Annotated in this window: 97 protein-coding genes, 3 pseudogenes and 2 riboswitches (1 of these 102 running past the window's edge); of the genes and pseudogenes, 63 read left to right on the top strand and 37 right to left on the bottom strand. The window is 72.6% G+C overall.

Going from position 1 to position 115,343, the window contains the following annotated elements; all coding sequences use genetic code 11:
- A partial coding sequence (locus AQJ66_RS22660) for a maltotransferase domain-containing protein (protein ID WP_159052602.1) occupies positions 1–617 on the bottom strand: 617 nt, incomplete at its 3' end.
- A 395-nt stretch (positions 618–1,012) separates the two neighbouring features.
- On the opposite strand from AQJ66_RS22660, the gene AQJ66_RS22665 reads away from it, so the two are divergent.
- Positions 1,013–3,631: a glycosyltransferase family 1 protein gene (locus AQJ66_RS22665; protein ID WP_061925382.1), complete on the top strand. Its 2,619-nt coding sequence runs from the start codon at positions 1,013–1,015 to the stop codon at positions 3,629–3,631.
- A 25-nt stretch (positions 3,632–3,656) separates the two neighbouring features.
- Here the strand turns inward: AQJ66_RS22665 and AQJ66_RS22670 are convergent, their stop codons facing one another.
- From AQJ66_RS22670 to AQJ66_RS22695, 6 genes are all read right to left on the bottom strand, one after another.
- Positions 3,657–4,451: a hypothetical protein gene (locus AQJ66_RS22670; protein WP_244162898.1), complete on the bottom strand. Its 795-nt coding sequence runs from the start codon at positions 4,449–4,451 to the stop codon at positions 3,657–3,659.
- Between the two features lie 75 nt (positions 4,452–4,526).
- Positions 4,527–5,048: a DUF1990 domain-containing protein gene (locus AQJ66_RS22675; RefSeq protein WP_061925385.1), complete on the bottom strand. Its 522-nt coding sequence runs from the start codon at positions 5,046–5,048 to the stop codon at positions 4,527–4,529.
- A 68-nt stretch (positions 5,049–5,116) separates the two neighbouring features.
- A complete protein-coding gene (locus AQJ66_RS22680) occupies positions 5,117–6,775 on the bottom strand; it encodes a M4 family metallopeptidase (RefSeq protein ID WP_061925388.1) in 1,659 nt (552 codons plus the stop codon).
- 252 nt (positions 6,776–7,027) lie between these two features.
- Positions 7,028–9,064: a M4 family metallopeptidase gene (locus AQJ66_RS22685; protein ID WP_061925391.1), complete on the bottom strand. Its 2,037-nt coding sequence runs from the start codon at positions 9,062–9,064 to the stop codon at positions 7,028–7,030.
- 297 nt (positions 9,065–9,361) lie between these two features.
- The gene (locus AQJ66_RS22690; protein WP_061925394.1) at positions 9,362–11,128 is read right to left on the bottom strand and encodes an ABC transporter ATP-binding protein; all 1,767 of its coding nucleotides are present in this window, start codon (positions 11,126–11,128) and stop codon (positions 9,362–9,364) included.
- Positions 11,125–12,840, bottom strand: coding sequence for an ABC transporter transmembrane domain-containing protein (locus tag AQJ66_RS22695; RefSeq protein WP_061925397.1), 1,716 nt, complete (start codon positions 12,838–12,840; stop codon positions 11,125–11,127). Before AQJ66_RS22695 ends, AQJ66_RS22690 begins: the two co-directional genes overlap by 4 nt.
- A 262-nt stretch (positions 12,841–13,102) precedes the next feature.
- Between AQJ66_RS22695 and AQJ66_RS22700 the strand changes: the two genes are divergently transcribed.
- Together AQJ66_RS22700 and AQJ66_RS22705 are read left to right on the top strand one after the other, a co-directional pair.
- Positions 13,103–14,902 (top strand): ABC transporter ATP-binding protein, encoded by a 1,800-nt coding sequence (locus AQJ66_RS22700; RefSeq protein ID WP_061925936.1) that lies wholly within the window; start codon positions 13,103–13,105, stop codon positions 14,900–14,902.
- Positions 14,899–16,761 (top strand): ABC transporter ATP-binding protein, encoded by a 1,863-nt coding sequence (locus AQJ66_RS22705; RefSeq protein ID WP_061925400.1) that lies wholly within the window; start codon positions 14,899–14,901, stop codon positions 16,759–16,761. The genes AQJ66_RS22700 and AQJ66_RS22705 overlap by 4 nt, the downstream gene beginning before the upstream one ends.
- Positions 16,762–16,831: 70 nt before the next feature.
- Here AQJ66_RS22705 and AQJ66_RS22710 read toward each other — a convergent pair whose 3' ends face one another.
- From AQJ66_RS22710 to glgX, 5 genes and pseudogenes are all read right to left on the bottom strand, one after another.
- The gene (locus tag AQJ66_RS22710; protein WP_061925403.1) at positions 16,832–18,079 is read right to left on the bottom strand and encodes a hypothetical protein; all 1,248 of its coding nucleotides are present in this window, start codon (positions 18,077–18,079) and stop codon (positions 16,832–16,834) included.
- A 41-nt stretch (positions 18,080–18,120) separates the two neighbouring features.
- A pseudogene (locus AQJ66_RS22715) lies at positions 18,121–18,891 on the bottom strand (dolichyl-phosphate beta-glucosyltransferase); the annotation flags it as partial.
- Between the two features lie 69 nt (positions 18,892–18,960).
- Positions 18,961–19,488: a hypothetical protein gene (locus AQJ66_RS22720; protein WP_061925406.1), complete on the bottom strand. Its 528-nt coding sequence runs from the start codon at positions 19,486–19,488 to the stop codon at positions 18,961–18,963.
- An 11-nt stretch (positions 19,489–19,499) separates the two neighbouring features.
- The gene (locus AQJ66_RS22725; RefSeq protein WP_061925409.1) at positions 19,500–20,006 is read right to left on the bottom strand and encodes a SigE family RNA polymerase sigma factor; all 507 of its coding nucleotides are present in this window, start codon (positions 20,004–20,006) and stop codon (positions 19,500–19,502) included.
- 111 nt (positions 20,007–20,117) lie between these two features.
- The gene (glgX, locus tag AQJ66_RS22730) at positions 20,118–22,364 is read right to left on the bottom strand and encodes a glycogen debranching protein GlgX (protein ID WP_208611429.1); all 2,247 of its coding nucleotides are present in this window, start codon (positions 22,362–22,364) and stop codon (positions 20,118–20,120) included.
- Between the two features lie 223 nt (positions 22,365–22,587).
- Here glgX and AQJ66_RS22735 point away from each other — a divergent pair, with 223 nt between their 5' ends.
- The 6 genes from AQJ66_RS22735 (at position 22,588) to AQJ66_RS22760 (ending at position 29,073) form a co-directional block, all read left to right on the top strand.
- Positions 22,588–23,808, top strand: coding sequence for a L,D-transpeptidase (locus AQJ66_RS22735; protein WP_079060365.1), 1,221 nt, complete (start codon positions 22,588–22,590; stop codon positions 23,806–23,808).
- A gap of 352 nt (positions 23,809–24,160) precedes the next feature.
- Entirely contained in the window at positions 24,161–25,363 is a 1,203-nt protein-coding gene (locus AQJ66_RS22740; protein ID WP_208611430.1) for a L,D-transpeptidase, read from the top strand.
- A gap of 80 nt (positions 25,364–25,443) precedes the next feature.
- Entirely contained in the window at positions 25,444–26,211 is a 768-nt protein-coding gene (locus tag AQJ66_RS22745) for an enoyl-CoA hydratase/isomerase family protein (protein ID WP_061925412.1), read from the top strand.
- A 296-nt stretch (positions 26,212–26,507) separates the two neighbouring features.
- A complete protein-coding gene (locus tag AQJ66_RS22750) occupies positions 26,508–27,011 on the top strand; it encodes an ATP-binding protein (protein ID WP_061925415.1) in 504 nt (167 codons plus the stop codon).
- A gap of 77 nt (positions 27,012–27,088) precedes the next feature.
- On the top strand, positions 27,089–27,886 hold the full coding sequence (locus AQJ66_RS22755) for a polysaccharide deacetylase family protein (protein ID WP_061925418.1): 798 nt from the start codon (positions 27,089–27,091) through the stop codon (positions 27,884–27,886).
- Complete coding sequence (locus AQJ66_RS22760) at positions 27,886–29,073, top strand: YncE family protein (protein WP_061925421.1); 1,188 nt, start codon at positions 27,886–27,888, stop codon at positions 29,071–29,073. Before AQJ66_RS22755 ends, AQJ66_RS22760 begins: the two co-directional genes overlap by 1 nt.
- Before the next feature lie 7 nt (positions 29,074–29,080).
- Here AQJ66_RS22760 and AQJ66_RS22765 read toward each other — a convergent pair whose 3' ends face one another.
- Positions 29,081–29,713, bottom strand: a complete 633-nt coding sequence (locus tag AQJ66_RS22765; protein ID WP_061925424.1) for a GNAT family N-acetyltransferase — start codon at positions 29,711–29,713, stop codon at positions 29,081–29,083.
- A gap of 119 nt (positions 29,714–29,832) precedes the next feature.
- Here AQJ66_RS22765 and AQJ66_RS22770 point away from each other — a divergent pair, with 119 nt between their 5' ends.
- Both AQJ66_RS22770 and AQJ66_RS22775 read left to right on the top strand, forming a co-directional pair.
- The gene (locus AQJ66_RS22770; RefSeq protein WP_061925427.1) at positions 29,833–30,045 is read left to right on the top strand and encodes an EF-hand domain-containing protein; all 213 of its coding nucleotides are present in this window, start codon (positions 29,833–29,835) and stop codon (positions 30,043–30,045) included.
- A gap of 129 nt (positions 30,046–30,174) precedes the next feature.
- Positions 30,175–30,855 carry an NADPH-dependent F420 reductase gene (locus tag AQJ66_RS22775; RefSeq protein ID WP_341849422.1) on the top strand — a complete coding sequence of 227 codons (681 nt, stop codon included), beginning with the start codon at positions 30,175–30,177 and terminating at the stop codon, positions 30,853–30,855.
- Between the two features lie 54 nt (positions 30,856–30,909).
- On the opposite strand, the gene AQJ66_RS22780 is transcribed toward AQJ66_RS22775, so the two are convergent.
- The 9 genes and pseudogenes from AQJ66_RS22780 to gcvT all read right to left on the bottom strand — a co-directional run bounded on the left by AQJ66_RS22780 (position 30,910) and on the right by gcvT (position 40,747).
- Complete coding sequence (locus AQJ66_RS22780; RefSeq protein WP_061925433.1) at positions 30,910–32,400, bottom strand: carboxylesterase/lipase family protein; 1,491 nt, start codon at positions 32,398–32,400, stop codon at positions 30,910–30,912.
- Between the two features lie 54 nt (positions 32,401–32,454).
- Complete coding sequence (locus AQJ66_RS22785) at positions 32,455–33,009, bottom strand: glycoside hydrolase family 25 protein (RefSeq protein WP_061925435.1); 555 nt, start codon at positions 33,007–33,009, stop codon at positions 32,455–32,457.
- Between the two features lie 95 nt (positions 33,010–33,104).
- On the bottom strand, positions 33,105–34,136 hold the full coding sequence (locus AQJ66_RS22790) for a phosphatidylinositol-specific phospholipase C domain-containing protein (protein WP_208611431.1): 1,032 nt from the start codon (positions 34,134–34,136) through the stop codon (positions 33,105–33,107).
- Between the two features lie 308 nt (positions 34,137–34,444).
- Positions 34,445–34,759, bottom strand: a pseudogene (locus tag AQJ66_RS40145) (type II toxin-antitoxin system VapC family toxin); the annotation flags it as partial.
- A 70-nt stretch (positions 34,760–34,829) separates the two neighbouring features.
- On the bottom strand, positions 34,830–36,311 hold the full coding sequence (locus tag AQJ66_RS22795; protein ID WP_061925442.1) for a multicopper oxidase family protein: 1,482 nt from the start codon (positions 36,309–36,311) through the stop codon (positions 34,830–34,832).
- 105 nt (positions 36,312–36,416) lie between these two features.
- Positions 36,417–37,784, bottom strand: coding sequence for an L-serine ammonia-lyase (locus tag AQJ66_RS22800; RefSeq protein ID WP_061925444.1), 1,368 nt, complete (start codon positions 37,782–37,784; stop codon positions 36,417–36,419).
- 56 nt (positions 37,785–37,840) lie between these two features.
- Positions 37,841–39,106, bottom strand: a complete 1,266-nt coding sequence (glyA, locus tag AQJ66_RS22805; protein ID WP_061925447.1) for a serine hydroxymethyltransferase — start codon at positions 39,104–39,106, stop codon at positions 37,841–37,843.
- A 14-nt stretch (positions 39,107–39,120) separates the two neighbouring features.
- The gene (gene gcvH, locus AQJ66_RS22810; RefSeq protein WP_061925450.1) at positions 39,121–39,498 is read right to left on the bottom strand and encodes a glycine cleavage system protein GcvH; all 378 of its coding nucleotides are present in this window, start codon (positions 39,496–39,498) and stop codon (positions 39,121–39,123) included.
- Between the two features lie 121 nt (positions 39,499–39,619).
- Positions 39,620–40,747, bottom strand: coding sequence for a glycine cleavage system aminomethyltransferase GcvT (gene gcvT, locus AQJ66_RS22815; RefSeq protein ID WP_061925455.1), 1,128 nt, complete (start codon positions 40,745–40,747; stop codon positions 39,620–39,622).
- Positions 40,748–40,789: 42 nt separating this feature from the next.
- A riboswitch (glycine riboswitch) is annotated at positions 40,790–40,902 on the bottom strand.
- Positions 40,903–41,000: riboswitch (glycine riboswitch) on the bottom strand.
- A gap of 179 nt (positions 41,001–41,179) precedes the next feature.
- Between gcvT and AQJ66_RS22820 the strand changes: the two genes are divergently transcribed.
- The 10 genes from AQJ66_RS22820 (at position 41,180) to AQJ66_RS22865 (ending at position 52,592) form a co-directional block, all read left to right on the top strand.
- On the top strand, positions 41,180–41,872 hold the full coding sequence (locus tag AQJ66_RS22820) for an AAA family ATPase (RefSeq protein WP_061925458.1): 693 nt from the start codon (positions 41,180–41,182) through the stop codon (positions 41,870–41,872).
- A gap of 43 nt (positions 41,873–41,915) precedes the next feature.
- Complete coding sequence (locus tag AQJ66_RS22825; RefSeq protein ID WP_061925462.1) at positions 41,916–42,710, top strand: enhanced serine sensitivity protein SseB; 795 nt, start codon at positions 41,916–41,918, stop codon at positions 42,708–42,710.
- A gap of 215 nt (positions 42,711–42,925) precedes the next feature.
- A complete protein-coding gene (locus AQJ66_RS22830) occupies positions 42,926–43,687 on the top strand; it encodes an enhanced serine sensitivity protein SseB C-terminal domain-containing protein (RefSeq protein WP_425264298.1) in 762 nt (253 codons plus the stop codon).
- A 351-nt stretch (positions 43,688–44,038) separates the two neighbouring features.
- Positions 44,039–45,037 carry an ABC transporter permease gene (locus AQJ66_RS22835; protein WP_061925466.1) on the top strand — a complete coding sequence of 333 codons (999 nt, stop codon included), beginning with the start codon at positions 44,039–44,041 and terminating at the stop codon, positions 45,035–45,037.
- Positions 45,038–45,092: 55 nt separating this feature from the next.
- Complete coding sequence (locus AQJ66_RS22840) at positions 45,093–46,844, top strand: ABC transporter substrate-binding protein (protein WP_482255548.1); 1,752 nt, start codon at positions 45,093–45,095, stop codon at positions 46,842–46,844.
- A 72-nt stretch (positions 46,845–46,916) separates the two neighbouring features.
- Positions 46,917–47,924, top strand: a complete 1,008-nt coding sequence (locus AQJ66_RS22845) for an ABC transporter permease (protein ID WP_061925472.1) — start codon at positions 46,917–46,919, stop codon at positions 47,922–47,924.
- Positions 47,921–49,012, top strand: coding sequence for an ABC transporter ATP-binding protein (locus AQJ66_RS22850; protein ID WP_061925475.1), 1,092 nt, complete (start codon positions 47,921–47,923; stop codon positions 49,010–49,012). The genes AQJ66_RS22845 and AQJ66_RS22850 overlap by 4 nt, the downstream gene beginning before the upstream one ends.
- Positions 49,009–50,394 carry an ABC transporter ATP-binding protein gene (locus AQJ66_RS22855; RefSeq protein ID WP_107119015.1) on the top strand — a complete coding sequence of 462 codons (1,386 nt, stop codon included), beginning with the start codon at positions 49,009–49,011 and terminating at the stop codon, positions 50,392–50,394. Before AQJ66_RS22850 ends, AQJ66_RS22855 begins: the two co-directional genes overlap by 4 nt.
- Positions 50,395–50,493: 99 nt before the next feature.
- Positions 50,494–51,885, top strand: coding sequence for a M1 family metallopeptidase (locus tag AQJ66_RS22860; RefSeq protein WP_061925478.1), 1,392 nt, complete (start codon positions 50,494–50,496; stop codon positions 51,883–51,885).
- A 47-nt stretch (positions 51,886–51,932) separates the two neighbouring features.
- The gene (locus tag AQJ66_RS22865; protein WP_208611432.1) at positions 51,933–52,592 is read left to right on the top strand and encodes a trimeric intracellular cation channel family protein; all 660 of its coding nucleotides are present in this window, start codon (positions 51,933–51,935) and stop codon (positions 52,590–52,592) included.
- On the opposite strand, the gene AQJ66_RS22870 is transcribed toward AQJ66_RS22865, so the two are convergent.
- Positions 52,501–53,748: an alpha/beta hydrolase gene (locus AQJ66_RS22870; protein WP_061925484.1), complete on the bottom strand. Its 1,248-nt coding sequence runs from the start codon at positions 53,746–53,748 to the stop codon at positions 52,501–52,503. The two genes, AQJ66_RS22865 and AQJ66_RS22870, sit on opposite strands and share 92 nt — an antisense overlap.
- 173 nt (positions 53,749–53,921) lie before the next feature.
- Here AQJ66_RS22870 and AQJ66_RS22875 point away from each other — a divergent pair, with 173 nt between their 5' ends.
- Entirely contained in the window at positions 53,922–54,785 is an 864-nt protein-coding gene (locus AQJ66_RS22875) for a thioesterase family protein (protein ID WP_061925488.1), read from the top strand.
- On the opposite strand, the gene AQJ66_RS22880 is transcribed toward AQJ66_RS22875, so the two are convergent.
- Positions 54,772–55,371: a TIGR03086 family metal-binding protein gene (locus tag AQJ66_RS22880; protein ID WP_061925491.1), complete on the bottom strand. Its 600-nt coding sequence runs from the start codon at positions 55,369–55,371 to the stop codon at positions 54,772–54,774. The two genes, AQJ66_RS22875 and AQJ66_RS22880, sit on opposite strands and share 14 nt — an antisense overlap.
- Positions 55,372–55,526: 155 nt before the next feature.
- Between AQJ66_RS22880 and AQJ66_RS22885 the strand changes: the two genes are divergently transcribed.
- Positions 55,527–56,513 carry a helix-turn-helix transcriptional regulator gene (locus AQJ66_RS22885; RefSeq protein WP_061925494.1) on the top strand — a complete coding sequence of 329 codons (987 nt, stop codon included), beginning with the start codon at positions 55,527–55,529 and terminating at the stop codon, positions 56,511–56,513.
- 27 nt (positions 56,514–56,540) lie between these two features.
- Here the strand turns inward: AQJ66_RS22885 and AQJ66_RS22890 are convergent, their stop codons facing one another.
- Positions 56,541–57,167 (bottom strand): TetR family transcriptional regulator, encoded by a 627-nt coding sequence (locus AQJ66_RS22890; RefSeq protein WP_061925497.1) that lies wholly within the window; start codon positions 57,165–57,167, stop codon positions 56,541–56,543.
- A 120-nt stretch (positions 57,168–57,287) separates the two neighbouring features.
- Between AQJ66_RS22890 and AQJ66_RS39445 the strand changes: the two genes are divergently transcribed.
- From AQJ66_RS39445 to AQJ66_RS22900, 3 genes are all read left to right on the top strand, one after another.
- A complete protein-coding gene (locus AQJ66_RS39445) occupies positions 57,288–57,452 on the top strand; it encodes a DUF4175 domain-containing protein (protein ID WP_167359180.1) in 165 nt (54 codons plus the stop codon).
- A gap of 33 nt (positions 57,453–57,485) precedes the next feature.
- Positions 57,486–57,755: a hypothetical protein gene (locus AQJ66_RS22895; RefSeq protein WP_061925500.1), complete on the top strand. Its 270-nt coding sequence runs from the start codon at positions 57,486–57,488 to the stop codon at positions 57,753–57,755.
- 79 nt (positions 57,756–57,834) lie between these two features.
- Entirely contained in the window at positions 57,835–59,004 is a 1,170-nt protein-coding gene (locus tag AQJ66_RS22900) for a cysteine desulfurase family protein (RefSeq protein WP_061925503.1), read from the top strand.
- A 27-nt stretch (positions 59,005–59,031) separates the two neighbouring features.
- Here the strand turns inward: AQJ66_RS22900 and AQJ66_RS22905 are convergent, their stop codons facing one another.
- On the bottom strand, positions 59,032–59,676 hold the full coding sequence (locus AQJ66_RS22905) for an N-acetylmuramoyl-L-alanine amidase (RefSeq protein ID WP_061925506.1): 645 nt from the start codon (positions 59,674–59,676) through the stop codon (positions 59,032–59,034).
- A gap of 116 nt (positions 59,677–59,792) precedes the next feature.
- Here AQJ66_RS22905 and mnmA point away from each other — a divergent pair, with 116 nt between their 5' ends.
- Entirely contained in the window at positions 59,793–60,914 is a 1,122-nt protein-coding gene (gene mnmA, locus AQJ66_RS22910; RefSeq protein ID WP_061925508.1) for a tRNA 2-thiouridine(34) synthase MnmA, read from the top strand.
- A gap of 25 nt (positions 60,915–60,939) precedes the next feature.
- On the opposite strand, the gene AQJ66_RS22915 is transcribed toward mnmA, so the two are convergent.
- Together AQJ66_RS22915 and AQJ66_RS22920 are read right to left on the bottom strand one after the other, a co-directional pair.
- Positions 60,940–61,722 (bottom strand): alpha/beta fold hydrolase, encoded by a 783-nt coding sequence (locus AQJ66_RS22915; RefSeq protein ID WP_061925511.1) that lies wholly within the window; start codon positions 61,720–61,722, stop codon positions 60,940–60,942.
- Positions 61,723–61,759: 37 nt separating this feature from the next.
- Complete coding sequence (locus AQJ66_RS22920; RefSeq protein ID WP_061925952.1) at positions 61,760–62,083, bottom strand: DUF427 domain-containing protein; 324 nt, start codon at positions 62,081–62,083, stop codon at positions 61,760–61,762.
- Positions 62,084–62,135: 52 nt separating this feature from the next.
- On the opposite strand from AQJ66_RS22920, the gene AQJ66_RS22925 reads away from it, so the two are divergent.
- From AQJ66_RS22925 to AQJ66_RS22950, 6 genes are all read left to right on the top strand, one after another.
- Positions 62,136–62,675 carry an LOG family protein gene (locus tag AQJ66_RS22925; RefSeq protein WP_061925514.1) on the top strand — a complete coding sequence of 180 codons (540 nt, stop codon included), beginning with the start codon at positions 62,136–62,138 and terminating at the stop codon, positions 62,673–62,675.
- Between the two features lie 16 nt (positions 62,676–62,691).
- Complete coding sequence (locus AQJ66_RS22930) at positions 62,692–63,381, top strand: SDR family oxidoreductase (RefSeq protein ID WP_061925956.1); 690 nt, start codon at positions 62,692–62,694, stop codon at positions 63,379–63,381.
- Positions 63,378–63,767, top strand: coding sequence for a hypothetical protein (locus AQJ66_RS22935; protein ID WP_061925516.1), 390 nt, complete (start codon positions 63,378–63,380; stop codon positions 63,765–63,767). The genes AQJ66_RS22930 and AQJ66_RS22935 overlap by 4 nt, the downstream gene beginning before the upstream one ends.
- Before the next feature lie 31 nt (positions 63,768–63,798).
- Complete coding sequence (locus AQJ66_RS22940) at positions 63,799–64,806, top strand: methionine synthase (protein WP_079060367.1); 1,008 nt, start codon at positions 63,799–63,801, stop codon at positions 64,804–64,806.
- Between the two features lie 13 nt (positions 64,807–64,819).
- Entirely contained in the window at positions 64,820–67,015 is a 2,196-nt protein-coding gene (gene ligA, locus AQJ66_RS22945; RefSeq protein WP_061925519.1) for an NAD-dependent DNA ligase LigA, read from the top strand.
- A gap of 259 nt (positions 67,016–67,274) precedes the next feature.
- A complete protein-coding gene (locus AQJ66_RS22950; RefSeq protein WP_061925522.1) occupies positions 67,275–69,518 on the top strand; it encodes a putative bifunctional diguanylate cyclase/phosphodiesterase in 2,244 nt (747 codons plus the stop codon).
- A 37-nt stretch (positions 69,519–69,555) separates the two neighbouring features.
- On the opposite strand, the gene AQJ66_RS22955 is transcribed toward AQJ66_RS22950, so the two are convergent.
- Positions 69,556–70,134: a TetR/AcrR family transcriptional regulator gene (locus tag AQJ66_RS22955; RefSeq protein ID WP_061925525.1), complete on the bottom strand. Its 579-nt coding sequence runs from the start codon at positions 70,132–70,134 to the stop codon at positions 69,556–69,558.
- Positions 70,135–70,219: 85 nt separating this feature from the next.
- Between AQJ66_RS22955 and AQJ66_RS22960 the strand changes: the two genes are divergently transcribed.
- From AQJ66_RS22960 to gatB, 6 genes and pseudogenes are all read left to right on the top strand, one after another.
- Positions 70,220–70,591: a DUF4267 domain-containing protein gene (locus tag AQJ66_RS22960; protein ID WP_061925528.1), complete on the top strand. Its 372-nt coding sequence runs from the start codon at positions 70,220–70,222 to the stop codon at positions 70,589–70,591.
- 33 nt (positions 70,592–70,624) lie between these two features.
- Positions 70,625–71,156 (top strand): annotated as a pseudogene (locus tag AQJ66_RS37495) (cupin domain-containing protein).
- 92 nt (positions 71,157–71,248) lie between these two features.
- Positions 71,249–71,545, top strand: a complete 297-nt coding sequence (gene gatC / locus AQJ66_RS22965; protein WP_006130840.1) for an Asp-tRNA(Asn)/Glu-tRNA(Gln) amidotransferase subunit GatC — start codon at positions 71,249–71,251, stop codon at positions 71,543–71,545.
- A 5-nt stretch (positions 71,546–71,550) separates the two neighbouring features.
- Positions 71,551–73,053, top strand: a complete 1,503-nt coding sequence (gatA, locus tag AQJ66_RS22970; RefSeq protein WP_061925530.1) for an Asp-tRNA(Asn)/Glu-tRNA(Gln) amidotransferase subunit GatA — start codon at positions 71,551–71,553, stop codon at positions 73,051–73,053.
- Positions 73,050–73,289 (top strand): hypothetical protein, encoded by a 240-nt coding sequence (locus AQJ66_RS22975; RefSeq protein ID WP_061925535.1) that lies wholly within the window; start codon positions 73,050–73,052, stop codon positions 73,287–73,289. The genes gatA and AQJ66_RS22975 overlap by 4 nt, the downstream gene beginning before the upstream one ends.
- A gap of 16 nt (positions 73,290–73,305) precedes the next feature.
- Positions 73,306–74,820, top strand: coding sequence for an Asp-tRNA(Asn)/Glu-tRNA(Gln) amidotransferase subunit GatB (gene gatB, locus AQJ66_RS22980; RefSeq protein WP_061925538.1), 1,515 nt, complete (start codon positions 73,306–73,308; stop codon positions 74,818–74,820).
- 63 nt (positions 74,821–74,883) lie between these two features.
- On the opposite strand, the gene AQJ66_RS22985 is transcribed toward gatB, so the two are convergent.
- On the bottom strand, positions 74,884–75,687 hold the full coding sequence (locus AQJ66_RS22985) for an SAM-dependent methyltransferase (RefSeq protein ID WP_061925541.1): 804 nt from the start codon (positions 75,685–75,687) through the stop codon (positions 74,884–74,886).
- 183 nt (positions 75,688–75,870) lie between these two features.
- Between AQJ66_RS22985 and AQJ66_RS22990 the strand changes: the two genes are divergently transcribed.
- The 6 genes from AQJ66_RS22990 to AQJ66_RS23015 all read left to right on the top strand — a co-directional run bounded on the left by AQJ66_RS22990 (position 75,871) and on the right by AQJ66_RS23015 (position 83,394).
- The gene (locus tag AQJ66_RS22990; protein WP_107119017.1) at positions 75,871–76,215 is read left to right on the top strand and encodes a hypothetical protein; all 345 of its coding nucleotides are present in this window, start codon (positions 75,871–75,873) and stop codon (positions 76,213–76,215) included.
- Between the two features lie 189 nt (positions 76,216–76,404).
- Positions 76,405–78,636 (top strand): MMPL family transporter, encoded by a 2,232-nt coding sequence (locus tag AQJ66_RS22995; RefSeq protein ID WP_061925544.1) that lies wholly within the window; start codon positions 76,405–76,407, stop codon positions 78,634–78,636.
- Positions 78,614–79,168, top strand: coding sequence for a GNAT family N-acetyltransferase (locus tag AQJ66_RS23000; RefSeq protein ID WP_061925547.1), 555 nt, complete (start codon positions 78,614–78,616; stop codon positions 79,166–79,168). The genes AQJ66_RS22995 and AQJ66_RS23000 overlap by 23 nt, the downstream gene beginning before the upstream one ends.
- A gap of 35 nt (positions 79,169–79,203) precedes the next feature.
- Positions 79,204–79,803, top strand: coding sequence for a hypothetical protein (locus AQJ66_RS23005; RefSeq protein WP_061925550.1), 600 nt, complete (start codon positions 79,204–79,206; stop codon positions 79,801–79,803).
- 196 nt (positions 79,804–79,999) lie between these two features.
- Entirely contained in the window at positions 80,000–80,191 is a 192-nt protein-coding gene (locus tag AQJ66_RS23010) for a hypothetical protein (RefSeq protein ID WP_061925553.1), read from the top strand.
- A 155-nt stretch (positions 80,192–80,346) separates the two neighbouring features.
- Entirely contained in the window at positions 80,347–83,394 is a 3,048-nt protein-coding gene (locus AQJ66_RS23015; RefSeq protein ID WP_107119018.1) for a helix-turn-helix transcriptional regulator, read from the top strand.
- Between the two features lie 40 nt (positions 83,395–83,434).
- Here the strand turns inward: AQJ66_RS23015 and AQJ66_RS23020 are convergent, their stop codons facing one another.
- Positions 83,435–84,571: a PQQ-dependent sugar dehydrogenase gene (locus tag AQJ66_RS23020; protein ID WP_061925559.1), complete on the bottom strand. Its 1,137-nt coding sequence runs from the start codon at positions 84,569–84,571 to the stop codon at positions 83,435–83,437.
- A gap of 120 nt (positions 84,572–84,691) precedes the next feature.
- On the bottom strand, positions 84,692–85,690 hold the full coding sequence (locus AQJ66_RS23025; RefSeq protein ID WP_061925561.1) for an aldo/keto reductase: 999 nt from the start codon (positions 85,688–85,690) through the stop codon (positions 84,692–84,694).
- Between the two features lie 75 nt (positions 85,691–85,765).
- Here AQJ66_RS23025 and AQJ66_RS23030 point away from each other — a divergent pair, with 75 nt between their 5' ends.
- From AQJ66_RS23030 to serA, 6 genes are all read left to right on the top strand, one after another.
- Entirely contained in the window at positions 85,766–86,719 is a 954-nt protein-coding gene (locus AQJ66_RS23030; RefSeq protein ID WP_061925564.1) for a 2-hydroxyacid dehydrogenase, read from the top strand.
- 373 nt (positions 86,720–87,092) lie between these two features.
- Complete coding sequence (locus AQJ66_RS23035) at positions 87,093–90,134, top strand: putative bifunctional diguanylate cyclase/phosphodiesterase (protein WP_061925567.1); 3,042 nt, start codon at positions 87,093–87,095, stop codon at positions 90,132–90,134.
- Between the two features lie 254 nt (positions 90,135–90,388).
- Positions 90,389–92,236 (top strand): acetolactate synthase large subunit, encoded by a 1,848-nt coding sequence (locus AQJ66_RS23040; RefSeq protein WP_208611433.1) that lies wholly within the window; start codon positions 90,389–90,391, stop codon positions 92,234–92,236.
- A 21-nt stretch (positions 92,237–92,257) separates the two neighbouring features.
- Positions 92,258–92,782 (top strand): acetolactate synthase small subunit, encoded by a 525-nt coding sequence (ilvN, locus tag AQJ66_RS23045; protein WP_030216544.1) that lies wholly within the window; start codon positions 92,258–92,260, stop codon positions 92,780–92,782.
- A 118-nt stretch (positions 92,783–92,900) separates the two neighbouring features.
- Positions 92,901–93,899 (top strand): ketol-acid reductoisomerase, encoded by a 999-nt coding sequence (gene ilvC / locus AQJ66_RS23050; protein WP_061925574.1) that lies wholly within the window; start codon positions 92,901–92,903, stop codon positions 93,897–93,899.
- Between the two features lie 269 nt (positions 93,900–94,168).
- Positions 94,169–95,758, top strand: coding sequence for a phosphoglycerate dehydrogenase (serA, locus tag AQJ66_RS23055; RefSeq protein ID WP_061925577.1), 1,590 nt, complete (start codon positions 94,169–94,171; stop codon positions 95,756–95,758).
- Positions 95,759–95,856: 98 nt separating this feature from the next.
- Here the strand turns inward: serA and AQJ66_RS23060 are convergent, their stop codons facing one another.
- Entirely contained in the window at positions 95,857–97,413 is a 1,557-nt protein-coding gene (locus AQJ66_RS23060; RefSeq protein WP_061925580.1) for an MFS transporter, read from the bottom strand.
- Between the two features lie 96 nt (positions 97,414–97,509).
- Here AQJ66_RS23060 and AQJ66_RS23065 point away from each other — a divergent pair, with 96 nt between their 5' ends.
- The gene (locus AQJ66_RS23065; RefSeq protein ID WP_061925583.1) at positions 97,510–98,136 is read left to right on the top strand and encodes a TetR/AcrR family transcriptional regulator; all 627 of its coding nucleotides are present in this window, start codon (positions 97,510–97,512) and stop codon (positions 98,134–98,136) included.
- A 6-nt stretch (positions 98,137–98,142) separates the two neighbouring features.
- On the opposite strand, the gene AQJ66_RS23070 is transcribed toward AQJ66_RS23065, so the two are convergent.
- Positions 98,143–99,432, bottom strand: a complete 1,290-nt coding sequence (locus AQJ66_RS23070; RefSeq protein WP_061925586.1) for a PucR family transcriptional regulator — start codon at positions 99,430–99,432, stop codon at positions 98,143–98,145.
- 161 nt (positions 99,433–99,593) lie between these two features.
- On the opposite strand from AQJ66_RS23070, the gene AQJ66_RS23075 reads away from it, so the two are divergent.
- From AQJ66_RS23075 to cimA, 10 genes are all read left to right on the top strand, one after another.
- Positions 99,594–100,574, top strand: coding sequence for a proline dehydrogenase family protein (locus tag AQJ66_RS23075; protein ID WP_061925589.1), 981 nt, complete (start codon positions 99,594–99,596; stop codon positions 100,572–100,574).
- A 39-nt stretch (positions 100,575–100,613) separates the two neighbouring features.
- Positions 100,614–102,245, top strand: a complete 1,632-nt coding sequence (pruA, locus tag AQJ66_RS23080; protein ID WP_061925592.1) for an L-glutamate gamma-semialdehyde dehydrogenase — start codon at positions 100,614–100,616, stop codon at positions 102,243–102,245.
- 360 nt (positions 102,246–102,605) lie between these two features.
- Entirely contained in the window at positions 102,606–102,737 is a 132-nt protein-coding gene (locus AQJ66_RS40670) for a hypothetical protein (protein WP_107119021.1), read from the top strand.
- Positions 102,738–102,833: 96 nt separating this feature from the next.
- Positions 102,834–103,877 carry a 3-isopropylmalate dehydrogenase gene (locus tag AQJ66_RS23085; protein WP_061925595.1) on the top strand — a complete coding sequence of 348 codons (1,044 nt, stop codon included), beginning with the start codon at positions 102,834–102,836 and terminating at the stop codon, positions 103,875–103,877.
- Between the two features lie 249 nt (positions 103,878–104,126).
- Entirely contained in the window at positions 104,127–105,215 is a 1,089-nt protein-coding gene (locus tag AQJ66_RS23090) for a branched-chain amino acid aminotransferase (RefSeq protein ID WP_061925597.1), read from the top strand.
- 193 nt (positions 105,216–105,408) lie between these two features.
- Entirely contained in the window at positions 105,409–106,107 is a 699-nt protein-coding gene (gene ureA / locus AQJ66_RS23095) for an urease subunit gamma (RefSeq protein WP_061925601.1), read from the top strand.
- Positions 106,104–107,828 carry an urease subunit alpha gene (locus AQJ66_RS23100; protein ID WP_061925603.1) on the top strand — a complete coding sequence of 575 codons (1,725 nt, stop codon included), beginning with the start codon at positions 106,104–106,106 and terminating at the stop codon, positions 107,826–107,828. The genes ureA and AQJ66_RS23100 overlap by 4 nt, the downstream gene beginning before the upstream one ends.
- A 31-nt stretch (positions 107,829–107,859) precedes the next feature.
- Entirely contained in the window at positions 107,860–108,888 is a 1,029-nt protein-coding gene (locus AQJ66_RS23105; protein WP_061925606.1) for an agmatine deiminase family protein, read from the top strand.
- Entirely contained in the window at positions 108,889–109,491 is a 603-nt protein-coding gene (locus AQJ66_RS23110) for a TetR/AcrR family transcriptional regulator (protein WP_061925609.1), read from the top strand.
- A gap of 299 nt (positions 109,492–109,790) precedes the next feature.
- On the top strand, positions 109,791–111,401 hold the full coding sequence (gene cimA / locus AQJ66_RS23115) for a citramalate synthase (protein WP_061925613.1): 1,611 nt from the start codon (positions 109,791–109,793) through the stop codon (positions 111,399–111,401).
- Positions 111,402–111,437: 36 nt separating this feature from the next.
- Here the strand turns inward: cimA and AQJ66_RS23120 are convergent, their stop codons facing one another.
- From AQJ66_RS23120 to AQJ66_RS23130, 3 genes are read right to left on the bottom strand one after another with little or no spacing between them, the layout of a single operon-like run.
- A complete protein-coding gene (locus AQJ66_RS23120; RefSeq protein WP_061925616.1) occupies positions 111,438–112,040 on the bottom strand; it encodes a GOLPH3/VPS74 family protein in 603 nt (200 codons plus the stop codon).
- A gap of 54 nt (positions 112,041–112,094) precedes the next feature.
- Complete coding sequence (locus tag AQJ66_RS23125) at positions 112,095–112,583, bottom strand: hypothetical protein (protein WP_244162899.1); 489 nt, start codon at positions 112,581–112,583, stop codon at positions 112,095–112,097.
- 8 nt (positions 112,584–112,591) lie between these two features.
- Positions 112,592–114,457, bottom strand: coding sequence for a ricin-type beta-trefoil lectin domain protein (locus AQJ66_RS23130; protein WP_061925618.1), 1,866 nt, complete (start codon positions 114,455–114,457; stop codon positions 112,592–112,594).
- Positions 114,458–114,572: 115 nt separating this feature from the next.
- Between AQJ66_RS23130 and AQJ66_RS23135 the strand changes: the two genes are divergently transcribed.
- Positions 114,573–115,343, top strand: partial view of a glycoside hydrolase family 3 N-terminal domain-containing protein gene (locus tag AQJ66_RS23135; RefSeq protein ID WP_061925621.1) — the start only. It continues 2,244 nt past the right edge of the window; only the first 771 of its 3,015 coding nucleotides appear in the window; it begins with the start codon at positions 114,573–114,575; its stop codon lies beyond the right edge, outside the window.

The following is a 115,343-nucleotide window of genomic DNA, read 5'->3' on the forward strand; positions in this document are numbered from 1 at the left end:
GCCGCGAGCCGCCAGGCGGCCGGACGGTCCTCGGCGCGCAGGGCCGCCACGGCAGCGAGGAGGACGCCTCGCTGCTCCTGTGGAACCCCGTCGGCCGCCCGTTCGTACAGCCGAGCGCCCTCCTCCAGGACCAGGCCCGTGTCGATCCCGGCCGGGATCTTGATCCGCGCGTGGTGCCGCCAGGTGGCGACCGGGTCCGACCAGGCCTCCACCGTGTAGGTCCAGTGGCCGGGCGCGTCGGGGGTGACGGTGGCGCCCCAGCGGTCGGTGCCCGGGGCCAGTTCGCGCATCGGCGTCCAGGGGCCCGGCCGGCCCCGCGGGTCGCGCAGGACGACGTTCGCGCCGACGGCGTCGTGCCCCTCCCGGAACACGGTGGCCGACACCTGGAACGACTCGCCGGTCACGGATTTGGCCGGTTTGCGCCCGTGCTGGACGACCGGGCGCACGTCCAGCACGGGTATCCGGCCGACGACGGGCCCGTCAGCGAACGGGTGTTCGGGGGTGATGGGCGGATCGAGCGCGCCCGCGGCGGGCTTCCCGGACTTCTTGCCCGGCGCCTTCTTCGCCGCTGCCTTGCTGGTGGTCGGTGGTGCTGACGAGTGGTGCGTGGCGGGCATGACCGCTCCTGTCCGCGTCAACGAGGGTGTGGGCGGGCGGATGTGGGGAGGTGGGTCCTGCGGGTGGTGCTGTGGTGTGCCTGTGGGGTGTACCGGAGGAGCCTCCCCTGCTCCTCGGGCGGGCAATCCGGCACTTTGTTAACTACTCGCGCGTATGTCTACAGGGAAGACCCGCCCCTTTTGCCCATGAGCAGGATCCACCCCTCTTTTTCGAGTGCCCACCGACTCCGCCTCCACGCCCCCACCGCACGGGTGTGCCCCTCGCCGTGCCCCGCCGCGCCCCGACACCCGCTGCGGGTACCTCCCCACCGACCCCCGGGTAACCACTACCGTCGACAGAGACGACGAGACGTACAGCGCCGTGCGTCTCACCCCGCAACGCGTCGAGGTGGAGTGTGAAGGCGATCCGTCGGTTCACCGTCCGTCCCGTTCTCCCCGAACCCCTCCGGCCGCTCAGCGACCTGGCCCGCAACCTGCGATGGTCCTGGCATGCGGAAACGCGCGACCTGTTCCAGTCCGTCGACCCCGAGGGCTGGGCCGCCGCCAAGGGCGACCCGGTGCGGCTGCTGGGCGGGGTGCGGCCGGCCCGCCTCGCCGAGCTGGCCGGGGACCGGCGGTTCCGCCGCCGGCTCACCGCCGCGGCCGACGACCTGAACGACTATCTGACCGGCGACCGCTGGTACCAGTCCCAGGGCGACGGACTCCCCGCCGCCGTCGCCTACTTCTCCCCGGAGTTCGGCATCACGGCCGCCCTGCCCCAGTACTCCGGCGGGCTCGGCATCCTCGCCGGCGACCACCTCAAGGCGGCCAGCGACCTCGGGGTCCCGCTCATCGGGGTCGGCCTGCTCTACCGGCACGGATACTTCCGCCAGACCCTGTCCCGGGACGGCTGGCAGCAGGAGCACTACCCGGTGCTGGACCCCCACGAGCTCCCCGTCACCCAGCTGAAGGAGGCCGACGGCACCCCCGCCCAGGTCTCCCTCGCCCTGCCCGGCGGCCGGGCGCTGCACGCCCGGATCTGGCTGGCCCGGGTGGGCCGGGTGCCGCTGCTGATGCTGGACTCCGACGTCGAGGAGAACGACCTCGGCGAACGCGGGGTGACCGACCGGCTGTACGGCGGCGGCAGCGAGCACCGGCTGCTCCAGGAGATGCTGCTGGGGATAGGGGGTGTGCGGGCCGTGCGGACGTACTGCCGGCTCACCGGGCACCCGGAGCCGGAGGTGTTCCACACCAACGAGGGGCACGCCGGCTTCCTCGGCCTGGAGCGGATCGCCGAACTGTGCGCGGACGGACTCGACTTCGACGCGGCGCTGGAGGCCGTGCGGAGCGGGACCGTGTTCACCACCCACACCCCCGTCCCGGCCGGCATCGACCGCTTCGACCGGGAGCTGGTCGCCCGGCACTTCGGCACGGACGCCGAGCTGCCGCGCATCGACGTGCAGCGGATCCTGGCGCTGGGCATGGAGACCTACCCGGGCGGCGAGCCGAACCTGTTCAACATGGCCGTGATGGGCCTCAGGCTGGCCCAGCGGGCCAACGGCGTGTCCCTGCTGCACGGGCACGTCAGCCGGGAGATGTTCGCGGGCCTGTGGCCGGGATTCGACGCCGAGGAGGTGCCGATCACCTCCGTCACCAACGGGGTGCACGCCCCGACCTGGGTGGCCCCCGAGGTGTTCCGGCTCGGCGCCCGGCAGATCGGCGCCCAGCGGGCCGAGGACGCGCTGACCGTGGGCGGCTCGGAGCGCTGGGACTCCGTCACGGAGATCCCCGACCAGGAGATCTGGGAACTGCGCCGCACCCTGCGCGAACAGCTCGTGCAGGAGGTGCGCGAACGGCTGCGCGCCTCCTGGCGGCAGCGGGGCGCCGGCGACGCGGAACTGGGCTGGGTCGACGGCGTGCTGGACCCCGACGTGCTGACGATCGGCTTCGCGCGGCGCGTGCCCTCGTACAAGCGCCTGACCCTGATGCTCCGGGACCGCGACCGCCTGATGGAGCTGCTGCTGCACCCGGAGCGGCCGCTCCAGATCGTCGTCGCGGGCAAGGCGCACCCGGCGGACGACGGCGGCAAGCGCCTGGTCCAGGAGCTGGTGCGCTTCGCGGACGACCCCCGCGTGCGCCACCGCGTCGTCTTCCTGCCCGACTACGGCATGGCGATGGCGCAGAAGCTCTACCACGGCTGCGACGTCTGGCTGAACAATCCGCTGCGCCCGCTGGAGGCCTGCGGCACGAGCGGGATGAAGGCGGCGCTGAACGGCTGCCTCAACCTCTCGGTGCTGGACGGCTGGTGGGACGAGTGGTTCCAACCGGACTTCGGCTGGGCGATCCCCACCGCGGACGGCGCGGGCACCGACCCGGACCGCCGCGACGACATCGAGGCGGCCGCGCTGTACGACCTGCTCGAACAGCGGGTCACCCCGCGCTTCTACGAGCGGGGGCGGGGCGGACTGCCCGACCGGTGGATCCAGATGGTCCGCCAGACCCTCGGCCTGCTGGGCCCGAAGGTGCTGGCCGGGCGCATGGTCCGGGAGTACGTCGACCGCCTGTACGCGCCCGCCGCCCTGTCCCACCGCGCCCTGACCCCCGACACGGCCCGCGAACTGGCCGCCTGGAAGGCCCGGGTGCGCGCCGCCTGGTCCCGGGTGAGCGTCGACCACGTGGAGACGACGGCGACGACGGCCACCGCGGAACTCGGCACCACCGTGGGGCTGCGGGTCCGGGTGGGGCTCGGCGACCTCGAACCGGACGACGTGGAGGTGCAGGCCGTCTCCGGGCGGGTCGACGCCGAGGACCGCATCACGGACGCCACCACGGTCCCGCTCAAGCCGGCCGGCGCCCCCGACCTGGAGGGCCGCCGCCTCTACGAGGGCCCGCTCTCCCTGGACCGCACCGGCCCCTACGGCTACACGGTCCGCATCCTCCCCTCCCACCGCCTCCTCGCCTCCGCCGCGGAACTGGGCCTGGTGACGGTGCCGTCGCAGGACGTGGTGGAGGGGGCGGGGGTGCTGCTGCGCTGACGGCCGGCGCGCCCCCGGCCGGCTGTCAGCCCAGCCGTACGGAGTCCCCGGCCGAGACGACCCGCGCGGTCGTCGTCGTGCCGGGGAAGTACCAGCGCCAGCTGCCGGCCGAGGTGGCCGTGACTTCGGTGCTCAGCTTGCCGGCGTCGCCCGTCCGCACCGTCTTCACCGTGCGGTAGTGGGCGGCGCCGGCGGCCTTGAACTGGAGCCGCACGTCCTGCCCGGTGAACCCGTGGTACTCGAGGTCCTCCCAGTTCGCGCGGGTCAGCCTCCCGGAGACCGTCAGCCTGCCGCCCTTGGCGACGGGCTCCGGGGAGGCGTCCGTGGTGAGCCTGGAGGCGCGCTTCGTCTTGAACTCGGCGATGTCGTCGCTGATCCAGTAGTCACCGTCGTTGGCCTTGACGGTGGCGTCGACCTGCCAGACGCCCGCGGTGTGGTTGACGTCCTCGGGCAGGCTGCCCGGGAGCCACCGCGGGTCCAGGGTCATCGTGGCCGTGCACACCGAGGTGGTGGAGCTCTTCTTCACGCACGTGGTACCGGTCCAGTCGCCGAAGCCCCAGCCGTCGCTCTTGTCGAAGACGCTGACGTGCGACAGGCCCTTCACGCCGGAGTCGTCCCGGACGGTGATGGCGATCGGGTAGGTGATGCGCTTGGACGTGCCGACGACGACGTTCTTCCCGCCGTTGACGACGGCGTCCGTGACGCGGACGTCCCCCTTCCCCTCCGCGTGGGCGCCGGTCGCCGTGAGCAGCGTCAGGGCCGCGGCCCCGCCCGCCAGCGCCCACGCCGCCGCGACCGTTCTGGTTCCTCCGCCTCGCATGATCCCTCCCATGGGTGTGGAAGGAGTGAGGCTACCCATCGGCGGTCGCCCGGCGGGACCGGATTTCGCCGACGCTCAGTCCTCGCCGTACCCGGCGCACAGGCGCCGCAGCACCGCTCCGCACCGCCGCGCGTACGCGTGCTGCAGGCCCCGGGTCGCCGGGCCGCCCGCCCGGGCGTACCACTTGGCCGGGCGGCTGTAGGCGGCGACCGTGAGCCAGACCGTGCCGTCGCCCGTGCGGTCGACGACGAAGGCCTCCTCGCCGCATTCGGGGTGGCCCTCGAGGGTGCCGTAGGCCCAGCCGGCGCGGCGGGGTTCCTCGGTGGTCCAGATGATGCGGCAGGGGGCCTTGATGAGGCCCGCCAGGGTGACCGTGACGTCGACGCCGGGGGCCGCGCGGTCGGCGCCGGCGTCGATGCCGACGCCCATGGCACGGTGCATCTCCCAGGTCAGGACGGCCTCGGCGGCCCGCCGGAAGACCTCGTGGCCCTCTCCGACGCGGGTGCGGACCAGCATGGGGCGGTAGCCGGGCGGGCAGGAGCGCAGGTCGTCGCGGGTCGCGCCGACCGGCTCGTAGGTGAAGGGCGCCGGGGACATGGGTCACAAGCGTAGGGCGGCACCCGGGGCGCCGTTCGCCCGGGTGCCGCCCTGTGGCGCTCCTCGTACTAGTTGACGTTGACGGCCGTCCAGGCCGCCGCCACCGTCTTGTACTCGGTGCTGGTGGAGCCGTACAGCGCGGACGCCGCGTTCAGGGTCGCCGTGCGGGCGGCCTTGTAGTTGGTCGTCGACGTCATGTACGTCGTCAGCGCCTTGTACCAGATCTGCAGCGCCTTGGCGCGGCCGATGCCGGTGACCGCGGCGCCGTTGTACGTCGGCGAGTTGTACGACACACCGTTGATCGTCTTCGCGCCGCTGCCCTCCGAGAGGAGGTAGAAGAAGTGGTTCGCGACGCCGGACGAGTAGTGGACGTCCTTGCTGCCGACCGAGGAGGACCAGTAGTCCGCCGAGCCGCCGTCCTTGCTGGGCTTGTCCATGTAGCGCAGCGGGGTGCCGTCGCCGTTGATGTTGATCTTCTCGCCGATGAGGTAGTCGCCGACGTCGGAGGCGTTGTTGGCGTAGAACTCCACGCCGGTGCCGAAGATGTCGGAGGTGGCCTCGTTGAGGCCGCCGGACTCGCCGGAGTAGTTGAGACCGGCGGTGTTGGAGGTGACGCCGTGGCTCATCTCGTGGCCGGCGACGTCCAGCGAGGTCAGCGGGTGGGTGTTGCTCGAGCCGTCGCCGTAGGTCATGCAGAAGCAGCTGTCGTCCCAGAAGGCGTTCACGTACGAGTTGCCGTAGTGGACGCGGGAGTAGGCGCCGACGCCGTTGTTCTTGATGCCGCTGCGCCCGAACGTGTTCTTGTAGAAGTCCCAGGTCTCCTGCGCGCCGTAGGCGGCGTCGGCGGCCGCCGTCTGGTCGGTGGAGGAGCTGGAGGCGGCGCCCGTGCCCCAGACGTTGTCGGCGTCGGTGAACAGCGAGCCGGTGCCGGAGGTGCCGTGGGCCAGGTTGTACGTCTTGTGGCCGCCGCGCGTGGTGTCGTACAGCTGGTACGTCGAGCCCGACAGGTTGGTGCTGAGGCTGACGGTGCCCGAGTACAGCGTCTTGCCGGTGCCGGTCGCGTTCTCGATGCCCTGGTACTCGAAGAGCTTCTTGCCGGTGGCGGCGTCGGTGATGACGTGCAGCTGGTTGGGGGTGCCGTCGTCCTGGAGGCCGCCGACGACCGTCTCGTAGGCGAGGACGGGCTTGCCGGAGCCGGCCCAGATCACCTTGCGCGCGCCGTCCGCGGTGGACTTGGCGGAGCCGAGGGTCTTCGCGGCGCTCACGGCCTGCTTCTCGGCCTTCGCGGCGGTGATCTGCGGCTTGAGCGAGGCCACCTTCACGGCCGCCTTGTTCGCCTTGGTGACGCCCTCGGTCCTGCCGGACTTGGCGGTGTGGACGATCAGGTCGCCGCCGAGGACGGGCAGGCCGGCGTAGGTGCGCTCGTAGCGGGTGTGGAGCGTGCCGTCGGCGTCCTTGACGACGTCCTTGACGACGAGCTTCTCCTTGGCGCCGAGGCCTATGGACCGGGCCGTCCCGGCCGCGTCGGCCTGCGCCTGCTGGATCAGGGAGGTGCGCGCGGCGGCGGACAGCGCGGTCGGAGCCGCGGCCAGGTGCCGGGCGCCGGACTCCGCCGGGGTCTGGGCGGAGGCACTGGTGGTCAGACCGGTGGACAGCAGGGCTCCGGCGGCGACCGCGGTGGCGACGGCCAGAGTGGTGCGCTTGTGACGCGCGTAGAGGGGGCTCACAGAAGCTCCTTCTTGTGGGGGAGTCCGGTCAGCGTGGGGTTACTGGCCGGAGAGTGTGGCGTTGAGAAGTTGCTGTGCTGCTGCGGCGGGTGCTGAGAGAGTGGCATCAACGGCGTGCACATGTCAGGACCCTGAAGTGATGTTGGCCGAAAGTCGACAACTCGGGGAATGTTTCGGGTGTGTGAAACGACCACCGTCCGGGGGAGTCGCACCCCCGGACGGAGCCCTGTCACCGGGTCGGGAGCCTGCGGCTCACGGGAACGTCACCTTCCAGTCGTTGAGCGTGCCCGTGTCGTAGGTGGCCTGATCCTGCACCCGCAACTTCCAGGTGCCGTTGGCCGGTTCCGAGGAGGCGTTGACCGTGTAGGTCTCGTTGACGTTGTCCGCCGAGTCGGAGGACGAGAAGTTCTTCAGGCGGTACGCGGTGCCCGACGGACCGACGAGGTCGATCACCAGGTCGCCCCGCCAGGTGTGCGTGATGTCCACGCTCACCTGGAGGTTGCTCGGCGCGTTCCCGCTTCTGCCGGACACCGTGATGTTCGAGGTGACGGCGGGCCCGTTGTCCGGGATCGACAGCGGGGTGCTGTTCTCGTACGACGTCCCGCCGCCTCCGCCGCCGGAGCGGGAACCGACCTTCACGGCCGCCCAGGCGTCCTGCACCGCCTTGTACTCGGCGCTCGAGGTGCCGTAGAGCTCACCGGCCGCCGCGAGGGTGCCGGTGCGGGCGCCGGCGTAGTTCGTGGTGGACGTGAACTTGGTGGTCAGCGCCCGGTACCAGATCTGCAGCGCCTTGTCCCGGCCGATGCCGGTGACCGGAAGCCCGTCCGCGGTGGGCGAGTCGTAGCTCACGCCGTTGATCACCTTGGCGCCGCTGCCCTCGCTCAGCAGGTAGAAGAAGTGGTTGGCGACGCCCGAGGAGTAGTGCACGTCGAGGTTGCCGACGCCCGAGTACCAGGAGTCGGCGGAGCCGCCGTCCTTGCTGGGCTTGTCCATGTAGCGCAGCGGGGTGCCGTCGCCGTTGATGTCGATCTTCTCGCCGATGAGGTAGTCACCGGGGTCGGAGGCGTTGTTGGCGTAGAACTCCACGCCGGTGCCGAAGATGTCGGAGGTGGCCTCGTTGAGGCCGCCGGACTCGCCGGAGTAGTCGAGGCCGGCGGTGTTGGAGGTGACGCCGTGGCTCATCTCGTGGCCGGCGACGTCCAGGGCGGTCAGCGGGTCGGCGTTGCCGGAGCCGTCGCCGTAGGTCATGCAGAAGCAGCTGTCGTCCCAGAAGGCGTTCACGTACGAGTTGCCGTAGTGGACGCGGGAGTAGGCGCCGACGCCGTTGTTCTTGATGCCGCTGCGCCCGAACGTGTTCTTGTAGAAGTCCCAGGTCTCCTGCGCGCCGTAGTGGGCGTCCGCGCCCGCGGTGGCCGCGTTGGACGTGGTGCCGTTGCCCCAGGTGTCGCTCGACTGGGAGAACAGGGTGCCGGTGCCCGAGGTGCCGTGGTTCAGGTTGTACGTCTTGTGGCCGCCGCGCGCCCCGTCGGTCAGCGTGTACGTCGAGCCCGACTGGGTCGTGGTCAGCGTGACCTGGCCGCTGTACTGGGTGTTGCCGATGCCGGTCCGGACGCCCTGGTACTCGAACAGCTTCTTGCCGGTGAGGGCGTCGGTGACGACGTGCAGCTCGTTCGGGGTGCCGTCGTCCTGGAGGCCGCCGACGACCGACTCGTAGGCGAGGACGGGCCTGCCGGTCGCCGCCCAGATCACCTTGCGCACGCTGACCTCGGCCGACTTGGTGCTGCCGAGGGCCTCGGCGCGCCGCACCGCCTGCTTCCCGGCGTCGGCCCGCGGCACGGCGGGGGTGAGGCGGGCGACGTCCAGGACGGCGTTGCTCGCCCTGACGACGCGCCGGGTGGCGCCGGAGCCGGTGGTGTCGACGACGAGGTCGCCGCCGAGGACCGGCAGGCCGGCGTAGGTGCGCTCGTAGCGGGTGTGCAGGGTGCCGTCGGCGTCCTTGACGACGTCCCGGACGACCAGCTTCTCCTTGCCGCCGAGGCCGAGCGACCGGGCCGTCGCGGCCCTGCCGGCGTCCGCGTGGCGCAGCAGTTCGGCGCGCTGCGAGGGGGTGAGCCGCAGGGCCGCGTGGGCGGGGTCGATCCGCCCCGCCCGGTGGGCGGCGGCGGGGGCGGCGCTGGCGGCGCCCGCCTGGACGGCCGCGGCGATCAGCGCGGCGACGCCGGCGAGTGCCAGGGTGGCGGTGCGGTGGTGCGGGGTGTGGGAGGTGCGTCTGCGAGAGGTGCTACTCACACTGACTCCTTCTGCTCGACCGCGGGGTGCGCGGCCAGGGGAGACCGGACGGTGGGTTGGGGCGTCCGGGCAGAGCAGGGGTGGTGCGCGAACCACGTGCGCGTGCGGAGCGGGCCTGCGCAGAGCGCGCGATGGCTGTGGGGGCGCTGTGCGTCGGCCGTGGGAAGAGTGACAGCGGATCAGCACACCTGTCAGGACCGCATCACAAACTTGGCCGGAAATCGTTCGTTGACCGGATGTTCATGTTCGTTATACGGACTGTTGGCCGGAGTGTACGGGGCGCGGGACCCGTTCCCGCTACGAGTCCTCCCGCGGATCCCCGTGCCACGTGCGCCACAGGGACGCGTACGTGCCGCCCGCCGCCACCAGTTCGTCGTGGGTGCCCAGTTCGGTCAGGAGGCCGTGCTGCATGACGGCCACCCGGTCGGCGTCGTGGGCGGTGTGCAGGCGGTGGGCGATGGCGATGACCGTTCGGGACTCCAGGACGGCCGCCAGGGCGCGTTCGGTGTGACGGGCGGTGGTGGGGTCGAGCAGGGCCGTGGCCTCGTCGAGGACGAGGGTGTGCGGGTCGGCCAGCACCACCCGGGCCAGGGCGAGTTGCTGGGCCTGGGAGCCGTCGGTGGGGTGGCCGCCCGGGCCGAGGGGGGTGTCGAGGCCGGACGGCAGGGCGCGGACCCAGTCGTCGGCGCCGACGGCCGTCAGCGCCTGCCACAGGTCGGCGTCCGCGGCGGCCGGTTCGGCGATCCGGAGGTTGTCGCGGACCGTGCCGAGGAAGACGTGGTGCTCCTGGGTGACCAGCACCACCTGACGGCGCAGGCGTTCCGGCTCCAGCGACGCGATCGGCACGCCGCCGACCGTCACCGTGCCCGCCCCGGGGGTGTCGATGCCCGCGAGGAGCCGGCTGAGCGTCGTCTTGCCCGCGCCCGACGGCCCGACCACGGCCAGCCGTTCCCCGGGCCGCACCGTCAGGTCCACCCCGCGCAGCACCTCGCCGCCGCGCTCGTAGGCGTACCGCACCCCGCGCACGTCGATCCGGTCGTCCGCCGGCTGCGGGCCGCCGTCCTCCGGATCCGTGCGCGGCGCCCGCGCCAGCCCCTCGACCCGCGCGAACGAGGCGCCGCTGGACTGCAGTTGCTCCACCCGCATCAGGATCTGGTCCAGCGGCTCGGTGAACTGCCGCAGGTACAGCGCCGCGGCCACCACCGCGCCCACGCCCACCGCGCCCCGCGCGTGCAGCCAGCCGCCGATCAGCAGCACGCCCACCACGGGCACCGTGTAGGTCACCTCGACCGCCGGGAAGAACACGGTCCGCAGGCGCAGCGTGTAGAAGCGGGTCCGCCGCGACCGCTCCAGCGCGTCCCGGCTCGCCGCGATCCGCCGCGGCCGCAGCCGGAACGCCTCCACGGTGCGCGCCCCGGCCGCCGTGGCCGCCACGATCTCGGCGACCTCGGAGGTGGCCGCGCCCTCGGCCAGGTACCCGTCCCGGGCCCGGCGCAGGTACCAGCGCAGCGCCACCCAGATCGGGGTCAGCCCCAGCACCCCGAACAGACCCAGCAGCGGGTCCAGCGCGAACACCGCGCCGAGCACGAACAGCGCCTGCACGGTGCACACCAGCAGCTCCGGGCCGACGTCCCGCAGCGTGGTCCCGACGGTCGCCACGTCGGCCGTGCCGCGCGCGGTCAGGTCACCGGTGCCGGCCCGCTCCACCGCCGACGCGGGCAGCGCCAGCACCCGGTCGACGTACGTCTCGCGCACCCGGGCCAGCGTCCGCTCCCCGAACCGGTGCCCCACGTACCGCGCCCAGCGCGCCAGCACCAGCTGGGCCAGCGCGCACAGCAGGATCCACAGCGCCAGCCGGTCCACCGCGCCGACTCCGCGCCCCGCCCGCATCTCGTCGACGATCCGCCCGACCAGCCACGGCCCGGCCAGCCCCGCCCCGGCCGCCAGCGCGTTGAGCACCAGCGTGCCGGCGAACGCCCGTGCGTCCGCCCGCACCAGCCCCACGGTGGCCCGTCGTACGCCGGCCCGGTCCGCGACCGGCAGCAGTCCTTCGCCCGTCGTCATCGCAGGGCCTCCTCTGTGTCCTCGGCGTCGCGGGCCACCAGGGCCCGGTAGCCGGGCTCGTCGGCGAGCAGCCGCCGGTGCGGGCCGCTCGCGGCCACCTTGCCGTCGACCAGGAACAGCACCGTGTCCGCGCGGTCCAGTACCAGCGGCGAGCTGCTCGTCACGAGGGTGGTCCGGCCCTGCCGGGCCTCGCGCAGCCGTTCGGCGACCGTCGCCTCGGTGTGCGCGTCCAGCGCCGACGTCGGCTCGACGGCGAGCAGCACCTCCGGGTCGGCCAGCAGCGCCCGCACCAGCCGCACCCGCTGCCGCTGCCCGCCGGAGAGGCTGCGGCCCTGCCCGGCGACGGCCGAATCCAGCCCCTCCGGCAGCCCGCGCACGACGTCCTCGGCGGCGGCCGCGTACACCGCCCGGCCGAGCGCCGCCTCGTCGGCGGGGCGCGCCGCGGCGACGACCTCCCGCAGCGGCCCGGCGAACAGGTCCGCCTCGTTGTCCGCGACCAGGATCCGGGCCCGCACGTCGGCCAGCGGCACCGCGTCGAGCCGCACCCCGCCCCAGGTGACCTCGGTCGGGCCGTACCGGCCCAGGCGGTCCACCACCGCGGCGGCCTCGGCGGGCCGGGCGGCCACCAGCGCCACCAGCCGCCCCGGCACCACCCGCACCCCGGACACCGGGTCCCGCAGCTCGGCGGCCCCGTCCGGCGCGGGCAGCGTGCCCTCGTCCGGCTCCGGCTCCAGCCGCAGCAGCCCCACGACCCGGCGGGCGGCGACCACGCCCCGGTTCAGGTCGTAGGCCATCTGCACGAAGAACGCCACCGGCCCGACCAGCACCGCAACGTAGCCGTACACCGCCACCAACTGCCCGATGCTCAGCGACCCTTCGGCGGCCTGCCGGGCCGCGAGCCAGGTCACCACGGCCAGGAACAGCGTGGGCAGGCCCACCCCGAGCGCCTGCACCCAGCTCGCCACCGCGCCCACCCGGTACCCCTGCGCGCGCAGCCGCTGCGAGTCCGCCCGGAAGGCGTCCGCGAACAGCCCCTTGCCGCCCAGTCCGTTGAGCACCCGCAACCCGCCCGCCAGGTCCCCGATCCGGGCCGCCAGCACACCCTGCCGCTCCCGATACTCGCTCTCCGCGCCCTGCAGCCGCAGCGTCAGCGGACCGGTGAGCAGCGCGATCACCGGCACCCCCAGCAGCACCACCGCGGCGAGCTGCGCCGAGATCGCCAGCAGCAGCCCGGCCACCACCAGGTAGACCACCACGGAACCCACCCCGGGCCCGACCACCGTGAGCGCCGTCGCCAGCGTCTGCACGTCGCCCACCCCGATGGTGACGACCTCGCCGGCCCCGGCCCGCCGCGGCAGCACCGCCCCCAGCCGTGTCGCGTGGCCCACGACCAGCTTGACCGTGCGGAAGTTGGCGTCCATCCGCACCCGGGTCATGGTGCGGTGCCGCAGGATGCTCAGCCACGAGTTCAGCGAGCCCACCAGGAACATCGCCGCCGCCCACCCGGCCAGCACACCCGTCCGGCCCGGCACCAGCCCGTCGTCCACGGCCCGCGCCGTCATGTACGGCTGCGCGGCCATCAGCACCAGCCACACGCTGCCCAGCAGCGCCCCGGCCACCGACCGCACCGGCTGCCGCAGCACCAGCCACCACAGGAGGCGCCAGCCGCCCCGGGTGTCGGGCACACCGGGATCCTCGTACGCGTCGATCATCCATCCCCCGATCGGATCGGCTCGGCTCGCCGGGAACGGCGAACGTATCCAGGGTGCGGACGCCCGCTCCAGCGAATAAAGGGCGAGAAGGGGGCGCGCGCGGGTCAGCTCCCGGAGCGCGGACGGCTCATCCGATGATCCCCCGGCCGCACCCTATGGCCCCGCGGCCGCCGCCCGGTCGGGGGTCGCAGGACCGCGGGCCGACCCCGGTCGGGCCAAAACTCGGTGGGCGATGTCAGTGCCGGTCCGTAGGCTCGCGATGATGCCCACGACACGTGCAACCACCCAGGACCGTTCCGCCGTCCGCATCCTGCTGCGGCTGTGGCCCTACGTCCGCCCGGTGCGGACCCGGCTGTTCACGGCCGCCTTCGTCGCGATCGTCGCCTCCTGCACGGGGCTGGTGATCCCGCTCGTGCTGAAGTGGATGGTCGACGGTCCCGTGGCCGGCCGCGACCCGGCGGGAGTGTGGCTCGGCGCGCTGTACCTGCTGCTGCTCGGCATCGCCGAGGCGCTCCTGTTCGGCCTGCGGCGCTGGCTGGTGGCCCGGCCGCTGTCGCACGTCGAGGCGGAGATGCGGGCGGCCCTGTATCGCCGCCTGCAGCGGCTGCCCGTGGCCTTCCACGACCGGTGGGCGTCCGGTCAGCTGCTGTCCCGGGCCACGACCGACCTGATGCTGCTGCGCATGTTCCTCGCCTTCCCGCTGACCTTCCTGCTGGTCAACGGGGTGACGATCGCCGTCGGCGTGGTGATCATGCTGCTGCAGGACTGGGTGCTCGGGCTGGTCGTGCTCGGGCCGGCCGTCCCGGTGCTGTGGACCTGCGTGGTCTTCGAGCGGCGCTACGCCGAGGCGGCGCGGCGCGCCCAGGACCAGGTCGGGGACCTGACGACGGTCGTCGAGGAGAGCGTGCTCGGCATCCGCATCATCAAGGGCTTCGGCCGGCACCGCAGCCAGGCCCGCGCCTTCCGAGAGCTGTCGGGCACCCTGCGCGGCACGGAGCTGCACAAGGCGCGGCTGCTGTCCGTCATCTGGGGCGTCATCGTCACCCTGCCCGAGGTGGCGATCGGGGCGGCCCTGGTGCTGGGCGCCGTGCGCGTGGCCGACGGCGACCTGTCCGCGGGCACGCTGGTCGCCTTCCTGAGCACGGCGCTCGCGCTGCGCTGGCCGGTGGACTCCATCGGCTTCCTGCTGGCGATGAGCCAGGAGGCGGCGACGGCCACGGAGCGGTACTTCGAGGTGATGGACGAGGAGCCCGAGGACCCGGCCGCGACCGCGGACGGCCGTGCGGCCGCCCGCACGGGCGGCGGCGCCGGGCTCCGGTTCGAGGACGTCCGGTTCCGCTACCCCGACGCCCCGCCCGGCTCCCCGCCCCTGCTGGACGGCATCGACCTGCACATCCGCCCCGGCGAGTCCATGGCCCTCGTCGGCGCCACCGGCAGCGGCAAGACGACGCTCACCGCGCTGGTCCCCCGGCTGCACGAGGTCACCTCCGGTCGCATCACCCTGGACGGCGTCGACATCACCGCCATGTCCCGTGAGGAGCTGCGCGGCAAGGTCGCCGTCGCCTTCGAGGAACCCACCCTCTTCTCGGCCGGCGTCGGCGAGAACGTGCTGATGGGCGCCCCCGACGGCGCCGGGGAGGCGGAGCTGGACCGCGCTCTCGCCATCGCCCAGGCCGAGTTCGCGCACGCCCTCCCGCAGGGCACCGCCACCCGGGTCGGCGAGCAGGGCCTGACCCTGTCCGGCGGCCAGCGCCAGCGCCTCGCGCTGGCCCGCGCGGTCGTCGGCCGGCCGGAGTTCCTCGTGCTGGACGACCCGCTGTCCGCCCTGGACGTGCACACCGAGGCCGCCGTGGAGGCCGCGTTGCGCCAGGTCCTCGCGGACACCACCGCGCTGATCGTGGCCCACCGCCCGTCCACGGTGCTGCTCGCGGACCGGGTCGCGCTGCTGTCGGGCGGCCGGATCGCCGCCGTCGGCACCCACCAGGAACTGCTGCGCGGCAACCCCGAGTACGCGCACCTGATGTCCGGGGAAGAGGCCGGGGAACGGGAGGACCACCGATGACCACCACCACGACCGCCACTCCGGCCACGGAGGACGACGACCTCCCCAGCCCGCGGGACACCGGCGACGGCGACCCCTTCGACCGCGACGTCCTGCCCACCCCGCCCGGCGCGACGGCGGGCCTGCTGCGCTCGCTGCTCGCCCCCATGAGGGCCCGCGTCGCCTTCACCACGGTCCTGCTGCTGCTCCAGCAGGCGGCGGTGCAGGCGGGCCCGCTGCTGGTGGCGTACGCCATCGACCGGGCCGTCCCGGCGTTCCGGCACCACGACCACGGGCCGCTGATCGCGGTGGCCGCCGGCTATCTGGTGTGCGCGCTGCTCTCCGGCGGGCTGCAGGTCGCGTTCATCGGGGCCTCCGCCCGGGTCAGCCAGGACGTGCTGCTGGACCTGCGCGGCCGGATCTTCCGGCACGCGCAGGCGCTCAGCGTCGACTTCCACGAGCGGTACACGAGCGGTCGCCTCATCTCCCGCTCCACGACGGACGTCGAGTCGCTGCGCGAGCTCCTCAACGAGGGGCTGCAGGAGCTGGTGACCGTCGTGCTGTCCTTCCTCTACATCTCCGCCATGCTGCTGTGGCTGGATCTCGGCCTCGGCGCGGTCGCGGTGGCCTCCTTCGTGCCGCTGTACCTGCTGGTGCGGGTCTACCAGCGGCGCGCGGTGCGGGTGTACCGGGTGCGGTCCACCGCGATCGCCGCGGTGATCGTGAAGTTCGTGGAGACGATGAACGGCATCCGGCCGGTGCGGGCCTTCCGCCGGGAGGCCGCGAACGACGCCGAGTTCGCCGTGCTGAACCGGCGGCACGAGCGGAGCAACGGGGACGCGTTGCTGGAGATGGCCCGGTATGTGGTCGGCTCCCGGCTGGTGGCCAACACCGCGGTCGCGGGGATCGTGCTGTGGGGCGCCTACCGGGTGGCGTCCGGCTCGCTGGCGCTGGGCGTGCTGGCGGCGGCGGTGCTGTACCTGCGGCGGCTGTACGACCCGATCGACCGGCTCGGCATGTTCCTGAACTCCTACCAGTCGGCCGCCGCCTCGCTGGAGAAGATCGCCGGACTGCTCGCGCAGACCCCCTCCGTGCCGGAGCCCGCCGAGCCGCGCGAACTCCCGGCGCGCGAGAGCGGGTTCCCGGGCCGTGAGGTCGTCTTCGACGGGGTCCGCTTCGCCTACCGCACCGGCGGCGAGGTGCTGCCCCGCTTCGACCTGACCCTGCCGGCCGGGCAGACCGTCGCCGTCGTCGGCTCCACCGGCGCGGGCAAGTCGACCCTGGCCAAGCTGCTCGCCCGCTTCTACGACCCCTCCGACGGGCGGGTGCTGCTGGACGGCGTCGACCTGCGCGAGCTGGCGGTGCCCGAGCTGCGGCGCGGGGTGGTGATGGTGACGCAGGAGGCGTTCCTGTTCTCCGGCACGGTCGCGGACAACATCGCCATCGGCCGTCCCGAGGCCGGCCGCGAGGAGATCGAGCGGGCCGCGAAGGCGATCGGCGCGCACGAGTTCATCAGCGCCCTGCCCGACGGCTACGACACGGACGTACGCAAGCGCGGGGGCCGCATCTCGGCCGGCCAGCGCCAGCTGGTCGCCTTCGCCCGCGCGCTGCTCGCCGACCCGGCGGTGCTGATCCTGGACGAGGCGACCAGCTCGCTGGACGTCCCGGGCGAGCGGGCCGTGCAGCGGGCGATGACGACCGTGCTCAGGGGCCGTACGGCGGTGGTGATCGCCCACCGGCTGTCCACCGTGGAGATCGCCGACCGGGTCCTGGTCATGGAGCACGGCCGGATCGTCGAGGACGGCCGGCCCGGCGAACTCATCGCGGGCACGGGAAGGTTCGCGGACCTGCACCGCGCGTGGCGGGACAGCCTGGCCTAGGCCATGTCGTCAAACTCCCGCCCGCCCTGCGGGCGGACGGCGGGAGTTTGACGACAGGACCTGGCCCCGCCTACGGCACCCCCAGCTCGAACAGCACGTACCCCGCGTACGACCCGGAGGCCACGGCCGCGATGCCGAGCACCGTGCACTGGACGGGCAGGGACAGCCGGCGCATCGCGACCGCCAGGGGCACGAAGAGCGGGAAGCAGGGCAGCAGGTAGCGCGAGACGTTGGCGAAGATCTGCTGGCTGCCCAGGACGAGGGCGAGGGTCAGCACCGTGTGGACGACCAGGACCGCCGGGGGACGCAGCCGTAACAGCAGCGGCAGCAGCACGAGGGCCAGCAGCACGACGCCCACCCCGACGACGTCCGCGAAAGGACACGGGAACAGGTAGCCGTTGTGGCCCACCGGGACGGACGTCAGCACGTCCAGGGTCTGCCTGCCGTAGTCGAACTCGTGCGCCCAGGCGCCGGACTGGAGCGTGAAGTAGCCGCCCCAGTCGCCCGTCCGGTGGCCGACCCAGCCCAGGTAGCCGAGCAGGCCGAGCGGGGCGAGCGCCAGGGCGAGCAGCGGGCGCAGGGTGCCGTCGCGGCGGTCGCGCAGGGCGTACAGGACGGCAACCGCGAGCGCGGCGATCAGCGCCGCGGCGGTGGGCCGGCCCAGCCCGGCCGCGAAGGTGAGGACGCCCGCGGTGAGCCAGCGGCGGGTCATGACCGCGTGGCAGGCCCAGGCGGCGAGGGCGACGTAGAGCGAGTCGGAGTAGACCGCCCACTCCACGCCGGAGCCGGGCCACACAGCCCACAGTCCGGCCGCGGCGAGCCCGGCCCGCGGGCCGCCGAACCACGCGGCGACGGCGTGGACGCCGAGCGCGGCGGCGAAGGAGGCGAGGACGGACACCAGCAGGCCGGCGCCGTACGGGCCCAGGCCGGTCACCTCGGACGCCATCCGCATCAGCGCCGGGTACAGCGGGAAGAACGCCGCCGAGTTGCCCTCCAGGGTGATCATGCCGGTGGCGCCGGGCACCGGGACGAGCTTCGGGTCGTAGCCGTGCAGCGCGATCTGCTGGTACCACCAGCCGTCCCAGGTGCCCAGCACGTCCCACGCGTGCGCCCCGCCGCCGAAGCGCGGGGACTTGCCGCGGAAGTCCCCGGCCGAGTCCAGCAGGTACAGGAAGGAGCACAGGCCGGCGAGCTTCAGGACGCCGAAGAAGGCGAGCACCGGGCCGTACCGGCGCACGGCGGCGCGCAGCAGCTCCCGCGGGCCGCGCACGCCCTCCCCGGGGGCCGCCGCGGGGACGCGGTCCAGGGCCGTGGTCATGCGGCGCCCGGCCCCGCCGTACGACGGCGGCGGCCCGCCTCCCGCCGCAGCCGGGCGATCCCGCGCAGGTCGGCCAGCGCGGTGGCCAGGATGTCGACGCTGCTGTCGGGGTCGTCCACCCAGTCCACCGGCACCTCGTGGATCCTCAGCCCGGCCCGCTCGGCCAGCACCAGCAGTTCGGTGTCGAAGAACCACCCCCCGTCCCGCACCAGCGGCAGCAGCCGCTCGGCGGCGTCGCGCCGCACCGCCTTGAACCCGCACTGCGCGTCGGAGAAGCCGACGGCGAGCGTACGGCGCAGCAGGGCGTTGTAGCCGCGGGAGACGACCTCCCGCTTCACGCCGCGCACCACCCGGGAACCGGGGGCCAGGCGGGTGCCGATGGCGAGGTCGGAGTGGCCCGAGACCAGCGGCGCGACCAGCGGCAGCAGGGCCGCGAGCCCGGTGGACAGGTCCACGTCGGTGTAGGCCAGCACGGGGGCCCGCGAGGCGGACCAGACCGTGCGCAGCGCCCGCCCGCGCCCCTTGAGCGGCAGCCGGGTCCACTCCACCTCGGGCAGGCCGGCGGCGAGCCGGGCCGCGATGTGCGGGGTGCGGTCGGTGCTGGCGTTGTCGGCGACGGTGATGCGGAACGGGTAGGGGAAGGTGTCCCGCAGATGGGCGTGCAGCCGCCGGACGTTCGGCGCCAGGTCCTTCTCCTCGTCGAACACCGGTACGACCAGGTCCAGGACGGGTTCCCCGGGCGGGAGGGCGAGGGGCGCGCGCCGGGGCAGGGGAGTCGCGGCCGGAGCGGTCCGGCCGGTGCGGAGTCTCATCACGTGGGTCCTTGCGTTCTCTGGTCGTCGGGCGCCCGCGGGTGTCCCGGGGCACGGCGGGGACGCGGGTCAGCCGCTCGCCCCGGGCACCGAGGTGGACGTGGAGGTCGGTGCGCCGCGGGGGGGCGCGGAGTCCGTGACCGGTGGGGTGGTGGCCGCGCCCCGGGAGGTGGCGGTGGCCGTGCTCGTGGCGGTGTGGGTGGGCGGCGGCTGTGCGGTCGCGCCCGGACCGTCGGTCGCCGTGGGCGGGACCGAGGTCTGCGTCGTGCTCGGCCCGGGCCGCCGGGTGGTGGCGGACGACCGCGGCGTCGGGCCGGTCGTGCCGTCCGGGGTCCGGGACGGGCCCGGGGCCGGGCTGATGACGGGACGCGGCGGCGGCGCGCTCGGCCGGTTCGCGGCCGGCGCGTGCGGCCACAGCAGCAGCCCGAGCCCGATCCCGGCGGCCGCCAGCACCGACCCAGCCGCCCGGCGTGCCGTGCGCGCCCGGCGCCGGGCGCGCACCCCCGCGTACAGCCGCTCCCGCTGCCCGGCCTCGAACACGGCCGGTTCCCGGGTGCCGTGCATCAGCCGCGTCAGCTGCCGTTCGAAGTGATCCATGGCCTCTTCCCTCACCCCACCGGCTCGATGACGTCGGCCAGCAGCCGGCGCAGCCGGGCCACCCCGCGCGCGGCGTGGGACCGGGCCGTGCCCACCGGGCAGCCCAGGGCCTCGGCGACCTGCCGGTCGGGCAGGTCCTGGTAGTAGCGCAGCACGACGGCGGCCCGCTGCTGCGGGCTCAGGCGGGCGAGCGCCGCCTCCAGCCGGGAGCGCTCGGCGACGGTCGCCGACACGTCCCCGGCCGCCGCCACCTCGGGCAGCCGCTCCACGGGCCGCTCGCCCCACCAGCGCCGGCGGGCCGAGCGGGCCGCGGCCCGGGCGAGCACCTTGCGGACGTACGCCTCCGGCGCCTCGTCGGCCACCTTCGGCCAGACGAACCACAGCTTGACCAGGGACTCCTGCAACAGGTCCTCGGCCCGATGCCGGTCCCCTCCGGTGAGCAGACGGGCCAGATGGAACAACACCGACCAGCGGGCCGCCACGAACGCGTCGTACTCACCGGCCCGAGCCTGCTCCATTCCACGGTCCCCGTTCTCGCCGGCTGTCCACACCAGGAGAAAGGCCCCACGCCCCCGGCCGCGCTGCAGTCGCTGGGCGTGATCCGCGTCACGTGCGGGGGGTGGACGGCGTCAGCCGGCCCGCAGGAGCAGCACGCTGCGCGCCGGGACCGTGATCTCCGTGCCCGCCGGGTGGACCGTGCCCGGCGCCTCGGCCTGGTCCTCGCGGGAGGTGTCGACCACGACCTCGTAGCGCTCCGCCCACGGCGGGCCCGGCAGCCGGAAGCCCGTCGGGCGCTCGCCCGCGTGCAGCACGGCCAGGAAGCTGTCGTCCAGGACGGGAGCGCCCCGCTCGTCGCGGCCCGGGATGTCCCGACCCGACAGATACATGCCAAGCGTGGCGGCGGGGGCGTACCAGTCGCCCTCGGTCATCTCCGCCCCTCTCGGCGTGAACCAGGCCAGGTCGCGCAGCCCGTCCGCCGAGTGCGCGCGGCCCGAGAAGAAGGCGCGCCGGCGCAGCACCGGATGCCGGTGGCGCAGGGCGATCAGCCGGGAGGTCAGGTCGAACAGCGGCCGCCAGGCCGGGTCCTGGAGCAGGGACCAGTCCAGCCAGCTGATCTCGTTGTCCTGGCAGTAGGCGTTGTTGTTGCCGCGCTGGGTGCGGCCGAGCTCGTCGCCGGCGACCAGCATGGGCACGCCCGTCGACAGCAGCAGCGTCGTCAGCAGGTTCCTGAGCTGCCGGCGCCTGAGCGCCCGCACCCGCTCGTCGCCGGTCTCGCCCTCCGCCCCGCAGTTCCAGGAGCGGTTGTCGTCGGTGCCGTCCCGGTTGTCCTCGCCGTTGGCCTCGTTGTGCTTGCGCTCGTACGACACCAGGTCGCGCAGGGTGAAACCGTCGTGCGCGGTGACGAAGTTGACGGAGGCGTAGGGGCGGCGGCCGCCCCAGGCGTACAGGTCGCTGGAGCCGGACAGCCGGTAGCCCATCTCCCGTACGTCGGGCAGGGCGTGCCGCCAGAAGTCCCGCACGGTGTCGCGGTACCGGTCGTTCCACTCCGTCCACAGCGGCGGGAAGGCGCCCACCTGGTAGCCGCCGGAGCCGATGTCCCACGGCTCGGCGATCAGCTTCACCCGGCGCAGCACCGGGTCCTGGGCGATGACTGCGAGGAAGGGGGAGAGCATGTCGACGTCGTGCATCGAGCGGGCGAGCGCGGCCGCGAGGTCGAACCGGAAGCCGTCCACGCCCATCTCGGTGACCCAGTAGCGCAGGGAGTCCGTGATCAGGCGCAGCACCTGGGGCTGCACGACGTGCAGCGTGTTGCCGCAGCCGGTGTAGTCGGCGTACCGGCGGGCGTCGTGCTGGAGGCGGTAGTAGCCGCGGTTGTCGATGCCCTTCAGCGAGAGCGTGGGGCCCAGTTCGCCCGCCTCCGCGGTGTGGTTGTAGACCACGTCGAGGATGACCTCGATGCCGGCGGCGTGCAGCGCGCGCACCATCCGCTTGAATTCGCCGACCTGCTGGCCCGTCGTCCCCGAGGCCGCGTAGCCGGCGTGCGGGGCGAAGTAGCCGATGGAGTTGTAGCCCCAGTGGTTGCGCAGTCCCCGGCGCAGCAGGTGGTCCTCGTGCGCGAACTGGTGGACGGGCAGCAGCTCCACGGCCGTGACGCCCAGCTTCACCAGGTGCTCGACCGCGGCCGGGTGGGCGAGGCCGGCGTAGGTGCCGCGCAGCTCCTCGGGGACGCCCGGGTGCGACTTGGTGAAGCCGCGCACGTGCAGCTCGTAGATCACCGAGTCCGCCCACGGCGTCTTGGGGCGGCGGTCGTCGGACCAGTCGTCGTCGTCGTGCACGACCACGCCCTTGGGCACGAACGGCGCCGAGTCCCGGTCGTCGCGGACGGTGTCGGCGACGTGCTGCTCCGGCCAGTCCCGGACGTGCCCGTACACCTCCGGCGGCAGCCGGAACTCGCCGTCCACCGCGCGCGCGTACGGGTCGAGCAGCAGCTTCGCCGGGTTCCAGCGGGCGCCGGTCCACGGGTCCCAGCGGCCCTCCACCCGGTAGCCGTAGCGCTGCCCGGGCATCACGCCCGGCACGAAGCCGTGCCATATCTCGTGCGTCAGTTCGGTCAGCGGAGCCTGGGTCTCCCGGCCCCGCTCGTCGAACAGGCACAGCCGCACCCCCTCCGCCCCGGCCGCCCACAGCGCGAAGTTGGTGCCCGCCACCCCGTCCGGGCCGACCCGGAACCGGGCCCCCAGCGGGGTCGACGCGCCCGGCCACACCGGCGGGGCCGGCGGCGCGGCCCGCCGGGCGCCGCTCACCGCGGCCGCCGGGTGCCCGCTCCCGGCCGTACCGCCCGCGGTCCGTGCCCGCTGCTCGGCTGCGCTCGTCACCAGTCGGCCCCTCTTTCAGTGGCTCGCCCGCGGGGCGCACTCGGCCGTGCCGAACGGCCGGGCGCACCCCCTCGGGCACGCCCGGCCGCACGGTACGGCTGCGCCCCGACGGCTCCGACGCGGGCGCGGCCGGCTCCCCTTCGCGTCGTCCTCCCCACTGTTCTGCCCAGCGCGAGGGTCGCACTCACGTTTCCCCGGGGCGTGCCCCGTCGTTGGGACCCACGTGAGGCACGTACAAGGGCGCGCACGGCGCGCGGGGGCCGCGCTGGCCGCGGTACTGACATGGGCGGCACTGCTGGCCGGCTGCACGGGCGGCTCCGGCGGACTGGACATCGACCGGGTCCTCGGGAAACCCCCGTCCCCCGAGGACGTCATCCGGGTGACCCCGGACGACGGCAGCAGAGCCGTCCGGCCCGAGGAGCGGCTGCGGGTGCGGGTGCCGGGCGGGCGGCTGGAGAAGGTGAGCGTCGTCGCCTCCCAGGACGCCCAGGACACCCCGGTCCCCGGGCACCTCAGCGCCGACGGGCTGACCTGGGAACCGGACGCGAGGAGGCTGGCGCTCGCCGCCAAGTACACCGTCGACGCGGTCGCGCTCGACGCGCACGGCCGCCGCTCGGCCCGGCACACCACCTTCACCACCTACGTCCCCGAGCGCCGGTTCATCGCCTACGTCACCCCGGAGAACCGCTCCACCGTGGGCACCGGCATGATCGTCTCCCTGTCCTTCAGCCAGGACATCACGGACCGCGCCGCCGTCGAGCGCGCCGTCCGCGTCACCGCCCGGCCGCCGGTGGACATCCGCCCGCACTGGTTCGGGAAGAACCGCCTGGACTTCCGCCCCGAGCACTACTGGAAACCCGGCACCGAGGTCACCGTCGGCCTCGGCCTGAGGGACGTCGAGGGCGCCCCCGGCATCTACGGCCTGCAGGCCAAGACGTTCGCCTTCACCGTCGGCCGCAGCCAGGTCTCCCTGGTGGACGCGGCCCGGCACATGATGGAGGTGCGGCGCGACGGACAGCTCCTGGCCACCGTGCCGATCACCGCGGGCGCCCCGACACACCCCACCTACAACGGGAAGATGGTGGTGATGGACATGCTGGAGGTGACCCGCATGAACAGTCAGACCGTCGGTTTCGGCGGCGAGTACGACATCCCCGACGTCCCGCACGCCATGCGGCTCACCGACTCCGGCACCTTCCTGCACGGCAACTACTGGTCGCCGGACTCCCCGGGACACGTCAACGTCAGCCACGGCTGCGTGGGCCTGAGGGACGTCAAGGGCGGCGGTTCGGACACCCCGGCGGGCTGGTTCTTCGACCGCAGCCTGGTCGGCGACGTGGTCGAGGTCGTGAACAGCAAGGACAAGACGGTCGCTCCCGACAACGGCCTCAGTGGCTGGAACATGGCCTGGACGGCATGGACGGCCGGCAGCGCGGTGAAGTGAGCAGATGAGGGGCGGTATCGAGCGGTCACGGTGACAGGTCGAAGTTGCGACGGAACGGTGACATTCACCTGACACCGCGCTCAAAATCCGGCGGTTAATATGCGCGCACAGTGTGGTGGGGACCGGGCCTGACCTGGTCCTGGGAGGGGAGAACACCTTGAACGTGCGGCCGATATCGGGGGCTTCGGCGGGGGGACGGGGAAGTGAGCCGCAGGGGCGCGCCGGTGTCGAGAGGACATGGGGCTCCCCCCACGCGAGCGGATTCGGGCGTGGGGGAGCGCGGAGGCCCGAAGGGTTGAGCACGGTCGGCCTCTCGACACCGGCTGCAGCGCCCCGGAGGCGAACGCCTCAGATGAGGGGGAGCGGTCGCAAGGGGCTGGCGCTGATAGCCGGCGCCCTGCTGATGGCCGTCACCGCGTGCGGCGGAGGCGGCCACTCGGAGTCCGGCCCGGGAGCCGGGAAGGGCAAGGACTCCGGGACCCGGCAGGGCGGGCAGTCCACCGCCGCCGTCAGCATCGCGCCCAAGTCCGGCGCCACCAACGTCGACACGAGCGGCGCCCTGAAGGTGAACGTCGCCAAGGGCAGGCTGACCGAGGTCGTGGTCAAGGACGCCAAGGGCACCCGCGTCGACGGCAGCATCGCGGCCGGCGGCGCGTCCTGGACGCCGTCGACCCACCTGGCCGGCGGCACCAAGTACACCGTGCACGCGGTGGCTAAGGACTCCGCGGGCCGCGAGGCCGCCGAGGACTCCAGCTTCACCACCCTGACGCCGAAGAACACCTTCGTCGGCTACTTCACCCCCGAGGACGGCTCCACCGTCGGCGTCGGGATGCCGTTCTCCGTCCGCTTCACCCGGGGCATCACCCACCCGGAGGACGTCGAGAAGGCCATCCGCGTCAAGACCGAGCCGGCCGTCGACGTCGAGGGCCACTGGTTCGGCAACGACCGGCTGGACTTCCGCCCCGAGAAGTACTGGCAGGAAGGCACCAAGGTCACCGTCGACCTCGACCTCGACGGCGTCGAGGGCCGCGCCGGCGTCTACGGCAAGCAGCGCAAGACGGTGAAGTTCACCATCGGGCGCAACCAGGTCTCCGTCGTGGACGCCAAGAAGCACACGATGAAGGTCACCCAGGACGGCAAGGTCGTCAAGACCATCCCGGTCACCACCGGCAAGCCCGGCTACGACACCTGGAACGGCCAGATGGTGATGAGCGAGAAGCTCACCGTGACCCGCATGAACGGCGAGACCGTCGGCTACGGCGGCGAGTACGACATCAAGGACGTCCCGCACGCCATCCGCCTCACCAACTCCGGCACCTTCATCCACGGCAACTACTGGGGCGGCGGCGCCTTCGGCAACTACAACGCCAGCCACGGCTGCGTCGGCCTGCGCGACGTGCGCGGCGGCTACGACAGGAACGTTCCGGCGGCCTGGTTCTTCAACCACTCGATCATCGGCGACGTGGTGGTCGTCAAGCACTCCCACGACCGCACGGTGGACCCGGCCAACGGGCTGAACGGCTGGAACATGTCCTGGGCCGACTGGAAGAAGTAGGCGTCGCCCGGAGTGCGGGCCCGGTGCTGTGAGGTACGGCACCGGGCCCGCCGCCGTTAGTGCCCGTTAACCTGCTGCCCATGACCGTGAAACTCGAAGTCGCCGAAGGTGTAGGAACCCTGCGTCTGGACCGGCCGCCGATGAACGCGCTGGACGTCGCCACGCAGGACCGGCTGAAGGAACTCGCCGAGGAGGCCACGCGCCGCGACGACGTGCGCGCCGTGGTGATCTACGGCGGCGAGCGGGTGTTCGCGGCGGGCGCGGACATCAAGGAGATGCAGGAGATGGACCACACCGCGATGGTCCTGCGCGCCCGCGCCCTGCAGGACTCCTTCACCGCCGTCGCCCGCATCCCCAAGCCCGTCGTCGCCGCCATCACCGGGTACGCCCTCGGCGGCGGCTGCGAACTGGCCCTGTGCGCGGACTACCGCATCGCCGCCGAGAACGCCAAGCTCGGCCAGCCCGAGATCCTGCTCGGCCTGGTCCCGGGCGCCGGCGGCACCCAGCGCCTGCCCCGCCTGATCGGCCCCTCCAAGGCCAAGGACCTCATCTTCACCGGCCGTCAGGTGAAGGCCGACGAGGCCCTCGCCATCGGCCTGGTGGACCGGGTCGTGCCGGCCGCCGAGGTGTACGAGCAGGCGCACGCCTGGGCCGCGAAGCTCGCGCAGGGGCCGGCGATCGCGCTGCGCGCGGCGAAGGAGTCGGTGGACACCGGTCTGGAGACCGACATCGACACCGGGCTCGCCGTCGAGCGGAACTGGTTCGCCGGTCTGTTCGCCACCGAGGACCGCGCGCGCGGCATGCGCAGCTTCGTGGAGGAGGGGCCGGGCAAGGCCAAGTTCCTCTGAGGCGCGTGCGGTGAGCCGCCCGAACTTTCCCCCGGGGGCTTGCTGTTGACGTCCCGTCTGATCCGGGTCCCTCGATGGGGCGGTTTATCGCAACCTTAAGGCCACCTTAAGTCCGTCTCGTCGAGGGAACCCGCCGCTTGCCGGAAGGCGAGCCGTAGCCGCAGGTCGGCCGGGCCTCGACGGGCCCCGGCATGTCATCGGCATATGCCGTGCGAATGGAGCGGGCAGGGGGCGCGAGGGGGGCGTATTCCTCCGGAACGGCCACGCGGACCGCTTCGGGCCGCCATCATGGGGGCATGGCGGGGCTGGAGGGCATCGAACAGCCGCGGGGACACAGCCGTGCGGCCGCGGCGCGCTGGTCGCCCGCGGTCGAGGACGAACAGGCGCTCAAGGCGCTCGAACTGTTCGGCAACCCGGCGGAGGCGGAGATCCCGCTGCCGTCCCGCCCCGAGTCCGCGGCCACGGCGCGCCGGCTGACCCAGGTCGTCGTCCTGCGCCATTGGGGACTGACCCCCAAGATGACCGAGGACGCGGTCTTACTCGTCTCCGAACTCGTCGGCAACGCCGTACGGCACACCGGCGCCCGGGTCTTCGGCCTGAGGATGCGCCGCCGCCGCGGCTGGATCCGCGTCGAGGTCCGCGATCCCTCACGCGCGCTGCCCTGCCTGATGCCGGTTCAGGACCTGGACGTCAGCGGCCGCGGCCTGTTCCTGGTGGACAAACTGGCCGACCGCTGGGGCGTCGACCTGCTGCCGCGGGGCAAGACCACCTGGTTCGAGATGCGCGTCGCCGACCGCTGACCCACCCTCCCGGGGGACGACCCGAAATCATCCCCCATATGGGCGAATCGGGGGTTTTCTTACCCAGCACCCCTTAAATGGTGCGGGTGACCACGACCAACCGACGTGACGTGCTGCGCACGAGCGCGCTGCTCGTCGCCGGCGGCGCGCTCGCCGCCGGCTGCGGCACCGGCCAGGACGCCCCGCCCGCCGCGGCCTCCGCGTCCGCCGGGTCCGCGTCCGGCCACCCCGCGGCCACCCCCCGTACCGCACCCGCCCCCCGGGCCTACCCCGGGCAGCCCGCCCAGATCACCCACGGCCCGCGCACCCGCCCCCAGGTCGCCCTCACCTTCCACGGCCAGGGCGACCCCGCCCTCGCCACCTCCCTGCTCGCCACGGCCGAACGGAACGGGGCCCGGCTCACCGTGCTCGCCGTCGGCACCTGGCTGGACGAACACCCCGGCCTCGCCCGCCGCATTCTCGACGGCGGCCACGACCTCGGCAACCACACCCAGCGGCACGTCTCCATCAACGCCATGTCCGAGGCCGGCGCGCGCCAGGAGATCACCGGCTGCGCCGAGCGCCTGAAACGGCTCACCGGGTCCATCGGCACCTGGTTCCGCCCCTCCCGCTCCCCGACCGCCTCCCCGCTGGTCGCCCGGCTGGCCCGCGCCGCCGGCTACCCCCACGTGCTGTCGTACGAGGTCGACTCCCTCGACTACACCCGGCCCGGCGCCGACGCCGTCACCCGGAAGGTCCTCGCCGAGGCCCGCGCCGGGTCGGTGGTGAGCCTGCACTTCGGCTATCCGGACACGGTCGCCGCCCTCCCCGCCGTACTCCACGAACTCGGCCGCCGCGGACTGCGCGCGGTCACCACCACGGAGCTGCTGAGCTGATGCCCACCAACCGAGCCGCCCGCCTGCTGGCCGCGGGAGCCGCCCTCACCGCCCTGACCCTGCTGTCCGCCTGCGGGTCGGGCGCCGACCACTCCGGGCGGTCGGCCCGCGGCAGCACGGCGCCGGCCCGGCCGCAGGCGCCGAGACAGCAGGTGGACGTGCTGCCCGGGATGCCCCCGGTCGTGGACCCGAAGGACATCTACGCCGCCGACCGCCCGAACCTGCTCTCCCCGGTGGTCAAGGGCTTCCCGTCCCGGGTGTACGTGCCGAACACCAACTCCGACACGGTCACCGTCATCGACCCGCGCACGTACAAGGTGATCGAGACCATCCCGGTCGGCCGGCAGCCCCAGCACGTCGTGCCGTCCTGGGACATGAAGACCCTGTGGGTCAACAACGACCTCGGCAACAGCCTCACCCCCATCGACCCCAGGACCGGCAAGGCCGGCGACCCGGTGCCGGTGCACGACCCCTACAACCTGTACTTCACGCCCGACGGCAGGTACGCCGTGGTCATGGCCTCCATGGACCGGCAGCTGGTGTTCCGCGACGCGCACACCATGAAGATCGTGAAGACCGTCCCGGTCAGCTGCCACGGCGTCAACCACGCCGACTTCTCGGTCGACGGCAAGTACTTCATCGTCTCCTGCGAGTTCAGCGGCGAACTGCTCAAGGTCGACACCGCGCGGATGAAGGTCGTCGGCCAGCAGAAGCTGCCCTACCACGGGGCCATGCCGCAGGACGTCAAGATCGCGCCGGACGGCAGCCGCTACTACATCGCCGACATGGTCGCGAACGGCCTGTGGATCCTGAACGGGAACACCTTCGAAAAGCCGGAGTTCCTCGCCACCGGCAAGGGCGCCCACGGCCTCTACATCAGCCGGGACTCCCGCGAGATGTACATCTCCAACCGCGGCGAGGGCACCATCTCCATCTTCGACTTCACCCGGAACCGGCTCACCAAGAAGTGGCGGCTGCCCGGCGGCGGCAGCCCCGACATGGGCGGGGTCTCGGCCGACGGCAAGGTGCTCTGGCTCTCCGGCCGCTACAACTCCGAGGTGTACGCCATCGACACCCGCACCGGCGCCCAGCTGGCCCGCATCAGGGTCGGCAGCGGACCGCACGGCCTCGCCGTCTACCCGCAGCCCGGCCGCTACTCGCTCGGGCACACCGGCATCTTCCGCTGACCGCCCGTCAGGACCGGAGCAGCAGCGCCTCCGCGCCCACCGCGCGGTAACCGGCCGCCTGGAACGCCCGCACGCTGCGGGCGTTGCCCGGCGCGACCTGCGCCCACAGCGGCTCGGCGGCCAGGTGCCGGGCGGCGGTCACCAGCAGCCGCCCCAGCCCCCGGTGCCGTACCCCCTCGTCCACCTCGACCGACACCTCCAGCCGGCCGCCGACCCCGCGCCCCAGGACCAGCACCCCGCCGTCCGCCGTCCAGGCGCGCACGTCGTCGCGGCGCCCGCGGGCGTAGACGATGCGGGGATGGCCGGCGTCCCCGATCTCGCTCAGCGCCACCGGCGGCCCGCCGGGCAGGGGAGAGCCGACCAGGAGCGCGTCGACGGTCTCCGTCCGGCGTCCCGTCCGGGCCAGGAAGGCGGCGAGGAAGGCGGGGTTCATCGGCGCGGCCAGCGGATCGCAGTCCACGGCGCCCAGCGCGTCGTGCACCCACCGCGGATCCTCGTCCGTGAACACCACGGAGTGCGCGGTGAACGACAGCACCCCCGCGTCCCGGGGCGAGGCCTGCGGCACCACGGTGACCCCGCCGTCCGCCGGCGGGAAGACGCCGAGCGCCGCCGCGTCGAGAATGTCACGCAAGGTCTCCAAGGTGCCGCTCCTTCGGTCTTCACCCACCGGGAGGAGGCCCGGACTCGCCGGGCCGTTAATCTGACCTGCGACAGTACGCCGACACGGCACGAGCAACACGAACACAAAGGGGCGGATCGGTGGCGGACATCGAGGCAGCGCGCAAGGAGTTCCAGCGGATCGACGCGGACGGTGACGGGTTCATCACCGCGGCCGAGTTCAAGTCCGCCCTGGCGCAGGGGGGTGACTGGAACGTCACCGACACGGTCGCGGAGGCGATCATCAAGACCCGCGACCTCAACGGCGACAAGGTCCTCTCCTTCGACGAGTTCTGGACCTACCTCAGCAGGTGACCCACCCGGAGGGGGCGCCGTCCGCCCGGACGGCGCCCCCTCCGGCATCTCACCCGTTCGCCGCAGCCACGGAATAGTCCCGGGCCCCGCGGGGTTGTCGCCCGTCGACGGAAGTATGCACATGCATCGATCCTGGAAGGGCCAGACATGAAGATCGGCATCATCGGCGCGGGCAACATCGGCGGCAACCTCACCCGGCGGCTCACCGCCCTCGGCCACGACGTGTCCGTGGCCAACTCGCGCGGCCCCGAGACCCTCAAGGAACTCGCCGAGGAGACCGGCGCTACTCCCGTACGGGTCGAGGAGGCGGCGAACGGCGCCGAGGTCGTCGTCGTCACCGTCCCGCTGAAGGCGGTTCCCGACCTGCCCTCCGGCCTGCTGGACGGCGCGGCCGACGGTGCCGCCGTCATCGACACCGGCAACTACTACCCGCAGCAGCGCGACGGCCGGATCGCCGGCATCGAGGACGACGGGCTGACCGAGAGCCGCTGGACCGAACGGCACCTGGGCCACCCCGTCGTCAAGGCCTTCAACGGCACCTACGCACAGGACATCCTGGAGCGCCCCCGCCCGGCCGGCGACCCCGAGCGCATGGCCCTGCCGGTCGCCGGCGACGACGAGGCCGCCAAGGCGAAGGTCCGCGCGCTCATCGAGGAACTCGGCTTCGACACGGTCGACGCGGGCGGCATCGACGACTCCTGGCGGCAGCAGCCGGGCACGCCGGTGTACGGCCTGCGGGAGGGCGTGGACGCCGTGAAGCAGGCACTGACGGCAGCGTCCCCGGAACGCCCGGCGGACTTCCGCGGCTGAACCGGCGCAGCACCGCCGCGTGGAGCGGCCCGGTCACGGGCCGCTCGACCGGCTTCAGCGCACGCCCTCCCACACGGCCCGCTCCTGCGGGCGGGGATCGTCCACGGCCGTGGAGACCGTGTCGAACCGCATGGTGGTGCGGGTGCCCGTGGTGTACGCCGGCCATCCGGGGGTGCCGGTGGTGGCGAAGGAGACCCAGGCGCCGTGCATCGCGTCGGCGATCTGCTGGGGGAGCGCGGGGCCGAGCAGCGGGAGGAAGGCCTCGTCCCCGAGGTTGTCGAAGACGAAGGGCAGTTCCGTGGCGTGGGCGGCGCCGAGGAGGCCGTCGAAGGTGGGCGGCCGCCAGGCGAACTCGTACAGGAACACCCCTCCCGGACGGCGGCCGGCGTGGGCCTCGGCCAGCCGGATCGCGGGGACGCGGTAGAACCAGTCCGTGACCAGCGCCGCCAGGAGGTCGCCCGGGGACGCCCCGGGCCGCTGCTCGCGGTAGACGGGGAGGGCCCGGTCGGGGTCCAGGCCGTAGCCGGCCGCCGTCCGGCGCAGCGCCTCCTCGGTGACGTGGCCGATGACGCCCGTGGGGACGACGAACAGCCGGAACTCGTCGCTGTTGGAGCCCACCAGGAGGTCCGTCCCGGCCTCGGCCGCGCGGGTGAGGACGTCGGCGGGCGCCTGGGGCAGGCTGTCGCCGTCGACGACGGGTTCGAACGGCATGAGGTTGTGCACGACCTCCCCCCACAGCTCGGGGTCCGGGCGGGCGGAGACGGCCGCGCGCAGCTTCTGCTGGGCGGTGAGCAGCTGCTCGGTGGGGACGGCGGCGAGGGCGGCGCTCGTGGCCGGTACACCGAGCATCCGCGCCAGCTGGTCCGTGACACGCCGGGCGGTGGCCGGGGTGAGGCTGTGGTGCGCGGCCCCGCTCTGCAGGATCGCCCTGCGGAAGAGTCCCGCGGCGCGGGGCATGGCCAGCAGCGCGCCGATGCTCATGGCGCCCGCCGACTCGCCGAACACCGTGACCCGGTCCGGGTCGCCGCCGAAGGCCGCGATGTTGTCCCTGACCCACTCCAGGGCGGCGATCTGGTCCAGCAGCCCGCGGTTGTCGGGGGTGCCGTCGAGGTGGAGGAAACCGTCCGCCCCGAGGCGGTAGTTGAGGGTGACCAGGACGACGCCGTCCCGGGCGAAGGCGGTGCCGTCGTAACCGGCGACCGAGCCCGAGCCGTTGGCGAAGGCTCCGCCGTGCACCCACACCATGACGGGAAGGCGCCCCGCGGGATCGGGCGTCCACACGTTCAGGTTCAGGCAGTCGTCCCCGGGGATGTGCGCTTCGGGGATGAGCCGGTCGAAGGGCGGTACGTAGGGTGCGTGCGGGGCGGTCGGCCCGTGGGCGGTGGCCTCGCGCACGCCGTCCCAGCCGGCGGGCGGCCGGGGTGCGGCCAGGCGCAGGGGCCCGACCGGGGGCGCCGCGTACGGGATGCCCTTGAACGCGGCGACACCGCTGTCGTCACGCACCCCGCGGACGGCACCCCGACGCGTGTGCACGATCGGTTGCATGAGGTGTGCTCTCCCTTGCCTCGGCTCAGTGCCCGTAGGGCCTGGCGGAGTCTCTCAGGGAGTGGCCCACGCGCGCAGCGCCGCCTTGCTCGTGAAGTCGGCCACGTCCTGGTCGTGCGGCTCGCTGCTGTACTGGTGGAAGCGCCACTTGGCCTTGATGCGCGGGTGGCCCGCGCTCACGTAGTCGGCGATCCACAGGCCGTCGCCGGCGTACGAGGTGGTGTCGATGTTCAGCCAGAAGTGCCGGTTGGCGTAGAGCAGGACCCTGTTGTGCGGGCGGAGCCTCTTCACCGTGCGGATGAACTGGTCCTTCTCCGCGTTGCTGGCGTGCGTGCCGTCGCTGGTGGTCTCCCAGTCGACGGCGAGCAGGTCGCCCGCCCTCTCGGGGGCGTGCTGGACGAAGTACTCGGCCTGGGCGGTGATGTCGCCGGGCCACAGGAAGTGGTAGAAGCCGACGACGAGCCCGGCGTCGCGGCCGTGCTTGGTCTGGGCGGTGAGCCGGGGGTTGACGTACGAACGGCCCTCCGTCGCCTTGATGAAGACGAAGGAGAGGCCGTCCGTGCCGTACGACGAGGACTGGAACGCGCTGACATCGATGCCGTGGAGCATGTGGGGGACTCCCTGAAGTGCCGGTGGGGTGATCAGGAGTTGACTGATATATGCCCCGACCCGGTACCCCCGATCCGCGCGTTCGGCCGGAATCCTCAGCCCCGGTCCGTCACCGAACTGAGGACCGAAGCGGACTTGGCCGACCAGTCCGAGGTGATGATGCTCGCGTGGTCCTTGGCCAGCAGGGCCAGCCGGTCGGCGACTTCGGCGTCCGTGGGGTCGGTGGAGGAGATCGCCGGGGAGACCCCGTCGGCCCCCGTCATGATCGAGATGTAGTGGTTCCTCGAGTAGAACGAGGTGTCGTAGCCGCTGTTCACGTAACTCGCCGCGTCCCCGTCGAAGAAGACGAACCACGGCTGGATCGAGGCGTCGTACCGGCTCGTGCGCGGGTCCCCGCCCTCGGCTCCGAGCACCGCGGGGAACGCCTCGGCCTCGGAGATCCGCCCGGCCGCGTACAGGTCGCGCAGGTGGTCCCCGTACTCCTCGTCCGTCCAGTAGTGGTCGAACGGGTTGGACTGCTCCACCGTGCCCGGGATCAGTTCGAAGAGGAACTTGCCCCGCAGCGCGTCGCGCGAGGGCCAGGCGTCGGCCTTCGCGGCCGCGTCCAGGGAGGGGTACGTCCCGCCCAGCAGATCGGCCGGCTTGAAGACGCTGCCGCCGAGCTTCTGCGACACGAGGGTGTCGAACTCGTCCGGGCCGAGCCCGCCCTTGTCGTTGAACCCCACCTTCATCTCGACCTTGAACACGATCGGCGGGTGGTCGGGGTGGAGCCGGTTCCAGGCCGCGATGTTGTCCAGGCAGCTGCCGAGGTCCTGGTTCCGGGCCTTGCTGTACAGCTCGGCGGGGGTCTTCGCCGCCTCGCAGTTGTTGTCGTCGCCGAACGGGTTGCTGTGACTGACCCGCCACCGGTGGCTGATGCTGTCGACGTACACGTCCAGTTCCAGCAGAGAGGCCCCGGAGTCCAGGGCCTGGGCGAAGTACGTGTACTTGTCCTTCTCGTAGGCGTTGTGCGTCCCGATCGCCGTCGTCCCCGAGAACCGGGGCTCCGCCGCGTGCGCCTGCCCGGACACCACGCCCACCAGGGCGGCGGCCCCCACCAGAGCCGCCAGCCTTCTGCCGCTTATCATCGATGAACTCCCCTTCGCCGGAGCCGAGTTGGCGGCAGCGTAGGAGAGATTGATTACTGTTCGGTAGCCCCTGGAGGAACCGGAAGGAGACAACTGCGCGGCCTGCGGGCCGGGTGCCGTGGCGGTCCTCGGGCGCCGGCCCGCACCCGTGTGATCCAATGGCCGCGGAGCCGGGGCCGCGCACCGCGGCGGGATTCGCCCGCGCGGCCCTCGACTGTCTGGGCGCGACCGTCCGCTGAGGGGCACGACTCCTCGGCCCTCAGCCGCGCCGCAAGTCCCTCGGCCGTGGCGTGAACCGGGGAACCTCGGACCTTGCGGACACGCACCCCGCGGCCGCACAACAGGGCGAGGTTCTCGGGGGCCGACGTAAGGACGGTCACCGTGTGGGGTGAGGCCAGTGCCGTGGCGGCCACGATGGCATCCAGTGCGTACTTGTGCCCGTGCAGCCCGGCCGGGGCGAGGAGCCTGCTCGCCTGGCAGGCGATCGCTTCGGTGGGCGGGACGATCTTGACGCGGGAGGCGGCGTGGTCGAAGCGGGCTTGGCCGAACTTGGGGTCACGTGCTTCGACGAGGGTCACCGAGCTCGTGACGACGCGGATGTCCTCCGCCTCGGAAGCGGCCAGCCACTCCGTGAGTTCAGGTGTGCGCCTGGGCGGCGGCGGGGCGCGATCTCCGTCCCGCCGCCGGCCCGGCTCACTTCAGGTAGCCGAGGATCGTCATCATGCCGCTCTCGGCGTGGTACTGGTTGTGGCAGTGCAGCATCCACAGGCCGGGGTTGTCGGCGTCGAAGTCGGCGACGATCTTGCGGTGGGGGAGCACGACGGCGGTGTCCTTCAGCGCGCCGGCGGCGTTGTCGCCGTTCAGCGCGAAGGTGTGGCCGTGCAGGTGCACGGGGTGCCACATGTCGGTGGCGTTGATGAGGGTGAGCCGGACGCGTTCCCCGGCGCGGACCGGGTGGCGCCGGTAGGGGTCGTGGGGCCGGTGGTCGAAGGCCCAGTCGTACTTCCTCATGCCGCCGGTGAGCGTGAGGCGCAGTTCGCGGTCGGGCTGGCGGTCCTCCAGCGCCACGGACTCGTCGGGCACCAGGCTGCGGGCGGGGACGACCCGCCCCTCCAGTTCGTCCGGGCGGACCCGGGGAGAGGGCAGGCTCCTGCCGTTGCCGGTGCGCAGGACGGCGAGGGCCTGGCCCTGCTTGCCCTCGGGCAGGGCGACGAGCGGGAAGACGCCGTCCCCGGCGGTGACGAGCACGTCGTAGCGCTCGGCCATGCCGACGAGCAGGGCGTCGGTCTCCTCGTGCTGCACCGGGTAGCCGTCGGTGTGCGTGACGGTCATGGTGTGACCGCCCAGCGCGACCCGGAACGCGGTCTCGGAGCCGGCGTTGACGATGCGCAGCCGGACGCGGTCGCCGGGGCGGCACCTGAACACCGAAGGGCTGTCCGGCAGTCGGCCGTTGACGAGGTAGCACGGGTAGGCCACATGCCCCCCGTCGCCGTCGAGCAGGCGGCTGTGGGAGTCGTGCAGCACCCGGTAGGGGCCCGCCGTCGAACCGCCATGGTGCAGTTGGCGCAGCACCTGGTCCGGGGTCGAACCGCGCACGCCGTCCACCCAGTCGTCCAGGACGACCAGCCACTCGTGGTCGTACTCGAGCGGTTCCTTGGGGTCGTCGACGACGAACGGCGCGTACAGCGCCCGGTCGGGCTGGAGTCCGACGTGGGAGTGGAGGAGGTAGGTGCCCGGGTGGGAGACGGCGAACCGGTAGGTGAAGTCGGCCCCCGGGCGGACGGCGCGCTGCGTCACGTCGGGGGTGCCGTCCATGTCGCAGCGCAGCCGCACCCCGTGCGCGTGCAGGGTCGTGTCGGCCGGCAGGCGGTTGGTGAGGGTGAGGTTCAGGACGTCGCCGGCGGTGACGCGCACCAGCGGACCGGGCAGCGTCTCGTCGTAGGCCCAGCTCCGCACGGTCCGGCCGCCCAGGTCCAGCGTGGACTCGGCCGCGGTGAAGCGGAACGAGCGCACCGGGCCGGACCCGCGTCTGCGCTCGGCGGCGGCCACCTCCGGACCCGACGGGTCGACGAACGCCGCCTCCTGCGACCGGGCGGGGGCGAAGGCGGACAGCAGGCCCGCGCCCGCGGCGGCGAGAGGGACACTGAGCAGGGTGCGCCGGGAAGGTGTGTGCATGGCAGCTATAACACACGCTTTGTGACGGATGTACCCCGGAGCGTGGGCGGTGTCGGCTCCGGGTGCCCCGGACGGAGGGCAGTCACCCGCCCCCTCGGCACTCGGTCAGCACTCGATGATGTTCACCGCGAGCCCGCCCCGGGCCGTCTCCTTGTACTTGACGCTCATGTCGGCGCCGGTGTCCTTCATGGTCTTGATGACCTTGTCCAGGGAGACCTTGTGCGAGCCGTCGCCGCGCATGGCCATGCGGGCCGCGGTGACCGCCTTGACCGCGGCCATGCCGTTGCGCTCGATGCAGGGGATCTGGACGAGCCCGCCGACCGGGTCGCAGGTGAGGCCCAGGTTGTGCTCCATGCCGATCTCGGCCGCGTTCTCCACCTGCTCGGGGGAGCCGCCGAGGACCTCGGCGAGGGCGCCGGCCGCCATGGAGCAGGCGGAGCCGACCTCGCCCTGGCAGCCGACCTCGGCGCCGGAGATGGAGGCGTTCTCCTTGAAGAGCATGCCGATGGCGCCTGCCGCCAGCAGGAAGCGGACCACGCCGTCCTCGTCGGCACCGGGGACGAAGTTGATGTAGTAGTGCAGGACCGCCGGGATGATGCCGGCCGCGCCGTTCGTCGGAGCGGTGACCACACGGCCGCCCGCCGCGTTCTCCTCGTTCACGGCCATCGCGTACAGCGTGATCCACTCCATGGCGAGGGCCAGCGGGTCGCCCTCGGAGCGCAGCTTGCGCGCGGTGGTCGCGGCCCTGCGGCGCACCTTCAGGCCGCCCGGCAGGATGCCCTCGCGGGACATGCCGCGCGCGACGCACTCCCGCATCACCCGCCAGATCTCCAGCAGGCCCGCGCGGATCTCCTCCTCCGTGCGCCAGGCCCGCTCGTTCTCCAGCATGAGCGCGGAGATCGACAGGCCCGTCTCCTGCGTCAGCCGCAGCAGTTCGTCGCCGGTGCGGAAGGGGTACTTCAGGACCGTGTCGTCCAGCTTGATGCGGTCCGCGCCGACCGCGTCCTCGTCCACGACGAAACCGCCGCCGACCGAGTAGTACGTCTTGGACAGCAGTTCCGCGCCGTCCGCGCCGAAGGCCCACAGCGTCATGCCGTTGGCGTGGTAGGGCAGGGCCTTGCGGCGGTGCAGGACCAGGTCGTCGTCGAAGGAGAAGGGGATCTCGTGCTCCCCGAGGAGCCGGAGCCGGCCCGCCTCCCTGATGCCGGCCACCCGCTCGTCCGCCGTCTCGACGTCGACCGTGCGCGGCGAGTCGCCCTCCAGGCCGAGCAGCACCGCCTTGGGCGTGCCGTGCCCGTGGCCGGTCGCGCCGAGCGAGCCGTACAGCTCGCAGCGCAGGGACGCCACGGAGGTGAGCAGGTCCTCGTTGCGCAGCCGGCGGGCGAACATGCGCGCCGCGCGCATGGGGCCGACCGTGTGGGAGCTGGACGGGCCTATGCCGATCGAGAACAGGTCGAAGACCGAGATGGCCACGGTCACTCCTCAGGACAAGGGTGGGGCACTCACCGTCGAGTGCCCCACCGGGGGACTTACTTGTTCAGACCCGGGTACAGCGGGTGCTTGTCGGCCAGGGCCTTCACCCGGGCCTTGAGGGCCTCCGCGTCGTAGGACGGCTTCAGCGCCTCGGCGATCACGTCCGCGACCTCGGCGAAGTCCTCGGCCGTGAAGCCGCGGGTGGCCAGGGCGGGCGTGCCGATCCGCAGGCCCGAGGTGACCATCGGGGGACGCGGGTCGTTCGGGACGGCGTTGCGGTTGACGGTGATGCCGACCTCGTGGAGCCGGTCCTCGGCCTGCTGCCCGTCCAGTTCGGACGCGCGCAGGTCCACCAGGATCAGGTGCACGTCCGTGCCGCCGGACAGCACGTTCACGCCGGCCTCGCGGGCGTCGGCCGCGGTCAGGCGCTCGGCGAGGATGCGCGCACCCTCCACCGTACGCCGCTGGCGCTCCTTGAAGTCCTCCGAGGCGGCGACCTTGAAGGAGACCGCCTTCGCCGCGATCACGTGCTCCAGGGGGCCGCCCTGGAAGCCCGGGAAGACCGAGGAGTTCAGCTTCTTCGCGAAGTCCTTCTTCGCCAGGATGATGCCGCCGCGCGGGCCGCCCAGGGTCTTGTGCGTGGTCGAGGTGACCACGTCCGCGTGCTCCACCGGGTTCGGGTGCAGACCCGCGGCGACCAGGCCCGCGAAGTGCGCCATGTCGACCCACAGGTACGCCTCGACCTCGTCGGCGATCCGGCGGAACTCGGCGAAGTCGAGCTGCCGGGGGTACGCCGACCAGCCCGCGATGATCACCTTCGGGCGGTGCTCCCTGGCGAGCTTCTCGACCTCGGCCATGTCGACCAGGCCGGTCTCGGGGTCCACGTGGTAGGCCACCACGTTGAACTGCTTGCCGGAGAAGTTCAGGCGCATGCCGTGGGTCAGGTGGCCGCCGTGCGCCAGGTCCAGGCCGAGGATGGTGTCCCCGGGCTGGGCGAGGGCGAACAGGGCCGCCTGGTTCGCGGAGGCGCCCGAGTGGGGCTGGACGTTGGCGTACTCGGCGCCGAACAGCTCCTTGACCCGGTCGATGGCGATCTGCTCGGCGACGTCGACGTGCTCGCAGCCGCCGTAGTAGCGGCGGCCCGGGTAGCCCTCGGCGTACTTGTTGGTGAGGACCGAGCCCTGGGCCTCCATCACCGCGAGCGGCGCGAAGTTCTCGGACGCGATCATCTCCAGCGTGGACTGCTGGCGGACGAGCTCGGCGTCGACCGCGGCGGCGACCTCCGGGTCCAGCTCGTGCAGGGACGTGTTCAGGACGGACATTCGGCTACGACTCCTCAGCCGGCGGTGTGGGCGGCGTACTCGTCGGCGGAGAGCAGGTCGGCCGGCTCCTCCGTGACGCGTACCTTGAACAGCCAGCCGCCCCCGAAGGGGGCGGAGTTCACCAGCGACGGGTCGTTGACGACGTCCTCGTTGGTCTCGGTGACCTCACCGGTGACCGGCGAGTACAGGTCGGAGACGGACTTGGTCGACTCCAGCTCGCCGCAGGTCTCACCCGCGGACACCGTGGAGCCGACCTCGGGGAGCTGGGCGTAGACGACGTCGCCGAGCGCGTTGGCCGCGAACTCGGTGATGCCGACCGTCGCGACGCCGTCCTCGGCGGCCGACAGCCACTCGTGCTCCTTGCTGTAGCGCAGCTGCTGGGGGTTGCTCATGGCCTGAATTCTCCTGTACGCGGGTGAATGCTGGGGAAAGGGGGGCGGCTGGAAGCGCACGGGTGCGGCACCGGTGTGCCCCACCGCGCCTCCGGCCGGGAGGTCGGGGGTTACGACGGTGTCACTTCTGGCGCTTGTAGAAGGGCAGCGCCACGACCTGGTACGGCTCGTGGCTGCCCCGGATGTCCACGCCGACGCCCTCGGTGCCCGGCGCCGCGTGCGCGGCGTCGACGTAGGCCATGGCGATCGGCTTGCCCAGCGTGGGGGAGGGGGCGCCGGAGGTGACCTCGCCGACCACCTCGCCGCCCACGACGACGGCGTACCCGGCGCGCGGCACGCGGCGGCCCTCGGCGACCAGGCCGACCAGCACCCGCGGCGGGTTCTGGTCGGCACGGGCGGCGGCTTCGGCGAGCGCCTCGCGGCCCACGAAGTCGCCCTCCTTCTCGAACTTCACCACCCGGCCGAGGCCGGCGTCGAACGGCGTCAGGGAGGTGGTCAGCTCGTGCCCGTACAGCGGCATGCCCGCCTCCAGGCGCAGCGTGTCCCGGCAGGACAGGCCGCACGGCACCAGGCCGGCGCCCTCGCCCGCCTTGGTCAGCGCCTGCCACAGCTCCACCGCGTGCTCGGGCTTCACGAACAGCTCGAAGCCGTCCTCGCCGGTGTAGCCGGTGCGGGCGATCAGCGCCGGCACGCCGGCGACCGTGCCCGGCAGGCCCGCGTAGTACTTCAGGCCGTCCAGGTCGGCGTCGGTGAGGGACGCGAGGATGCCGGGGGACTCCGGGCCCTGCACGGCGATCAGCGCGTAGGCGTCCCGGTCGTCGCGCACCTCGGCGTCGAAGCCCGCGGCACGCTCGGTCAGCGCGTCCAGCACCACCTGGGCGTTGGAGGCGTTCGCCACGACCATGTACTCGGTCTCGGCCAGCCGGTAGACGATCAGGTCGTCCAGGATGCCGCCGTCGGCCTGGCAGATCATGGTGTAGCGGGCGCGGCCGACGCCGACGGAGGCGATGTTGCCGACCAGGGCGTAGTTCAGGAGGGCGGCCGCCCCGGGGCCGGTCACGGTGATCTCGCCCATGTGGGAGAGGTCGAACAGGCCGGCCTTCGTGCGCACCGCGAGGTGCTCGTCGCGCTCCGAGCCGTAGCGCAGGGGCATGTCCCAGCCGGCGAAGTCGGTCATCGTCGCACCGAGCGAGCGGTGCAGCGCGTCCAGCGCGGTGCGCCGCGGTCCAGTGGGTTCGGTACTGCTCATCGGTCGGTCGTCTCCCAGGCAGATATGACAGGCGAGGAACGTTCCTCCCCATCTGTCATCGGAACCTGAGAGGTTCGCCAGGACCGCCACGGGGGCGATCACGGCTTGCACCTTGGGTGGAGCCACTGACACAGCGGCCCGCTTTTCAGATGTGCCTCGCCCGCGCGGTAACGGGGCCTGAGAGATTCAAGGGAGGGACTTGCTCCTTCGGCGCCCCGACGACCATGGCCGGGGACTCTCCCGCGCGGATTCAAGCGGCCGGTATGCAGTTGGCGGGGCCATCATTGCACGCCACGCCCCCGGTCGTCAGGGCCCGCATCTGTAACCGAGCTGTGGCAGGACGCGCACGGAACCGACGGACATCGCCCATTACCTTCTCTTTACACGTGACGGGCATGGGGATTACCAGGCCCACAGGGGAGGACGATCACGGTGAACAGGACCACGGCCTACGCCGCCGGCCCCGGCCTCGCGGTACCGCAGCAGCCCTCCGCCACGGCCCGCGCACGCGCGGCGGACCGCCCCGCCCCGGTGGTGCGCGACCTGCGCGACCGCGCCGGCCGCGGCCCGCACGCCCTGCTCTTCGGGCCCCGCGACCTGGTGGTGATCACCGGCCTGCCCGGCAGCGGCAAGTCCACGCTGATGCGCCGCGCGGTCCGCGGCCGGCGCATCGACTCCCAGGACAGCCGCGACCACTGGGCCGCCCGCGTGCCCCGCTTCCTCCCCTACGCGCTGTACCGCCCGCTGGTCCGCGTCACGCACTTCGCCGCACTGCGCCGCGCCCTCCGGGCGGGCGAGGGAGTCGTCGTGCACGACTGCGGCACCCAGGCCTGGGTGCGCGCCTGGCTGGCCAGGGAGGCCCGCCGCCGCGGCGCCACCCTGCACCTGCTCCTGCTCGACGTCACCCCCGAGACGGCCCGGCAGGGCCAGCGCGAGCGCGGCCGGGGCGTCTCCCGCTACGCCTTCCGCCGCCACCGCCGTACGACGGCCCGCATGCTGCGCGCGGTGGAGCGGGGGCACCTCCCCGCCGGCTGCGGCTCCGCGGTCCTGCTGGACCGCACCGCGGCGGACGTCCTGCGCCGGATCGGCTTCACCGGATCGGGGACTGTCACCGGAACCCGCTAGCCTTCTGACCCGTATCCAGTGGTACCCGGCAGGCGGCAGGCAGATGGACTTCTCGGCGGCGGACTTTCCCGCGGACATCCCGGCACAGGCACACCCCCACCCGCACGGCGGCTGGCCGGGCAACGAACTGGAGGAGGTGCTCTCCGCCTCCCTCGGCATACCCGCCGCCGGCGGGCGGATCATCGAGGTGCTGGGCCGCAGCTTCCTGTGGATCCCGCTGCCGGGCGGCGGCGGACCGCACAGCGGGCCCCTGGACCTGCCCACCCTGGAGATCGAGGGCCAGGTCCACGTCCCGGTGTTCAGCTCCGAGGAGCAGCTCCGCCAGGCGGCCGGCCCGCACATGTCGTTCACCATCGCCCCGGCCGTGGAGTTCGCCCAGGGCCTGCCCCCGCAGGCGGGCATCGCGATCAACCCCGGCGGCGTGGTCGGCGTCCCGCTCCCGCCGGAGGCGGTCGCCGAGCTCTGCCGCGCCGGCCGCACCCCGCTCGACGGCCCCGGCACCGGCGGCCGGGTCCGCCTCTTCGAGCCGGACTGGCAGGACGACCCGGTCGACTTCCTCTCCGCCGCCTCCGCCGAGTTCACCGAGACCGGCGTGGTCCTCACCGCCCGCCGCTGCCTCGCCGCCGTCGAGACGGCCGACCCGGTCCTGTTCGTCGGCGTCGAACTCTCCCAGTGGGAGGGCGACCTGCGCGCCCGCCCGCTCGAAGCCCTCGGCAGGGCGCTGGGCCGGGTCCCGGTCAAGTGGCCCGTCAACCTGGTCCTCCTCGACGTGGCCCAGGACCCGGTGGTCGACTGGCTGAAGACCAACGTCCGCCCCTTCTACCAGTACGGCCACTGACCACCCGACGCGGGGACAGCCGGCCTCGGGGGCGCGGGGCCGTGTCCGATGTGCGGTTCCGCCGCGGGGGGCGCGAGAACCCACCACGAACCCGCACTCGCGCACGAGCACAAGGCCCCGAGCCACCGGGCGCTTAAGCTGTGTCCGAACACGGGGTGAGAAGCGAAGGGGCGGTAAGACAGGTGAGCGCGAGCCCAAGCGGCAGCGTCGAGCACATGCTGCGCCAGGTGACCCCCGGCCGCTACGACGCCTACGAGGCACTGCTGCGCGCCCTCGCCACCCCCTCCTCCGGCCAGATCTGGATGCTCCTGTGGCACGGCCAGGCCGGCTCCCCGGACGCCCAGTACGGGAACATGGAGGTCGACGGCTGCCACTACGCCCCCTGCGTGACCTCCGCCCAGGAGCTCTCGGCCAGCGGCTGGAGCCGGTCGTACGAGGTGGTCGACGGGCTCGACGTGGCCCGCACCCTCTACCCCGACCACTACGGCCTCTGGCTCAACCCGCACGCCCCCGGCGGCGGCGTCGGAGTCCCCTGGCTGGACCTGCGCCGCATCGCCACCGGCCTGGACCGCCAGCCCGCCGGCCCGCTGCGCCTCGGCGAGCCCGGCGTCGAGGTCCCCCAGTTCTACGCCCTCCTCGCGCAGAACGCCCACCGCACCCCCGCGCTGCGCTCGCTGCGCCGCGCCTGGGTGCAGCCCGCGCTCGGGGCGCCGTACCTCGCCATCGGCCTGGACGTGTACGACACCTCGCCGGCCGCGGTCGACTCGGTGCGCGCGATGATGCAGCAGTCCGTCGGCGCGGTCCCGGAGGGCCTGCCGGTGTCGACGGTCGCGATGACCGACGACTACGACCCGGTCGTGATGTGGATGCGGGCCAACGCCCGCCCGTTCTACGACCGGGAGGCCCACGCGGCCCCGCCGCAGTCCCCGTCACCGGCCGCCGGATACGGTTATCCACCGGTCCACGGCGCCTACTGACCGCCGGGCCCGCCCGTCCGGTCCGTGGACCGGACGACGGAATCGAACCACCGTCCGCGTTTCTGCGCGCGTAGATGAGTGGTGATTCGCGGGGATACGCGAAGAATCGCGACGAATGTCCCAATTGGACGGTGTCCGATGCCCGTTACCCACTGATCGGATAACGGAATCCCCTGCACTGCATCACGGTTGCGCATACTTTCGCCGTCAGCTCTGGCGGGTGATCGCGGCGACGCTGAAGACTCGCGACTCAGACACGAGGTCGAGACCTCGTGATCTGGGCAAGTCGACAAAGCCGCAAACCGCGGCAGGCGCAGGCCGGTCACCACCGGCGAGAGGGGTCGGGTCACTGTGACCGCACCGATCGAGACCACCGGGGCGGCATCCGAGGCACAGCCGGAAGCTGTGCTGGAGGGCGCCGGTAAGGGGCAGATCGAGGGCCGTTCCCTGGGGCAGATCGCGTGGTCCCGGTTCAAGAAGGACAAGGTCGCCGTGGCCGGCGGCGTCATCGTCGTGCTGCTGGTCCTGCTGGCGGTCCTCTCGCGCCCCCTCCAGGCCCTGCTCGGCCTCGACCCGAACGCCTTCCACCAGGACCTGATCACCCCCGACACCTCGCTGCCCAAGGGCGCCTGGGGCGGCATGAGCGCGAGCCACCCGCTCGGCATCGACCCGAAGTTCGGCCGGGACATCGCCACCCGCATCCTCGAGGGATCCTGGGTGTCGCTCGTGGTCGCCTTCGGCGCCACCATCCTGTCCAACGTGATCGGCGCGATCATGGGCGTGGTGGCGGGCTACTACGGCGGGCGGGTCGACAACGTCATCAGCCGCCTGATGGACACGTTCCTCGCCTTCCCCCTCCTGCTCTTCGCGATCGCCATCTCCGCCACCCTGCAGGGCGGCGCGTTCGGCCTGAACGGACTGCCGCTCCACCTGAGCGTGCTCATCTTCGTCATCGGCTTCTTCAACTGGCCCTACCTGGGCCGGATCGTGCGCGGCCAGACCCTCGCCCTGCGCGAGCGCGAGTTCGTCGACGCCTCCCGCGGCATGGGCGCCAAGGGCCCGTACATCCTCTTCCGCGAGCTGATGCCGAACCTGGTCGGCCCGATCATCGTCTACTCGACGCTGCTGATCCCGACCAACATCCTGTTCGAGGCGTCCCTGAGCTTCCTCGGTGTGGGCATCCAGCCCCCGCAGGCTTCCTGGGGCGGCATGCTGCGCGACGCGGTCACGTACTACCAGATCGACCCGCAGTACATGATCGTCCCCGGTCTCGCCATCTTCGTGACCGTGCTGGCGTTCAACCTGCTCGGTGACGGTCTCCGCGATGCTCTCGACCCGCGCAGCCGCTGACGCCTGCACCCGAGAGCCCAACAAGTTTCCGACTATGGAGGGGAAAGCGCCCATCATGCGAAGGTCAGCGCTGGCCGCTATCGCGGCCATCGGCTCCGCCAGCCTGCTCGTTGCAGGCTGCAGCAAGGCCGATGACAACACGAACGACAACGGCACCAACTCCGCCGGGGCCAACGCCGCGACCAAGGGAGTCGTCAACGCCTCCGACAAGAAGGGCGGCACGGTCACCTACGAGCTGTCCGACGTGCCGGACTCCTTCGACCCCGGCAACACGTACTACGCGTACATGTACAACCTCAGCCGGCTCTACGCCCGCCCGCTGATGACGTTCCAGCCCGGCCCCGGCTCCAAGGGCAACACCCTGGTCCCGGACCTCGCGGCCAGCAAGGGCGTGTCGAGCGACGGCGGCAAGACCTGGACGTACAAGCTGCGTTCGGGCCTGAAGTACGAGGACGGCACGCCGATCACCTCGAAGGACGTCAAGTACGCCGTCGAGCGCTCCAACTTCGCGCGTGACGTGCTCTCCCTCGGCCCCAACTACTTCCAGCAGCTGATGGCCGGCGGCGACAAGTACAAGGGCCCGTACAAGGACAAGAGCGGCAAGGGCCTGTCCTCCATCGAGACGCCGGACGACACCACGGTCGTCTTCCACCTGAAGCAGGCCTTCCAGGAGTTCGACTACCTGGTCGCGGCCCCGCAGACGGCCCCGGTGCCCCAGTCCAAGGACAAGGGCGTCGACTACGTCAAGCACATCGTGTCCTCGGGCTCGTACAAGTTCCAGAGCTACGACGAGGGCAAGCAGGCCGTCCTCGTGCGCAACACGAACTGGGACCCGAAGACGGACCCGCTGCGCAAGCAGCTGCCGGACAAGATCGTCGTCAACCTGAAGGTCAACCCGGAGACCATCGACCAGGACGTGCTGGCCGGCAAGGCCATCGACCTGGCCGGTACCGGTGTCCAGGCCTCCACCCAGGCGAAGGTCCTCACCGACACCGCCAAGAAGGCCAACACCGACAACACCTACGGTGGCCGCCTGGTCTACATGGCGATCAACACCAAGGTGAAGCCGTTCGACAAGGTCGAGTGCCGCAAGGCCGTGCAGTACGCGATCGACAAGGTCTCGGTGCAGACCGCCGAGGGCGGCCCGATCCGCGGTGACATCGCCTCCACGGTGCTGCCGCCGGACGTCACCGGCTACGCGAAGTCGGACGTCTACGCCACCTCCGGCAACAAGGGCGACGCCGCCAAGGCCAAGGAGCAGCTGAAGGCCTGCGGCAAGTCCTCGATCTCCACCAACATCTCGGCCCGCTCGGACCGTCCGCAGGAGATCGACGCCGCCACGGCGATCATCAACTCGCTGAAGGCGGCCGGCATCAACGCCACCCTCAAGCAGTACCCGTCGGGCAAGTACTTCACCGACTACGCGGGTGTCCCGAAGTTCACCGAGAAGCAGAACATCGGTCTGATCATGATGCAGTGGGGTGCCGACTGGCCCTCCGGCTACGGCTTCCTGCAGCAGATCCTGAACGGCAAGGCGATCAGCCAGTCGGGCAACACCAACCTGTCGCAGTACGACAACAAGGACGTCAACAAGCTGCTGGGCCAGGCGATCGCGACGCAGGGCGACAGCGCGCGCAACAGCCTGTACACGCAGATCGACAAGAAGACCATGGATGACGCCGTGCTGGTCCCGCTGACCTACTTCAAGGTCCTGCTGGCCCGCCCGACGACGTACACCAACCTGGTGTCCACGGCGGCCTTCAGCGGTCAGTACGACTACCTCAACATCGGCGTCGCGTCGAAGTAGCAGCCCCGGAAGGCAGGTGAAGGCATTGGTGCCCGCGGGCTTCGCGGCCCGCGGGCACCAGCGCCGGTCCCCGTGATCTCGTACATCCTCCGCCGGACGTTCGCGGCAGTGATCCTGCTGCTGGTCGTCTCCGCGGTCACCTTCGCCATCTTCTTCCTGCTGCCACGACTCGTGGGCCAGACGGCGGACCAGTTGGCGCAGCAGTACATCGGCAAGAGCCCGTCGAAGGCGGACATCGCCGCTGTCAAGCACAACCTCGGTCTGGACCAGCCTGTCTACGTCCAGTACTGGCACTTCATCAAGGGGATCGTCGCCGGCGCCGACTACAACCTCGGCCCCACCACGGTGCACTGCGACGCGCCGTGCTTCGGCTACTCCTTCAAGGACCACGTGGCGGTCTGGCCGCAGCTCACCTCCCGCCTTCCGGTGACCCTCTCGCTCGCCGTGGGAGCGGCCGTGATGTGGCTGGTCTCCGGCGTGGTGGTCGGCGTGATCTCCGCGCTCAAGCCGCGCTCGGTCTTCGACCGCACCTTCATGGGCGTGGCGCTCGCGGGTGTCTCCCTGCCCATGTTCTTCACGGGCAGCCTGGCGATCCTGCTCTTCACCTACCAGTGGCCGATCTTCGGCCGCACCTACGTCCCGTTCACCGACAACCCGGCACAATGGGCCAACACCCTGTTCCCCGCCTGGTGTTCGCTCGCCCTGCTGTACTCCGCCATCTACGCGCGGCTCACCCGCTCGGGCATGCTGGAGACGATGAACGAGGACTTCATCCGCACGGCCCGCGCCAAGGGCCTGCCCGAGCGCAACGTCGTCGTCCGGCACGGACTGCGCGCCGCCCTCACCCCGATCATCACGGTCTTCGGCATGGACCTCGGTCTGCTCCTCGGCGGCGCGGTGATCACCGAGTCCGTGTTCTCGCTGCACGGCATCGGCGAGTACGCGGTGCAGGGCATCACCGACAACGACCTGCCCAAGATCCTCGGCGTGACCCTGCTCGCCGCCTTCTTCGTCGTGATCGCAAATCTTGTGGTGGACGTGCTCTACGCCGCCGCCGACCCGCGGGTGAGGCTCTCGTGACCGAACTGTCCCAGACCGGTGCCGCGGTGGGTGAGCCCACCACCGGCGCGGCACCCGACGCCTTCCTCGAGGTCCGCGACCTCAAGGTGCACTTCCCGACCGACGACGGCGTGGTCAAGTCCGTCGACGGCCTCTCCTTCTCCCTGGAGAAGGGCCGGACCCTCGCCATCGTCGGCGAGTCCGGCTCCGGCAAGTCGGTCACCTCGCAGGCCATCATGGGCCTGCACCGGCTGGGCACCCGCGGCAAGAACGTGCGGATGTCCGGCGAGATCTGGCTGGACGGCAAGGAACTGGTCTCCGCCGCCCCGGACGAGGTGCGCAAGCTCCGCGGCCGCGAGATGGCGATGATCTTCCAGGACCCGCTGTCCGCGATGCACCCGTACTACAAGGTCGGCGACCAGATCGTCGAGGCGTACCGGGTGCACCACAAGGTCGGCCGGAAGGAGGCCCGCAAGCGGGCCGTCGAGATGCTCGACCGCGTCGGCATCCCCGAGCCGGCCAAGCGCGTCGACAGCTACCCGCACGAGTTCTCCGGCGGTATGCGCCAGCGCGCCATGATCGCCATGGCCCTGGTGAACAACCCCGAGCTGCTCATCGCGGACGAGCCGACCACCGCCCTCGACGTCACCGTCCAGGCGCAGATCCTCGACCTGATCCGGGACCTGCAGAAGGAGTTCGGCTCCGCGGTCATCATGATCACCCACGACCTCGGCGTGGTCGCCGAGATAGCCGACGAGGTCCTGGTGATGTACGGCGGGCGGTGCGTGGAGCGTGGTCCGGCCGCCGAGGTCTTCGAGACGCCGCAGCACCCCTACACCTGGGGCCTGCTCGGCTCGATGCCCCGCATCGACCGCGAGACCTCCGAACGGCTCATCCCGGTCAAGGGCCAGCCGCCGAGCCTCATCAACGTCCCCTCGGGCTGCGCCTTCCACCCGCGCTGCCCGTACGCGGACATCCCCAAGGGGAACGTCACCCGCACGGTGCGCCCCGAGCTGGAGCAGGTCGGCACCGGGCACTGGTCCGCCTGCCACCTCTCGGCAGAGGACCGTACGCGGATCTGGACCGAAGAGATTGCGCCGAAGCTGTGAGTGAGACGACGAAGCCCCAGTCCGCCGACGGCGAGGTGCTGCTCCGGGTCGAGGGCCTGACCAAGCACTTCCCGATCAAGAAGGGCATCCTGCAGCGGCAGGTCGGCGCCGTGAAGGCCGTCGACGGCATCGACTTCGAGGTGCGCAAGGGCGAGACCCTGGGCGTCGTCGGCGAGTCGGGCTGCGGCAAGTCGACCATGGGCCGGGTCGTCACCCGCCTGCAGGACCCGACCGGCGGGAAGATCACCTTCGACGGCCGGGACATCACCCGGCTGAGCACCGGGCAGCTCCGCCCGCTGCGCCGCGACATCCAGATGATCTTCCAGGACCCGTACGGCTCCCTGAACCCCCGTCACACCATCGGCTCCATCGTCTCGGCGCCCTTCCGGCTGCAGGGCGTGGAGCCCGAGGGCGGGGTGAAGAAGGAGGTCCAGCGGCTGCTGGAGCTGGTGGGCCTGAGCCCCGAGCACTACAACCGCTACCCGCACGAGTTCTCCGGCGGCCAGCGCCAGCGCATCGGCATCGCCCGCGCGCTCGCGCTCAAGCCGAAGCTGGTCGTCGCCGACGAGCCGGTCTCCGCGCTGGACGTGTCGATCCAGGCCCAGGTCGTCAACCTCATGGACGACCTCCAGCAGGAACTGGGCCTGACGTACGTGATCATCGCGCACGACCTGTCGGTCGTCCGGCACGTCTCGGACCGCATCGCGGTGATGTACCTCGGCAAGATCGTCGAACTGGCCGACCGCACCTCGCTGTACGAGGCGCCGATGCACCCGTACACCAAGGCGCTGATGTCCGCGGTGCCGGTGCCGGACCCCAAGCGGCGCGGCCAGAAGAACGAGCGCATCCTGCTGCGCGGTGACGTGCCGTCGCCGATCGCGCCGCCGAGCGGCTGCCGCTTCCACACCCGCTGCTGGAAGGCGACGCAGATCTGCGCCACGACCGAGCCGCAGCTGGTCGAGCTGAGGCCCGGTCAGCGGGTCGCCTGCCACCACCCCGAGAACTTCGCGGACCAGGCCCCCGGGGACACGGTCCTGCTCTCGGTGGCGCAGGAGGCGTCCGCGCTGGTGCCGGACGCGGTCCTGGAGGAGTCGGCGCAGACCGGCGAGGCGCAGACCGGCCCCGGTGCGAAGACGTCGACCGGCAAGGCCGCCGCGCCGAAGGCCGACGCCCCCGTCGAGGAGCCGGCGGGCGGCGAGGGTGCCGCCACCGACGCCCCCGCCGCGGAGCCGGCGGCCGCCGCCGAGGAGACGGCACGCGAGGTCGCTGCCGGGTCCGAGGAGCCGGCCGCGGCCGCGGAGGCGGACGAGCCGGAGGCCCCGAAGGCCTCTCAGGAGCCCGGCTCCGAGGAGTCCGGCTCTCAGGAGTCAACCGGCAAGTAGCGCATGACAACTCGGCAAAGTCATGTACACGTCTGAGCGGGAGAGTGCAGAGTCGTCCGTGTCCGACCACTGATCGGTACACGCTCGAAAGGGACGACCATGGCACTCTCCCGTTCGGCACGTTTAGCCGCCCTCACCACCGCGGCGGCCTCCTTCCTGGTCCTCGGCGCCTCCTCCGCCCCCACCCCGGGCGCGCCCGGCATCGGCGACCCCTACTTCCCGCGGCTGGGCAACGGCGGCTTCGACGCCCGCCACTACGACCTGGACGTCGCCTACGCCCCGGACACCGGCCGCCTGGACGGCGTGACGACCCTCACCGCCCGGGCCACCCGCACCCTCTCCTCCTTCGACCTCGACCTGCAGCGCCTGGAGATCTCCCGGGTCGAGGTCGACGGCAGACGCGCCAGGTTCAGCCGGGACGGCGACGAGGTCACCGTCACCCCGCGCGACGCCCTGCGCCAGGGCCGCACCTTCACCGTCCGGGTCACCTACGGTGGTGTGCCCGAACCCCTCGGCGGCCCCATCGTCTTCGGCTCCAAGTACGGCTGGATGAAGACCCCCGACGGCGTCTTCGTCGCCTGCGAGCCGAACGCCGCCTCCACCTGGTTCCCCTCCAGCGACCACCCCGCCGACAAGGCCACCTACGACATCCGGATCAAGGCGCCCAACGGCCTGACCGGCGTCTCCAACGGCCGGCTCGTCTCCACGCGCGACCGGGGCGGCTCGACGTACACGCACTGGCGCGAGAGCCGCCCGATGGCCACCTACCTCGCGACCGCCACCATCGGGAAGTTCGACGTGCGCACCGGCCGCACCCCGGGCGGCATCCCCATCTACGTCGCCATCGACCCCGTACTGAAGAACAGCAACGACGTCGACGTGTACGCCGTCACGGCCGCCGCCACCGACTACTGGTCGCAGGTCTTCGGGCCGTACCCGTTCGAGGAGACCGGCGCCATCGTCGACGACATGCCCGAGGCCGGGTTCTCCCTGGAGGTGCAGAGCAAGCCCGCCTACTCGGCCGTCCGCAACGAGTCCACCATCGTGCACGAGCTGGCCCACCAGTGGTTCGGCGACTCGGTGAGTGTGGCGCAGTGGAAGGACATCTGGCTCAACGAGGGCTTCGCCACCTACGCCCAGTGGCTGTGGGCCGAGCACCAGGGCATCCGCAGCGCCCACGACTCCTTCCGGGCCGGCTACGACTCCCGGCCCGCCGACTCCCCGTTCTGGCAGATCGAGGTGGCCGACCCGCAGCGCGACACGATGTTCGCCTCCGCCGTCTACCAGCGCGGCGCGATGACGCTCCAGGCACTGCGCGAACGGATCGGGGACCGGGCGTTCTTCCGGCTGCTGCCCGCCTGGACCCGGTTGCACCGCTACGGCAACGCGGACACGGCCGACTTCGTACGGCTCGCCGAGCGGGTCAGCGGACAGCGGTTGGACGACCTCTTCCGCACCTGGCTGTTCACGACCGGCAAACCGGCCCTGTGAGCCTGCCCTCGTAAGGCCCACACCCCTTGACAGGGGACAATGGCACGGTGCAAGTGCAGCAACTGTTCAGCCCCTCCGTCCAGCACACGCTCGATGTCATCGGCATCTTCGTGTTCGCGATCTCCGGCGCGCTGCTCGCCGTCCGGAAGAACTTCGACGTGTTCGGCATGGCCGTGCTCGCCGAGGTCACCGCGCTGGGCGGCGGGCTGTTCCGCGACCTGGTCATCGGGGCCGTGCCCCCGGCCGCCTTCACCGACCTGGGGTACTTCCTCACCCCGCTGCTCGCCACGCTCGTGGTCTTCTTCCTGCACCCGCACGTGGAGCGCATCCAGGCGGCGGTCCTGGTCTTCGACGCGGCCGGCCTCGGCCTGTTCTGCGTGAGCGGTACGACGAAGGCGTACTCCTACGGCCTGGGCCTGACCGCGTCGGCCACCCTGGGCCTCGCCACCGCCGTCGGCGGTGGCGTGCTCAGGGACGTGCTCGCCAACGAGGTCCCCTCGCTGCTGCGCTGGGACCGCGACCTGTACGCGGTCCCGGCGATCGTCGGCGCCACCATGGTCGTGCTGTGCCTGCGCTACGCCGCCCTGACCCCGCTGACCAGCGGGCTCGCGGCCGTCACGGCCTTCGTGCTGCGCCTGCTCGCGATGCGCTTCCACTGGCGAGCGCCGCGCGCGTGGAACCGGCGGTCGACGGTGCGCGAGGAGTAGTCCCGGTCAGGGACCGGTCCTCGCCCCGGGCGTGGTTCTGCCCCATCTGGAGGGTCAGCCAGCGGAACACCGCGGGGACCTGCGGCCGCCACAGCGCCATGGTGTGCCCGCCCGCGCTGCGCGGCAGGAACACCACGTGCACGGTCGTCGGGGCCTTGGCGATCGACTCCAGGGCCACGCCCGCCTGGTAGCCGTCCCCGGACTCACCGGAGACGTAGAGCGCGATCCGCGGCGGCACGGCCGCCTTCCGCAGCAGCAGGTAGGGGTTGTTGCGCTCGCGCAGCGCGGGGGACTGCGCGGCGAGGGAGTTGCGCTCGCCGATGGGGTCGTTGTAGCCGGACATGCTCACCGCGGCCCGGAAGCGGTCGGGGTGGGCCACGGCCAGCTTGACCGCGCAGTGCGCGCCGGCCGAGTACCCGGCCACCGCCCAGCCCTGCGGGGCCGGCTGGGCGCGGAAGTTGTCCATGACCATCTTCGGCACGTCGATGCTGAGCCAGGTGTCGGCGTTGACCTGGCCGGGGACGTTGGCGCAGCCGGTGTCCACGCCGGCGAGCAGGTTGGTGCGCGGCGCGACCAAGATGAACGGCGCGACCTGGCCGCTGCGCATCAGCGGCAGCAGCTGCTCGTGCGCCTTCAGCGAGCCGAACCAGGCCTTCGCGGAGCCCGGATAGCCCGGCAGCAGTTCCACGACGGGGAACTTGCGGTGGCGGTAGGCGGGTTCGCCGTACTGCGGCGGCAGCCAGACGTAGACCTCCGCGTTGACTCCGGAGACCCGGCCCTTGAGCTGGGTGACCCGCACCCCGCCGGCGGTGCGCATGCCGGGGCCGTCGGCCGGCCGGAACACCTGGCGGACCTTGGGCAGCTGCTTCAGCGAGATACCGCCGGTGCCGTCCCGGCCGAGGTCGGCGGCCTGCTGGACGTGGTTGCCGGTGCCGAAGAGATCGGCCCAGTTGTCGTACAGGTTGTTCTGGTTGTTGACCAGTACGAAGACCAGCGTGACGGCGGTGCCCTGGGCGAACAGCAGCATCAGCACCCGTGCGGCGGTGCGCAGGGGCCTGGGCCCGCGCATCCGCGACCACAGGAGGAGCGGCAGTATGAGGGCGACCAGGGCCAGCACGACGGTCGTGTAGAGGAACGGAGTCCCGGTGAGGCTCATGTCCCCATAGAGGGGAACCGGGGCTCCGGGGTTGTGGACGTGTCCGGACACTTACCGAGAAATTGCCGGGATCTCACCCGGAGGCCGGATGGGGTCGTTCGGCCGTCCGGATTTCGTCCCCCGGTCCGATTGCAAAGCTACCGCTTAGTAATTGTCTGTTGTACCGTTCACCCATGCCAGAAGCAGCTTCCGTTCCCTCCCCGCCGCGGGCCGCGATCGGCGACAGCGAGTTCGACCGCGACACGGTGGTCACCCGGCGCGAGCCCGGCGTCTACGACATCGACCTCTCGGCCGGCTGGACCATCATCAACGCCGTCAACGGCGGCTATCTGCTGGCCGTCCTCGGCCGGGCCCTCGCGGACACCCTGCCGCACCCGGACCCCTTCACCATCTCCGCGCACTACCTGACCGCGTCCCAGCCGGGCCCGGCGGTCGTGCGCACCGAGACGGTCCGCACCGGCCGCACCCTCTCCACCGGCCAGGCCTCGCTCCTCCAGTACGACGACGAGGGCAACGAGGTCGAACGCATCCGAGTCCTCGCCTCCTACGGCGACCTCGCCGCCCTCCCCGACGACGTCCGTACGACGGCCGCCCCGCCGGCCATGCCGCCGATGGAGCAGTGCTTCGGCCCCGACGACTCGCCGGCCCCCGTGCCGGGCAGCTCGGCCATCACCGACCGGCTGATGCTCAAGCTGGACCCCGCCACCCTCGGCTGGGCCCTGGGCGCCCCCTCGGGGAAGGGCGAGATGCGGGCCTGGTTCGGGCTGGCCGACGGGCGCGACGCCGACCCGCTCTCGCTGCTGCTGGCGGTGGACGCCCTGCCCCCGACCGCCTTCGAGATCGGCCTGAGCGGCTGGGTCCCGACCGTGGAACTCACGGTCCACGTACGGCACCGCCCGGCCCCCGGCCCGCTGCGCGTCTCGATCACCACGCGCAACCTGGCCGGCGGCTTCCTGGAGGAGGACGCCGAGGTCTGGGACAGCGCGGACCGGCTGGTCGCCCAGTCCCGGCAGCTGGCCCGGGTCAGGCTCGGCTGAGCGGGGCGCGGCCCAGCCAGGCCGCCAGCCGCTCGTAGGGACCCGCCCCCTCGGGCACCTCGCGGATGGCGCCGAACGGCGTCCCGGCGTCGCGCGGGGCGGAGTCGGGCAGCACCCGGCGGGCGATGGCCAGCGCGAACTCGGCGAGTTCCGGGTCCAGTTCGTGCGGGTGGCCGACGGCCTCGGCGAGGTCCCAGGTGTGCGTCACGATCTCCATCACGTACCCGGACAGCGCCGCGTGCCCCGGCACCTCGCCCCACGGCACGCGCACCGGGGCCGTCATCCGCTCGTCGCTCTCCCATGCCTTCAGCGCACGGACGCGCACCTCGTCGTACGCCGCCGCCCACTCCTCGTCCCCGACGCCCTCGGCGACGGGCTCCACCGCGAGTCCGTCGCCGCCCTCACCGACCACGGCGATCCGCCGGGTGCCGCCGACCATGTGGCTCAGCAGGGCCCGTACGTCGAACTCGGCGCAGGGCGTGGGGCCGTCCAGCCGCTCGGGGCGCACCGTCCCGACGAGGGCGGCCGCCTGCTCGGTGGCGCGGGCGTAGACGGGGCGAGGGTCGGTGAATCCGGTGGTGGTCATGGTGTTCCTCTCGTGGAGCGCGTCGGCGACCGGTTCGTGAGACCGGCGCCGTGCCGTGCCGTTCGGCTCGGTTCGTCGCGTCGAGGATCGCGGGATAACCTGACAGAACCCGTCAACATTTGCGCGGACGGCCGGCGCGGCGCGATGCTGGGCGCGTGAAGTCCGACCGGCTGCTGTCGATCCTGCTGCTCCTGCAGACCCGGGGCCGGGTCCCCGCCCACGAACTCGCCGGCCGGCTCGAGGTGTCGGTCCGCACCATCTACCGGGACGTCGAGGCGCTGTCGGCCTCCGGCGTGCCGGTCTACGCCGAGCGCGGCCGGCACGGCGGCATCGAACTCCTGGCCGGGTTCCGCACCGACGTGACCGGACTGACGGCGGACGAGTCCCGCGCCCTGTTCGTCCTGGCCGCCGAGGGCGCCCACGCCGCCCTCGGCCTGGACGCGGCGCTCGGCTCGGCCCTGCGCAAGGTGATGGCCGCCCTGCCCGCGCCGCACCGGCCGGCCGCCGAGGTCACCAGCCGCCGCGTCCTGGTCGACGCCACCCGCTGGAAGAGCGGTCCACGGCAGTCCGCCGACCTCCAGGTGCTGCAGGACGCGGTGTTCTCCGACCGGCGGCTGCGGCTGCGCTACCGGCACAGCGGGGAGCGCGAGCCGCGGACGTACACCGTCGATCCCTACGGCCTGGTCGCCAAGGCCGGCGTCTGGTACCTGGTCGCCGACCGGCGCGGCGCGCCCCGCCTGTTCCGCGCCGACCGGGTGCGCTCGGCCCGCCTGCTCGACGATCCCGTCCGGCACCGGCCCGGCGTGGAGCTCGCCGACGTCTGGGAGGTGCTGCGCCGCCGGGTGGAGGAGCGGCCGGAGGACGGGATCGACGTCACGGTGCGGGTGCGGCGCGTGCGCCTGGACATGTTCCGGCGCATGGCCGCCGCCCACCTGACCGCCCTCCCCGAGGACGACGGCGAGAGCGACTGGGTCACCGCCCGGCTGTCCTACCCCGCGCCGGCCGCGGTGCGCCAACTGCTCGCCTTCTCCGACCAGGTGGAGATCCTCGACCCGCCCGAGGCCCGCGCGGAACTGCTGCGCGCGGCCCGCTCCGTCACGGCCCTGTACGAGGAGGGGGTGCGGGAGCGGGGCGGCGGCTGAGGCGAACCCGCCCGGGGCGCGGGCGGGTCAGTCCAGCCAGTGCCGGCGGCCGACGCTGATGAGCCGCAACTGCCGGGCGGCGAGCCGGCTGACGCGCTCGCGTTCGTCCTCCGGGGACTCCAGGGCCTCCAGGAAGAGGGAGGCGGTGATGAGCATCTGGTCGACGTAGAGATGCGCGAGCATCAGCAGGTCGTCCTCGCTCCAGCCCTCCGCCTGCGGGTCCTTGGCCAGTTCGGCCTTCACCTCCTCGGCGAACCGGACCAATTGGGCCCGGATCGCCTCGCGCACCGGCTGGACTCCGCCGTGCCGCTCGCGGGCGATGAACCGGACATGGGCGGGATGCGCGTCCACGTGACCGGCGATCAACTCGATGGCGCGGGTGATGCGTTCCTCGCTGTCACCCGCCGTGGACACGGTCGTGCGCACCATCGGGTGCAGGCTGCCGAGCGCCTCGTCGACCAGCGCGACCCCGAGGTCGGCGGTGGACCGGAAGTGCCGGTAGAAGGCGGTCGGGGCGACGCCGACGGCCCGGGTGACCTCGCGCAGACCGAGACTGCTCAGGCTCTGCTCCTCCAGCAGGACGAGCGCCGCGTCCAGGAACGCCTGCCGGGTCTTCTGCTTCTGGGCCTGCCGGATGCCGACGGTGTGACTCATGTCATCCAGTTAACAACTGTTCTCTGTTATTGGGAAGCCGGGGGCAGGGTAGACTCGAAGTCAGTGAACAAGTGTTACTACAACTGTTCACCCAAACTTCACGGAGGGGGGTTCGATCCCATGCTGTTCCTCGTCGCCGCACTCATGCTGCTCGGCGTCGTGCTGGGCACCGTCGCCCACGCACCGCTGACCGTCACCGCCGCCCTGGCCGCCGTCATCGCCGTCTGGCTCGGCGTCTTCGCGATCCGCGAGTGGCACGGCCGCCGCCACACCTCGGCCAACTGACCGTCCGCACCGACTTCTCAGGAGCTGAGCACCATGCAACTCACCGCACCGGCCACCGGCACCCGTCCGCGCACCCGTGACGCCGACGGCATGGCCGTGGCGTCCTTCGTCCTCGGTCTCCTCGGCCTGCTCGTCCTCAACGTCTTCCTCGGCCCCGTCGCCATCGCCCTGGCCGGCGTGGCCCTCTGGCGCGGCACCGGCCGCCGCGCCCGCGCCCTGCTCGGCCTCGCCCTAGGCGTCGCGGACCTCGCGGTCCTGGTCCTGGCGATGGACATGACCCACACGGTGTCCTGGAGCCTGTGAGCCACCGCCGCGGCCCCGAGGACGACGGGGCGCCACGCGGCGAGGCCCGCGGAACGAGGCACCGTAGAATCGCCTCACCATGGCTTACCTCGACCACGCCGCGACCACCCCGATGCTCCCGGAGGCGGCAGAGGCGCTGACCGCCCGGCTGAGCATCACGGGCAACGCCTCCTCCCTCCACGCATCCGGCCGCCAGGCCCGCCGGACGGTCGAGGAGTCCCGCGAGACCCTCGCGGAAGCGCTCGGCGCCCGCCCCAGCGAGGTGGTCTTCACCTCGGGCGGCACCGAGGCCGACAACCTCGCGGTGAAGGGCCTGTACTGGTCCCGCCGCGACACCGACCCGGCCCGCACCCGGATCCTCGCCAGCCCCGTCGAGCACCACGCCGTCCTCGACGCCGTGCACTGGCTCGGCGAGCACGAGGGCGCCACCGTCGAGTACCTCCCCGTGGACGCCCACGGCCGCGTCCACCCCGAGGTGCTGCGCGAGGCCATCGCCCGCGACCCCGACGACGTCGCCCTGGCCACCGTGATGTGGGCCAACAACGAGATCGGCACCATCATGCCGGTCCGCGAACTCGCCGACGCCGCCGCCGAGTTCGGCATCCCCCTGCACGCCGACGCGGTCCAGGCCTTCGGCCAGGTCCCCGTCGACTTCGGCGCGTCCGGCCTCGCCGCGATGACCGTCTCCGGCCACAAGATCGGCGGCCCGTACGGCATCGGGGCCCTCCTCCTCGGCCGCGAGCACACGCCGGTCCCCGTGCTGCACGGCGGCGGCCAGGAACGGCACGTCCGCTCCGGCACCCTCGACGTCCCCGCCATCGCCTCCTTCGCCGTGGCCGGCCGCCTCGCCGCCGAGCGGCGCGCGCGGTTCGCCCGCGAGATCGGCGCCCTGCGCGACCGGCTGGTCGACGCCGTCCGCGACGCCGTCCCGGACGCGATCCTCGGCGGCGACCCGGCGCCCGAGGGCCGCCTCCCGGCCAACGCCCACTTCACGTTCCCCGGCTGCGAGGGCGACTCCCTGCTGCTCCTGCTGGACGCCCAGGGCATCGAGTGCTCCACCGGCTCCGCCTGCACCGCCGGCGTCGCCCAGCCCAGCCACGTCCTGCTCGCCACCGGCACCGATCCGGACCTGGCCCGCGGCACCCTGCGCTTCTCCCTGGGGCACACCTCCACGCAGGCGGACGTCGACGCCGTCGCCAAGGCGATCGGCCCGGCCGTGGAGCGGGCCCGCGCGGCGGGACTGACGTGACCGAGCGCCGCCGTCCGACCGGGCGGCTCAGGCCCGCGCCCGGCGGACCAGCCGGATGTACCGCTCCCAGTCCCAGTGCGGACCGGGGTCCGTGTGGTCGGTGCCCGGCACCTCGACGTGGCCGATGACATGCCGGCGGTCGACCGGTATGCCGTACCGCCCGCATATCGCCGCGGTCAGCCGCGCGGACGACGCGTACATGGCGTCCGTGAAGGAGGAGGCGTCCGTCACGAAGCCCTCGTGCTCGATGCCGACACTGCGCTCGTTGTACTCCCGGTTGCCCGCGTGGAAGGCCACGTCCAGCTCCCGTATCAGCTGGGTGATCCGGCCGTCCTCGCGCACGATGTAGTGCGCCGCCGCCCCGTGTGCGGGATCCCGGAACGCCCTGACCGCGCTCGCGTAGCCGCCCTGGGTGACATGGACGACCACCCGGTCCGCCGGATAGTCGGCCGGCCGGTCCGCCCGCCGGTAGTTCGCCGCCGACGCCGCCACCCAGCGCGCGCCCCGGAAGTCGACCGCACCCGCCACCCGGGCCTTCTCCACGTCCGGCAGCCGCCACCACAGCCGGGACAGCTCGTCCCGGGCCAGCACGGCCGTGCCCACCGCGGCCGCGGCCCCGCCCACGAGCAGGGCCCGCCGCCCCAGCCGCCGGTCCGCGTCCGCGCCGCTCATGCCACCCCCGCCCGTCCCGTTCCCGCCCTGCGTGATCGCCCTGCGTGACGCCCTCTGTGATCGTCAACGGATATCCGGCGGCCCCGGTTCCCGCGGCCCCGTACCCTGAATGGGTTATGACTGAGACTCCGCAGCGCCCCCTCCGCGTCCTCGCCGCCATGTCCGGCGGTGTCGACTCCGCCGTCGCCGCCGCGCGTGCCGCGGAAGCGGGCCACGACGTGACCGGTGTCCACCTCGCGCTCTCCGCGAACCCGCAGTCGTTCCGCACCGGAGCGCGGGGCTGCTGCACCATCGAGGACTCCCGCGACGCCCGCCGCGCCGCCGACGTCATCGGCATCCCGTTCTACGTCTGGGACCTCGCTGACCGCTTCCGCGAGGACGTCGTCGAGGACTTCGTCGCCGAGTACGAGGCCGGCCGCACCCCCAACCCGTGCCTGCGCTGCAACGAGAAGATCAAGTTCGCGGCGCTGCTGGACAAGGCGCTGGCCCTCGGCTTCGACGCGGTCTGCACCGGCCACTACGCCAAGGTGATCGTGCGCGAGGACGGCTCCCGCGAGCTGCACCGGGCCTCCGACATGGCCAAGGACCAGTCGTACGTGCTCGGCGTCCTGGACGACCGGCAGCTCGCCCACGCGATGTTCCCGCTCGGCGACACGGTCACCACCAAGGAGGAGATCCGCGCGGAGGCCGAGCGCCGGGGCCTGGCGGTCGCCAAGAAGCCCGACTCGCACGACATCTGCTTCATCGCCGACGGCGACACCCAGGGCTTCCTGGCCGCGCGGCTGGGCAGGGCCGAGGGCGACATCGTCGACGAGTCCGGGGCCAGGGTGGGCACCCACGAGGGCGCGTACGGCTTCACCATCGGCCAGCGCAAGGGCCTGCGGATCGGCACCCCCGCCCCCGACGGCAAGCCGCGCTACGTCCTCGACATCTCCCCGGTGACCAACACGGTCACCGTCGGCCCGGCCGCCTCCCTCGACGTCAGCGCCCTCACCGCGATCAGGCCCCGCTGGTGCGGCGCCGCCCCCACCGGCCCCGGCACCTACACCGCCCAGCTGCGCGCCCACGGCGGCGAGACCGAGGTGACCGCGGAGCCGGTCGACGGCGAACTGCGCGTGACGTTCCGCGAGCCGGTCCGCGGCGTCGCCCCCGGCCAGGCGATCGTCCTGTACGACGGCACGCGCGTGGTCGGCTCGGCGACGATCGCGACGACCACGCGCGCGACGGCGACGGTCTAGGCCGCGGGGACCGGCTTCCCGGCGGCTACCCGGCGAGGAACTCCGCCAGCACCGGCCCCAGCACGTCCGGCTCCACCATGTGGGTCTGGCCCTCCAGGACGCGGTGGGAGCCCTGCGGCACCGTCTCGGCGACCACCCGGGCCGCCTCGCGCATCCACTCCGGACTCGCCCCGCCCACGACGGACAGGACCGGCACGGGAATCGCGGCCAGCCGCTCCCGGGGCAGCAGGCCGTCGCCCATGACCGCGTCGTCGTACGCGAGACTCGGCGCGACGGACTCCATGCCGGCCCACATCGGGGACTGGCGCGCGCCCCGGATCATCTCCTCGCCCAGACCCGTCATCCGCAGGAACAGCTCCACGGCGTCCCCGCGCCGGCCGTCCGCGAGCGCCCGGTTCAGGTCCTCCTTGTAGGCGGCCTCCCGCTCGGCGCCGCCCTCCAGGAAGTCCGCGTACGGCACCTCGTACACGGCCGCCCGGCGGACCGGCAGCCCGCTCGCGGCCGCCCTGAGGACCAGCGCGCCGCCCGAGGACACGCCGAACAGAGCCGCCTCGCCGCCCACCGCGTCGATCAGCGCCGCCAGGTCCTCGACCTCGCGGTCCACCGCGTACGGGGCCGTGTCACCGCTCTCGCCGCGGCCCCGGCGGTCGTACACCACGGCTGTCGAGCCGTCCGAGATCCGCTGCGCCAGGGGCCGCACCGTGCCGCCGGTGGACATCGCGCCACTCACCAGGATCACCACGGGTCCCCGCCCGGTCACCTCGTACGCGAGCGAGGTGCCGTCTCGGGAAGTCGTCTTCTTGTCCATGTCCGTGCAGACTGCCGCACCGCACGGTTGTCATCGGTCAGGACACGTCGGTGTCGTAGAAGCAGTAGTGGTCCTTGATCCGCGCCACGTCGGGCTTCGGGTCGGGATACGCCCACACCAGGTCGGGCGCGTCCGGCAGCGACCAGTAGGAGGCGGTGCCCTTGAAGGGGCAGACGGTGTGCGTCGACGAGGGCGTGAGCAGGTCGAGGCGGACGTCCTCGGCGGGGATGTAGTACCGCTCCGGGCAGCCGGTCTCGCGCAGGAGGAGGGGGCGATCGCTCTCGGCGAGCACTTGGTCGCCGTGCACCACGCGCACGTGCCGGGCGACCTGTTCGACGGTGATCGTGTGTCCTTGGGCCATACCGGGGTAAGCGCCGGCGGCCCCGCGCTTCTTCCCGCGTACGGTGGAGAGCGTGAACATCTGCGTCTTCCTCTCCGCCGCCGACCTCGACGAGCGCTACACGCGCCCCGCGCGCGAGTTCGCGGAACTGCTCGGCAAGGGCGGGCACACCCTGGTCTGGGGCGGCTCCAACGTCGGTCTGATGAAGGTCGTCGCCGACGGCGTGCACGAGGCGGGCGGCCGGCTGCTCGGCGTCTCGGTCGAGTTCCTGTCGGCGAAGGCGCGGCCCGGCGCCGACGAGATGGTGATCGCCGCCGACCTCGCCCAGCGCAAGAAGCTGCTGCTGGAGAAGGCCGACGCCGTGGTGATCATGGTCGGCGGCACCGGGACGCTGGACGAGGCCACCGAGATCCTGGAGCTGAAGAAGCACGGCCGCACCGAGAAGCCGGTCGTCCTGCTGAACACGGCCGGCTTCTACGACGGCCTCCAGGAGCAGTTCCGCCGCATGGACGACGAGGGCTTCCTGCCGCGCCCGCTGTCCGAGCTGATGTACTTCACCGAGGAGCCGGCCGGGGCACTGGCCTACCTGGAGGAGTCACTCGGCCTGCGCTGATGCGAGCATGGCGGGCATGGCTACTCATGTGATCACCGGGGCCGGTTCCGGCATCGGCGCGGCCGTCGCCCGCCGTCTGCACGCGCGCGGCGACGAAGTCGTCCTCCACGCGCGCGACGCGGGCCGCGCGAAGGAACTGGCCGCCGAGTTCCCCGGGGCGAGCACCCTGGTCGGCGACCTCGCCGACCCCGACAAGCTGTCCTGGGCGTTCTCCCACCAGACGCTCCCGGACCGCGTCGACTCGCTCCTGCACATCGCCGGGGTCGTGGACCTCGGCCAGGTCGGGGACCTCACCCCGAAGTCCTGGCGCCACCAGCTCAACGTCAACCTGATCGCCCCCGCCGAGCTGACCCGGCACTTCCTGCCCCAGCTCCGCGCCGCCCGCGGCCACGTCGTCTTCGTCAACTCCGGCGCCGGTCTCAGCGCGCACGGCGGCTGGTCCGCGTACGCCGCCTCCAAGCACGGCCTCAAGGCCCTCGCCGACGCCCTGCGCCAGGAGGAGCACGGCAACGGCGTCCGGGTCACCTCCGTCTACCCCGGCCGCACGGCCAGCCCCATGCAGGCCAAGGTCCACCAGCAGGAGGGCAAGGAGTACGAGGCCGCGAAGTGGATCGACCCGGAGTCGGTGGCGACGACGATCCTGATGTCCCTGGACCTGCCGAGGGACGCGGAGGTCAACGACCTGACGGTGCGGCCGGGCCGGTGACCCGCGAGGCGGCGGACGGCGCCGCGGTCCGGGCCCGGCTCGCGCAGGCCCGGTCCCGGACCGCGGCCGCGCTCGTCCTGGGCGGCCCGGACCTGGGCACCCCGCCCGCCGAACGACCCGCCGTGGGCGAGGTCTTCGACCCGGACGGCCCGGCGGAACTGCGGGCTCTCACCAGCACGGGCACGTTCACCGGCGGCCTCCGCCGCTGCCCCGGCAGCCCCACGGTGGCGCTGCTCGACGCCGACGGCGCGTTCGTCGCCTCGGGCAGTCCGCACGGAGGCCGGGACATCTCCTGGGAGCGCGGACGCTTCCGGAACAACCTCACCGTGGCCGACCCCGGCGGCCCGCTCGCCCTGCTGGACCGGTACCCGGGACAGCGGCGCTGAACGGCCCGGCCGCGTTACGTACCCTGCGGGGGTGAGTGAAAACAGCGTGATCGGCTTCCCCGCGGCCACCGGCGTCGGCTCCATGCCCGGCGGTGACGCCCGGGAGGCCGCCAAGACCGTCACCGGCAGCCTGGAGGACTTCCCGTTCCTGCCCGAACTGCCCGCGCGCGGACCCGGCGCCGACATGATCGGCCGCACCGCCGGCCTGCTGGTCGAGCTCTACGCGCGCGTGGAGCCCAGTGGCTGGCGGATCGGGGACCGGCCGGGCCGGGACACGAAGCGGGCCCGGTCCTGGCTGGGGGAGGACCTCGACGCGCTGGAGGAGTTCACCCAGGGGTACGAGGGCGACCTGAAGGTGCAGGCGGTCGGGCCGTGGACCCTGGCCGCCGCCCTGGAGCTGCGGAACGGCGAGGCCGCGCTGTCGGACCCGGGCGCCTGCCGCGACCTCGCCGCCTCGCTGGCCGAGGGCCTGCGCCTCCACCTCGACGAGGTCCGGCGCCGCGTCCCGGGCGCCCGGCTCGTGCTGCAACTCGACGAGCCCTCCCTCACCGCCGTACTGCGCGGCCAGGTCAAGAGCGCGAGCGGCTACCGCACCCACCGGGCCGTGGACCGCCAGGTCGTCGAGGCCACCCTCCGGGACCTGATCGGGGTGCACGCCGGCGGGCCCGTCGTGGTCCACTCCTGCGCCCCCGACGTCCCCTTCACCCTGCTGCGCCGGGCCGGTGCGGCCGCCGTCTCCTTCGACGCCGCACTGCTCACCGAGCGTGACGACGAGGCGATCGGTGAGGCCGTGGAGGGCGGGACCCGGCTGTTCGCCGGTGTCGTCCCGGGCACGGACGGCCCATTGTCGGACCCTGCCGGTAGCGTCATGGGTGTCAGGACGCTGTGGCGCAGGCTGGGGCTGCGTCCCGGGCTGCTCGCCGAAGCGGTCACGGTCACTCCGGCGTGCGGTCTCGCGGGCGCTTCCCCCGCCTACGCGCGCCAGGTGCTCGCCCACTGCGTCCGGGCGGCGAGGTCCCTCGCGGACAACCCAGAGTAACGGGAGGAACACGGTGGCCGGCGACAAGCAGCAGGCTCAGACGGCAGTGCCCGCCGAGGCACGGGACAGGCACGCGCAGCTCGCTGAGCAGATCGAGGAGCACCGCTTCCGGTACTACGTGAAGGACGCCCCGGTCATCAGCGACGCGGAGTTCGACCAGCTCCTGAAGACGCTGGAGGCGCTGGAGGACCAGTACCCGGAGCTGCGCACCCCGGACTCGCCCACCCAGAAGGTGTCGGGGTCGTACGCGACGGAGTTCACCGCCGTCGAGCACAGGCAGCGCATGCTGTCGCTCGACAACACCTTCAACGACGACGACCTCGCCGCCTGGGCCGACCGCATCGCCAGGGAACTGGGCGACCAGGCGTACCACTTCCTGTGCGAGCTGAAGGTGGACGGCCTGGCGGTCAACCTCACGTACGAGCACGGCCGCCTCACCCGCGCGGCCACGCGGGGCGACGGCCGCACCGGCGAGGACATCACCCCCAACGTCCGGACGATCGCCGAGATCCCTGACCGCCTCGCCGCCGACGAGGTGCCCGACCTCGTGGAGATCCGCGGCGAGGTCTACTTCCCGATGGAGAAGTTCGAGGAGCTCAACGCCCGCCTGGTCGCGGCCGGCGACAAGCCCTTCGCCAACCCCCGCAACGCCGCCGCGGGTTCGCTGCGCCAGAAGGACCCGCGCGTCACCGCCACGCGCCCGCTGCACATGGTGGTCCACGGCATCGGCGCCCTGGAGGGCTTCTCGGGCATGACCCGGCTCTCGGAGGCCTACGACCTGCTGAAGACCTGGGGCCTGCCCACCTCCCCGCACAACCGGGTGGTCGACGGCCTCGACGGCGTACGGGAGTTCATCGCCCACTACGGCGAGCACCGCCACTCCGTGGAGCACGAGATCGACGGCGTCGTCGTCAAGCTGGACGAGATCCGCCTGCAGGGCCGGCTCGGCTCCACCGCGCGGGCGCCGCGCTGGGCGATCGCGTACAAGTACGCGCCGGAGGAGGTCAACACCAAGCTCCTCGACATCAAGGTGGGCGTCGGCCGCACCGGCCGGGTGACGCCGTACGCGCAGGTCGAGCCGGTCACCGTGGCGGGCAGCGAGGTCGAGTTCGCCACCCTGCACAACCAGGAGGTCGTCAAGGCCAAGGGCGTGCTCATCGGCGACACCGTGGTGATCCGCAAGGCGGGTGACGTCATCCCGGAGATCCTCGGCGCGGTCGTCGACCTGCGGGACGGCAGCGAGCGGGAGTTCGTGATGCCGGCCGAGTGCCCCGAGTGCGGCACGCCGCTGCGGCCCATGAAGGAGGGCGACATCGACCTGCGCTGCCCCAACGCCCGCACCTGCCCGGCCCAGTTGCGCGAGCGCGTCACCTACCTCGCGGGCCGCGACTGCCTGGACATCGAGCACTTCGGCCAGGTGGCCGCCGCCGCCCTCACCCGCCCGCTGGAGCCGGCCGACCCGCCGCTGGTGGACGAGGGCGACCTGTTCGACCTGACGGTGGAGAAGCTGCTGCCCATCAAGGCCTACGTCCTGGACCCGGACAGCGGCCTGCCCAAGCGGGACCCGAAGACGGGCGAGGAGAAGGTCGCCACGGTCTTCGCCAACCAGAAGGGCGAGCCGAAGAAGAACACCCTGGCGCTGCTGGAGAACATCGAGGCGGCCAAGCAGCGGCCCCTCGCCCGGTTCCTCAACGGCCTGTCCATCCGGCACGTCGGGCCGGTGGCCGCGCAGGCCCTCGCCCGCGAGTTCCGCTCCCTCGACCGCATCGAACAGGCCACGGAACAGGAACTGGCGGGCACGGACGGCGTCGGCCCGATCATCGCCGCGGCGCTCAAGGAGTGGTTCGCCGAGGACTGGCACCGCGAGATCGTCCGCAAGTGGAAGGCGGCCGGAGTGCCGCTGGAGGACCAGTCGTCCGGCGAGGACGAGGGACCCCGCCCGCTCGAGGGGCTCACCGTCGTCGTCACCGGCACCCTGGAGAACTTCACCCGGGACGGCGCCAAGGAGGCGCTGCAGAGCCGCGGCGCGAAGGTGACCGGTTCGGTGTCGAAGAAGACCTCCTTCGTCGTCGTCGGTGACAACCCCGGTTCCAAATACGACAAGGCCATGCAGCTGAAGGTGCCGGTCCTGGACGAGGACGGGTTCGGGGTCCTGCTGGAGCAGGGACCCGGGGCCGCGGCCGAAGTCGCGCTTCCGACCGGGGAGTAGCGGTTGAAGGCCACCCGATCGGCGCATACCAGTTGCATACGGGTGGCCCGGGCGCATTCGGGCAACCGTCGACGACCGCTGCCCCAGGAAGCCTTCCGCGGCCTACTGTTGGGATGTGCACCTGCCGTGCCCGGCTGCGGTTGGGGCATCCTCCTGCCCACCGGGGGCACGGGGGAGGGTTCTTCGACGCGGAGTCGCTGATGGTTGTCGGGCGTCGGGCCGCGTGGCGTGGGCACCGCCGGCTGTGAGAGGGACGGGAATGGAACCGACCGAGAGCGCCGCCCCGGACTCGCGGCTGCGCCTGCGCCGCCGGGCCGGCGCGTGGCGGGGGAGCCGGTGGGCGGCGTGGAGCGGCGAGCGCCCGGGGGTCCGGGCGCCGCGCCCGGCCGGACCGGGCACCGTCCCCGAGGCACCCGCCACCGTCCCGCCGGCCGTCGAGCCCGCCCCCGCGCTGCCCGGCGGCGTCGCCGAACGGCACCTGTCCTGGCCCTCGCGGCCCGTGGCCGTCACGGCCGCCGCCGCACTCGCCCTGGGCGCGGGCCTCCTCCGCGCCTTCACGGGCAACCACGCCCTCTTCCCGTGCGGCACGCTCGGCTGGTCGCTCGCTCTGCTCACCGGCGTCATCGTCGGCCACCTCGTGATGCTCGGCCGGGCCCGCTGGTGGGGCGGCACCGGCTCCGGCGCGGCCCTCACGCTCGCCGTCCTGCTGCTCTACGGCTGGGTGGCCGCCGGGATGGTCAGCCTCACCGTCGTCGTCCTGGTCGGCACAGCCCGCCGGCACCGCTGGCGGCAGGGCCTGCTGCAGGGCGCGGTCGACATCCTCGGGATCGGCGCCGGCGGCCTGGTGCTCGGCTCCTTCGGGCGCGTACCCACCGTCGAGGAGCCCTGGCGGCCCGACAGCTGGAGCGTCGGCACCGTGCCCGAGGTGGTGCTGGTGGCCGCCGCCTACCTCGCGGTCAGCCGCGGCCTGCTGTGGTACCTGCACGCCCCGCGCGGCTCCGGGCTGTCCGCCATCAGCCGCACCACGGTGATCCGGCAGGGCCTGGTCGCCGTGGCCCTGCTCGGCATCGCGCCGCTGGTGTGCGTCGTCGCCGACGCCCAGCCGATCCTGCTCCCACTGTTCGCGATCCCGCTGATCGCCCTCGACTCCACCCTGTGGATGGCGCGCGCCCGCGCAGAGGAGCAACTGCGCGACCCGCTGACCGGCCTGCCCAACCGGCAGTGGCTGCTGGAGCGGATCTGGACGGCCCTCGACGACGCCGAGCGCATCGGCGCCCGCGCCGCCCTCATGCTGATCGACCTCGACCGGTTCCGGTCGGTGAACGACACCCTCGGTCACCTCGCCGGTGACCGGCTGCTGCTCCAGATCGCCGAGCGGCTCCGGCTCGCCCTGCCGCGCGGCGCGGAGGCCGCCCGGCTCGGCGGTGACGAGTTCGCCGTGTTACTGCCCGTCGCCGACTCCACCACCTCGGCCACCCGCGTCGCCCGCGGCCTCGTCACGGCCCTCAGCTCCCCGCTCGACCTCGACGGACTCACCCTCGTCCTGGAGGCCAGCGCGGGCGTCGCCGTCTTCCCCGACCACGCCCTGGACGCCGAGGGCCTGCTGCGCCGGGCGGACGTGGCGATGTACCAGGCGAAGCGCGACCGCACGGGCGTGGAGGTCTACGAGTCCAAGCGGGACTCCAACACCCCGGACCGGCTCGGCCTGCTGGGCGATCTGCGCCGGGCGCTGGACGCGCAGGAGGTGGAGCTGCACTACCAGCCGAAGGTCCGCTTCGACGGCCAGGTCGCCGGGCTGGAGGCACTGGTCCGCTGGGTGCATCCCGAGCGCGGGAGGGTGCCGCCGGACGAGTTCATCGCGATCGCCGAGTCCTCGGGGCTGATGCCCCATCTGACGGAGTACGTGCTGGAGACCGCGCTCGCCCAGGTCGCCCGGTGGCGGGCGCAGGGACTGCGGGTGCCGGTGGCGGTGAACGTCTCCCCGCGCGACGTCCACAGCCCCGGTTTCGCGGGGTCGGTCGCGGCCCGGCTGGCCCGGCACGGGGTCCCCGCCGGGGCGCTGCAGCTGGAGATCACCGAGCACGTCCTCCTGGAGGACCCCCAGCGGGCCGCGGACACCCTCGCGGGCCTGACCGCGCACGGCGTGAAGATGTCCCTGGACGACTTCGGCACCGGGTACTCGTCGCTGGTGCACCTGCGGCGGCTGCCCGTCAGCGAGCTGAAGATCGACCGGTCCTTCGTGGCCCGGCTGGCCGTGGACACCGAGGACGCGGAGATCGTGCGCTGCACCGTCGACCTGGCCCATTCGCTGGGCCTGCTCGTCGTCGCCGAGGGCGTGGAGGACGACGAGACCTGGGAGCGGCTGCGGGACCTCGGCTGCGACGCGGTGCAGGGGTGGCTGGTCGCCGCCGCGATGCCGCCGGAGGAGACGACGGCGTGGCTGCGGGCCCGGGGTTCCCGGGGCTGGCAGCGGCCCCGGGCGGCGCTGCCGGCCGCCGAGTAGTCCGCGGCCGCGGAGCGGTCGTCTCACTCTCCCGCGATCACTCTCCCGTGAAGTGCCGGACCAGTAGGTCCAGCCGCCGTTCGTGCCCGTCCTCCGGCAGCCGGCCGCTGCGCGTCAGCGTCGCCAGGCCGTGCAGGGCCGCCCAGAACGTCTCCGTCAGCAGGCCGGTGTCGTCGCCCTCGGCCGCGATCGGCTCCACCACCAGCCGCAGCTGGTCGAAGGCGTCCCACAGGGCCGGCGGAGCCTCCGGCGTGGCGAACGGCAGGTCCACCAGGTGGGTGAACATGGCGTCGTAGAGCGCCGGGCGGCGCCGCGCGAAGGACGTGTACGTCCGCGCGACCGCCGCCAGTGACTCCCGGGTGCCCCGCGCCGCCGTACGGGCCGCCCGCAGCTCCGCCGCCAGGTCCGCGCAGCCCTGCACCGCGACCGCCGCCATGATCGCGCCCTTGCCCTTGAAGTGGCTGTACAGGACCGGCTGGCTGTACTCGATCTCGGCGGCCAGCCGGCGCGTGGTGACCGCGTCCCAGCCCTCCGCCTCCGCGAGTTCCCGGGCGGCGTTGACGATCAGCCGCTCCCGCTCCGCTCGTTCGCGCTCCCGGCGCGTCTGGATGGTCATACGCCGGATTCTAGCAGTGCTAGTCATTCTGTCGCAGCTCTGCTAGCTTCACTCTCGTATCTAGCGCTGCTAGCGAGGAGAAGACATGACCGTCACCGCGTACTGCCTGGCCGTCCTGCTCGACCTGTTCTGCGTGTTCCTCGGCTACCGGTTCCTGTTCCGGCCCGGACCCGCCGCCGCCGGCTACGGCGTCCCGGCCGACCCGCGCGGCGACGCCGGCGCCTATCTGTCGGTCAAGGGACTCAGGGACGGCACGTTCGGCCTGGTGGGGCTGGCGCTGCTCGCCTTCGCCGGCGCGCGTGCCGAGGCCTGGTTCATGGTGTGCGTGGCACTCGTGCCGCTCGCCGACACGCTGATAGTCCTCCGGCACGGCGGCGCGAAGGCCGTCGCCTTCGGGATCCACTTCGCCACCGCGATCGTTGTACTGATCAGCGCCGGACTGCTCTTCGCGGTCTGACGCCACGTCCGAGGGGGAACCGAGGGGGAGACGATGTCGCTGTTCGTACCGAAGTTCGACGAGACCGTACTGGTCCGTGACGCCGAGGCCGAGGTGGTCGGCGGCGACCCGGTCGCCGTCCGGCTGCTGGCCGACGGCGGCGCCACCGGCGGCGCGCTGTCCACCGTGCGGATCACCCTCGCCGAGGGCGCCGCCGGAGCCCGCCCGCACGTGCACCACCACTCCGCCGAGATGTTCCACCTGCTCGACGGCGCCGCCGAGGTCCTGTCCGGTGACGACGTCGTCACCACCGAACGCGGCGACCTGATCGTCGTCCCGCCGGACCGCCCGCACTCCCCCAACTCTCGGCTTCGCTCGAGCCGGGGGGACCCCCACCGCCGCCGTCCCCGGCGCCACCGCCGACCTCCTGGTCGTCATCGCCCCGGGCGTCGAGCGCTTCGAGTACTTCCGCCACCTCCAGCGCATCCGCCTCGGCGAGCTCACCCCCGAGAGCCTGCTGGAGGTGCAGGAGCGGTACGACAACCACTTCCTGGAGAGTGCCGCCCGGGACGCCCGGCACCGCTGAGCGCGCCCCGGGGGAAACCGTTTAACGGCCACCCCGCCCCGACCCATAGGATTGGCCCCAAACCACACACACTCACCCCAGAGGATCGCTGCATGCCTGGCATCACGCGCGAGGAGGTCGCCCACCTCGCCCGGCTGGCGCGTCTGGAGCTGAAGCCCGAAGAACTCGACCACTTCGCGGGACAGCTCGACGACATCATCGGCGCGGTCGCCCGCGTCAGCGAGGTCGCCGACCAAGACGTACCGCCGACCTCGCACCCGCTCCCGCTGACGAACGTCATGCGGGCGGACGAGGTCCGTCCCTCGCTCACCCCCGAGCAGGCGCTCTCCGGCGCCCCCGCCCAGGAGCAGCAGCGTTTCAAGGTGCCGCAGATCCTGGGGGAGGAGTGACCGCCATGACGGACAAGAACAGCATCATCCGGCTCACCGCCGCCGAGACCGCCGCGAAGATCGCCGCCGGCGAGCTCACGGCCGTCGAGGTGACCGAGGCCCACCTGGCCCGCATCGAGGCCGTCGACGAGAAGGTGCACGCCTTCCTCCACGTCGACCGGGACGGAGCCCTCGCCCAGGCCCGCGCCGTGGACGAGAAGCGGGCCCGCGGCGAGAAGCTCGGCCCGCTGGCCGGGGTCCCGCTCGCGCTCAAGGACATCTTCACCACCGAGGGCGTGCCCACGACCGTCGGCTCGAAGATCCTCGAGGGCTGGATCCCGCCGTACGACGCGACGCTCACCAAGCGGCTCAAGGCCGCCGACGTCGTCATCCTCGGCAAGACCAACATGGACGAGTTCGCCATGGGGTCCTCCACCGAGAACAGCGCCTACGGCCCGACCGGCAACCCCTGGGACCTCACCAGGATCCCCGGCGGCTCCGGCGGCGGCTCCTCCGCGGCGCTCGCCTCCTACCAGGCGCCGCTCGCCATCGGCACCGACACCGGCGGCTCGATCCGCCAGCCGGCCGCCGTCACCGGCACGGTCGGCGTGAAGCCGACCTACGGCGCGGTGTCCCGCTACGGCATGGTGGCGTTCTCCTCGTCCCTCGACCAGGGCGGCCCCTGCGCCCGCACGGTCCTGGACGCGGCGCTCCTGCACGAGGTCATCGCCGGGCACGACCCGCTGGACTCCACCTCCATCGACGCCCCGGTCCCGCCGGTGGTCGAAGCCGCGCGCAACGGCAGCGTCGAGGGCATGCGCGTCGGTGTGGTCAAGCAGTTCCGCGGCGAGGGCTACCAGGCCGGCGTCATCCAGCGCTTCGACGAGTCCGTCGAACTGCTCAAGGAGCTGGGCGCAGAGATCGTCGAGCTGGACTGCCCGTCCTTCGACCTGGCGCTGTCGGCGTACTACCTGATCGCCCCGTCCGAGTGCTCCTCCAACCTCGCCCGGTTCGACGGCCTGCGCTACGGCCTGCGCACCGGCGACGACGGCAGCCACTCGGCCGAGGAGGTCACCTCCCTCACCCGTGAGGCGGGCTTCGGCGCCGAGGTCAAGCGCCGGATCATGCTCGGCACGTACGCGCTGAGCTCCGGCTACTACGACGCCTACTACGGCTCCGCGCAGAAGGTCCGCACGCTCATCACGCGCGACTTCGAGAAGGCCTTCGAGCAGGTCGACGTCATCGTGTCCCCGACGACGCCCACCACCGCCTTCCCGATCGGCGAGCGCGCCGACGACCCGATGGCGATGTACCTCGCCGACCTGTGCACCATCCCGACCAACCTGGCGGGCAACGCGGCCATGTCCCTGCCCTGCGGTCTCGCCCCGGAGGACAACCTCCCGGTGGGCCTGCAGATCATCGCCCCGGCACTGAAGGACGACCGGCTCTACAAGGTCGGCGCCGCCGTGGAGGCCGCCTTCGTGGAAAAGTGGGGACACCCGCTGCTCGAGGAGGCTCCGTCACTGTGAGTGCACTGAACAAGGCCAAGGGCTTCAGGAAGTCGAAGTCCGGCACGTACCTGTCGATGGCCGGGACCGCGTTCAGCGCGATCGGTGTCGCCAAGCAGATCAAGAAGGCGCGCGCCGAGCAGGACACGCTGCGGCTGATCGACGCCACCGTGTCCGCCGTCGCGATCGTCACCGGCCTCGCCATCCTCTACCGCGAGCTGAAGCGGCTGGGCGACGACGACGTCCTGCTGGGCTGAGAGGGAAGTTTTCACCGTGACCACCACGACCGACCTGGTGTCGTACGAGGACGCGCTGGCGTCGTACGACCCCGTCATGGGCCTTGAGGTCCATGTCGAACTCGGCACCAAGACCAAGATGTTCTGCGGCTGTTCGACCTCGCTCGGCGCCGACCCGAACACCCAGACCTGCCCGGTCTGCCTCGGCCTGCCCGGCGCGCTCCCGGTCGTCAACGCGACCGGCGTCGAGTCCGCCGTCAAGATCGGTCTCGCGCTGAACTGCGAGATCGCCGAGTGGTGCCGCTTCGCCCGGAAGAACTACTTCTATCCGGACATGCCGAAGAACTTCCAGACCTCCCAGTACGACGAGCCGATCGCCTTCAACGGCTACCTCGACGTGCAGCTGGAGGACGGCGAGGTCTTCCGCGTGGAGATCGAGCGCGCCCACATGGAGGAGGACACCGGCAAGTCGACGCACGTCGGCGGCGCCACGGGCCGTATCCACGGAGCCGTGCACTCCCTCCTCGACTACAACCGCGCGGGCATCCCGCTCATCGAGATCGTCACCAAGCCGATCGTCGGCGCCGGCGAGCGCGCCCCCGAGGTGGCGAAGGCGTACGTCCGCGAGCTGCGCGAGGTCATCCGGGCCCTCGGCGTGTCCGAGGCCCGCATGGAGATGGGCCAGATGCGCTGCGACGTGAACCTCTCGCTGATGCCCAAGGGCAGCGAGAAGTTCGGCACGCGGAGCGAGACCAAGAACGTCAACTCGCTGCGCTCGGTGGAGCGCGCGGCCCGCTTCGAGATCCAGCGGCACGCGGCCGTGCTGTCCTCGGGCGGCTCGATCGTCCAGGAGACCCGCCACTTCCACGAGGACACCGGGTCCACGACCTCGGGCCGCGTGAAGGAGGAGGCCGAGGACTACCGGTACTTCCCGGAGCCCGACCTGGTGCCGGTCGCGCCCTCGCGCGCGTGGGTCGAGGAGATCCGCGCCGGGCTGCCCGAGCTGCCGCTGGCCCGCCGCACCCGGCTGCTCGCCGAGTGGGGCATCTCCGGCACCGACATGCAGGCGATCCTCAACGCCGGCGCGCTGGACCCGATCGTCGCCACGATCGACGCCGGCGCCGACGCCGCGTCCGCCCGCAAGTGGTGGATGGGTGAACTGGCGCGCAGCGCCAACGAGTCCGGCAAGGCGCTGGACGAGCTGGCCATCACGCCGCAGCAGGTGGCCCGGGTCACCGAGCTGGTGACGAAGGGCGACCTGAACGACAAGCTCGCCCGCCAGGTCATCGAGGGCGTCCTCGCGGGGGAGGGCACCCCGGACGAGGTCGTCGACAAGCGCGGCCTGAAGGTCGTCTCCGACGAGGGCGCGCTGACCGCCGCCGTCGACGAGGCCATCGCCGGCAACCCGGGCGTCGCGGACAAGATCCGCGGCGGCAAGGTGGCCGCGGCCGGCGCCCTGGTCGGCGCGGTCATGAAGGCCACGCGCGGCCAGGCCGACGCGGCCCGCGTCAAGGAGCTGATCCTGGAGAAGCTCGGCGTCACCGAGGGCTGAACCGAGGGCTGAGCAGGCTCTGCCGCCACGGCCCCGGAGGGGACACCCTCCGGGGCCGTGGCGCTATCCGCGGCGGCCCACGACCCGGGCGAATCCGAGTGCGCGCCCCTCGTCCACGCGGAGCATCTCCGCGCACCGGCCCGCCATCCGGACGTGGAACTCCGCCGTGCTCTCCTCGGCGACCACTTCGGACCACAGCAGCCAGTCCCGCCAGCCGTCCGGCTGCCAGTCGGCCGCCTCGACCTCGACGGCCCCGCCGCGCGTCCAGTGGCGCCGCCACCAGCCGGGGGAGTGGAAGCACCAGAAGTCCGGCTCCCACCACGGCGCGAGATGCTCCGGCGGCTCCGTGCCCGCCGGCTCCTCGCGCAGCGACGGCACGACGACCCCGATCCGCCCGCCCGGCTTCAGCAGCCGGGCCAGGACCGGCAGGTACAGGTCGTCCGTGCCGAAGTACTGGTAGGCGTCGACGGAGACGATCGCGTCGAAGGTGTTCTCGGCGAAGGGCAGGTCGTGCGCCTCGGCGCGCACGGGCAGCACGCGGTCGGCGACGCCCGCCTCCGCGATGCGTACGGCGTTCTCGCCGGGCTCGATCCACAGGTCGGCGGCGACCACCTGGACGCCGTACTCCCGGGCCAGGAAGACGGACGTCATCGCGCGCCCGCAGCCGAGGTCGAGCACCCGCGCGCCGGGCGGCAGCCGGTCCAGGCCGAGGGCCGGGGCCAGCCATTCCAGCAGCCACAGCGCGTGCGGGCCCATCTGGTTCTCGATGGTCCAGCGGACGTCGTAACGGCTGCTGCGGGGGTAGCGGGCGAGGGTGAGGCGGTCAGTCCGGGAGAGGCCGGGCGTGTTCGGGTCGCTGTCGGGCATCGGTGAACGGGCTCCTTGGGTCCTTCGCAGGGAAGAGGGATGCGGGGGAGCTCGGTCGGACCGTCAAACAACGCACCTGCTTCGGTCGGCGGCGATGTGCCGGGGACGGACGCCGGGACGCTAGCAGCCGCCGGCGCACACCGCATCCGGATTGCCGGGGCGCGGGTACTACGCTCACCCGCCATGAGTGGACGCACCGATTCCGGCCCCGGAGCCGCCGTGGCCGACGACGCCGTGGCCGAAACCGTCGCGACCGGGGCGGACGGCCCGGCGGACGGCGTCACCGAGGCCCGGCGGGCCCGCTGGACGGCCGCCGGCACCGGGGGCCTGCTCTGCCTCGCGGGGCTCGCCGCCGCGCTGCTCCGGCTCACCGGCACGGCGCCGCTCCTCGTGCCCGTCGCCTACGCCGCCGGTGCCGCCCTGTGCGCGCTCGCCGCCGTCCTCGGCCACCGGGGCCGCACCCGCCGCGCACTGTGGCTGCTGGTCGCGGGGGCCATGGTGATGGCGCTCGGAGACCAGTTCGACTGACGCGCCGGATGCGCCCGGAACCGTGTGACGTCCCTCCCACTCTCACCGGGAGACCCCCCAACACCACAAACGATCACTTTCACCTGCAAGAGTGTCGTTCGCATAGTCATGTGTTCTTTGCGGGCTGTTCCGTTCATGGACGACGATTCCCGGTCAAAGATCCACACATCACCCTCTGGGAGCACGTCCGTGGCAGCCCTCGCCCGTTGGTGTGTCCGGCACCGCCTGGTAGCCGTCCTGCTCTGGCTGGCCGCCTTCGGCGGGGTCACCGCGGCCGCCGCCGCGGCCGGCACGGCGTACTCCAACCACTACGACGTGCCGGGCACCGAGTCCGGGCGCGCGGCGCAACTGCTCACCGAGGGCTTCCCGGGCCTGGCCGGCGACAGCGACACCGTCGTCTGGCACACCACCGACGGCACCGTCCGGGCGCACGGCGTCGAGCGGACCATGATCCGCACCCTCGACCGGATCGCCGGCCTGCCCGGCGTCGCCTCGGTGACCGGGCCCTACGGCCGCCACGGCGCCCACCGGATCAGCGCCGACGGCCGTACGGCCTACGCCACCGTCACCTTCACCCGGCAGACGGAGGACATCGGCAAGTCCGAGGCCGAGGCCGTCGTACACACCGCCAAGGCCGCCGAGCGGGACGGGCTGCGGGTCGAGCTGGGCGGCAGCGCCATCGGGCTCACCGCCTCCGCGCGCGGCCACACCGCCGAGGCGGTCGGCGTGGGTGTGGCCGCCGTGGTGCTGTTCGTCGCCTTCGGCTCGCTCGCCGCCTCGCTGCTGCCCATCGCCACCGCCCTGGTCGGCGTCGGCACCGCGTACGCCGGGATCGGGCTGCTCGGGCACGTCATGCCCGTCGCCGACTTCGCGCCCATGCTCGGCCTGCTGATCGGGCTCGGTGTCGGCATCGACTACGCGCTGTTCATCGTGACCCGGCACCGGCGCGGCCTGAAGCGCGGGCTGAGCGTCACCGAGGCCGCCACGAACGCCGTCGCCACCACCGGACGCGCGGTCGTCTTCGCGGGTGCGACCGTGTGCATCGCCCTGCTGGGCATGCTGATCCTGCGCCTGAGCTTCCTCAACGGCGTCGCCGTGGCCGCCTCGCTGACCGTGCTGCTCACCGTCGCGGCCGCCGTGACCCTGCTGCCCGCCCTGCTGTCGTACATCGGGCCGCGCGCGCTCAGCCGCCGCGAGCGGCGCACGCTCGCCGCGCAGGGGCCCCAGCCGGAGGTGCCCACCGGTCTCGCCGCCCGCTGGTCCGCGTTCGTCGAACGCCGGCCCAAGCTGCTCGCCTCCCTCGCCGTCGCCGTGATCGCGCTGCTCGCGCTGCCCACCCTGGCCCTCCGCCTCGGCACCTCCGACCAGGGCAACGACCCCCGCACCTCCACGACCAGGGCGGCCTACGACCTGCTCGCCGAGGGTTTCGGCCCCGGCGTGAACGGACCGCTGACACTGGTGACGCGGGTGGACGGCGCCGCCGACAAGCTCGCCCTGGACGACCTCGACACCACCCTGCGCGCCACCCGGGGCGTCGCGGCCGTCACCCCGGTGACGTACGACAGCCTGGGCGACACCGCCTACCTCACCGTCGTCCCCGACTCCGCGCCCCAGTCGCAGCGCACCAGCGACCTCGTCGACCGGCTGCGCACCGAGGTGCTCCCGCGCGCGCAGACCGGGACCTCGCTGGACCTGGCGGTCGGCGGCGTCACGGCGAGCTACGACGACTTCGCGGATGTGATCGTCGGCAAGCTGCCGCTGTTCGTCGCGGTGGTCATCGGGCTCGGCTGTCTGCTGCTGCTCGTCGCCTTCCGCTCCGTCGGCATCCCGCTGAAGGCCGCCGTGATGAACGTCGCCGCCGTCGCCGCCGCGTTCGGGATCGTCGTCGCCGTCTTCCAGTGGGGCTGGGGCAGCGAACTCCTCGGCCTCGGCCGAGCGGGCCCGATCGAGCCGTTCCTGCCGGTCATCATGGTCTCGGTCCTCTTCGGGCTCTCCATGGACTACCAGGTCTTCCTGGTCAGCCGGATGTACGAGGAGTGGCTGGAGACCGGCGACAACCGGCGCGCCGTGCGCGTCGGCCTCGCCGAGACCAGCCGGGTGATCAACTCCGCCGCGGTCATCATGATCTCGGTCTTCCTCGCCTTCGTGCTCAGCGGCGACCGGGTGATCGCCATGTTCGGCATCGCCCTGGCCTGCGCCGTCGCCCTCGACGCGTTCGTGCTGCGCACCCTGCTCGTGCCCGCCCTGATGCACCTGCTCGGCGCCGCCAACTGGTGGCTGCCCGCGTGGCTGGAGCGCCGTCTGCCGCGCCTCAGCATCGAACCGCCCGAGTGCCGCGCCGCGCATGAGAGGCTCGCCGAGGTCTCGGTCGCGGAACTGCGGGAGGAGCAGCAGCACGATGTACGCGATATCCCTGGGTGAGGACGGCGCGGAACTGCGCCCGCTGGAGGTGTGGCACGCCGCGGAACTGCTCGCCCACATGGACCGGGGGCGGGAGTTCATCGGCCGGCACGTGGGCCTGCCGGACGTGGTGGCCGACCTGGACGGCGCCCGCGCCTGGCTCCGGTCCTACGCCGACAAGCGCGCCGCCGACGCGGGCGCGCTGCACGGGATCTGGCTCGACGGCAGGCTCGTCGGCGGCCTGCTGTTCCGGGTGTGGGACACCCCGAGCGGGGTCTGCGAGGCCGGCTGCTGGCTGGAACCGGCCGCGGCCGGGCGCGGGCTCGTCACGCGCGGCCTGCGGGTACTGCTCGACTGGGCGTTCGGCGAGCGCGGCATGCACCGGGTGGAGTGGCACGTGTCGTCGGCCAACGGGCCCAGCATCGACGTGGCCCGGCGGCTCGGCATGACCCGCGAGGGCGTCCTGCGGGAGAACTACCCGCACCGCGGGGTGCGCACCAGCACCGAGGTGTGGTCGGTGCTGGCCCCCGAGTGGCGGGCCGCCGATCATTAAGGCGCTTCTCAGACAGGGTCCGTACGGTGCCGGGCATGGCAACCAGGACAGCGGACACGACCCGGACCGACGACGAAAGGGCACCGGAGGAGCCCACGCAGACGGCGGAAGCCACGAAGACCGAGGCCGTCGAGGCCGAAGCCGCGGAGCAGACCGAAGCCGCGGAGCAGACCGAAGCCGCGGAGCAGGCCGAGGCCACGGAGCCGGCCGGAGCCACTGAGGCCGCCGGGGGCGGGCGACCGTCCGGGGCCGGCCAGGGCGCGGGTGCCGTCGTCTCCGCCGCGCTGGGCCTGGTCTCGCTCAGCGGTGGCTGGATCGGCACGGTCGCCGGCGCCCACCAGCAGCTCGTGGGCCAGCTGCGGACCTCGTCCAGCGCGGGCGTCGCCCAGCAGATCAAGGCGGTCTACGGCGACGCCTGGCACGCGACCGCCCTGTGGGCCGGCCTGTTCGCCCTGGCCGCGCTGGTCACCGGCGTGGCCGTGCTGGCCCGGCCCGCGTTCGGCGCGCCGGGCCGCCCGCAGGCCCCGTGGATCAGGTCGGTCGCCTGGGCGGGCGTCGCGCTCGGCGTGCTGGGCCTGCTGCTGGCCGTCCTGAAGTACACCGACGCGCTGCTCGCCCTGCCCTCGACGAGCTGAGGAACCGCAGGTCCCGAGGGGCCTTAGGGAGTCCGTGCCCGCCTTACGGACCTTCCTGAGGCCCCTTACCCGTGTCCCGGGCCCGCCGGGCCCGCGAAGATGCGGAACTCTCCCGATGTGGCGCACCCCCCTGGGAGACGAGTGTGGAGGCATCGCAGAACGCGACGCACCACACCGACTCCCCGAAGGACACGCCATGTACGAGCTCGATCTGCACCGGACGCGTTCCGCCGAACTGCGCCGCGCGGCCGACCAGGAGCGCCTGGCCCGCGAGGCCGTGCGCTCCGGCCGCGCCGCCCGCCGCGAGGAGGCCGCCCGGCACGCCGGGGCGGGTGCCGAGAGCCATACCGGCCGCTCGCGCCGGCCCCGGCTCCCGCGCACCGCGTGAGTTCCGGACCGGTGGACGCCGCCGGCGGCCCGGGGCCGCGTCCGCGCACGGGTCCTACGACTCTCCCGGCCGCCGGTACACCCCGTCCCCCCACCGGTACGACCATCGCACCGGACCTGTGGAAAAGGGGTGCCCCGACCTCCCGGGCCCGTGCGATGCTCGGGCCCGTGGAGACAAGGTCCGTCAGTCCCGTGTTCGTCGGCCGCGCCGAGGAACTGGACACGCTCAACGAGGCGCTCGCCCGTGCCGCCGCCGGGGGAGAGCCGCAGGCGCTGCTGCTCGGCGGTGAGGCGGGGGTCGGCAAGACCCGCCTCGTCGAGGAGTTCACCACGGCGGCCTGCCGCGCCGGGGCGGTCGTCGCCGTGGGCGGGTGCGTGGAGATCGGCGGCGACGGGCTGCCCTTCGCCCCCTTCTCCACCGCGCTGCGCACCCTGCGCGAGGCCCTGCCGGAGGAGTTCGCCGCCGCCGGCGCCGGACAGGAGGAGGAGCTGGCCCGGCTGCTGCCCGAACTCGGCGAGGCCCCCGCCGGCCGCCACGACGAACAGGACATGGCCCGCCTGTTCGAACTCACCGTCCGGCTGCTGGAGCGGGTCGCCGCCGAGCGCACGGTCGTGCTCGTCCTGGAGGACCTGCACTGGGCCGACGCCTCCACCCGCCACCTCCTGTCCTACCTCTTCCGCACCCTGCGCACCGGCCGGCTCCTGGTCCTCGCCACCTACCGCGCCGACGACATCCACCGCCGTCACCCGCTGCGCCCCCTGCTCGCCGAACTCGACCGGCTGCGCACCGTCCGCCGCATCGAACTCGCCCGGTTCACCCGCGACGAGGTCGCCCGCCAGATCGCCGGGATCCTCGCCACCGAGCCCGACCCCGCCCAGGTCGACGAGATCTTCGAACGCTCCGACGGCAACGCCTTCTTCGTCGAGGAACTCGCCGTCGCCGCCTGCGAGGGCTGCTGCACCGGACTCACCGACTCGCTGCGCGACCTGCTCCTGGTCCGCGTCGAGGCGCTGCCCGAGAGCACCCAGCAGGTCGCCCGGGTGATCGCCGAGGGCGGCTGCACCGTGGAGTACGGGCTGATCGCCGCCGTCGCCCGGCTCACCGAGGACGACCTCATCGAGGCGCTGCGCGCCGCCGTCGGCGCCAACATCCTCACCGTGACCCCGGCGGGCGACGGTTACCGCTTCCGGCACGCCCTGGTCCGCGAGGCCGTCGCCGACGACCTGCTGCCCGGCGAGCGCTCCCGTCTCAACCGCCGCTACGCCGAGGCACTCGAGGCCGACGCCACGCTCCTCCCGGCCGATGAGCGCGTGATGCGCCTGGCCGGCCACTGGTACCACGCACGCGACGCCGCCCGGGCCCTGCCCGCCGTCCTCGACGCCTCCGTCGTCGCCCGCCGCCGGCACGCCTACTCCGCGCAGCTCCGGCTCCTGGAGCGGGCGATGGAACTGTGGGAGACCGCCCCCGAGGAGGTCCGCTCGGCCCTGCGCCCGGTCGACTACACCGACGTCTACCCCCCGTGCGGCTGCGACCCGGCCACCACGCCCCTGCGCTACCTGGACCTGATGGCGGAGGCGGTGGTCGCGGGCCGCTTCGGCGGGGAGCGCGAACGCGCCCTGAAGATCGTCAGGCGGGCGCTGCGCCTGCTGGAGGACGACCCCGACCCGCTGCGGGCCGCCTGGTTCTGGGTGCAGCGCTCCCGGCTCGTCCAGTCCCTGGCCCGCGGCGACGGATGGCGGGAACTGGCCACCGCCCAGGAGCTGGTGCGCGGCCTGCCCCCGTCGGAGGTGCACGCCGAGGTCCTCGCCCTCGCCGCCAACTGGTCCATGCTGCACCGGCCCGGCCCCGAGGCCTTCGCCGCCGCCGAGCGGGCCGTGGAGTACGCGCGCATGGTCGGCGCCCGCGAGATCGAACTGAACGCCCGGCTCACCCTGGGCGGCCTCATGGTGGACTCCGGCGACATCGAGTCCGGACTCGCCCAGATGCGGCAGACCATGGCGGACGCGCTGGCCGAAGGCGTCACCCACGTCGTGGGCCGCGCCCACGTGAACCTGCCGTCCGAGCTGCAGAGCGTCGGCCGGGACCGGGAGGCCGAGCCGATCCTGCGCGCGGGCGTCGCCTTCACCCGCAGGCACGGGCTGCTCGACGACGAGGCGTGGGTGTGGGGCAACCTCTCCGACGCGCTGTACGCGCTCGGCCGGTGGGAGGAGGCCGCCGAGGCCGCCCGCAACGCGATCCGCGTCGGCCACAGCGCCAAGCCCCAGGGCTCGGGCGCCCTGCGCCTGGCCCACCTCGCCCTGGCGCGCGGCGACATCGCCGAGTCCGCCCGCCGGCTCGCCACCGCCCGCGCCCGCTACGGCACCCACGACCCGATGCCCCAGCAGTGGCTGCCCGTCGCCCGCGTCGCGCTCGGCGTCGCGGCCGCGGAGGGCAGGATCCTCGACGCCCGCGCCGAACTCCTCACCGCGCTGGAGACCGGCTTCCCGGCCGGCACCCAGCGCTACGCCTGGCCCCTGCTGCTGGCCGCCGCCACCGCCGAGGCCGACGCCCGCGCCCTGCCCGCAGCCGAACCGGGCCGGGAGGAACTGCTCGACCGGCTGCGCACAGCGGCCCGCGCGCTCACCACCGGCGCACCGCTGTGGGCCGCCTACGACCGGTGGACCCGCGCCGAACTGCTCCGCGCCGACGGCCGCGACAGCGCCGCCGCCTGGGCGGAGGCCGTCACCGCCTTCGAGTGCCTGGACCGCCCCTACGACCTGGCCCGGGTCCGCCACCGCCTCGCCCAGGCCCTGCTGGCGCACGGCGGCGAGGAGGAGCGCGAGCGAGCCCTGGAACTGCTGCGGCTCGCCGGTGCCGTCGCCGGCCACCTCGGCGCCCGCCCCCTCGCCGACGCGGTCGCCCGGCTCGCCCAGCGGGCCCGGCTCACCCTGACCCACGCCCCGCGCCGGGCCCTCGCGCCCGCCGACCCGGCCGACGCCCTGGGCCTGACCAGCCGGGAGCGGGACGTCCTGCGCCTGGTCTCGGCCGGCCGCACCAACCGCCAGATAGCCGAGGAGCTGTTCATCTCCCCGAAGACGGCGAGCGTGCACGTCTCCAACATCCTGGCCAAGCTCGGCGTCTCCGGCCGGGGTGAGGCGGCGGCGCTGGCCCACCGGATGGGGCTGTTCCCGCCGGAGGCGGAGGACCGGCTGGTGGCCGGATGACGGCGGCCGGCACGCTCGCACGGCCGAGAGGGAGCCGGCGTCACCTCACCTGGAGCTCCAGCACCCGGTCGTCGCCCTTCTTCGGCGTGCCGCGCCCGTCGGTGTTGCTCGTCACCAGCCACACCCTGCCGCCGCCGGCCGGTACGACCGTGCGAAGACGGCCGTACCGGCCCTGGAGGAAGGACTGCGGGGCCGCCGAGGCCTTCGTGCCCCGCAGGGGGATCCGCCACAGGCGCTGTCCCTTCAGCGCCGCCATCCAGATGACGCCGTCGACGTAGGCGATGCCGCTGGGGGAGGCGTCGTCGGTGTGCCACTGGGCCACCGGGTTCTGGAAGGCGGGGTCGGAGGACCTGCCCTCGGCGTCGGGCCAGCCGTAGTTGCCGCCCGGCTTGACGGCGTTCAGCTCGTCCCAGGTGTCCTGGCCGAACTCCGAGGCGAACAGCCGCTGTCTGCCGTCCCAGGCCAGTCCCTGGACGTTGCGGTGGCCGTAGGAGTACACCACCGAGCCGGGGAAGGGGTTGCCCGGCGCCGGTTCGCCCTCCGGGGTCATCCGCAGGATCTTGCCGCCCAGGGACTTCCGGTCCTGGGCCAGGCCCCGGTCGCCGCTCTCGCCCGTGCCCGCGTACAGCATCCCGTCCGGGCCGAAGGCGATCCGGCCGCCGTTGTGGATCACGCCCTTCGGGATGCCCTTGAACACCGTGTCGGGGGCGCCCAGTTGTTCACCGGCCGGCTTGCGCTCGTCGTACAGCATCCGGACGATGCGGTTGTCCGAGGCCGAGGTGAAGTAGGCGTAGATCATGTGGTCCGAGGCGTAGTCCGGGGACAGGGCGATGCCCAGCAGCCCGCCCTCGCCGGCCGGGGAGACCCCGGAGACCCGGCCCAGCTCGGTCTTCTTCCCCGTCTTCGGGTCGATCCGGACGATCGTGCCGTCGTCGCGAGAGGAGACCAGCAGGCCCCCGCCGGGCAGCGGCGCCAGGCCCCACGGCGTCTTCAGGCCCTCGGCCACCGTGCGCAGCACCCGCACCGAGCCCTTGGCGGGCGGGGCCGTCTCCGTGGGCCGGGCCGACGAGGAGGCGGGGCCCGGCGGTGACGGCGGCCGGACGGCCGGCGGTCCGCCGTCCCCGGAGGAGCAGCCCGCCGTCAGCAGGAGCGCGGTCGCGGCCAGCACGGCCGTCACAGCTCGACGTCGCACGATCAAGGTCCCTTCGAGGCGGTGATCCAGTGGCAGGTCTTCCCCCTCTCATACACCGCGCGCGCCGCCCGGGTTCCCGTTCCGCCCGCACCGCATGCCGGGACGTCAGTCCCAGGACCCCCGGGCCGCCGGCAGCCCGGACACCTCCGCCAGGTCCTCCGGTGTCAGCCGGAGCGCCGCGGCCGCCGCGTTCTCCTCCGCGCAGCGCGCCCGCTTGGTGCCGGGCACCGCGACCACCTGCGGGCCCTGCGCGAGTACCCAGGCCAGGGCCACCTGGGCGGCGGTGACACCCTCGCCGTGCCGGCGGGCGACCCGGCGCAGACCGGCGACGATCGGCTGGTTGGCGGCCATCATCTCGGCCGTGAAGCGGGGGTGGCGGGCGCGTACGTCGTCCGGTTCGAAGCCCTCGCCGGGGGTCAGTGTGCCGGTCAGGAAGCCGTTGCCCAGCGGCATCGCCGCCAGGAAGCCCACGCCCCGCGCCGCGCACCACGGCAGCAGTGCCTCCAGCGCCTCCGGCGACCACACCGACAGCTCGGCCTCCACGGCGCTGACCGGGAACACCTGCTGCACCCGCTCGAGCTGGCGCAGCGTGGCGTCGTGCAGCCGTGCCCCGGAGCGGCGGCGGGCCCGGGCGCCCACCGCGCACAGGCCCAGCGCGCGCACCTTGCCGGCCCGCACCAGTTCGGCCATCGCGCCCCACGTCTCCTCGACGGGGACCTCGGGATCGGCGCGGTGCAGCTGGTAGAGGTCGATCACGTCCGTCTGCAGGCGCCGCAGCGAGGCGTCGCAGGCCCGCCGCACGTAGCCGGGGCGGCCGTTGGCCACGATGTGCTGATCGCCCACCAGCAGCCCCACCTTCGTCGACACGAAGGCGTCGGCCCGCCGCTCCTTCAACACCCGCCCCAGCAGCAGCTCGTTGGTGAACGGGCCGTACATGTCCGCCGTGTCCAGCAGGGTCGAGCCGGCGTCCAGCGCCCGGTGCACGGTTCTGAGCGACTCGTCCCCCCGCTGCCGTGAGGTGCTGTACGCCCAGTTCATCGGCATGCACCCGAGTCCGACGGCCCCCACCGCGAGCGCCCCCGCGCCGATCGTCCTGCGCTCCACGTGCCCGTGAACCTCCCTCGTCCGGGCCCCAACCTAACCTCCGCACACCAGTACGGCTGACATAGCCTCCTTCCCATGACTGCAGACGTATGGCTTCCCATCCCGCCGCAGGAGATCGAGGGGCTGCCCGCGGGGCCCCGGTACCTGTTCTGGGACGGGGGCGAGGACGGCGAACAGGAGTTTCCCGGCGACCCGGCGGACTGCGTCCTGTACGTGGTGCCGTACATGAAGCGGTGGCCGGTGAAGGTGCGCCCGCTGGAGCACCTGACCGGCGTCCGGGTCATCCAGACGCTGACGGCCGGCGTCGACGACGTCACCGCGCGGCTGTCGGACATCCGGCCGGGAGTCCGGCTGTGCAACGCGCGCGGGGTGCACGAGGCGAGCACCGCCGAACTCGCGCTGGCCCTGACCCTGGCCTCCCTGCGCGGCATCCCGCAGTTCGTGCGCGCCCAGGCGGAGGGGCGCTGGCACAGTGCGTTCCACCCCTCCCTCGCCGACAAGAGCGTCCTCATCGTCGGCTACGGCGCGATCGGTGCCGCCATCGAGGACCGGCTCGCGCCCTTCGAGCTCGCGCGGGTGGCGCGCGTTGCGCGCTCCAAGCGCACCACGGCGCGCGGTTTGGTGCATCCGCTCACCGATTTGCCCTCTCTGCTTCCGGACGCCGACGTCGTGATCCTTTCCACGCCCTTGACCGAGGAGACCAGGGGGCTGGTGGACGCCGAGTTCCTCGGCCGGATGAAGGACGGGGCGCTGCTGGTGAACGTGGCCCGCGGACCCGTCGTCGACACCAAGGCGCTGCTCGCGGAGCTGGACAGCGGCCGCCTCACCGCGGCGCTGGACGTGACCGACCCCGAGCCGCTGCCGCCGGGCCACCCCTTGTGGCAGACGCCCGGCGTGCTCATCAGCCCGCACGTGGGCGGGCCCAGTTCAGCCTTCCTGCCGCGCGCCAAGCGGCTGCTCGTGGACCAGTTGACCCGTTTCGTGAACCACGAGCCGCTGCGGAACGTGATCCTCACCACAGGGTCGTAACCCGGCTCCGGTACCCTCCGCAATCCTCCGGACGCGGACGGTTGCCCGGTCTCCGTCGTTCGTCACGCAGCGTAGAGAACCTATGTCCCTGAGTGACGATCCTGGTGTATCGTCCCGGACAGGGGCAGCGCCGCCGACCGTTCGGCGCCGGGGGCGAACATTTCAGACTGTGAGGGGGGCGACGGGCGATGCACGGCCTATGGACGAACGATCCGACGCGGCGGAGCCGCCGACGGCGACCCTGGCGCACGGCCACGCGCAGGCGCGGCCACCACACCGGCCACCACGCCCATCACCGCAGGCCGGGCAGCCGCAGGAGGCACACGCACCGGGACCCGCGGGACCGGGGAGCGGCGCAGACCGGGAGGCCCCGGTGAACGCCTCGCCCTCCGTGACCGCCGCCTCCCTCGACGGCGTGCTGAGCGCACCGCACGCGCCGGGGACCCCGCCGCACCGCCCGCCGGCCGCCGGCGACGGATCGCGGCTGGTGCCCCAGCTCGTCCTCGCCCTGGTCTGCGGGGCCTACGCCGTCGGCTCCACGTTCGACTGGGGATCGAAGGAACTCGCCCTCGTCATGGGTGACTTCGGGCTCAGCGCCGCGGCGGGCACCGCCGCCGTCTCCTGCTTCCGCTACGCGCGCGGCCCCCGGGTCCGCTTCCCGACGGCCTGGCTGCTGTTCGCGCTCTCCTCGGCCATGGCCGCCCTCGGCAACGCGGTCTGGGGATGGTACGAGGTCGTCCTGGAGCGGCCCGTGCCCAGCCCCAGCTACGCCGACCTGTTCTTCCTGTGCTTCGCGCCCCCCGCCATCGTCGGCCTGCTGGTGCTCGCCAAGCGGCCGGTGACCCGGGCCGGCTGGATCTGCCTGGCGCTGGACGCCTGGCTGATCGGCGGCTCCCTGCTGACCCTGTCGTGGAGCCTCGCGCTCGCCCAGGCCGCCCGGTTCGACGGGCCCAGCGTGGCCCACACCGCGCTGTCGCTGGCGTACCCGCTGCTCGACATCGCGCTCGTCAGCATGGTGCTCGCGCTGCACTTCCGCCGCTCCCCGGGCAACCGCACGGCGGTGAACACCGCGATCGGCGCGCTCGCGCTGACCGTCATGTGCGACGCGCTGTTCACCTCGCCCCTCCTGCACAGCAGCTACCACTCCGGGCAGCTGCTGGACGCGGGCTGGTTCGCCGGGTCGCTGCTCCTCGCCTACGCCCCCTGGGCCGCCCCGCGGCGCGGGGGAGCGCGGCCGGCCGAGCGGCACGCGGCGGACGGGCACACGCGCGTCGTCCACGAGCACGTGCCGGGCGTGCCGAGCGTGCCGGGCCCGCGCGGCCCGGCCCACCCGCACCCCGCCGCGCCCGCCCCGGGCAGCGACCACAGCCGCTACCCGGCCGGCCGCCCGCTCACCGGATCCCTCGCCGCGCTCACCCCGTACCTCGCCGCGGCCGTGTGCACCCTCGGCATCCTCTACAACGTCCTCAACGGCCGCCGGCCCGACCACGTCGTGCTCATCACCGCGGGCGCCGTCGTCCTCGCGCTCGTCATCCGCCAGGGCATCATGCTGCTGGACAACATCACCCTCACCCAGGAGCTGGCGCAGAAGGAGAACCACTTCCGCTCCCTGGTGCAGGGCTCCAGCGACGTCATCATGATCGCCGCGCCCAACGGCGTCCTCCGGTACGTCTCCCCGGCCGCCGCCGGGGTCTACGGGCGGCCCGCCGAGGAGCTGGTGGGCACGGAACTGGCCGCTCTCATCCACCCCGAGGACCTGGGCCGGGTGGTGCACGAGGTGCGCCGCTTCCTCGCCGTCAGCCCCCTGGAGGAACCCACCACCCGCATCGAGTGCCGCTTCCGCTCCGGGGGCGGGGGAGGCTGGCTCAACGTCGAGTCCACCGTCAACCGCCACCACGGCGGCCTGATCTTCAACAGCCGGGACGTGACCGAACGCGTGCGGCTGCAGGCCCAGTTGCAGCACAACGCCGAGCACGACCCGCTCACCGACCTGCCCAACCGCGCGCTGTTCACCCGGCGCGTCCAGCAGGCCCTGAGCGGCCGCCGCGCCACCGACCGGGGCGCCGCCCTGCGCGGCACGGCCGTGCTCTTCATCGACCTGGACGGCTTCAAGGCCGTCAACGACACCATCGGGCACCAGGCCGGCGACGAGCTGCTCGTCCAGGCCGCCCGCAGACTCCAGGACGCCGTCCGCCACGGGGACACCGCCTCCCGGCTCGGCGGTGACGAGTTCGCGGCCCTGATCGCCGGGGACGGCACCCGGGACCGGGCCGCCCGGGAGCGCAACATCATGGAGCTCGCCGACCGCCTCAGGGCGACCCTCTCCCAGCCGTACGCGATCGACGGCAACGATGTCCGCGTCAACGCCTCCATCGGCGTCGCCTTCGCAGAGCCGGGGCTCGGCGCGGGAGAGCTGCTGCGCAACGCCGACCTCGCCATGTACCGCGCGAAGGCGGGCGGGAAGGGCCGGGTCGAGCTGTACCGGCCGCAGATGCAGCAGGACGTCGTCCGCCGGGCGGAGCTGGCGACCCGGCTGCGCGCCGCGCTGCACGACGGCGAGTTCACGCTGCTGCACCAGCCGGTGGTCTGCCTGGAGGACGGCCGGATCACGGCGGTCAGCGCGCAGGCGCGCTGGCGCTCCTCGCAGGGGGTGCTGTTCACCCCGGCCGAGTTCCTCCGGGTCGCCGAGGACGGCGACAAGACCGCGGAGCTGGACCGCTGGATCCTCGCCGAGGCGGTGGAGCAGGCCGCCGAGCGGGCCGCCACCGGCGCCGTCGTCCCGGTCACGGTGCGGACGACCGCCCGGCGGCTGCTGGACCGCGGGGAGCCGCTGGGCTCCGTGGACGCGCTGCTGAGCCGGCACGGGCTGCCGCCCCGCGCGCTGGTCCTGGAGCTCAGCGACACCGACCCCAGAACCCCGCTGGACGAGCTGGAGCGGCGCCTGACCGCGCTCAGCCGGCTCGGCGTACGGATCGCGCTCGACGGCTTCGGCAGCGGCTACGCGGCCATCACGGCCCTGCGCAGGCTGCCCGTGGACATCCTCAAGCTGGACCGCGGCCTGGTGGAGGGCGTCGTGGAGTCCGCGCGGCTGCACAAGATCACCAGTGGACTGCTCCGCATCGCCGGCGACCTCGGGCTGCAGTCGGTCGCCGAGGGGGTGGACCTGCCCGAGCAGGTGGCCGCGCTGCGCGCGATGGGCTGCACCCACGCCCTGGGCGCGGCGTTCGCCGGGCCGCTGGACGAGTACCGGCTGCGCCGGGCGCTCGGATCCGGCCACTACCCGGTCCCGCACGCTCCCGCCGAGCCGGCGTTCGCGGGCGGGCCCTCCGGGGTGTACACCGGAGGCATGTCCGCCGTCATCGGAGGTGGCAGTGGTCTTCGCTCACATACTGAGACTCCCGTCCCACCCACTTGACACGTGGTGCGTGCCGGAGGGAGGGTCAGTGCCATGCGCACCCGAATTCTCGTACTTGGACAGCGCGTCGGCTGAGCTGGGACCCACCGGAGGACGTCCGGAACACCCAGCGACCCTCACCGGCGCGCTCCCCTCGCTTGCCTCCCGGCACGAGGGGTTTTTTGTTGCACGGGCACAAGTCGAACTCCGGCGGAGCCCGAGCGGCAGGTCGTACAAACCATGCACAAACCCTCAGCATCGAGAAGAGAATGACGATGACCGAGCAGGCCACCGGGGCCCATCCGCAGCCGCGGCCCCGATCCGGAGGACAGCAGTCCGCCCCCGTCGAGCACGTCACGGGTGCGCAGTCCCTCATCCGCTCCCTCGAGGAGGTCGGCGCTGACACGGTATTCGGCATTCCCGGCGGTGCGATCCTCCCGGCGTACGACCCGCTGATGGACTCCACCAAGGTGCGCCACGTCCTGGTGCGGCACGAGCAGGGCGCCGGCCATGCGGCCACCGGCTACGCGCAGGCCACCGGCAAGGTCGGCGTGTGCATGGCGACCTCGGGCCCCGGCGCGACGAACCTGGTCACCCCGATCGCCGACGCGCACATGGACTCGGTGCCGCTGGTCGCGATCACCGGCCAGGTGGCCTCCAAGGCGATCGGCACGGACGCCTTCCAGGAGGCGGACATCGTCGGCATCACGATGCCGGTCACCAAGCACAACTTCCTCGTCACCAAGGCCGAGGACATCCCCCGGGTCATCGCGCAGGCCTTCCACATCGCCTCCACCGGCCGCCCGGGCCCGGTCCTGGTCGACATCGCCAAGGACGCCCTCCAGGCCAGGACCACCTTCTCCTGGCCGCCGGTGATGGACCTGCCCGGCTACCGCCCGGTGACCAAGCCGCACGCCAAGCAGATCCGCGAGGCGGCCAAGCTGATCACCGCCGCGAAGCGGCCCGTCCTGTACGTCGGCGGTGGCGTCATCAAGGCGCAGGCCACCGCCGAGCTGAAGGTCCTCGCCGAACTCACCGGAGCGCCCGTCACCACCACCCTGATGGCGCTCGGCGCGTTCCCCGACAGCCACCCGCTGCACGTGGGAATGCCGGGCATGCACGGTGCGGTCACCGCCGTCACCGCGCTGCAGAAGGCCGACCTGATCGTCGCCCTCGGAGCCCGCTTCGACGACCGCGTCACCGGCAAGCTGGACAGCTTCGCCCCGTACGCCAAGATCGTCCACGCCGACATCGACCCGGCCGAGATCGGCAAGAACCGCGCCGCCGACGTGCCGATCGTCGGCGACGCCCGCGAGGTCATCGCCGACCTGGTCCAGGCCGTGCAGAAGGAGCACAGCGAGGGCCACCAGGGCGACTACACCGCCTGGTGGAGCGACCTCAACCGCTGGCGCGAGACCTACCCGCTCGGCTACGACCAGCCCGAGGACGGCTCCCTGTCCCCGCAGGCGGTCATCGAGCGGATCGGGCAGCTCGCCCCCGAGGGCACGATCTTCGCCGCGGGCGTCGGCCAGCACCAGATGTGGTCCGCCCACTTCATCCAGTACGAGAAGCCCGCCACCTGGCTGAACTCCGGCGGCGCCGGAACGATGGGCTACGCGGTCCCGGCCGCGATGGGCGCCAAGGCCGGCCGCCCGGAGCGCACCGTCTGGGCGATCGACGGCGACGGCTGCTTCCAGATGACCAATCAGGAACTCACCACCTGCGCCCTGAACAACATCCCGATCAAGGTCGCCATCATCAACAACGGAGCCCTCGGGATGGTCCGCCAGTGGCAGACCCTCTTCTACAACCAGCGCTACTCCAACACGGTGCTCCACAGCGGCCCCGAGGACGTCAACCCGGACGCGAAGGGCACCCGCGTGCCGGACTTCGTGAAGCTGTCCGAGGCGATGGGCTGCGTGGGCCTGCGCTGCGAGCGGCCGGAGGACCTGGACAAGGTCATCGCGGAGGCGAACTCCATCAACGACCGCCCGGTCGTCGTGGACTTCATCGTCCACGAGGACGCGATGGTGTGGCCGATGGTCGCCGCCGGCACCTCCAACGACGAGATCATGGCCGCCCGGGACGTTCGCCCCGACTTCGGCGACAACGAAGACGACTGAGCGAGAGAGAGCCAAGAGATCATGTCCAAGCACACGCTCTCCGTCCTGGTGGAGAACACGCCCGGCATCCTCGCCCGGATCGCCGCCCTGTTCTCCCGCCGCGGCTTCAACATCGACTCGCTCGCCGTCGGCGTCACCGAGCACCCCGACATCTCCCGGATCACCATCGTGGTCAGCGTCGAGGAGTTCCCGCTGGAGCAGGTCACCAAGCAGCTCAACAAGCTCGTCAACGTGCTGAAGATCGTGGAGCTGGAGCCCGGCCAGGCCGTGCAGCGCGAACTCGTCCTGGTGAAGGTCCGCGCCGACAACGAGACCCGCTCCCAGATCGTCGAGATCGTCCAGCTCTTCCGCGCCAAGACCGTCGACGTCTCCCCGGAGGCCGTCACGATCGAGGCCACCGGATCGAGCGACAAGCTGTCCGCCATGCTGAAGATGCTCGAGCCGTTCGGCATCAAGGAGCTCGTCCAGTCCGGCACGATCGCCATCGGCCGCGGCGCCCGCTCGATCACCGACCGCTCGCTGCGCGCGCTCGACCGATCCGCGTAAGGCTGGAACCGGGCGGCCGGCCGACGCCGGCCGCCCGTATACCGAGACCCCGAGACTTCCGTCCCGCTCACCGTCATACGGTGGGAAGCACCACCCGTACCCAAGGAGAGAACCCAAAGTGGCCGAGCTGTTCTACGACGCTGACGCCGACCTGTCCATCATCCAGGGCCGCAAGGTCGCGGTCATCGGCTACGGCAGCCAGGGCCACGCCCACGCGCTGTCGCTGCGCGACTCCGGCGTCGACGTGCGTGTCGGTCTGCACGAGGGCTCCACGTCCAAGGCCAAGGCCGAGGAGGAGGGCCTGCGCGTGGTGACGCCCGCGGAGGCCGCCGCCGAGGCCGACGTCATCATGATCCTGGTCCCGGACCCGATCCAGGCCCAGGTGTACGAGGAGTCCATCGCCCCGCACCTGAACGACGGCGACGCCCTGTTCTTCGGCCACGGCTTCAACATCCGCTTCGGCTTCATCAAGCCCCCGGCCGGCGTGGACGTCTGCATGGTCGCCCCGAAGGGCCCGGGCCACCTGGTCCGCCGCCAGTACGAGGAGGGCCGCGGCGTTCCCTGCATCGCCGCCGTCGAGCAGGACGCCTCCGGCAACGCCTTCGCGCTGGCCCTGTCGTACGCCAAGGGCATCGGCGGCACCCGCGCCGGCGTCATCAAGACCACCTTCACCGAGGAGACCGAGACCGACCTCTTCGGTGAGCAGGCCGTCCTGTGCGGTGGCACCGCGGCCCTGGTCAAGGCGGGCTTCGAGACCCTGACCGAGGCCGGCTACCAGCCGGAGATCGCCTACTTCGAGTGCCTGCACGAGCTGAAGCTGATCGTGGACCTCATGTACGAGGGCGGCCTGGAGAAGATGCGCTGGTCCATCTCCGAGACGGCCGAGTGGGGCGACTACGTCACCGGCCCGCGCATCATCACGGACGCCACCAAGGCCGAGATGAAGAAGGTCCTCGCCGAGATCCAGGACGGCACGTTCGCCCGGAACTGGATGGACGAGTACCACGGCGGCCTGAAGAAGTACAACGAGTACAAGCAGCAGGACTCCGAGCACCTGCTGGAGACCACCGGCAAGCAGCTGCGCAAGCTGATGAGCTGGGTGAACGAGGAGGCGTAAGCCTCACGTCAGGGGGCCGGGGCATGCTGCTCCGGCCCCCTGTTCCACAACCGCCTTCACCGACCGCCGCAAGGACTACGAAATGTAGATTCCCGTCCGGGTGATACTTCCGCGGTGGCGTAAACCGAGGACCGCGGCGCCACTAGACTGCTGCACACTGCACAACAACGCGTCAGGCCCACAGCGTCGTGCGTCTTCCGCGGCTAGCCCCCCTCCACCGCCAGCGGCCGTCGGGACGGCCGTCCGCATTGGACTTGTGAGGACCTCTCGTGAGCTCGAAACCCGTCGTACTCATCGCCGAAGAGCTTTCGCCCGCGACCGTCGACGCACTGGGCCCGGACTTCGAGATCCGGCACTGCAACGGAGCCGACCGAGCCGAACTGCTCCCCGCCATCGCCGACGTCGACGCGATCCTGATCCGCTCCGCCACCAAGGTCGACGCCGAGGCCATCGCCGCGGCGAGGAAGCTCAAGGTCGTCGCGCGAGCCGGCGTCGGCCTGGACAACGTCGACGTCTCCGCCGCCACCAAGGCCGGCGTGATGGTCGTCAACGCCCCGACCTCCAACATCGTGACCGCGGCCGAGCTGGCCTGCGGCCTCCTCGTCGCCACCGCCCGCCACATTCCGCAGGCCAACGCCGCGCTGAAGAACGGCGAGTGGAAGCGCAGCAAGTACACGGGCGTCGAACTGGCCGAGAAGACGCTGGGTGTCGTGGGCCTGGGCCGCATCGGCGCCCTCGTCGCGCAGCGCATGTCCGCCTTCGGCATGAAGGTCGTCGCCTACGACCCCTACGTGCAGCCCGCGCGGGCCGCGCAGATGGGCGTGAAGGTGCTGTCCCTGGACGAGCTGCTCGAGGTCTCCGACTTCATCACCGTCCACCTGCCCAAGACCCCCGAGACCCTCGGCCTCATCGGCGACGAGGCGCTGCGCAAGGTCAAGCCGAGCGTGCGCATCGTCAACGCGGCCCGCGGCGGCATCGTCGACGAGGCGGCGCTGTACGCGGCGCTCAAGGAGGGCCGGGTCGCCGGCGCCGGTCTCGACGTGTACGCCAAGGAGCCCTGCACCGACTCCCCGCTCTTCGAGCTGGACCAGGTCGTCTGCACCCCGCACCTGGGCGCCTCCACCGACGAGGCGCAGGAGAAGGCCGGCATCGCCGTCGCCAGGTCGGTGCGCCTCGCGCTCGCCGGCGAGCTGGTGCCGGACGCGGTGAACGTCCAGGGCGGTGTCATCGCCGAGGACGTCAAGCCGGGCCTGCCGCTCGCCGAGCGCCTCGGCCGCATCTTCACCGCGCTGGCCGGCGAGGTCGCGGTCCGCCTCGACGTCGAGGTCTACGGCGAGATCACCCAGCACGACGTGAAGGTGCTGGAACTGTCCGCGCTGAAGGGCGTCTTCGAGGACGTCGTCGACGAGACGGTGTCGTACGTCAACGCCCCGCTGTTCGCGCAGGAGCGCGGCGTCGAGGTGCGGCTGACCACCAGCTCCGAGTCCGGGGACCACCGCAACGTGGTGACCGTGCGCGGCACCCTCGGCACCGGCGAGGAGGTGTCGGTCTCCGGCACCCTGGCCGGCCCGAAGCACGTCCAGAAGATCGTCGCGGTCGGCGACTACGACGTCGACCTGGCGCTCGCCGACCACATGGTCGTCCTGCGCTACGAGGACCGCCCGGGTGTCGTCGGCACCGTCGGCCGCATCCTCGGCGAGGCGGGCATCAACATCGCCGGCATGCAGGTCGCCCGTGCGGCGGTGGGCGGCGAGGCCCTCGCCGTGCTGACCGTCGACGACACGGTCGCCCCGGGCGTGCTGGGCGAGGTGGCCGAGGAGATCGGCGCCACGTCGGCGCGCTCGGTGAACCTGGTCTGAGCCGCGGTCCGCACGGACCACGTCCCTCGGACACGGCGCCGGGCGGGCTGGAGTGATCCAGCCCGCCCGGCGCTTTTCCGCGTCCCGCGCGCCCTGTCCTACGCGTTCACGTGATCGACGTCCTTGACGTCCGCGAGATGGATCCGGCGCAGCGTCAGCGCCGCCCCGACCGCCGCCGGCGCCAGTGCCACCGCCCCGGCGATCGCCACGCCGTGCATCCCGCCGGTGAACGCCTCCCGCGCCGTGGTGACCAGGGCCCCACCGCTGCGGCCGGGCAGGCGGGCGGCGATGGCCAGGGCGCCGCCCAGCGTCTCGCGGGACCCGGGCGGGGCCGAGGCCGGCATCTCGTGCCGGTAGACCGCCGTGCCGATGGAGCCCAGGACCGCCATGCCGAGGGCGCCGCCGAACTCCGTTCCGGCCTCCAGCAGCGAGGAGGCCGTGCCCGCCCGCTCCACCGGCGCGGTGCCCAGGGCGAGGTCGGTCAGCTGCGACATCACCATGACGACCCCGGAGGCGAGCACACCGGCGGCGGCCAGCACCAGCCACAGGGAGTCGGTGCCGGTGAAGGTGAGCAGCGCGTACCCGGCGGCACCGAGGGCGAAGCCGGCCGCGACGACGTGGCCGCGGTCGGCGCCGCGGGCGACGAGCTGTCCGGTGACCGGGCCGGCGACGCCGATGAGCACCGACGGCAGCAGGCTCCACAGCGCGGCCTCGAGCGGGCTCCTGCCGAGCACCGACTGCAGGTACTGCGTGGTGAAGACGGCCGAGCCCATCATCCCGAAGGCCGACACCAGGGTCAGGACCAGCGCCGGGGTGAAGCCGCGGCCGCGCAGCAGGGCCGGCGGGACCAGCGGGGCGGCCGCCGTGCGCTGCCGGTGGACGAAGAGCGCCGCGAAGAGCAGTCCGACGGTCACCGAGACGACGTACAGCGGGTGCCAGCCCTCGGACGGGATCTCCTTCAGGCCGTAGATCACGGGGAGCACGGCGGCCATCGACAGCGGCACGCTCAGCCAGTCGAAGCGGCCCGGTTCCGGGTTCCTCGACTCGGGCAGCAGCACCGGGCCGAGGACCAGCAGCATCAGCATCGCCGGCAGGTTGACCAGGAAGACCGAGCCCCACCAGAAGTGCTCGACGAGGACGCCGCTCATCACCGAGCCGAGCGCGATACCGCCGGTCATCACCCCGGACCACAGGCCGATCGCCTTCGCCCGCTGGGCGGGGTCGGTGAACATAGTGCGCAGCAGGGCCATCGTGGAGGGCATCAGGGTCGCGCCGCCGATGCCGAGGACCGCGCGGGCGGCGATGAGGGTCCCGGGGCTGTCGGCGTAGGCGGCGAGGACCGAGGCGGCGCCGAAGGCGGCGGCTCCCGTCAGCAGGAGCTTGCGGCGGCCGATGCGGTCGCCGAGGGAGCCCATCGTCATCAGCAGGCCGGCCAGGACGAAGCCGTAGATGTCGAAGATCCACAGCTGCTGGGTGCCGCTCGGCCGCAGGTCGGCGCTGATCGCGGGGGCCGCGAAGTAGAGGACGGAGACGTCCATCGAGACCAGCAGCAGCGGCAGCATCAGCACGCCGAGAGCCGTCCACTCACGGCGTCCGGCGCGTGCGGGGGCGCCCTCGGCGCCGACGGGGACGTTCGTGCTCGTCGAGTTCGTCATGACGGAGACTGTACGAGCGTCTTAAACAACTGTCTAGAACAAATGTATAGGTCACTTGTCTAGGACGGTTGTATGGACCGGCGGTAGGCTGGACGCATGGGACACCGTGAGGATCTGCTCGAAGGCGCCAAGCGCTGCCTGCTGGAGAAGGGCTTCGCGCGCACCACCGCGCGGGACGTCGTGAAGGCGTCGGGGACCAACCTGGCCTCGATCGGCTACCACTACGGCTCGAAGGACGCGCTGCTCGCCCAGGCGTACGTGTCCCTGGTCGAGGAGATGTCCGAGGCCTTCGACGGCGGCGCGGACGCCGGTGTCACGGCCGCCCCGGGCTCGCTCGAGCGGTTCCAGGAGGTGTGGTCGAACATCATCGCCACCATGCGCGAGCCCGGTTCGATCTGGCGGCTGAGCGCCGAGATCGCGGTCATGGGCGACCAGTTGCCCGAGGTGCGCGACCATCTGGCGCGGGCCCAGCGGGAGGGCTCGCGCGGCTTCGTCGCGCTGATGACGGGCGCGGCGGAGGAGGACGTCCCCGAGGACGTCGTCGACACCCTCGGCAGCTTCTACACCGTCCTGATGACCGGCCTCATCACGCTGTGGACGTTCGACCCGAAGACCGCGCCGGGCGCGGACCAGCTCACCGCGGGCCTGCGGCAGGTCATCGAGGCGGCGGGCACGGAGCCGGCGGGCCCGGATGCGGCGGGCACGGAGCCGGCGGGCCGCTGAGGCGGCTCACAGCCGCGCCCGCTTCAGCGCCATGTGCAGCAGCAGCCGGTCCTCCCCGTCGTCGAGGTCCAGGCCGGTGAGCTGCTCGACGCGGGAGAGGCGGTAGTACAGGGTCTGCCGGTGCACGCCCAGTTCGGCGGCCGTGCGGCCGGCCTGGCCCGCGCAGTCGAGGTAGACCTCGGCGGTGCGGGCCAGCTCGCGGTGGGCGGGGGACAGCAGCGGGCCGACCGCCGGGTCCTGGACGGAGTCCGGCGGCAGCGCGGTCAGCAACCGGTACGGCCCGATGGCCGCCCACTGGGCGACCGGCCCGAACCGCGGCTCGGCCAGCGCGGCGCGCGCGGCGGCCGCGGCCTCCAGCCACACCGCGCCCAGGTCGGCGAGGCCGGTGCGCGGATCACCCACCCCGGCGACGCACTCGGCGCCCGGGGCGGCCCGGACCGCCCCGGTGAGCCCGGCGGCGGCCGCCGCCGCCACCCGGGCCCCGGCCCCACGGGCCGCGCTCCCCGGCGCCCCGCGCGCCTCCTCGGCCTCCTTCAGCACCCGCGTTGCCGCCGCCAGCGCCGGTGTGCTCGCCTCCGTGCTCCGCAGCCGCACCAGCAGCGCCAGGCTCTGCCCCGACACCCCCCACGGCAGCGTGCACAGCGCCGAGGTGTGCGGGATCGCCCGGGCGGCGGGCGCGTCGTCCGGGTCGGCCGACGGCCAGGGGGCCACGCACACCAGGGTGTGCGGGCCGTCCGCGCGCGGGCCCAGGGCCGTACGCAGCTCCGCCACCGCCATGTCCTGCTGCCAGCCGTGCTCCGCGGTGAGCACCTGGCGCAGCTCCCGGCTCAGCCCGGCCCCGGCCTCCGCCTCGTCCGCGAGCAGCGCGCCGATCCGCCCGGTCACCTGCATGGCGGCGGCCAGCTGCGCGTCCGTCGGGCCCGGATCGTCGTCCAGGAGCCAGACGTAGCCGAGGACGACACCCCGGTGGCGTACCGGCAGGCAGACGCGCCCCCGGTACACCCCGGCCTCGGGGGTCGGCGGGATGCGCACCGGGCCCGTGGCCCGCGTGATGCCGAAGCCCTCGAACCAGGACCGGACGGCCGCCGTGGAGCGCCGGGTCAGGATCGAGCGGGTGCGCACCGGGTCCAGCGCCGAGGGGTCCAGGTCCCCCTCGCTGTCGTACGCGCCGAAGGCGATCAGTTCGAAGTCGCGGTTCTCCAGGGTCGCCGGAGCTCCCAGCAGCTCCGAGATCTCGTCCACCAGCTCCTGGTAGTCAGCCCTGTGCTCCGGCGTCACCCGGGCATTGTCCCTCATGACCCGGCGCCCTTCATACATCTGTCTGAGATCCGGCGCACGGATGCGTGACAGCTGTCGATGGCCGACGATCGGGGCAGTCCGTAGGTTTCACGGTGGTTCTCCGTGCCGTACCCGCATCGTGGTGGTCGGCCGTCCTTGGTGCTCTGTGGAGGTGCCCCGTGCTGGGTCCCGTGATTCTCGCCGCGTCGCGCAGCGACCGGATGCGACGCCTGATCTCGGCGGCCCCGGTGACCAAGCAGGTCGTGGACCGCTTCATCCCCGGTGAGACCGTGACCGACATCGTCCCGATCGTCGAGGAGCTCACGGCCAAGGGCCTGGAGCTGACGATGGACGTCGTCGGCGAGGACATCACCACCCCGGAGCAGGCCGCCGCCGCCCGCGACGCCTACCTGGCGCTGATCGACCACCTCGCGACGCTGGAGCTCGGCGAGAAGGTCGAGATGTCCGTCAAGCTCTCCATGTTCGGTCAGGCCCTCCCGTCACCCACCACCGCCCTGTTCGAAGGGCCCTCCGGGCCCACCCCTGCATTCCAAGGCGGCCACGAACTCGCCCTCGCCAACGTCCGCCCGGTCGTCGAGGCCGCCGCCGCCATCGGCACGACGGTCACGCTCGACGCCGAGGACCACACCACCCTCGACTCGATGTTCGCCATCCACGAGGAGCTGCGGAAGGACTTCCCGCAGACCGGCTGCGTCATCCAGGCCTACCTCTTCCGCACCGAGTCCGACGCCCGCCGCCTCGCCGCCGCCGGCAGCCGCGTCCGCCTGGTGAAGGGCGCCTACAAGGAGCCCGCCGAGGTCGCGTACCAGCAGAAGCACGAGATCGACAAGGCCTATGTGCGCATCCTGAAGGTGCTGATGGAGGGCGAGGGCTACCCGATGGTCGGGTCCCACGACCCGCGCCTGATCTCCATCGCCCAGGAACTGGCCCACCGGGCCGGGCGCAAGATGGACGAGTACGAGTTCCAGATGCTGTACGGCATCCGCGGCGACGAGCACCTGCGGCTGGCCGCCGAGGGCCACCGCATGCGCGTCTACACCGCCTACGGCACCGACTGGTACGGCTACTTCATGCGCCGTCTCGCGGAGAAGCCGGCGAACCTCCGGTTCTTCCTCCGCAGCATGGTCAGCAAGGGCTGAGCCCGCAACACCCGCTCACGATCAAGGAGTTCGGATCTCATGGACGCTGTGACCCAGGTCCCCACCCCCGTCAACGAGCCGGTGCACGGCTACGCCCCCGGCTCGCCCGAGCGCGCCCGGCTGGAGGCCAAGCTCAAGGAGCTGGCCGAGAACCCGATCGACCTGCCCTGCACCATCGGCGGCGAGCGGCGCATGGGCGGCGGCGAGGTCTTCGAGGTCGTCCAGCCGCACAACCACAAGGCCGTCCTCGGCACCGGCCGCCACGCCACGCGGCAGGACGCCCAGGACGCGATCGACGCGGCCCTGGCCGCCGCGCCGGCCTGGCGCGCGATGGCCTTCGACGACCGCGCGGCGATCATCCTGCGCGCCGCCGAGCTGCTGGCCGGCCCCTGGCGCGAGACCATCGCCGCCTCCACCATGCTCGGCCAGTCCAAGACCGCCCAGCAGGCCGAGATCGACTCCCCGTGCGAGCTGGTCGACTTCTGGCGCTTCAACGTCCACTACGCCCGCCAGATCCTGGCCGAGCAGCCCCCGGCGAACTCCCCGGGCGTGTGGAACCGCCTGGACCACCGCCCGCTGGAGGGCTTCGTCTACGCGATCACGCCGTTCAACTTCAGCGCCATCGCGGCCAACCTGCCCACCGCGCCCGCGCTGATGGGCAACGTCGTGGTCTGGAAGCCGTCGCCGACCCAGACCCACGCCGCCGTCCTCCTCATGCGGCTGCTGGAGGAGGCGGGCCTGCCCAAGGGCGTCATCAACCTCGTCACCGGCGACGGCATCGCCGTCTCCGAGGTCGCCCTGAACCACCGCGACCTGGCGGGCATCCACTTCACCGGCTCGACCAAGACCTTCCAGTACCTGTGGAAGACGGTCGGCAACAACATCGAGAAGTACCGCGCCTACCCGCGCCTGGTCGGCGAGACCGGCGGCAAGGACTTCGTCGTCGCCCACCCGAGCGCCGACCGCGCCGTCCTGAAGACGGCCCTGACCCGCGGCGCCTTCGAGTACCAGGGCCAGAAGTGCAGCGCCACCTCCCGCGCCTACATCCCGGCCTCCATCTGGAACTCGGGCTTCAAGGAGGAGTTCGCCGCCGAGGTCGACCACCTGACGATGGGGGATGTCACCGACCTGTCCAACTTCATGGGCGCGGTCATCGACGAGCGCTCCTTCGCCAAGAACAAGGCGGCGATCGACCGGGCCAAGGACGACCCGTCCTGCACGATCGTCGCGGGCGGCAGCTACGACGACTCGGTCGGCTACTTCGTCCGCCCGACCGTCATCGAGTGCACCGACCCGGAGAACGAGGTGTTCACCACCGAGTACTTCGGCCCGATCCTCGCCGTGCATGTCTACGAGGACGAGAAGTACGAGGAGATGCTGACCCAGATGGAGTCGGTGTCGGACTACGCCCTGACCGGCTCGGTCATCGCCAACGACCGTGCGGCGGCGGCGTACACGATGGAGAAGCTCCGCTACGCGGCCGGCAACTTCTACATCAACGACAAGTCGACCGGCGCCGTCGTCGGCCAGCAGCCCTTCGGCGGCGGCCGCGCCTCCGGCACCGACGACAAGGCCGGCGCCCCGCAGAACCTGATGCGCTGGACGCTGACCCGCGCCATCAAGGAGACCCTGGTCCCGCCGACCGACTACACGTACCCGCACATGGGCTGACAGCCCCCCGCCGACACGGGCCGGGAAGCCTGACTCCGAGCAGGCTTCCCGGCCCGTCGCCATGTCTCCGCCCGATGAAGAACCCCAGGTCACGGAGGTTCGGCTTGATTCTCCGTCTCAGATAGTAGGAAGTCCGAGTAATTGTGCAGACAGGTGCGGGCCGCTCCCTTACTTTTGTAGGAGCCGAACGTCTCGCTCGATCCAGCGAATGGCGGTCGTGAGCCGGGCCCCGTGCAGGCAACCCCTGCGGCCCCCACTCCCCGCCCCTTACGGGGGCACCTCCCACGCCTTTCGGGCAGTGGGGGAGTCTCGCACCCTCCCTGTGCCGTACTCGACGCTCTTTCGAAGGAGTCGATTCCCATGGCCGAGACGACCGTCCGCCGCCGTGTCCGCCACGCGACCCGCGCGAGCGAGTCCGACCGCAAGAACGCCGCCGCCGCCCTGCAGCGCGCCCTCGACCGCCGCGACAACGGCGGACAGACCGGCCACTGAGCCGGGCGCCCGCCCGCAAGGCGCTGCCCGACACGGCCGCTGTCCGCATCGCGGACAGCGCATGTCATCACCTGGGACGAGGAGTAGGGTGCCGACATGTCTCGCAGCATCAATCTCGCAGTGATCCCCGGTGACGGCATCGGCCAGGAGGTCGTGGCCGAGGGTCTGAAGGTCCTCTCCGCCGTCCTGCCGCAGGATGTGAAGCTGGAGACCAAGGAGTACGACTTCGGCGCCAAGCGCTACCACGCCACCGGTGAGACCCTCACCGACGCCGACCTGGAGCAGCTCAAGCAGCACGACGCCATCCTGCTCGGCGCCATCGGCGACCCGGGCGTGCCCTCCGGTGTCCTGGAGCGCGGCTTCCTGCTCAAACTCCGTTTCGCCTTCGACCACCACGTCAACCTCCGTCCGAGCAAGCTGCTCCCGGGTGTGGCGACCCCGCTCGCCGGCCAGCCGGAGATCGACTTCGTGGTCGTCCGCGAGGGCACCGAGGGCCCCTACACGGGCAACGGCGGCACCATCCGCAAGGGCACCGAGCACGAGGTCGCCACCGAGGTCTCCGTCAACACCGCGTACGGTGTCGAGCGCGTGGTCCGCGACGCCTTCGCCCGGGCCCAGGCGCGCCCGCGCAAGAAGCTCACGCTGGTCCACAAGAACAACGTGCTGACCTTCGCCGGACACCTGTGGACGAACGTCTTCAACCGGGTGGCCCGGGAGTTCCCCGAGGTCACCACCGACTACATCCACGTCGACGCGGCGACGATCTACCTGGTCACCGACCCCGGCCGCTTCGACGTCATCGTCACGGACAACCTCTTCGGCGACATCATCACCGACCTCGCCGCGGCCGTCTCCGGCGGCATCGGCGTGGCCGCCTCCGGCAACATCAACCCCAGCCGTGAGTTCCCGTCCATGTTCGAGCCGGTCCACGGCTCGGCCCCGGACATCGCCGGCCAGGGCAAGGCCGACCCCACCGCCACGGTCCTGTCCGTCGCCCTGCTGCTGCGTCACCTCGGCTACGACACGGAGGCCGACCGCATCGACGCCGCGGTCACCGCCGACCTCACGGAGCGGGCCGCGGGGCCCGCCCGCAGCACCTCCGAGATCGGCGACGCGCTCGCCGTACGCGTAGCCGGCTGACCCGCCGCGCTCTCGCAGAAGCCGTCGGGTCGCAAACCGCGCCCGGCGGCTTCTCCTGTGCCCCGCCGGGTGCCACCATCGACCACTGGGCCGCTTTCACCCCGATTCCGTCCGCTGCCGCCGCCGCGCGATAATCGAACGCGGAGCCGCGGTATGAGGGAAAGCTCGGACGTCCTAGGACCGGTCGCGAGACCGGTTCCGGGGGTGTGAGCGCGGCCCCGTCACTACAACCCGGTGAAGGACAACCACATGACGACGCCCACGATCGAGCTCAAGCCCTCCGCCAGCCCGCTCGCCGCCGCAGAGCGCGAGGCGATCCTGGCCAGCCCCGGGTTCGGCCGCCACTTCACCGACCACATGGTGACGATCAGGTGGACCGAGGGCCGCGGCTGGCACGACGCGCAGCTCGTTCCGTACGGCCCGATCTCCCTCGACCCCTCCACCCACGTCCTGCACTACGGCCAGGAGATCTTCGAGGGGCTCAAGGCGTACCGGCAGCCCGACGGCTCGATCGCGGTGTTCCGCCCCGAGGCCAACGCCCGCCGCTTCCGCAACTCCGCCCGCCGCATGGCCATGGCCGAGCTGCCCGAGGAGCTGTTCATCACCGCCCTGGACGCGCTGCTCACCCAGGACGCCGACTGGGTGCCGCCGCACGGCGGCGAGGAGTCCCTCTACCTGCGCCCGTTCATGTTCGCCACCGAGGCCGCGCTCGGCGTGCACCCCGCCAACGAGTACCTGTTCATGCTGATCGCCTCCCCCTCCGGCGCGTACTTCGCCGGCGGCGTCAAGCCGGTCACCATCTGGGTCTCCGAGGACCACGTCCGCGCCGTCCCGGGCGGCACGGGCGACGCCAAGACCGGCGGCAACTACGCCGCGTCCCTGCTGCCCCAGGCCGAGGCCGCCGCGCACGGCTGCGACCAGGTCGTCTACCTCGACGCGGTGACCCGCACCAAGGTCGAGGAGAGCGGCAGCATGAACGTCGCCTTCGTCTACGGCGACCGGATCGTCACCCCGGCGCTCACCGGCTCGATCCTCGAGGGCATCACCCGCGACTCGCTGCTCCAGGTCGCCCGCGACCTCGGCTACACCGCCGAGGAGGGTGTCATCACCCTCCAGCAGTGGCGTGAGGACGCCGCGTCCGGCGCCCTCACCGAGGTCTTCGCCTGCGGAACCGCCGCCGTGGTCACGCCCATCGGCCACGTCAAGACCAGGACGGACGGCTGGACCCACGGCGACGGCACGCCCGGCCCGGTCACCACGCGCCTGCGCGAGGCCCTGCTCGGCCTCCAGCGCGGCATGACCGAGGACCAGCACGGCTGGATGCACCGCATCGGCTGACGCCGCCGCTCGCACCTGAGGGCCGCCCCGGACGCATCGCCGTCCGGGGCGGCCCTCGTGCGTTCCGGGAGCTCTCGTGTTAGAACGCTGTTCAATGACTACACCCATATCCGCTCCGTCATTGCTTCTCATCTCCCGCATCTGTGTTTAGAGTGGTGCTCTAAACCGAAGAGGGAACGAGAGGTGCCGCCCCGTGCGACTGACCCCCACCGAACGTGACCGGCTGCTGCTGTTCGGGGCCGCCGAGCTGGCCCGGGCCCGCCGGGCGCGGGGCCTGAGGCTCAACGTGCCCGAGGCCACCGCGCTGATCGCGGACACCGTCTGCGAGGCCGCCCGGGACGGCAGGCGGCTGGCCGAGGCCGTCGAGGCGGCCCGCTCGGTGCTCGGCCCCGAGGACGTGCTGCCGGGCGTCGCCGACGTCGTCACCGAGGTGATGGTCGAGGCCGTCTTCGACGACGGCTCCCGGCTCGCCGTCGTCTCCGACCCCATCGGCGGCGGCCTCGGCGAGCGGGCCCCGGGCGCGCTGCTGCCGGGACCCGAGCACGCCGACCCGGAGCCGGCCGTCCGGCTCACGGTCACCAACACCGCGCCCGTGCCGGTCTCCGTCACCTCCCACTTCCACTTCTTCGAGGCCAACCCGCGCCTCGACTTCGCGCGCCACCGCGCCTACGGCATGCGGCTCGCCGTACCCGCCGGGTCGTCGGTGCGGTTCGGCCCGGGGGAGAGCGAGGAGGTCGGGCTCGTCCCCGTAGGCGGCGACCGGATCGCGATCGGCTTCGCGGGCCTGGTCGACGGGCCGCTGGACGCGCCCGGCGCCAAGGCGGAGGCCCTGCGCCGGGCGGCCGCCTGCGGATACCTGGGAACCACGCCGGAAGGAGGCGAGGAGCGATGAGCCGCTCGAAGGGACGCGAGGTCGGCCGGTCGGTCCACATCGACCCGTACGCCTACGCGGCCGCCCACGGCCCCCGGGCCGGCGACCGCGTGCGCCTCGGCGACACCGGCCTGACCGTCCGCGTCGAATCCGACTCCCAGCGCCAGGGCGACGAGTTCCTGGCCGGCTTCGGCAAGACCGCCCGCGACGGACTGCACCTGAAGGCCGCCGCCGTCCGCGACACCTGCGACGTCGTGATCAGCAACGTCGTCGTCATCGACGCGGTCCAGGGGATCAGGAAGGTGTCCGTCGGCATCCGCGAGGGCCGTATCCACGCGATCGGGCGCGCCGGCAACCCGGACACCCTCGACGGCGTCGACGTCGTCGTCGGCACGGGTACCTCGATCGTCTCCGGCGAGGGGCTGATCGCCACCGCGGGGGCCGTCGACACCCACGTCCACCTGCTGTCGCCGCGCATCATGGAGGCCTCCCTCGCCTCCGGCGTCACCACCATCATCGGGCAGGAGTTCGGCCCGGTGTGGGGCGTCGGCGTCAACTCGCCCTGGGCCCTCAGGCACGCCTTCGGCGCCTTCGACGCCTGGCCGGTCAACATCGGCTTCCTCGCCCGGGGTTCCTCGTCCCACGACGCGCCCCTGATCGAGGCGCTGGCCGAGGGCGGCGCCTCCGGCTTCAAGGTGCACGAGGACATGGGCGCCCACACCCGCGCCCTGGACACGGCCCTCAGGGTCGCCGAGGAGCACGACGTCCAGGTCGCCCTGCACAGCGACGGGCTGAACGAGTGCCTCTCGGTCGAGGACACCCTGCGCGTCCTTCAGGGCCGGACGATCCACGCCTTCCACATCGAGGGCTGCGGCGGCGGACACGTGCCCAACGTGCTGAAGATGGCCGGGGTCCCGAACGTCATCGGCTCCTCCACCAATCCCACGCTGCCCTTCGGCCGGGACGCGGTCGCCGAGCACTACGGCATGATCGTCTCCGTCCACGACCTGAAGACCGACCTGCCCGGCGACGCCGCCATGGCCCGCGACCGCATCCGCGCCGGCACCATGGGCGCCGAGGACGTGCTGCACGACCTGGGCGCGATCGGCATCACCTCCTCCGACGCGCAGGGCATGGGCCGGGCCGGCGAGACGGTCCGCCGCACGTTCGCCATGGCCGCCAAGATGAAGGCCGAGCTGGGCCCGCTGGAGGGCGACGGCGAGGGCGACGACAACGCCCGCGTGCTGCGCTACCTGGCCAAGCTGACCATCAACCCGGCCATCGCCCACGGCCTCGCCCACGAGGTCGGCTCGATCGAGGTCGGCAAGCTCGCCGACATCGTGCTGTGGCGCCCGGAGTACTTCGGCGCCAAGCCGCAGCTCGTCCTCAAGTCCGGCTTCCCGGCCTACGGCGTGACCGGCGACCCGAACGCGGCCACCGACACCTGCGAACCGCTCGTCCTCGGGCCGCAGTTCGGCGCGTACGGCGCCACGGCCGCCGACCTCTCGGTCGCCTTCGTCGCCCGGGCCGCCGCCGAGCAGGGCGGCGACCTGATGCCCACCCGCCGGCGCCGGGTCGCCGTGCGCGGCACCCGGGGCATCGGACCGGCCGACCTGCGCCTGAACTCCCGTACCGGAGCCGTCGACGTCGACCGGCGCACCGGGCTGGTCACCCTCGACGGCGACCCGCTGCGCTCCGAACCCGCCGACTCGGTCTCCCTGAACCGCCTCTACTTCCTCTGACCTCTGCCTCCTCTGAGCCAAGGACCCGCCCATGAGCTACCGCATGCCCCCCGAGTGGGCCCCGCACGAGCGCACCTGGATGGCCTGGCCGGGCCCCAACCCGACCTTCCGCGACGACGCGGAACTGGCCGCCGCCCGCACCGCCTGGGCGTCGGTGGCCCACGCCGTGCGCCGCTTCGAACCGGTGACGATGGTGCACGGACCCGGTCAGGGAGCGTCCGCGCGCGAGCTGCTCGGCCCGGACGCCGACCTGGTGGAGCGCGAGCTCGACGACGCGTGGATGCGCGACATCGGCCCGACCTTCGTGCTGGACGACGAGGGCCGGCCGGCCGCCGTCGACTGGGTGTTCAACGGCTGGGGCGGCCAGGACTGGGCCCGCTGGGAGCACGACTCCAAGATCGCCCGCCGCGTCGCGGACCTCGCCGGGGTGCCGGTGCTGAGCAGCGCCCTGGTGAACGAGGGCGGTGCGATCCACGTCGACGGCGAGGGCACGGTCCTGCTCACCGACACCGTCCAGCTCGGCGCCGGCCGCAACCCCGGCTGGAGCCGCGAGCAGGTCGAGGCGGAGGTCCACGCCAGGCTCGGCACCAGCAAGGCGATCTGGCTGCCGCACGGCCTGGCCGGCGACTACGGCACGTACGGCACCCAGGGCCACGTCGACATCGTCGCGGCCTTCGCCGGGCCGGGCCGGGTCGTCGTGCACAGCCAGCGCGACCCGGCCCACCCGGACCACGCCCGCTCCCGGACCTACCTGGAGATCCTGCGCGGCGAGACCGACGCCCGGGGCCGCCCCCTGGAGGTCGTCGAGGTGCCCGCGCCCACCGTCCTGAAGGACGCCGAGGGCGACTGGGTCGACTACAGCTACATCAACCACTACCTGTGCAACGGCGGCGTCGTGCTGTGCGCCTTCGACGACCCGAACGACGAGGTCGCCGCCGGGATCTTCCGCCGCCTGTTCCCCGGGCGGGAGGTGGTACCGGTGGACGCCCGTACGATTTTCGCGAGCGGGGGAGGCATCCACTGCATCACACAGCAGCAGCCGAAGAGCCGGGAGCAGTAGATGGCCGGTGCGCGCCGGAACGCGCCGCCCCGCGAGGAGGTCCTCGCCGCAGCCATGGACATGATCGCCGCGCGCGGTCTGGAGAAGCTCACCATGGCGGGGCTCGGCCGCGAGGTCGGGATGAGCAGCGGCCACCTGCTGTACTACTTCCACAGCAAGGACGAGCTGCTGCTGCAGACCCTGGAGTGGAGCGAGGGCCGGCTCGGCACCGAGCGCGGCCGGCTGCTCACCCGCCCCGGCACCGCCCGGGAGCGGCTGGCGGCGTACGTCGACCTCTACGTCCCCGACGGCCACCGGGACCCGCACTGGACGCTGTGGCTGGAGGTGTGGAACCGCTCGCAGAACGCCGACGACGACGCCCGTGAGCGGCAGGCCGCGATCGAGGGCGCCTGGCACCGCGACCTGGTCGCGCTGATCGCCGAGGGCGTCTCGCGCGGCGAGTTCCGCCCGGTCGACGCCGACCGCTTCGCCACCCGGCTGCGCGCCCTGCTCGACGGCTTCTCCCTCCACGTCGCCATCGGCCTGCGCGGCACGGACCGGGACCGCGTCCTCGCCCACGTCCGCGAGTTCCTCGCCGGGACGCTGCTCGCGGTGGACACCTGACGACCGCATCCTGAGACGGTCGGCGGCCCGGGGGCGGGGCTGTGCCAGACTTCACCCGTGCTCTCGTTCGCCATGATTATTGGCAGCAGGCGCGCCGGTCCGCAGTGACCACCTCGTACGACCAGGTGCGGGTGGCCACCGTCGTCCTCGACCCGCGCGCAGACCTCTCGCACCCGCGAGGGGTTTTTTCGTTTTCCGGCCCACCCGAAGCCGGGAGCGCAGCGTGCGGAAGCAATGGGGGGACGGTGGAGCCGGTCATTCCGGTAAGACCGAAGATCCACAACAGGAGCCTTGAGACCATGACCGAGACGGCAACCAGCGAGCTCGACGACTCGTTCCACGTCTTCGACACCACGCTGCGCGACGGCGCGCAGCGCGAGGGCATCAACCTCACCGTCGCGGACAAGCTCGCCATCGCCCGGCACCTGGACGACTTCGGCGTCGGCTTCATCGAGGGCGGCTGGCCGGGCGCCAACCCCCGGGACACCGAGTTCTTCGCCCGCGCGCAGGCGGAGATCGACTTCCGCCACGCCCAGCTGGTCGCCTTCGGCGCCACCCGCCGGGCCGGCGGAAAGGCCGCCGACGACCCGCAGGTCAGGGCGCTGCTGGAGTCCGGCGCCCCGGTGATCACGCTGGTCGCCAAGTCGCACGACCGGCACGTGGAACTGGCGCTGCGCACCACGCTCGAGGAGAACCTGGAGATGGTCCGCGACACCGTCTCCCACCTGCGCGAGCAGGGCCGCCGGGTGTTCGTGGACTGCGAGCACTTCTTCGACGGCTACCGCGCCAACCCCGAGTACGCGAAGGCGGTCGTCAAGGCCGCGGCGGAAGCCGGCGCCGACGTCGTCATCCTCTGCGACACCAACGGCGGCATGCTCCCCGCCCAGATCCACGCCGTCGTCTCCACCGTCCTCGCCGACACCGGCGCCCGGCTCGGCATCCACGCCCAGGACGACACCGGCTGCGCGGTCGCCAACACCCTGGCCGCCGTCGACGCCGGCGCCACCCACGTCCAGTGCACCGCCAACGGGTACGGCGAGCGCGTCGGCAACGCCAACCTGTTCCCGGTCGTCGCCGCCCTGGAGCTGAAGTACGGCAAGAAGGTGCTGCCCGAGGGCCGGCTGCGCGAGATGACCCGCATCTCCCACGCCGTCGCCGAGGTCGTCAACCTCACCCCCTCCACGCACCAGCCCTACGTCGGCGTCTCCGCCTTCGCGCACAAGGCCGGCCTGCACGCCTCCGCGATCAAGGTCGACCCGGACCTCTACCAGCACATCGACCCCGAGCTGGTCGGCAACACCATGCGCATGCTCGTCTCCGACATGGCGGGCCGCGCCTCGGTCGAGCTCAAGGGCAAGGAACTCGGCATCGACCTCGGCGGCGACCGCGCGCTGGTCGGCCGGGTGGTCGAGCGGGTGAAGGAGCGCGAGCTCAAGGGCTACACCTACGAGGCCGCCGATGCCTCCTTCGAGCTGCTGCTGCGCGCCGAGGTGCAGGGCCGGCCGCTGAGGTACTTCGAGGTCGAGTCCTGGCGGGCCATCGTCGAGGACCGCCCCGACGGCACCCACGCCAACGAGGCCACGGTCAAGCTGTGGGCCAAGAGCGAGCGGATCGTGGCCACGGCGGAGGGCAACGGCCCGGTCAACGCCCTCGACCGGGCCCTGCGCGTCGCCCTGGAGAAGATCTACCCGCAGCTCGCCAAGCTCGACCTGGTGGACTACAAGGTCCGCATCCTGGAGGGCGTGCACGGCACCTCCTCCACCACCCGGGTGCTGATCTCCACCTCCGACGGCGCGGGGGAGTGGTCCACGGTCGGCGTGGCCGAGAACGTCATCGCCGCCTCCTGGCAGGCCCTGGAGGACGCCTACACCTACGGGCTGCTGCGGGCGGGCGTGGAGCCGGCGGCGTAGTCACGGGACCGGGCGGCGGCGCCCCGGGGCAGGCGGTCACGACGGCGCGCGCCAGATGTTGTCGAAGGCGGCGTTCTCGATGCGGCGCCGCTCGCGTACGGCCTGCAGTTCGGTCACCGCGTCGCCGACCGCCACCAGGACGGTGACGACGGCCTCGTCGCCGGGCTCCTCCTCGGGCTGCCGCTCGCCCTGGACGCCCAGGGTGGCGGCGAGCCCGGCGAGGACCGGCTCGCGGGACCACCAGCGGTCGGCGGCGTGCCGGCGGGCCGGGGTGTCGGCCGCCTCGGTCCGGTCCACCCGGTGCGGCCAGCGGTGCCGCTTCCCGGAGAGCTGCCCCTCGGCGTCCAGCACGTCGCGGTAGGCCGTGGCCAGCCCCTCGCCCCGGCGCCACAGCCAGTCCTCCACCGTCTCGTACGGCTCCTTGCGCACGAGCGCCGCCCCGGCCTCGTCCAGCATCCGGTCACCCGTGGTCAGCAGCGGGCCGGGCACGATGCGCTCGCCGTCCAGGGTGAGCGCCCGCGCGGCGAGGAGGTCGACCAGCTCGGCCCCCGCGAGCGCCAGCGACAGGTCGCCCGGTTCGACGGGGTGGTCGCCGGGGACGTCGAGGCTGACGAGGAACAGATCCTGCGGTGTGGTCATACACCCACCATGGGCCGTGGGCGGCCGATCTGCACCGCGGCACACCGCCGCCGCTCAGCAGGAGTCGTCGGCGAGCCGTTCGAAGGCGCGCGGGCTCATCGCCCGGCCGTCCGCCCAGATCTGTCCCGGCCTCAGCCGGCCGATCCGCTCGGTGGTGAACTCGGCGACCGCGTTGTAGGAGTCGCCGGTGACGTAGTGCCCGAAGCCCAGGACGTAGTGGTGCCGGGGCAATAGCTCCTGCGTCCCGCGGTGCCGGGCCCGCCAGCGCCCGGGCGGGGCGAAGAGGGGGAAATCGGCGTCGCCGCGCAGCTTCTCCCGCCTCGAGTCCCACCCGGTGGTCACGGGCCCGTCCGCGCCGCCGCGCGGCCGCCCGTCGAGGTGCGGCCCCTGGTAGTCGTCGTCGCCGCACGGACGGAACACCGCGTACGGCGTCCCGTCCGGCGCGACGCGCACGCCCGCGAGCGGCAGGTCGACGGCGGCGCAGCCGCTCAGCAGCAGCATCCCGCCGACGATCCCCGCCGCCACGGCCCCCGTGTGTCTCATGCTCCGCCCTACTTCAGGGTCCACTTCTGGTTGGCGGCCCCCGTGCACGACCAGATCTGCGCCCGGGCCCCGTTCGCCGACGAGTTGTCCGTCACGTCGAGGCACTTGTCCGCCGCGGTGTTGACCACATCACCGGTCGAAGAGTTGTACGACCACTGTTGCGCACCGGTTCCGTTGCAGTCGTACAACTGCACCTTGGCCCCGTCCGCCGTCGAACCGGACGTCACGTCCAGGCACTTGCCGAGCGCCTGGACCGACCCGTCGGCCGCCACCGTCCACTGCTGGGCGGCGGTGCCGTTGCAGTCGTAGAGCTGCACCGCGGTGCCGTTGGCGTTCGACCCGCCCGCCACGTCCAGGCACTTGCCGGCCAGGCCGGTGAAGGAGCCGGTGCGGGCGGTGCCGCCGGACTGGGTGCCGGACCAGGTGAAGGTGGCCGAGGTCCGGCCGGGCAGCGAGTAGGTGGCGTGCTGGGAGCCCCAGTCGAGGGTCACGGTCTGCGCCGAGGAGGAGCCGTTGTACGCGATCAGCGCCTTGCTGCCGTCCGGGTTGCGCCACGCCACGTTCGGCACGGCCGTGGACGCCGTCGAGGCGATCCGCTGGGCGCCCGGCCGGACGAACTTGGTGAGGTGGCCCATGTCGTAGTACTCGACGGTGTAGTCCACCGTCCCGCTCGCGCCGTCCCCGTCGTGCACGGTGACCAGGCCCGTGCAGGTCCCGCAACCGCCGTTGTGCGGGCCCATGTTCTGGTCCACGGCCAGCGACCACTTGGTCACCGACTTCGCCCAGTTGCGGGTGTAGTCGATGATGTTGGACATGTCCTCGCGCTGCTGGTCGGCGATCCAGGTGCCGCCGGAGTGCTCGGTGCCGAAGGCGTCCAGCGCCGGATAGCGGTTGTGGACGGTGGTCTGCTCGCCGACGTCGCCGCCGTAGCCGTGCCAGGCGATCCCGCCGAAGTTGGGGTGGTCGCGGATCGCCGCGTCGTCCACGGACGGGGCCGCGTAGGCGTCGTAGCCGTCCCAGTTCCAGTCGTGGGCCAGGACCTTGGTGGACAGTCCCGCCGACTGCAGCCGCGGCAGCAGCTCGCTCTTGAGGAAGTAGGCCAGGCCGCTCGCGTTCCAGCTCATCGACGGGTAGCCGGAACAGCAGGTCGGCTCGTTCTGCGGGGTCACGTAGGAGACGTGGATCCCCTGGTCCTGGTACGCCTGGAGGTACTTCACGAAGTAGGCGGCGTACGCCCCGTAGTCCTCGGCCTTCAGCCAGCCTCCGTCGAGCGAGCCGCTGTCCTTCATCCAGGCCGGCGCCGTCCACGGGGAGGCCATCACCGTCAGGGACGGGTTGAGCTGGAGCGCCTGCCGGGTGAGCGGCACCACGTCCGCCAGGTCGTGGGAGATCGAGAACCCGGCCAGGCCCGGATCCGTCTGGCCGGCCGGCACGTCGTCGTACGTGTAGCCGTACCGGGCGAGGTCGGAGGCGCCCATCGGGTTGCGCAGGAACGACAGCCCGATGCCGTCCGTCGGGGAGAACAGCTTGCGCATGGTGGCGTCCCGGGTGGCCTGGGACAGCGCACCGCTGCTGTTCATCAGCCAGGCCGCGGTGTCCGTGAACGACGCGCCGCCGCCGGTGAAGGTCTGGTAGCGGGTGTTCTCGTCCACGGTGATGTGCGTGCCGCCGCCGCCCGTGCCGGACTGGAAGGCGAACGGTGCCTGCTGCTGGAGCCCGTGGACGACGTGCCGTCCGGCGGAGTCGTCGGTGGTGGTGAGCCAGGCGGTGACCTGCTCGCCGGCCGCGTGCGCGGGGGGCACGGCGGCGGTGAATCCGGCGGCGGAGAGCAGTCCGGCCAGCAGCAGCCGGACTGTGCGGGGGGATCTCCTCATGCTGTGACGCCCTTCCCGAAATGTCTGACGTGACTCTTGACGGGTCTGTGAGCCATTAGTTAACTCACGGCGTGATCTAAGTCCTGAGTGAACCACGAGTGTTGAGGGAAGGTCCATGCCGAGAACCGCCCTGCTCGTCTCCGGAGCCCTGCTCGCCGCCCTGCTGCCCCTGTCCGCCGCCGCCCACGCGGCCGACGACCCCGCCCCCACCCCCGTCGACCGCTTCGAGGGCGAGGTGCCCTTCGCCGCGCAGCCCGCCGACGGCATCTTCACCTGGGGCGGCGACGCCGACGACCCGCCCAGCCTGCGCCTCGCCGACCGCTCCGACGCCCCGGAGGGCGCCAAGGTCCTCACCGGCAGCTACGACATCAGCGGCTACGGCGGCTTCACCCACGACTTCGCCGCCGCCGAGCCCGCCCACGACTGGTCCGCCCACCAGGGCATCCGGTTCTGGTGGGAGGGGCGGAACAACGGCCGCAAGATCGCCTTCGAGATCAAGGACGGCGGCGCGAACGGCGAGGCGTCGGAGCTGTGGACCACGTCCTTCACCGACGACTTCACCGGCTGGAAGCGGATCGAGATCCCCTTCACCGACTTCGAATACCGCACCGACTACCAGCCCGTCGGCGGCATCGACCACGTCCTCGGGCTGACGCGGATGTGGGGCTACGCCCTCACGCTCCCGGCCGGCGCCAAGGGCGACTTCGCCATGGACGACGTCGAGCTGTACGGCAGGGCCGACCAGTCGCTGCGCGCCGCCGTCGGCACCGACGCGGCGGTCTACCCGGTCCGGCAGGGCGGCACCGCCAAGGTGAAGGTCACCCTGGCCACGACCGGCGACAAGCCCGTCGAGGAGCCGGTGACGGTCACCTACACCACGGCCGGC

Source organism: Streptomyces bungoensis (assembly GCF_001514215.1).
GTDB lineage: Bacteria > Actinomycetota > Actinomycetes > Streptomycetales > Streptomycetaceae > Streptomyces > Streptomyces bungoensis.

Bases quoted from the DNA above. Each gene is read 5' to 3' on its own strand.
- AQJ66_RS23000 (WP_061925547.1), top strand. From the start codon at position 78,614: ATGTACGCGATATCCCTGGGTGAGGACGGCGCGGAACTGCGCCCGCTG.
- AQJ66_RS22880 (WP_061925491.1), bottom strand. From the start codon at position 55,371: ATGACCACCACCGGATTCACCGACCCTCGCCCCGTCTACGCCCGCGCC.
- AQJ66_RS22915 (WP_061925511.1), bottom strand. From the start codon at position 61,722: ATGGACAAGAAGACGACTTCCCGAGACGGCACCTCGCTCGCGTACGAG.
- pruA (WP_061925592.1), top strand. From the start codon at position 100,614: ATGGACGCTGTGACCCAGGTCCCCACCCCCGTCAACGAGCCGGTGCAC.
- AQJ66_RS22780 (WP_061925433.1), bottom strand. From the start codon at position 32,400: ATGCAACCGATCGTGCACACGCGTCGGGGTGCCGTCCGCGGGGTGCGT.
- AQJ66_RS22875 (WP_061925488.1), top strand. From the start codon at position 53,922: ATGCCAGAAGCAGCTTCCGTTCCCTCCCCGCCGCGGGCCGCGATCGGC.
- AQJ66_RS22670 (WP_244162898.1), bottom strand. From the start codon at position 4,451: ATGCGAGGCGGAGGAACCAGAACGGTCGCGGCGGCGTGGGCGCTGGCG.
- AQJ66_RS23105 (WP_061925606.1), top strand. From the start codon at position 107,860: ATGAGCTACCGCATGCCCCCCGAGTGGGCCCCGCACGAGCGCACCTGG.
- AQJ66_RS22860 (WP_061925478.1), top strand. From the start codon at position 50,494: ATGGCACTCTCCCGTTCGGCACGTTTAGCCGCCCTCACCACCGCGGCG.
- AQJ66_RS23100 (WP_061925603.1), top strand. From the start codon at position 106,104: ATGAGCCGCTCGAAGGGACGCGAGGTCGGCCGGTCGGTCCACATCGAC.
- gatA (WP_061925530.1), top strand. From the start codon at position 71,551: ATGACGGACAAGAACAGCATCATCCGGCTCACCGCCGCCGAGACCGCC.
- AQJ66_RS22675 (WP_061925385.1), bottom strand. From the start codon at position 5,048: ATGTCCCCGGCGCCCTTCACCTACGAGCCGGTCGGCGCGACCCGCGAC.
- AQJ66_RS40670 (WP_107119021.1), top strand. From the start codon at position 102,606: ATGGCCGAGACGACCGTCCGCCGCCGTGTCCGCCACGCGACCCGCGCG.
- AQJ66_RS22790 (WP_208611431.1), bottom strand. From the start codon at position 34,136: ATGATAAGCGGCAGAAGGCTGGCGGCTCTGGTGGGGGCCGCCGCCCTG.
- AQJ66_RS23040 (WP_208611433.1), top strand. From the start codon at position 90,389: ATGACCGAGCAGGCCACCGGGGCCCATCCGCAGCCGCGGCCCCGATCC.
- AQJ66_RS22710 (WP_061925403.1), bottom strand. From the start codon at position 18,079: ATGACCACGGCCCTGGACCGCGTCCCCGCGGCGGCCCCCGGGGAGGGC.
- AQJ66_RS22690 (WP_061925394.1), bottom strand. From the start codon at position 11,128: ATGACGACGGGCGAAGGACTGCTGCCGGTCGCGGACCGGGCCGGCGTA.
- AQJ66_RS22955 (WP_061925525.1), bottom strand. From the start codon at position 70,134: ATGACCATCCAGACGCGCCGGGAGCGCGAACGAGCGGAGCGGGAGCGG.
- glyA (WP_061925447.1), bottom strand. From the start codon at position 39,106: ATGTCCGTCCTGAACACGTCCCTGCACGAGCTGGACCCGGAGGTCGCC.
- AQJ66_RS22900 (WP_061925503.1), top strand. From the start codon at position 57,835: ATGGCTTACCTCGACCACGCCGCGACCACCCCGATGCTCCCGGAGGCG.
- gatC (WP_006130840.1), top strand. From the start codon at position 71,249: ATGCCTGGCATCACGCGCGAGGAGGTCGCCCACCTCGCCCGGCTGGCG.
- AQJ66_RS22720 (WP_061925406.1), bottom strand. From the start codon at position 19,488: ATGGATCACTTCGAACGGCAGCTGACGCGGCTGATGCACGGCACCCGG.
- cimA (WP_061925613.1), top strand. From the start codon at position 109,791: ATGACCGAGACGGCAACCAGCGAGCTCGACGACTCGTTCCACGTCTTC.
- AQJ66_RS22890 (WP_061925497.1), bottom strand. From the start codon at position 57,167: ATGAGTCACACCGTCGGCATCCGGCAGGCCCAGAAGCAGAAGACCCGG.
- AQJ66_RS22750 (WP_061925415.1), top strand. From the start codon at position 26,508: ATGGCGGGGCTGGAGGGCATCGAACAGCCGCGGGGACACAGCCGTGCG.
- AQJ66_RS23120 (WP_061925616.1), bottom strand. From the start codon at position 112,040: ATGACCACACCGCAGGATCTGTTCCTCGTCAGCCTCGACGTCCCCGGC.
- AQJ66_RS23085 (WP_061925595.1), top strand. From the start codon at position 102,834: ATGTCTCGCAGCATCAATCTCGCAGTGATCCCCGGTGACGGCATCGGC.
- gcvH (WP_061925450.1), bottom strand. From the start codon at position 39,498: ATGAGCAACCCCCAGCAGCTGCGCTACAGCAAGGAGCACGAGTGGCTG.
- AQJ66_RS22700 (WP_061925936.1), top strand. From the start codon at position 13,103: ATGCCCACGACACGTGCAACCACCCAGGACCGTTCCGCCGTCCGCATC.
- AQJ66_RS23005 (WP_061925550.1), top strand. From the start codon at position 79,204: ATGGCAACCAGGACAGCGGACACGACCCGGACCGACGACGAAAGGGCA.
- AQJ66_RS22895 (WP_061925500.1), top strand. From the start codon at position 57,486: ATGCAACTCACCGCACCGGCCACCGGCACCCGTCCGCGCACCCGTGAC.
- AQJ66_RS22960 (WP_061925528.1), top strand. From the start codon at position 70,220: ATGACCGTCACCGCGTACTGCCTGGCCGTCCTGCTCGACCTGTTCTGC.
- AQJ66_RS23125 (WP_244162899.1), bottom strand. From the start codon at position 112,583: ATGAGACACACGGGGGCCGTGGCGGCGGGGATCGTCGGCGGGATGCTG.
- AQJ66_RS23065 (WP_061925583.1), top strand. From the start codon at position 97,510: ATGGGACACCGTGAGGATCTGCTCGAAGGCGCCAAGCGCTGCCTGCTG.
- AQJ66_RS23010 (WP_061925553.1), top strand. From the start codon at position 80,000: ATGTACGAGCTCGATCTGCACCGGACGCGTTCCGCCGAACTGCGCCGC.
- gcvT (WP_061925455.1), bottom strand. From the start codon at position 40,747: ATGAGCAGTACCGAACCCACTGGACCGCGGCGCACCGCGCTGGACGCG.
- AQJ66_RS22990 (WP_107119017.1), top strand. From the start codon at position 75,871: ATGAGTGGACGCACCGATTCCGGCCCCGGAGCCGCCGTGGCCGACGAC.
- AQJ66_RS23015 (WP_107119018.1), top strand. From the start codon at position 80,347: ATGCTCGGGCCCGTGGAGACAAGGTCCGTCAGTCCCGTGTTCGTCGGC.
- AQJ66_RS23090 (WP_061925597.1), top strand. From the start codon at position 104,127: ATGACGACGCCCACGATCGAGCTCAAGCCCTCCGCCAGCCCGCTCGCC.
- AQJ66_RS22795 (WP_061925442.1), bottom strand. From the start codon at position 36,311: ATGCACACACCTTCCCGGCGCACCCTGCTCAGTGTCCCTCTCGCCGCC.
- AQJ66_RS23110 (WP_061925609.1), top strand. From the start codon at position 108,889: ATGGCCGGTGCGCGCCGGAACGCGCCGCCCCGCGAGGAGGTCCTCGCC.
- AQJ66_RS22825 (WP_061925462.1), top strand. From the start codon at position 41,916: ATGGACTTCTCGGCGGCGGACTTTCCCGCGGACATCCCGGCACAGGCA.
- AQJ66_RS22725 (WP_061925409.1), bottom strand. From the start codon at position 20,006: ATGGAGCAGGCTCGGGCCGGTGAGTACGACGCGTTCGTGGCGGCCCGC.
- AQJ66_RS22830 (WP_425264298.1), top strand. From the start codon at position 42,926: ATGCTGCGCCAGGTGACCCCCGGCCGCTACGACGCCTACGAGGCACTG.
- AQJ66_RS22695 (WP_061925397.1), bottom strand. From the start codon at position 12,840: ATGATCGACGCGTACGAGGATCCCGGTGTGCCCGACACCCGGGGCGGC.
- AQJ66_RS22745 (WP_061925412.1), top strand. From the start codon at position 25,444: ATGACCGTGAAACTCGAAGTCGCCGAAGGTGTAGGAACCCTGCGTCTG.
- AQJ66_RS22705 (WP_061925400.1), top strand. From the start codon at position 14,899: ATGACCACCACCACGACCGCCACTCCGGCCACGGAGGACGACGACCTC.
- AQJ66_RS23030 (WP_061925564.1), top strand. From the start codon at position 85,766: ATGACTGCAGACGTATGGCTTCCCATCCCGCCGCAGGAGATCGAGGGG.
- AQJ66_RS39445 (WP_167359180.1), top strand. From the start codon at position 57,288: ATGCTGTTCCTCGTCGCCGCACTCATGCTGCTCGGCGTCGTGCTGGGC.
- AQJ66_RS22920 (WP_061925952.1), bottom strand. From the start codon at position 62,083: ATGGCCCAAGGACACACGATCACCGTCGAACAGGTCGCCCGGCACGTG.
- AQJ66_RS22840 (WP_482255548.1), top strand. From the start codon at position 45,093: ATGCGAAGGTCAGCGCTGGCCGCTATCGCGGCCATCGGCTCCGCCAGC.
- AQJ66_RS22760 (WP_061925421.1), top strand. From the start codon at position 27,886: ATGCCCACCAACCGAGCCGCCCGCCTGCTGGCCGCGGGAGCCGCCCTC.
- AQJ66_RS22870 (WP_061925484.1), bottom strand. From the start codon at position 53,748: ATGAGCCTCACCGGGACTCCGTTCCTCTACACGACCGTCGTGCTGGCC.
- AQJ66_RS22755 (WP_061925418.1), top strand. From the start codon at position 27,089: ATGGTGCGGGTGACCACGACCAACCGACGTGACGTGCTGCGCACGAGC.
- AQJ66_RS23070 (WP_061925586.1), bottom strand. From the start codon at position 99,432: ATGAGGGACAATGCCCGGGTGACGCCGGAGCACAGGGCTGACTACCAG.
- AQJ66_RS23130 (WP_061925618.1), bottom strand. From the start codon at position 114,457: ATGAGGAGATCCCCCCGCACAGTCCGGCTGCTGCTGGCCGGACTGCTC.
- AQJ66_RS23060 (WP_061925580.1), bottom strand. From the start codon at position 97,413: ATGACGAACTCGACGAGCACGAACGTCCCCGTCGGCGCCGAGGGCGCC.
- AQJ66_RS22905 (WP_061925506.1), bottom strand. From the start codon at position 59,676: ATGAGCGGCGCGGACGCGGACCGGCGGCTGGGGCGGCGGGCCCTGCTC.
- AQJ66_RS22785 (WP_061925435.1), bottom strand. From the start codon at position 33,009: ATGCTCCACGGCATCGATGTCAGCGCGTTCCAGTCCTCGTCGTACGGC.
- AQJ66_RS22930 (WP_061925956.1), top strand. From the start codon at position 62,692: ATGGCTACTCATGTGATCACCGGGGCCGGTTCCGGCATCGGCGCGGCC.
- mnmA (WP_061925508.1), top strand. From the start codon at position 59,793: ATGACTGAGACTCCGCAGCGCCCCCTCCGCGTCCTCGCCGCCATGTCC.
- AQJ66_RS22985 (WP_061925541.1), bottom strand. From the start codon at position 75,687: ATGCCCGACAGCGACCCGAACACGCCCGGCCTCTCCCGGACTGACCGC.
- ilvN (WP_030216544.1), top strand. From the start codon at position 92,258: ATGTCCAAGCACACGCTCTCCGTCCTGGTGGAGAACACGCCCGGCATC.
- AQJ66_RS22740 (WP_208611430.1), top strand. From the start codon at position 24,161: ATGAGGGGGAGCGGTCGCAAGGGGCTGGCGCTGATAGCCGGCGCCCTG.
- AQJ66_RS22950 (WP_061925522.1), top strand. From the start codon at position 67,275: ATGGAACCGACCGAGAGCGCCGCCCCGGACTCGCGGCTGCGCCTGCGC.